Origin of the sequence: Bradyrhizobium sp. (assembly GCF_035484855.1) — a bacterium.
Classification (GTDB): Bacteria; Pseudomonadota; Alphaproteobacteria; order Rhizobiales; family Xanthobacteraceae; genus Bradyrhizobium.
The window spans coordinates 1-113736 of record NZ_DATHOP010000036.1 but is presented as its reverse complement, the minus strand read 5'-3'; the positions used below and the strand labels follow the sequence as shown (position 1 = coordinate 113736).

The window sequence follows — 113736 nt, the reverse complement described above, 5'->3', positions numbered from 1 at the left end:
AATACGATGTCCCAGCTCCTGCTATCCTCGTCGTAAATCGTCGCGGTAACCCTGCTCTCGAATTGGATATCGCGGCGCAGGTCGAATTTGTCGGCGACATGATTGAGGTAGCGCAGCGTTTCCGGCTGACCGGCGAAATGCTCGGACCAGTCCCATTCCTCAAGCAATTCCCTGGAGAAGGAATAGCCGTAGGAATAGCTCTCCGAATCGAAGCGGGCCCCCGGATAGCGGTTCCAGTACCAGGTCCCGCCGACATTGGTCCCGGCCTCGAACACCCGAACCCGCATTCCCTCTTCCCGCAGCCGGTAGAGCTGATACAGGCCCGACATGCCGGCGCCGATGATGATGGCGTCGTAATCGAGAGCCGACGTCGCGTCGGGAGACATCCCGGCCTGGTTTGAAGCGACCATGTTGCACTGTTCCTGAAGATCGATACTACTGACGATGCACTTGTCGGGTCAATCTGCAAGCAGCAGGGCGTGGCCAGGTCGCGGTTTCATGCGACCGTGCGATTGGACAGTGAACGGGTAGCGACATAATCCAGTATTTTCGGGTGGCACGGCAGGTCGAGAAGCGACTGCGCGAATGCGCCGGCGGCGATTTCGGCCAGCGCCACAATACCGGTGCGCCAATGCCAGTTGCCAATTCGAAACAGCGTCGGCCGATGACGCCGCGCGATCGGCACGTCCGATCGAATGGTTTCGGCGTGATGGTAGAGTTCATGGGCGACAAAGACTTGCCGTGGCGTTGCCTGACCGAGCAGTTCCTCTGCCAGGCTCCCGGTGAGCGTGCGTTCGAGCGGGGCCAGTCCGCGATTGTAAAGCACGATGCGTGGAGGCCGCGGCCGGTATTCCGCAAACCGCCAGAGGGTGCCGACCATCGGATCGTCATCTGTCGTTTCGACCGGTAGCCCAAGTTCGTGGGCCAGTTCACACGGCGTGCGGCCGGGAAAACGCTCCTGCAAGGCTCGCGCCGTCGCTGTTCCGTCGGCGAGTGCATCGGCAACGGCGGCCAATTGAGCGGGGCGTTCCAGGCGGCCGGCGTGGGGATCGGCCCCGAGCATGATGAGCCCCAGCGTCTCAGGCGAGGCTGTGACGAATTCGGCGGGCCATGGTGCCTTTGTCGCCGCGAGTGCCATGCCTAAAAACCCTGCGAGGGCGGGATGCCGATCAGTGCGATGGAGGCATCCGGGGTTAGTCCGTCGAGTTCGCCGCGGGTAACGGTCATCGCCTGATCGATCGAGTTCACGCCCGACAGGTCGATCAGCTGTCCCCCGACGATGACGAAAATGTCCGGCGTGATGGTGCTGTCGCCGTTATAGATCGTGGTGTCCTCCCACAGCCGCCGCAAGCCATCGAGCGCCGTCCGTGCCTGGACCGGACGAACCACGCTGTGGCTGCGCTGCACGCGAATGACGCCATCGAGGTCGACTGCCCGGACCGGGCTGCGGCGCTTCTTGAACAATCCCCAGCTTCGCTCCTCGACCTCGCCCTGGAACACCCGCATGCGCGGCGTTTCGGCGGCAAGCGCGACGCGCTCGAGACTGATGCCCATCGCCTTCGCCGCGATTTCCCGGGCTTCACTCTCGCCGACCTCGTCCCGGCGCTGGCGCGCGCGCATTTCCGATGCCCCCATGGCAGTGGCGCGGACCCGATGCGTGTTTGGATCGACCTCGATGGTCACTTCGACGTTGTCAGGCGCGGCGCCGAGCCTGACTGCGGCCTCGAACGCCTCGCGGCGGATTCGCTTGAGATCCTCAGGCCGCGCATTGGGGATGATGCGCTCCACCACATCGCGCACCAGCGCCAGTGCTACTCCGATCGATGAAATGACCTCCGCATCCCTGGAGATTTCGTGGTGCAGGCCGGTCCGCACCGATACGTGCGGGATCAGGGCCGCGGCACCACCGCCTTCGCCGACCAGCATCGCCTGGTCGCGGTCGAGCTTGTATTCGGCAATGAGGTCATCGACGACCGGGATGACCTTGTCGGTGGCGATATCGAGAATGGCGCGCGCCGTATCCTCGATCGACTTGCCGATGAACTCGGCCAGCGCCGCCATGGCGCGCCGCGCCGATTCGACGCTGCCGCTGGCATGCAATCCGGGCTTGGCGTAGCCGAGCACATTGGCCGCGCAGGTGTTGGTGATGGCGTAACGCGCGCCGTTGCCGGAACGCACCACGACATAGTCGGCTGGATCGTCCGGCTTCGGCTGAAAGGACTCGATTTTGGGATCGATGATATCCTCGGGCGCGGCGAAGGCGGCATAGGGAAACCCGGCGATATGAGCGCTGCGCGGACCGACATCGACCAGCTTGCCGGCCCTGGCGCGGACCATGCTGCCTCCGGCGATCCCGATCACGCGAACGTCGAGCGAACTGACATAGGTCTCGTGACCGCCGACGCGCGCGTATTTGACGGTCGGCCTTCCGTTCCGGATCACGCCGATATTGGTGCTGGTGCCGCCAACCTCGAAGTAGATGCCGTCGGATACGCGCAGGTACATCAGGGCGCCGGCAACGCTCGCCGCCGGACCCGACAGCATCGTCATGACGGGGCGGCGTCGCATCTCCCTGATATCCATCACGCCGCCATCGCCACGCATGATCATCAGCGGCGCCTGAATGCCGGCCTCGCGAACGCTCGCCTCCGTCATGGTGGCGGTATCGATCATTTTCGGCAGGATGCTGGCATTGATGACGGCGGTGCGGGTTCGCGTGGTCAGGCCGTAGAGTTTTGTGATCTCGTTGCCGCAGGTCGCGGCCAGGCCGGCCTCGATCACCAGGCGGCGCACCGTCTCCTCGGCCTCGTTATCGTCGACGCCGAAGGCGGAACTGGCGACGATCACCCTTGCTCCTTCCGCCTTGAGCTCTCCGATGGCGTTGCGGATGACGTCGTCGGTTAACGTCTCCTTCGTGAGAAACCGGTTCGCCGGCTTGAGGTGGCGGCCGGGCGCAAGTTCGATCGGCTTCATCGCGCTCTGGCTCTTGGCCAGCAGAGACTCCATGCGGGTCGACATCCCGATCACGCCGACGCTTGCGACGTCTCCCTCGAGCAGCGCATTGGTCGCCTGGGTCGTCGAATGCGCGAGGAAGATGACTTCCTTGGGATCGACGGCGGACTGCTCCAGCACATTGCGGAAGACGTCGACCACGCCTTTGGCGACGCCGCGCGGGTCCGAATGCGTGGTCAGCACGGAGAACCGGCCGACCACCTCGTGCGTCGCGTTGTCGATCAGCACGGCCTTGGTAAAAGTCCCGCCGACATCGATACCGATGCGATAGGCGCGGGAAGGCGGGCGTGGTTCGGTCAACGTATCTTCCTTGCTAGTTGATCGACCCCAGCATCAGGTAACAAATCAGCGAATTGATCGCGACCATCATGCAGCCGAAGGGCAGGGCGGTCTTGAGGAATTGCCCGTGGCTGACCTTGGTTTGTCCGATCGTCCAAAGCGTCCACGAATTGGTCGGGTCCATGCTGCCTTGCACGATCGTGGGCGCCAGCCAGATCGAATACAGATAGGGAATCGGGATGTCCTTGTTGGTCATCACGATGGCGAGCAATGCCGCGCCGGTGCCGATCACGACCAGCGGCCCGCGATAGATGCTCCCGATGCCTCCGAGCACCCCGAAGAAGATCGCGGCCTGCAGCGTCGTGTGCGGCAGTACGGGCCCGAAGATCGGTTTCAGCGCGTTGGCGACCTCAGGTGTCTGGCCCGCGACGATGATCATGCCGCAGATCGTCCACAACGCGGCCATGGTGGCAATGTCCGGAAACGCGTCAGAGAACGTCTTGTTGAAGAGATTGATGCTGCCCTGGAAGGTTCGATCGCGCCCGGTCAGGACCAGCGCGAGCACGATCGAGACCAGGAAGGTCGGAATGATCTCCCATTTCAGGATCATGATCATGAGTACCGGAAAGATCGGCACGATGTAGGTGTAGTAGGGCGTTCGCTTGCGGACTACAGGTTCCCCGGCATTGGCGACATCGACGGACGCCAGTCGACGCGCGCCGCCGTTTCGCAGGTAGATGAATTCCAATAGCCAGGCCGCCAGAATGTAAACGCACATGGCGGCGATCCAGTAGGTCAGGTAGGGCGCTTCATATTTGAGGCCGGGAAACAGTTTTTGAAATGTTCCGAACTGAACCAGATTGATGAAAGTGCCGGCGCCGATCCCCATGGTGAACGCAGGTGCGGCGATGTAAGGCGGGATGCCCTGGCCGAGCATGATCGGCAATGCGATGATGCCGATCGCGATCGCGGCACCCACCCCGTACATCGATGTGAACAGCAATGCGGTGACAAGCGTAATCGTCATTGCGGTGACCAGCGGCCGATCGCCGGCGAGTTCCACGGCAGATCGGATCACGCTCTCGGCAATGCCTGTCTGGATCAGCACCTGCGCAAACCAGGCACCGAATACGATGATGATCACGGCGCTGGCATATGCAACGCCGCCGGCCTGGAGGATCTTTTTCTGAATGTCGTCGATGCCGATGCCGGCGATCGCCGACCACAGCACGGCCAGTATCAGCAGCATGATGATCGGGCTTTGCCCGCGGATGATCAAGACGACGACCGCCAGAAATGCAACCAGCAGCGCAATGCCTGTCCCCAAGTCCATGGTCGTTTTCCCTTCCCCGCTTTGCCCGGCCATTTTGCATATCGGCCTTTTGCGAAATAACTCTGACACAACGGACGGTGGCTGGCGAGACCAAGATGCCTGCGCGTGCAACCGGCTTGAAGTTCGTGCATTGCTGGCTGCTGCGTCGCACCATCCATCGCAAAATGCACGCGCGCCGCTTGAGAGCGCGGGACAAATTCAGATTTGGACTTCCGGAATCGGCACCTTCTCGTTCATCGCGATTTGCGGGAATCTGCGCCGGGCGAGCCGTGAGCGGATTCGCGCGCCTGCCGTGCTTGCAGTGCTTCTTGACAGCGCCGGACGGCGGGCTCACTTTTGATCGAGTTTCTTGCCGCCGCCTGAACATAAGAAAAGAATGCCGGAGGACGCAAATGACGAAGTTACTGAGCGACAGTGAAGTCGCCGGCTATCGCGCGCGGGGCTATCACTTTCCGGTGGATGCCCTAAGCGAAGGCGAAGTCGCCGAATTTCGCGGCAAGCTCGAGGATTACGAGGCGAAGACCGGCGGTCCGATCAAGGGCGAGATGCGCCACCGCAGCCATGTGCTGTTCACCTGGATCAACGACATGATTCGCCATCCCAAGGTCCTCGACGCGATCGAGGATTTGCTGGGGCCGGATATCCTCTGCTGGAACACCAGTTTCTTCATCAAGGAGCCGCATGATCCCGGTTTCGTGTCCTGGCATCAGGACGCGACCTATTGGGGCCTCGACTCGTCCGACGTTGCGACCGCCTGGATCGCAATGTCGCCGGCCGACAAGGTTTCCGGCTGCATGAAATTCGTGGCCGGCACCCACAGGCAGCAGGTGAAGCACGAAGATACGTTCGACCAGAACAACCTTCTGACCCGCGGCCAGGAGATCGCCGTCGACGTCGACGAGGCAAAAGCGGTCTTTGTCGAGTTGAAGCCCGGTCAGGCTTCGCTGCACCACGTCCTGCTGTTTCACGGCTCCGAGCCCAACCAATCCGACGACCGTCGCATCGGTCTGGCGATCCGCTACATCCCGACTCGATTGAAGCAGTCGGTCGGCCAGAGGGATTGGGCGACGCTGGTGCGCGGCAAGGACACCTACCATCACTTCGAGCCGGAATATGTGCCGAGGCGCGACCTCGAGCCCGAAGCACTGGCTTTCCACAAGGCGGTCACCGAAGAACAGCTGCGGGTGCTTTATCGCGGCACCGACAGAACCGCCTACCGCGCATAGTCGCGTCGCGATCGTCCGCTCGCGACGTTTGGGCTGGACCACGCCCGCAGGTGCGGCGCGAATTCTATTGTGCCGCGTTGTCGCGGCGAACGCCGCCGGCGGTTTCCTCGCGCTTGACCTCGGGAAACAGCCACATCGCGAAGATCATGAAGAATCCAAGAAAGGCCACGACATACTGGATGCGCTCGTGCCCGAGCGCATGCTGATAAAAGGCCGCAATAGCGGCCACCAGCACGACGAGCCCAGACAGGCCGAGTTTGATTCTTACAGGCATCGCTGGAATCTCCCGATCGTCACGACATGTTTGCCCAGAACCGTCCCGCAACCATTGCCAGGGCTGCGAGCGCGAGTATCTGGACGCCAACCAGCATGGAAAGTCCCCGCCAACCGTCGCGTAACGATGACGGCCAGATTTCGAACAGCCCGGGCGCAAACAACACGACGAGGCCGGTCGCGACGATCAGCGAGCTCCACCGCAGTTCGGCATAACCGTACAGCGCCGTTCCTACCAGCAGGGCTGACAACAAGAGGCCATTGCCGGCCAGCAGCAGCGTGGCCGCGTTCGATCTCGCCGAGGCCGGGCGCAAGCTTAGCGGAAACATGCCGGCAAGGTTGAGGAAAGCGATCGTGCCGACGGTTGCGAAGGCAGCAAACCAGAGCAGCGAAACCCAGTGCGGTTCGATGGCGTCCATGGCTTTGCTGCCTGTGCCTGACAATATCCGCAGTCTACTCGGCCGGCGTGGCGAAGCCGGTCGGATGTCCCTTCATCGCGGGCCTCGGCGTGCGCGAGGTCTTGCGCATATCGGTTTTGACGAAGCGCGTATCGTAGCCGTTCAGGAGATGGCCGACCAACCCGCGATTGAGATCCGAGGTGCCGAACAACCAGTCCATGACCGGGAAGGTCAGGTTCATGTTGCGCTCCATCATGATCGATTGATCGTGATGGGCGGTGTGATGGCGCCGGATCGTGTTCACGAACGGCGCGTTGCGCACGAACCAGCTCTCATCGAGATGACAGCAGAAGTGCATGAATTCGTAGATCAAATACATCGACGTCGTGGTCGAAATCAGCAGCCATCCGACATTCGGCGAAACCAGCCAGCCCAGCAGCAGCGCCGGCGGAATCGACATCATGGTGAAGGTCACGAGGGCGTAGGGCGGAAAGAAGGTCACGCGCCAGTCGTTATGATCGGCGAACCGCATCTCCTTCTCCGTGAAGAACTGATGATGCATCAGCGTGTGCCGATTGTAGATCGCGCGAAACGCCTTGACCTGCGACGGGCGGTGCATGACGTAGCGGTGAATCCACCACTCGAAGAAATTCGCGAACAGGAAGGTCACCGGCACGATCGCCAGTTCCCACCAGCGCAGGTCGCTGATATCTGCGAAATAGATCGACAGCGCCGTGAACCCGATCACGTAGATCACCAGGACATGCAGCCAGCCATTGTACCATCCCGCGACGCGGTGACGGTAGGTCGCTCGATAATTGCGTTGCCGCTCGGTCATTGGACTTGAGGATAATTCCATCGCGCCGTCTCTCCGTCCCATACCCGCTTTCCTCTAATATATCACCAATCTATCAGTCGGGAAAAGGCCTTTTTGACCGGGTAACGCGCTGCCCGAAAAAGCACTTGATGAGATGTCGGTGACCTATGGTATGCCGATAACGAACGGCCCGGGAAAATCAGATCGAAGCGGGGAGGCTGGCATGAAACACTATCTGGGAGACCGGACCATCGACGGCGTCAAGGTCACCGTCGATGGCGCGCCGCTCGACCCCTGCGTTGATGTCGTGGAGTTCAGCAAGAACGGCTTCGAATGGAGCTATGAAGGACCGGAGCCGCGTCAGCTCGCGCTGGCGCTTTTGGTCGATCATCTCGGCGACAAGGCGAAGGCAAGGGCGATGGTCGAACCCTTCATGTCGGCCGTGGTGGCGAATTTCGGCAACGAGTGGGAGATGAGCTCCGCCGATATCGATGAAGCCCTTACTGCGCTCTCCGGCAAGGCGGTCGCCTGATGGCGCTGCAATACAGGGCCGCGGTGCTGCACGCGGCACAAACGCCGATGTCGGTCGAAACCGTAACGGCTGCCGATCTGAAGCCGAATGACGTGCTGGTCCGGATCCGCGCTGCCGGACTTTGCCACACCGATCTCGAAGTGATCGAGGGATCGTTGCGCTATCCCTTGCCGATGGTGCTCGGGCACGAAGCCGCCGGGATCGTCGAGCAGGTCGGGCCGGCTGCCCGCGGCGTCGGGCCGGGCGATCACGTCGTGCTGTCCTGGAACCCGCATTGCGGGCATTGCTTCTATTGCGACCGCGACGCGCCGATCCTGTGCGAGGAGTATCTCGGCCAGGGGCCTAAAGGCGTTGCGTTCGACGGCGAAAGCCGCACCCTTTTGTCCGACGGCCGGCCGCTGCAGCAATTGATGTTCCTGGGTTCGTTCGGCGAATATTGCATCGTATCCGATCAGCAGGCGATTTCCGTTCCGAAGGAGATCCCGTTCGATCGTGCCTGCCTGATCGGTTGCGGCGTCATGACTGGCGCCGGAGCGGCACTCAACCTCGGTGCGATCGCGCATGGCGATACCGTGATGGTGATTGGCTGCGGCGCGGTGGGGCTTGCCGCGGTACAGGGCGCGCGGCTCGCCGGCGCCGGCGCGATCATCGCGGTCGACATCGACCCGGCGAAACTCGTGCTTGCGGCGGCCATGGGCGCGACGCTGGGCGTGGACGCGTCGAAGGACGATGCGGCCGCCGCCGGCAAGCGTGAGACCGGTGGCCGCGGTGTCGATGTCGTCATCGAGGCGGCTGGCAGCGCCTCCGCGTTTCGGGTGACCGCCGAAGCGGTGCGGCCGGGCGGCCAGATCATCTGGCTCGGCAAGATCGACGTCAACAAGGACGTCTCGTTTCGCTGGGGCGCGCTGATGCAGGAGAAGCGAATCCGCCGCGTCAGCTACGGCAACGCGCGCCCGCGCCGCGATTTTCCGCTGCTGGCGCGCGCCTATCTCGATGGCGAATTGATGCTCGACCAGCTGATCTCGCGCCGCATCACGCTCGACGAGGTCAATGACGGCTTTGCGGCGCTGAAGCGCGGCGAGACCATTCGCAGCGTCATTGTCTTCGACTGATACGCTCAGGCATCGAGCGTCTTGCGCGCGAAATCCTCGATGTAGTCGATCAGGCGATCGGATGCGGTCGCCGCTGCCTTCGCTTTTTTCTGCGCCACGGCGTCCGCCACCGCCGCGTGCAGCTTGGCGGCAAGCGGCAGGTCGGCGACCTGCTGGTAATGCTGATACCAGAACCGGCGCGACAGCGCGTTCATCAACCCCATGGATCGCCGGGCGAATTCGTTACGGGCCGCGGTCGCAATCAGGAAATTGAAGCGCTGGTCGAGGCGCATGAAGGCGATGTCGTCGGCCTTGGCGGCTGCCGCCAGCATCGCTCGCGCAACCTCGGCGAATTCACGGCGCTCCTCCGGGGTGGCGCGCTCGGCGGCGAGGTGCGCCATCAGACGTTCCAGCTCGCGCCTGACCTCGAGCAGCCGCAGCTGCAGCGTCAAATTGATTTCCGAGACCATGATCCCGCGTCGGGGCATGATCACCACGAGACCGTCCCTGGCGAGGCGCTGCAGCGCTTCGCGGATCGGGGTTCGACCGATCTTCAAACGCACCGAAAGCGCCTGTTCCGACAACACCGTTCCCGGCGATAACTGCAGCGTCACAATGATTTCTTCGAGTTCGCGATAGGCGCGATCGGTCAGAGTGCCGTCTTCCGCTTCGGGCGCGCGCAGCCGGGGTTTCGCGCGTTTCTTCGACGCGCGGTTGTTGCGTTGGCCGATTACAGGCATGAGACGTCATAGGGCATGCAATTCCTGTCCCAAGTGTATATCTGCAGTATATCATTGGGATGGCGATGCGAAAGCACGACGGTTGCGGGATTGCTGGCATGTTCGGCAAGGGACGCGCCTTCTAGCAGGCCACCACGCGCGGCTCCGTATCACCAGCTTTGATACTGTGATACTGTGATACTGGATATTCTGGTGCCGTCGAAGGATCGATAAGCACGGTCGGTACCCTTCGCCGCGTTTGTCCGTGATTGTTTTTTGGATGGCGGCATCGGCATTGAACGTGAAGGAATGCAACGTGTACGGCCATATCAGCGGACTTCACCATCGCTGCACCCGGGTTCAAGTTTTCGGTACACCGGCCGAACTACTCGATGCCCGCGGCGGCAAATATGCCCTTCGATTCCGGTGTCTCGAGAAAGCGGACAAAGGCCATGGCAACTGCCGATTTTGATGCCGGTTGCGCGGCGTAGCTGGTGTAGTTTTGGACGTCTTCCGGCAGTGGGCCTGCGAGCTGCAAACCTCTATTGCGAAAGTGTAGAATTTCGGCCACGGGCATAAAACCGATTTCGTTGCCCTTGCCCTTAATGAGAGGCTCGATCATATCCGTGCCTGCATAGCGCTTCGTCTTCCCCTGAATCTGCTCGGCCAAGCCCAGCCGCTGCAGCAAGCTTTCGACGAAAAGTCCGCTGGATGCCCGATTGTAGATGACCGAATCCGCGTCGAGCACCGCGCGTTTGAGCGCATCCGTTGTCGAGACATCGGGTTTCGGTGCGCCTTCACGGATCGCGACTCCGATGCCGACGCGGCCGACCGGCACTCGCCCGGTGCCCTCGATTTTGCCGGACTTGACGAGGTCGTCGAGGGCCGCAGGCGTTGCGATCACCACATCGGGCGTTTCGCCCGCGCCAACCCGTCGGGAGATTTCCGGGGTGGTGGCAAAGACGATCTGGACGTTGTCGCCCGTTTGTTGGCGGAAGGCCTCGACTGCAATCACCAGCCCGGCCTCCACTGCGGCGCCGCTCATTACTGTAATCTGGGTGGCGCGCGCCGGAGAAATAGCGCCCATTAGCGCGGCAAACCCGGCGAGTACGAGAACCCGTTTAAGCATCGTGTTTCTCACTCAGGTGTCGTTCGGGTGTGGAAATATCCCGTCCTTGGTTGAACAGCGTGCTGCAAATGCGGTTCGTGGACGAGACCGGGCGACATCCTCCAACCTCCAACCAACTATTACATTTTCGGTAGCCATGGTACGATATTATTGCATTTCGATATACTGAACCCACCGAGCCCAGACATGAAATTGCAGCAGCTTCGCTATGTGCTGGAGATCACCCGTCGCGGCAATCACCTTTCCGCGGCGGCGGAAGCCTTGAACACCTCGCAACCCGGCGTCAGCCGGCAAATCCAGCTGCTCGAATCCGAGCTCGGCTTTGAGATTTTTCTGCGAACCCGCAACCGGATCATCGGCTTGACGCCCGCCGGAGAACACGTCGTCGAGATCGCCCGCAATGTGGTCGAGGACATCGCGGCACTTCGTTCCCTGAAGGAGGAAGTATCCGTTGGAAATCGCGGGACGCTGACGATCGGAACGACCCACACCCAGGCGCGCTACGTGTTGCCACGGGTGATTGCCTGCTTTGTAAAGGCCTATCCGGACGTCGAATTGATCCTGAAGGAAGGCGATCCAGAGGAAATCTGCCGGATGGTGGATGCCGGCGTCGCGGATCTGGCGATCGGGACGGAGACCGGCGGAGACTTTTCGCACCTCGTCAAGTTGCCGTGCTTCGAAATCACGCGCAGCGTCGTCGCAACAAAGGATCACCCGATTCTAAAACTCAGGAAGCTTACGCTTCAGGATATTGGCGCGTATTCGATCATCATTTATGGCGCCCGTCATAGTGGACGGCAAAAGGTGATGGACGCGTTCAAGAGGGCGGGAATCAAGCCCAAGATCAGCCTCAGCGCGGTCGACGCCGATATCTGCAAGACCTATGTGGAGTTGGGCCTCGGCATTGCGATACTCGCTGATATCGCGATCGATCCGGTGAAGGATACGGGTATCCGGGCGCGCAGCGCCAAAGATCTGTTCGAAAGCAGCATGGTCTATGTCACGCTGCGGCCGGCCTCCTATATCCGCCCCTATGTGATTGATTTTCTGCAAATCATCGCGCCGGCGCTCACCGCTGCCGCGATCCGTGACGCCATGCGGATTTCACGTAAACAGGCTCTCGAGCGGGTCTAGGCGATGCGACGGAACAGGGGCCACTATGCCGCCGCGTACATACCAGTATCTCAACTAAAGCTTTTGTCGGCGGGGCAGGCGTCGGCTACTAAAGGGCCGGCAAGCGGAAGCCCAGCAGCCGAATTCTGCAACTTCAGACCGAGCGCATGACAATGACGACGAGCGACGACGGGAGTCAGGGCTACGACGTGATCGTGGTGGGCGGTGGCAACGCGGCGCTCTGCGCTGCGCTGACGGCGCGCGAGGAAGGCGCCAAGGTCGTGCTTCTGGAATGCGCTCCGGAGGAGGAACGCGGCGGAAACAGCTCCTTCACCGAAGGCCTGATGCGGTGCGTCTACAACGGCGCAGACGACATCCGCGCGCTGTCGCCGGACTTGACGCCGGAGGAACTGGCAAGCGATTTCGGGCGCTACACCGAAGAGAAATTCTTCGACGATATGGCGCGGGTGACGCAGAACCGGACCGACCCTGATTTATGCGAGATCCTGGTCAAGCAAAGCAATGCGACCATGCATTGGATGCGCAGCAAAGGGGTGCGCTTTCTTCCGCAGTTCGGCCGGCAGGCCTTCAAGGTCGACGGCAAGTTCACGTTTTGGGGCGGGGCGACGCTCGCCGCCGTTGGCGGCGGTCGCGGTCTGGTCGATCAGCTCTACCGTGCGGCGGAAAAGGCCGGGGTGCACATTCGCTACAAGGCGTGGGTGCGCGATCTCATTCATTCCGACCAGGGCGTCACCGGTGTCGTGGTCAAGATGGATCAGGACACGCGGAAGATTTTCGGAAAGAGCGTCGTGCTGGCCTGCGGTGGGTTCGAGGCGAACGCAGCCTGGCGCGCCCGCCATTTGGGGCCCGGCTGGGATCTCGCCAAGGTACGGGGCAGCAAATTCAATTGCGGCGACGGCCTCGATATGGCGATGCGGATCGGAGCGCAGCCCACCGGCCATTGGTCCGGATGTCATGCGGTAGGTTGGGAACGTTATGCCGACGAGTTCGGCAGCTTCGAGACCATGGATGACTACGAACGCGACAATTATCCGTTCTCGATCATGGTCAACAGCGAGGGAAAACGTTTTCTCGATGAAGGCGCCGATATCCGAAACTACACCTACGCCAAATACGGCAGGATCATCCTGCAGCAGCCCGACCAGTTTGCCTGGCAGATTTTCGATTCGTCGGTCACCCACCTGCTGCGGCCGGAATATCGTGCCCGGCGCGTGACCAAGGTGACGGCCAATTCGATCGAGGAACTCGCCGACAAACTCGGCGACGTCAATCGCGACGCACTGATCGAGACGATAAAGGCCTACAATGCCTCCATCACGCGAGACGTGCCGTTCAGCCCCAACGTGAAGGACGGGCGGCGGACCCAGGGTCTGGCGATCCCGAAATCGAATTGGGCGGTAGCGCTGGAAAATCCGCCGTTCGAGGCCTATGCCGTGACCTGCGGCATTACCTTTACGTTTGGCGGCCTCAAGGTCACGACCGAAGCGCAGGTTCTGGATACGCAGCATCGCGTCATATCGGGGTTATTCACGGCCGGGGAGATGCTCGGCGGGTTGTTCTATTTCAACTACCCGGGTGCGACGGGACTGATGAGCGGCGCCGTGTTCGGACGGATTGCCGGCCGCAGCGCAGCCAGGGCGGCGATCGGCGGCGGAGCGGCGGCCAATGTCGCCTGAGCACCGCGACGCCAGGGCCAAAGGCCCACTATGCCGCCGAATACATAGCAGTATCCAATCCAGGCCTTTTATCCGCAGAGCGATGGCCGTTACCGTCCTTCCAACGAGAACGCGTGAGGGAACGCCATGCTGAAGTCGTCGCTGCCATACGCCGCCCTGGCTTTCGGCACCCTGCTGATTGCGAGCGCACCGGCTCCGGCGGCCACGGTCAGCTATCCGACCCAGACCGTGCGGCTGATTTCGGCTTTCGCCGCCGGCGGCGGCAACGATCTCATGGCGCGGGAGCTGGCACAGAAATTCGGCGAGGAATTCAAGAACACCTTCATCGTCGAAGACAAGACCGGCGGCAACGGCGACATTGCAACCGACTATGTTGCGCGCGCACCGGCGGACGGCAATACGCTGCTGGTGACGACGAATGCGACGGTGGTGATCAACCCGCAATTGTTCAAGGACGTCGTCAAGTTCGATCCGGTCAAGGATTTTGCGCCGGTCAGTCTGCTGGCGAGGCAGCCCTTCGTGCTCGTCGTCAACAATGATCTTCCCGTGAGGACAGTCGGTGAACTGATCGACTATGCGCGCGCGCACCCCGGCAAGCTGAATTTCGCCTCCTCGGGAGCGGGCGGTGGCGCGCATCTGTCAGGTGAGATGCTGAAGACCTTGATGAAGCTCAGCATGACGCACGTGCCGTACAAGGGTGTGGCGCCGGCGCTGCAGGAAGTCATCGCCGGCCACATCGACTTCATGTTTGCGTCCATTCTGACGGCAAAGCCGCTGGTCGATGGCAAGCAGTTGCGCGGGCTCGCCGTCACCAGCAAGACCCGCAACCCGACCATGCCGGACCTTCCGGCGATGGCCGAGCTCCCCGGCCTTGAAAACTTCGAGGCCGATCTCTGGTACGGCCTCCTGGCTCCTGCGAATACCGATCCCGCCATCGTCAGCAAGCTCTACCAGGCCACGCTTCACGCCTTCCAGGATTCCGAGCTCAAGGCCCGCTTCGAGGCGACCGGAACCGTCCTGGTTGGAACGTCGCCGGATGAATTTTCCGGGATCATCAAGACCGATATCGGCAAATGGGCGCTCGTCATCAAGGCAGCCAATATGCTGAACCAAAACTAACCGAGGTTTTCAGCAATTTCCGAGCAAGTGGAGACACAGTGAAACAGGAAGCCCCAGCACGCGTCTGGCCACGCGAAATCTACGATACGCTCAAGCAGCTTGCTATCGAGCAAGTCGCCTTTGTGCCGGATGCGGGTCACACCCAGTTGATCAAGGATTGCGAGTCCGATAATTCGATCGAGACCGTGTCGCTGACATCAGAAGAGGAGGGGGTCGCGATGCTGGCGGGCGGCTGGCTCGGCGGCAAGCGCGGCGCGCTGTTGATGCAGTCTTCCGGCGTCGGCAATTGCATCAATATGCTCAGTGTCATCCAGGAATGCCGGTTTCCTCTGCTGATGATCGTGACCATGCGGGGTGAATGGGGCGAGTTCAATCCCTGGCAGCTCCCGATGGGGCAGAGCACCCAGCGGGTGCTCGAAAACGCCGGCGTGATCGTGCAGCGCGCCGACCATGCCGACGAGGTCCGCGACGTTGTCTACGCAGCGGGGCTGATGACGTTCAGCTCAAATCGCCCGATCGCGGTGCTGCTTGGCCAGCGTTTGATCGGTTTCAAGGATTGGAGCAAGTGACCATGCCAAATCAAAGACAAGGGACGCTCGATCGCCGTGCGGTGATGGACGCCTTGCTCAAGGCGAGGGGCGACAGCCTGATCGTCACCGGTCTCGGATCGACCTGTTACGACGCCGGCACCGCCGATCATCCCAACACCTTTTACCTGTGGGGCGGCATGGGTGCGGCCGCCATGATGGGACTCGGCCTTGCGCTTGCGCAGCCCACGCGGCGAACGGTCGTCATCACCGGCGATGGTGAAATGCTGATGGGACTCGGTGCGTTTGCCACCATCGGCGCCAAATCGCCGAAAAACCTCTCGATCATCGTCATCGACAACGAGCATTACAGCGAGACCGGGATGCAGCCGACCCACACCCACCGCGGTGTCAGTCTCGCCGCCGTCGCCAAGGCCTGCAATTTTCCAAGGTCTGTGACCGTCTACACCGAACAAGAACTGGCGTCGGAAATTCCGGCTCTGTTTAGCGGGACCGATCTCGCGTTCTGCGATGTCAAGGTGAACACCCAGCGATATCCGATGTCGATCCGGATGCGGGACGGCGCGCATATCAAGAACAGATTCCGCGAACATCTGCTTGGTCAAAATGCATTCGACTAGAGTGTGCTGAAAATGGACGTTGCCTCACGAAGTCACGGTCAGGATTTGCTGGCTTTTGCGCACGGCCTGACATTGCGCGGCATACCTGCCGGTGTCGCCGCCAATGCCAGGGTTTGCCTGCTGGATGCGTTGGGTTGCGGTATTTTTGGCTCGGGCCAGGTCTGGTCGCGAATTCTTGCCGATGAAATGCTGGCCGACGGCTCCGCTGGACACAGCACGGTGATCGGGCGCCAAAAGCAGCTTTCGGCGCCCGCCGCGGCACTCTGTAACGGCACTGCGATCCACGGATTTGAACTCGACGATCTGATCGCGGAGTCGATCACTCATCCGGCCGCGTGCGTTATCCCCGCCGCGATCGCAGCCGCCGAAGCCGTCGATGCCTCGGGCGCCCGTCTGCTCGAGGCGATCGTTGCCGGCTACGAGGTGATGCATCGGGTCGGCCTCGCGCTTGGTGTGGAACCTGCCAGGCGGGGATTCCATACGACAAGTCTGGTGGCGCCGATCGCCTGCGCCGTCGCCGCCGGCAAGGTGATGTCGTTGAGCCTCGATCAGATGTTGTCGGCGGCGGGGCTTGCCTGTTCGGCTTCGTCTGGAATCAAAAGTTTCGCTGCCGGGCATGGCGGAGGAATGGTGAAGCGACTGCATCTCGGACGCTCCGCGGAAGCCGGCGTGCGCATGGCGCAGCTGGCAGGCCGCGATTTCCTCGGCCCGCCCTTTGCGCTCGATAGCCGTTTCGGTCTGCTGGAAGTATTCGGCGGCACCGGAGCGCACGCGGACAGGATGACGCACGACCTGGGGCAGGCTTGGGCAATGCGCGACGTCTGGTTCAAGGTCTATCCGATTTGCGGATGGATTCAGTCGGTGGTCCAGCTCGTGGTCGAGTTGCGAGGCGTGCAGCCGCTGGCTGCGGAAACCGTAAGCGCGGTCGAGGTTGGCGTCAGCCGCTACGCTGCCCAAAACAACGGCGAGCCCGCGCCGGTCGATACGATGGGAGCGCAATACAGCATCCCTTATTGCGTGGCGGCCGCCCTGATGGGCGATCCGCGTGATCCCGCCTGGTTCCAGCCGGACGCGGTCAACGATCCCGCCATGCGCAAGCTCGCCGGCAAGGTGGCGATCGTGATCCATCCCGACGTCGAGGCGGTGTATCCGGCGAAATTCGGCGCCAGCGTGAAGCTGACGCTAGCGGACGGCACCGTTTCCGAACGCCTGGTGTTGGAGTGCCATGGAACGCCATCGAATCCGTGCAGCAACCAGGAGCAGCTGGACAAGTTTCGCCTGCTTGCGGGCACGGGAATGTCCGCCGTGGCCGCGACGGAGCTTGCTCGCCTCGTCGACACGGTCGCCAGCATCTCGGTTCGGGCGCTGACAAATCCACTTCGCTTCGGTGGCGCAACCGGGCAGGAACAAAGGAAGCTGGCGTGACCCTGGCACGGCCTAAATTCCAGGTTGGCTTGCTTATCGCCGCGCTGGCCGTGGCGTCGGTCATGCAGGCACAGGCCGAATCCTATCCTGATCGTCCCGTGCATCTGGTCGTGCCGTTTCCGCCGGGCGGACCGGCCGATATCGTTGCAAGGCCGCTGAGCGAGAAATTGTCGATCGCCCTGGGCCAGCCGGTAATCGTCATCAACAAATCCGGCGCGAGCGGGACGGCCGGCGCGGCCTTCGTGGCGAAATCCGACCATGATGGATACACGCTGCTGATGGGCACCAGCAACGAACTGACGATGAGTCCGGGACTCTACAGTCAGCTGCCCTATGATCCGTCGCGCGACTTCGAGCCGATCACGACCGTGATCCTGTTTCCGAATGTGCTGGTCGTGAACAAGGACCTGCCGATCCGGACGGCGCAAGACCTGGTCGCGATGACCCGTTCGAATCCCGGCAAGATCAGTTACGGGACGAGCGGCACCGGCAGCACCAATCATCTCACCACCGAGCTTTATCGCGCGTCGACCAGGGTCGATCTCAACTATGTGCCTTATCGGGGAGGGGCGGCGGCGATGGCCGACCTGATGGGTGGACAGATCCAGGCCATGTTCGCGACGATGCCCTCGTCGTCCGGCTTCATCAAGGATGGATTGATCCGGGGGCTGATGGTGACGGATACCAAACGATGGGCGGCGATACCGGACGTTCCCAGCGCGACGGAGGCCGGATTGCCCGACGTCCATGTCATCAGCTTCAATGGCGTGCTGGCGCCGGCCGGCACCCCGCGCCCGATCGTCCAAAAGCTGCACGATGAAATCGTGAGCATCATGAATGCGCCTGGTATGAAGGCCTTGATGCTGCAACAGGCCGGTGAAGTTTCGACATCGTCTCCCGAAGAGTTTGCGCAAATCCTGAAAGCCGACTTCGAGACGTGGCTGTCGGTGATCAAGGCGAACGGAATTCATATCGATTGACTGATTGAAACATCCGGAAGGCACGTTCGATGACATCGGTGCTGAAAGCTCTCTGTGAACGCGAGATCGACCTTGGTTCCGCAGCCAGGAGCCGGTTTTTTTCGCTTCCCGCGCTCGAGCAGGCGGGCTTTGGCAGGATTTCCAGATTGCCCGTCTCGCTTCGCGTCGTGTTGGAATCGCTGATGAGAAATTGCGACGGACGGCAGGTGTCGGAGCGGCAGGTTCGCGATCTCGCAGGTTGGCTGCCGCGCGCGCCCCGGAACAGCGAAATTCCATTCAAGGTCGGACGTATCGTTCTCAATTGCGCGGCCGGCATTCCTCTGTTGGGCGATCTTACGGCGATACGCGGCGCGGTGAAGCGGCTCGGTTTTCCGGCAGGCAGCGTCGGGCCGAGCATTCCGGTCGATATGGTGCTCGATCATACTTTGACGGTCGACTTCCATGGCACGCCGGATGCGCTCAAGCGCAACATGGAGTTGGAGATCAGCCGCAACGCCGAAAGATTCAGTTTCGTCAAATGGGCGATGCAGGCTTATCAGGGTATCAGGTTGTTCCCGCCAGGCAGCGGGATTCTGCATCAGGTCAATCTGGAATATCTGGCGCCCGGTATCCTGTTCAAGGATGGCGTCTGCTTTCCGGATACGCTGGTCGGGACCGATTCACATACCGGCATGATCGCCGGACTTGGCGTGGTCGGATGGGGCGTCGGGGGCATCGAGGCCGAAAGCGCGATGCTGGGCCAGCCGGTGTATTTTCTCACGCCCGATGTGGTCGGCGTCCATCTGAGCGGAGCGCTGAAGCCCGGCGTGACGGCGACCGACCTCGTGCTGCATATCACCGAGCTGCTGCGACACTCCAAGGTCGTAGGCAAATTCGTCGAATTTTTCGGGGCAGGGGTCGCGAACCTGACGTTGCCTGATCGCGCCACCATCTCCAATATGTCGCCGGAATACGGCGCGACGATCGGCTTTTTTCCGGTCGACGAGCAGACCTGCCGCTACCTTCAGCAAACGGCACGGTCCGAACAGCAGGTGGCGGCGGTTGAGGCCTATTTCCGCGCCCAGAAATGCTTCGGCGCGCCGATGCCGGGCGAGATCGATTACACGGCGGTCGTCGATCTCGATCTTGGTTCCGTCGAGCCGAGCCTGGCCGGTCCCAAGCGTCCGCAAGACCGTGTGCCGCTTTCGGAATTGCGCATCCGGTTTGACGATACCTTGCGTCGCCCCGTGAGCGCCGGTGGCTACAATGCACCGCCCATGAGGCCGTCGGCAGCGATCGGAAATGGGCCGCGCCAGCCGCAGAATGGCGATGTCGTGATTGCGGCGATCACATCCTGCACCAACACGTCAAATCCCGGCGTCATGCTGATGGCGGGCATCCTGGCCAAAAAGGCCGTCGAGCGCGGCTTGAAGACGAAGCCCTGGGTCAAGACGTCGCTCACGCCCGGTTCGCACGTGGTCAGCAGATATCTCGAGACGGCGGGCCTGCAAACCCATCTCGATGCACTCGGCTTCAACGTGGCGGGCTATAGCTGCGGCACGTGTTTTGGCGCCTCCGGGCCGATCGATCCGGAGATCGAGAAGAAAATCATCGACAACGATGTCGTCGCCTGTGCGGTATTGTCGGGCAACCGCAATTTTGAATCGCGCATTCATCCCGCGGTTCGCGCGGCATTTCTTGCGAGCCCTCCGCTGGTGGTCGCCTTTGCCTTGACCGGTTCGGTCAATATCGACGTCCATGCCGAGCCGCTTGGCGTCGGAACAGCCGGCGAAAAAGTCTATCTCCGGGATGTATGGCCGAACCCGGAGGAGATCGAGGCAGCCATGTCGATCGCTTCTCGGCCGGAGTTTTATGCCGAGGCCTATGGCAGCGATATCGCGACGCGAAATCCGCTTTGGTCGGAAATTCCGCAAGCGGTGGGCGAACTTTACCCCTGGGATGATACGTCGAGCTACATCCAGGAGCCGCCGTTTCTCGATCAGGAATTAAGACGGACTGTGCTGCGGGATATTTCGGGCGCACGTGCGCTTGCGATCCTCGGCAATTCCGTGACGACCGACCACATCAGTCCGATCAGCAGCATCAAGGCGAACTCACCAGCGGGTACTTACCTGCGTTCGCTTGGTGTTGCCCCATCTGACTTCAACAATTTTGGCGCGCGCAGAATGAACCATGAAGTCATGATCCGCGGCGCGTTTTCGAATGCGCAGCTCAAGAACTTCATGGTGCCCGGCGTCGAAGGCGGTGTCACCCTGCATCAACCCCAGGGCACGCGATTGAGTATCTACGACGCCGCGATGCGCTATATCAGCGAACGCGTGCCGCTGATCGTCATTGCGGGCGAGGAATACGGCACCGGCAGCGCGCGGGATTGGGCCGCCAAGGCGACGCGCCTATTGGGTGTGCGTGCGGTCGTTGCCGGCAGCTTCGAGCGTATCCATCGCAGCAACCTCGTCGGGATGGGCGTGCTGCCGTGTCAGTTCATGCCGGGTAAAAGCGCCGCTGTCTACGCATTGGATGGTTCGGAGCGCTTCGATCTGGTCGGATTGGATGAAAACGTCAAGCCGGGCGCGCGCGTCACGCTGGTGGTGCACCGGACGAATGGCGACACTGAAGAGATACCGCTGATCCTTCGACTGGATACGCAAATGGAATCCGATTACGTTCGTCATGGCGGCATCCTGCCATACATTCTCGGTGAGTTGACCAAAGGCATACCGGCGCACGCCGCGTGATATTGCCGGCTGCGAGGAACAAGACAGCCTCGCCGTCAGGGCGCGGCCTTCGGACCGGAGGATGCCGGGAGGACATACTTCTATAGGGATTTAGGTGGTTGATCGCCCGGGCTGGACTAGTAACCTGCTTTGGCTGGGTTCGGTGCGAGCTTGTGTCAATTCGCGCGGAACGCGCCCAACGAAAAAAAGATATGGTGGGAGACGCCACATGCGACCAAAATTCATTCTGCTTGCGGTGGCCGCGGCATTGTGCTCGCCGCATATGGCAGGCGCCGAGAATTATCCCGACCGTCCCATTCGATTGGTCGTGCCGACCGGGGCAGGTGGTGCGGCCGACATCATCTCGCGGATGATTGCCGAGAAACTTCAGACCTCTCTCGGCCAGCCCGTTGTCGTGGAAGACCGCCCCGGCGCCAACGGCATCGTCGGAGCCAGCTATGTGTTGTCGGCGCCGGCCGACGGCTACACGCTGATGATGGGGCACATCGGCCTGATGACCATCAACAATCACATCTACAAGGACGTCAAATTCGATCCGCTGACCGATTTTGCACCGGTCACGTTGGCGACTACCTATCCGAATCTGCTGGTCGTCAACAATCAGCTGCGGATTCATTCGGTCGCCGAGCTCATTCAATATGCGAAGAAGAATCCCACAGCCCTGAAATACTCTTCGAGCGGTTTTGGCGCCTCGTTCCACATGGCGTTCGAATTGCTGAAGGCGAAAGCCGGCATCAACGCGGTGCATATCCCCTACACCGGGACGGCTGTCGCGCTGACCGCCGTGATCGCGGGAAATGTGGATACCGCCTTCACCGACACCATCACGTCCGCGCCGCAAATCGCGGCCAACACGCTACGCGGGATCGCGATCAGCAGCAAGACACGCTCGCCGACGCTGCCCGATATCCCGACGGTTGCCGAGTCGGGGGTGCCGGAATTGGCGGACTTTGAAGTATTGGGTTGGAACGGAATTGTTGTAAAAGCCGGTACGGCCGCGAACCGGATCAAGCTGCTCAACGAGCATATCAGGCGCGCATTGACATCTGCCGACGTCGTGGAACGGATCTTGAAACTTGGCGCCGACGTTGCCGCCGATACTCCGGAACAATTCGCCGAGTTCATGCGCAACGAAGACGCGAAATGGGGAAATCTTGCGAAGACGGCCAAGCTCGCGGCGGTCGAATAGGATCCAGGCGACCGAAAATATCGATCGGACAAGACCGCATCGGGCTGGCGGACGGTCGCATCAACGAGAAGGACAAGGGGATGAAGATCAAGGGCGGCAAGTTTCTGATCACCGGCGGCGCCAGCATGATAGGGGCCCATATCACCGAGCAGCTGCTGGCTGCCGATGCCCGCAAGATCGTCCTGTTGGACAATTATTCGCTTGGCTCGCCGGAAGGCATCAGCGATCTCGTCGGTAATCCACGGGTCAAGTTCGTGCGCGGCGATATCCTGCGCGTCAACGAGCTGTTTGACAGCCTCGATGGCGTCGACGGGGTTTTTGCCGCTGCCGGCTTCCTCACGCTCCCGCTGACGCAAAATCCCGGGCTCGGCGTCGCCGTCAACGTGCAGGGCATGATGAATGTGTTCGAGGCCTGCCGATATCGCGGGGTCAAGAAGGTGATCTTCTCATCCTCCATCGCCGTGTACGGCGAGCCGACCGTCGATCTCATCGACGAGGCGACGCCCTGGACCTGGAGCAAGCTGCAGCCCGGGGCTGCGCTCTACGCCGGCTCCAAGATCATGGGAGAAAATCTTGGAAAGCTCTATCACGATCGCCACGGCGTCCACTCGATATCGCTTCGATATTCGTCGGTGTATGGCGAGCGTCAGCACCTTCGCGCGGTCAACTCGGTTTATATCGTCGATACCTATGACCGGCTGAAACGCGGCGAGCGTCCGATGATTCCCGATGACGGGCTCGAGGTCCACGACTACATTCATGTCGCCGACGTCGCGCGCGCCAATCTGATGGCGATGGAGAGCGACGTGTCGCGCGAGAGTTTTAATGTCGCGACGGGAACGGCCACGACGCTGAACAGGCTTGTCGAGATCGTTCAGGAAATCACGGGTACGAATCTCAAGCCCGAATACAAGACACCGCCCGGAAAGATACGGGCAGCGGTATCGACCAAGCTGGACTTCTCGATCGAGAAGATTGAGCGGATGATCGGCTGGAAGCCGCAAATCTCGTTCGAGGATGGAATTCGTCGCATGATCAAGTGGCGCGAAACCGAGCGGGGCAACGCCGTCTAGACAGGGGGCCGCACACAAGATTGGCGTCTGGGCATCGCTGCTCAGCGTTTCAGAAATCTCTCCCAGCCTTGAACTTTGATCCGGCTTTCCAATTGCTGGTCCAGCTTGTCGAGACTTTGGCGCAGGCTCGCCAGTTCACCGGCATCGAGCGCGGCGGTGAGTTCGCGCTCGACCCGGACCGCGAACTTCTCGATGTCCTTGTAGACCTTGCGGCCTTCCGCGGTGAGACGAAGGCTGGCACGGCGCCGGTCGCTCTTGTCTACGTCGCGGCGGATCAAGCCGCGCCGGACCAGGAGCTCGATCGCGCGCGCGACCTTGAAGGCGTCGGACGACGTCAACGTGGCGAGCTGCTTTGCCGTCAGCGGCTGATAGCGGGCAATGACTGCGAGACTGCGCCAGGCTGGAATCGTCAGGTCGTGGCGGCTCGCATACATGGGGGCAATGAAGTTACCCAGCCGTGCCGCGATCAGGCCGAACCGGTAACCGACCCAGTCCTCGAGTGGAATGGAAGCTCTGGTATTGTTCATCGAATGCGGAATTCCTTAAGCTCGCGGGAACTATACGGACAGTTGTTTCATGACTCAAACGCGCTCCACCGGCGCTGCAAACCATTCTTGACGTAGATGCGAATTATTTGCATAATGCAAGTAAATGTAGCGCTGCTGCGGTGCCGCAAAAAGCTTTGGCGCCGCTAAAACAAGCAAGGGAGATCGACATGTCCAAGGCAACCGATGGCCATGATCTGACACGGGTTGGCCCAGGCACGATCATGGGCGAGATGATGCGGCAATATTGGATCCCCGCAGCCCTTTCCTCCGAATTGAAAGCCGACGGCGACCCGATGCGGCTGATGCTGCTTGGCGAGCCCCTGATCGCTTTTCGCGACAGCTCGGGCCGGGTCGGGGTGCTCGATCATCAATGCCCGCATCGCTGTGCGTCGCTGTTCCTCGGCCGCAACGAGGAGAACGGCATCCGCTGCGTCTATCACGGCTGGAAGTTCGACGTCGAAGGCCGTTGCCTTGAAATGCCAAACGTGCCGCCGCCGCAGGATTTCAAGGAGAAGGTTCGCGCCAAGAGCTACAAGGTGCAGGAGCGCGCCGGCCTGATCTGGGTCTATATGGGCGCGCGCGCCGAAGCGCCGCCGATGCCGATGCTGGAGGCCCTGTTCGTTCCCGAACAGGATCTGAGCGTCAGCATGCTACAGCGCCAAAGCAACTGGCTGCAGGGTCTCGAAGGAGATATCGACACCTCGCATTTCGGTTTTCTCCACGCCGGTCACGTCAAGGCGGAGGATTTCGAGGAAGGTCATCCGGCGCGCCACACCGTGGCCAACCGCGCGCCCGAGTACAAGGTCGCCGACACCGAATGGGGCACGATGTATGGCGCCTACCGGCCCGACACCAACAACCGGATGCATTGGCGCATGGCGCATTTCTGCCTGCCGTTCTGGACCCAAACGCCGAATGCCGATTTTGCCGATCACGTGGTCGCGAAGGCCTGGGTTCCGATGGACGACACCCATACCATGCTGATCTCGATCTTCGGCGGCCGCGCCCGCGGCGCGACCTACTCGTCGATGAAGCTGAAGAAGAGTGGAACGGCAATTCCGGGTGCCGAACCGCTCGACTACCTGCCCAACAGCACCGATTGGTTCGGTCGCTGGCGGGCGGTGCAAAATCTCGCGAACGACTGGCAGATCGACCGCGAGGCGCAGCATGCCAACCGGATCTATTCGGGCATCCGCAACATCGTGATGCAGGATCAGGCCGTCACCGAAAGCATGGGGCTGATCGTGGATCACACCAAGGAGCATCTGGCGCCGAGCGACATCATGATCGCCCGCACGCGGCGGCGGCTGTTGACCGTGGCACGTGACCTCGCCGAGGATGGCACCGTGCCGCCCGGTGTCGACGATGCCGGGATCTTCTGGAAAGCGCGCGCGGGTTCGTTCTACGCCGACGACAAGATCGACTGGCAGGACGCCTATCAGGAACAATTGAAGAGCGCCGTGCGCTGGCCCGCCCCCGACCGACAAGCCGCGGAGTAGCGCGGTGGCCTCGCGCCGCAGGGGCGGACTGATCCTCATTTCGCGCCGCGCGGCCCTGCTTGGCCTCGCGGCCGGTTCCGCCCTGCTCTCCGCGCCGCCAACCGCGCGCGCCGAGGACGAGTGGAACAAGATCGTCGCGGACGCGAAGAAGGAAGGCCACGTGGTGCTCTATAGCGCCTTCGTCGGCCTCGCCGCGCATCAGGAGCTCAAGAAGGATTTTGAGACCAGCTACGGCATCACCGTCGACATCCTGGAGGCGCGCGCAAGCGAGGTCCGCGAACGCATTCGCATCGAGCAGGCGGCGGGTCGCTTCGCCGCCGACGTGTCGGAAAACGGACGGACGACGACCACGCTGCAGATCGCGCAGGACCATGTCTTCGATCCCTTCGGGCCACTTCCGAGCCTCGGCCATCTGAAGCCGGAATTCCGTGGTGACGACATCCGGCTGCCGGTATTTGCGATCGTCTACGGCATTCTCGCCAGCACCAGGCTGGTCAAGCCCGAGGATGAGCCGAAGAGCTGGCTCGATCTCGCCGATGCCAAATGGAAAGGCAAAATCCTCAGCGACGATTTTCGCGCGCTGGGCGGTGGTGGCGTGCTGTTCTATGTCCTCGAGGAACATTTCGGGCGCGACTTCCATGAGAAGCTTGCGCAGCAGGACATCAAGTTCAGCCGCGAGATTCCCGCCAACGAGCGGCGTATCGCACGCGGCGAGCTTCCGCTCTACCTTCCCGTGAGCCTGACCTCGATCCCCGAATTGAAGGGACTGCCGGTCAAGTTCATCGCGCCGAAGGAAGGGCTGCCCTACATCGGTTATGATCTCGCGCTGCTGAAGAATGCGCCGCACCCGAACGCGGCACGCCTGCTGATGGAGCATTACCTCGGCCAGAAGATGCAGCAGGGTTTTGCCAATCTCGGTCTGCTGCCGGTGACCAGCGACACGCTGTCCGAACTCGATCCTGCGGTGGCTGACCTGCAGAAAAGCAAGCTCCTCGGCACCACCGATGCGGCGCGGATGGACAAGATGCTGGCGTTGGCCAAACAGATCTACCCGTGAAATTGACCTTCGACGCAGTAGCCGGAAGCCGCTTCTGGCGCTATCGTCATGTAGGCACTTCCCGAGCCCGGAACATCGATCGAGTGGAATGTCCATGGTAGCAAACCGGCAGGCGACCGGCGGCGATCGATCCGCGAGATATGCAGGCGCCATCGATTGCGATCTTCATCCGGCCGTGCCCGGAATGAACGTTCTGTTGCCGTATCTGGACGACTATTGGCGTGAAATGGTGTCGGTCCGCGCCCTCGACCGCCTCAACCTCAGCCTGACCAGCTATCCGCAGAATGCGCCGCTGTCCTGCCGTCCCGACTGGACGCTCGATCAGGGAAGAAAGCCGGGATCGTCGCTCAAGGCGATGCAGGAGCATGTGCTCGACCGCTACCAGCCGCGCTACGGAATTCTCAACTGCCTCTATGGCGCGCAGGTGTTCCACAGCGAAGACATGGCAGCGGCGTTCTGCCGGGCGACCAACGACTGGATTCGCGACGAGTGGCTCAGCCGGGATCCACGGCTTCGGGCCTCGATCGTGATCCCGGCGCACAATACCGAACTGGCGGTGGCGGAAATCGAGCGCAGGGCCGACGACTTCCGGTTCGTGCAGGTCTTGATGCTGGTTTCCGGCGAGGTCACGCTGGGCCGGCGGCAGCTCTGGCCGATCTACCGGCTGGCCGAACGGCTGCAGCTGCCGATCGGGATTCACGCCGGCAGCGCCTACCGTTACGCGCCGACGCCGGTGGGATGGCCTTCCCACTATGTCGAAGACTACATCGCGCAATCGGCGGCCTTCGAGAATCAGCTGCAGAGCATGATCGCCGAAGGTGTGTTTGCAAAATTCCCCGATTTGAAGGTCGTTGCGATCGAGTCCGGCGTGACCTGGTTGAGCGGCTTCATCTGGCGGTCCGACAAGACGTGGAAGGGGGTCCGCGCCGAAGTTCCCTGGGTGACGCGGGCCCCGTCGGAGATTGTCCGCGATCACGTCCGCTTCACAATGCAGCCGATCGATGCGGCCGACGAAGCGGAGGCGATCCTGCGGCTGGTCGACCATCTGAAGTCGGACCGTTTGCTGCTGTTCTCGACCGACTATCCGCATTGGCAGTTTGACGGAGACGAGGCGCTGCCATTAGGTATCCCTGACGAGTTGCTTCGAAAGATCCTGAGCGAGAACGCGCTTGCCACCTATCCGCGCTTGTCGAAGGCGGATCATGCCATGGAGATTACGCTATGAGCATTGTCGATGTGGAACGAAGCCAATCCGCGAAACACAAGTTTCAGGTCATCGATTGCGACATTCATCCAGCGATGACTTCCTGGAAGGAGATCCACCCCTATCTGGAGAAGCGCTGGATCGAGCATCTGGAGGTCTATGGCAGCCACCTGCGCCACGCCTTTTCCGAGGCGCTGTCGCATCCGCGCATGTCGCCCGACGCGGCGAGAGTCGACGCCTATCCCGAGGAGGGCGGCCCTCCGGGATCGAGCCTCGACTTCATGAGGAAGCAGCATCTCGATCCCAATGGTGTCGAGATCGGCATGCTGATTCCGTTGCGCTGGAATCCCGGCAGCCAGCGCAATCTCGATTTCGGCGCGGCCCTGACGCGGGCCATGAATACCTGGCAGCTGGAGCGCTGGGTCAAACAGGAGCCCCGCCTGCGGGCTTCCGTGCTGGTCGCGCAGGAGGACACCGAGGCTTCCGTTGCCGAAATCGATGCCCGCGGCGGCGATCCGAATTTCCAGCAAATCCTGATCCTGCCGCGCACCGACGAGCCGTTCGGACGGCGGCGTTATTGGCCGATCTTCGAAGCGGCCGTGCGCAACAGCCTGCCGATCACGATTCATGTCGGGGGCACCGGCGGTCACCCGTCCACCGGCGGCGGCTGGTCGTCCTATTATATGGAAGAGCACCACATGGTCGTGCAGGCCATGCAGGCCGTGTTGGCGAGCCTCGTCTTTGAAGGCGTGTTCGAGCGGTTTCCAAAACTGCGCATCGTGATCATGGAGGGCGGCCTTGGCTGGATTCCATCGTTCAGCGCGCGAATGGACAAGCACTGGAACCGGATGCGCAGCGAAGTGCCCCAGGTGAAACGGCCGCCTTCGGAGTATGTTCGCGAGCATGTGTGGTTTACGACCCAGCCGATGGAGGAGCCGGGCAGTTCCGCGGCCCTTCTCGATCTGTTCGATCGGATCGGCTGGGATCGACTGTTGTTTGCGACCGACTATCCGCATTGGGATTTCGACGATCCTCGCGCCGCGTTCAAGGCAAACCTTACCGACGTCCAGCGCCACCAGCTTCTCTACGGCAATGCGCGCAAGTTCTACAGGTTTGACGAATGACGCGGCATGTCGTCGCGACGGTCGACCAGATTCCACCGGGCGAACGGATGTTGGTGACGGTCAGCGGCCGGGAAATCGGCATCTTCAATGTTGGCGGCGAGTACTTCGCCCTGGGCAACCGTTGTCCTCACAATGGAGGATCGTTGTGCAAGGGCCGCATCGTCGGTCTGGTTGAAGCCAGCGAACCAGGCGCCTATCGCTTCAGCCGGCGGGGCGAACTCCTGCGTTGCCCGTGGCATGGCTGGGAATTCGACCTGCGCACCGGCAAATCATGGTGCGAGCCCGACCGCACAAAGGCGCGGAGCTATGACCTGACGGTTGAACCGGGTGCTGCCCTCACCGAGGATACGCTTACGGCCGAAACCTTCCCGGTGTCGGTCGAAAAGCAGTATGTGGTGGTCGAAGTCTAGGACCCCGGCGGGCCGGCAACGAAGCCGAAAATACAAAATTCGGGAGGGTGAGGAAGTGATGAAAACGCTCAAGGCGATGCTGGTTGCGTGCGTCGCAGGGATGGTCATGCCCGCGCACGCCCAAGCACAGGAGTCCTGGGACGCCGTCGTCGATGCCGCCAAGAAGGAAGGCAAGGTCGTGGTCTATGACATGGCCCTTGGCGCTCCGTATTTTATCGCCGTCCTGAAATCCTTCGAGGCCAAATATGGCATTCCGGTAGAAAGCCTGGACCTGCGGGCCAGCGAGCTTTCCGAGCGCATCCGGACCGAACAATCAGCCGGGCGATACCTCGGCGATGTCGAGATGATCTCGTCGACCATGATCGAGGAGCAGCTGCAGAAGGGCGATTTCATCGAGAGGCTGCCGGCGATTCCGAACGCGGCGCATCTGCGGCCGCCGTTCCATGCCACCGAGTACAGCGTGCCCGCTTTCGTCCAGCCGATGGGTATTCTGATCAACACCCGAATGGTCAAGGACGATGAGGTGCCGAAGAGCTGGGACGATCTGCTCGATCCGAAATGGAAGGGCAAGATTCTATCCGACGATATGCGGCCCTTGGGAAGCGGCAATACGATGTTCGCCATCCTGGAGCACAAGATGGGCCCGGAGTTCAACGCGAAGCTCGCCGAGCAGAAGCCGGTCTTCAGCCGCGACATGCGTAACGACGCCCGTCGTGTCGCGCGCGGCGAATATGCCATCTATGTTCCCCAGATCTTCGCGTTTACCTCTGATCTGAAGGGCTTGCCGGTCAAGGTCGTGGTGCCCAAGGAGGGCGCGCCTTACGCCGAGATGGATTCGGCGGTGCTGAAGAATGCTCCGCATCCCAACGCCGCTCGCCTGTTCATCCAGCATTTCCTCGATATGGAGTCGCAGCTGATTTACGCCAACGCCTGGATGCCGCCAGTTGTCGCGGGCGTGGCCGAGCGCGCCAATCCCGACGCGCAGCCGTTCGCGAACGCCCCGCTTTTGGGCCCGGCCAAACTTGCCGAGCGGCCATCCATGATCGAGCTGGCAAAGAAGCTGTATCCGTAGTTTTTGAAAAAATGGCGATATCGGCCGACGACCGCGTGGGGAATCCTGGCAGAATGCCGTTGGCGGCAGGCCTGTCGGCGAGATTGCGCCTGTTGCAGGCGACCTCGGCTGGCCGCACGGCGGCTCTGGTCTTGCTTGTCGCCATTCTGGCGTTTTTGTCGGTTTATCCGCTGTCGATGCTGCTCTATGGAAGCCTGCATTCGACCCCGCCGGGCGTAGCCGGCACGTTCAATCTCGACGGCTATCAGCAAGTGCTCACTCGACAGAACCTGATCACGCTTCTCAACACCGTCGGAATATCGCTGGCCAAGACCGTTCCATCGCTCGCGATCGCCGTACTGCTGGCCTGGATCCTGGCTCGCACCGACACCCCGTTTCGCGGCGCGCTTGAAGTGCTGGTCACGTTGCCGTTCTTCATCCCGCCTATACTGACAGCGATGGCCTGGGGCATGCTGGGCAATCCGCAGGTGGGGCTGCTCAACCAGCTCTATCAATGGCTGACGGGATCAAGCAGTTCGCCGATCAATGTCTATTCCTACGGCGGCGTGGTCTGGCACATGATGCAATATTCCGTGCCGTTCCTGTTCCTGCTGATCGTCGACGCCTTCCGGGCGATGGATCCGAGCCTGGAGGAAGCGGCCCGCATGTGCGGCGCATCGCGACTGCGGACGTTCCGCACCGTCACGTTGCAGCTGATGCTGCCCGCGCTCACAGGTGCTGCCATCCTCAGCTTCATTCGCGGCATCGAGAATTTCGAGTCGCCGCTGTTCTTCGGCTCGCCGGCCGGCATCAAGGTGATCACGACGGATATCTATGACTCGATCAACCAGAGCTCGCCGCCGCAATATCAATATGCGACCGCGGTCAGCTTTATCATCATGGCGCTGCTGTTTCTCATCGTCCTGCTGCAATGGAAGCTGTTGCGGGGACGCAGCTTCACGACTGTCAGCGGAAAGGGCTATTCGCCTGGTGTCATGAAGCTCGGGAAATGGCGCTGGGCGACGTTCGGCTTCTGTGCGCTGTTCTTTGTGGTGACCGTCGTGCTGCCCATAGGTCAGCTCCTGATCGGATCCTTCTTCAAGTTCTTCGGCTTCTATCAATGGGACATGCTGACGCTCGAACATTATCAGGCTGTGTTCGGCAGCAGCGAGTTCTGGCGAGGTTTTGGCAATACCATGCTGCTCGGCCTGGTGGGTGCGACCCTGACCATGGTGCTCGGCGGCGCGGTCGCCTACATCTCTGTTCGCACCAAATGGCGCGGCCGCCTGCTGATCGACGCGATGGCCTGGCTGCCATGGATGATGCCGGGAATCGTTCTCGGCCTCGGCTTCCTCTGGGGCTTTGCGCTATTGCCGCACGCGATTCCGATCTACGGCACCATCTGGGCGCTGTTGCTGGCCTATATTTCACTGGGAACGCCGCTCTCGGTGCGCGTGATGTCGGCCGCCTATTCGCAGCTGTCCTACGATATCGAGGAGTGCTCGCGCGTGCATGGCGCAAGCTGGCTTCAGACCATGCGCCGTATCGTGATTGCGCTGATCTGGCCGTCCTTCGTGGTCGGATGGGTTCTGGTGTTCTTCGGGATCATGCGGGAGTTGAGCGCCTCCGTGCTGCTTTATTCTGTCGGTTCCGAAGTCCTGTCGGTGGTGCTGCTGAAACTTTGGGCCAACGGCAATGCGGAGCAGGTCAGCGTGATCGGGCTGATGATGATGGTGCTGGTGTTGCTGTTCCGATGGGTGCAGTTGAAGGTCATCAAGGCGCAGATCGGCACGTTATGACGAGTCCGGGGAGTCTTTGAGATGTCGAACGTCGTGCTCGAAAAGGTCGGCCGGAATTTCGGCGAGTTCGCAGCCGTCAGCGAGGTCGATCTTCGGGTCAACGAAGGCGAATTCGTCACCCTGCTCGGTCCCTCCGGCTGCGGCAAGACGACGACGTTGCGCATGGTCGCAGGCCTTGAGCAGAACACGGCTGGCCGCATCAGCATCGACAATGAGGTAGTCAGCGATGCGGCCCGCGGCATCTTCGTTCCCTCGGAACGCCGCCGGCTCGGGATGGTGTTCCAGTCCTATGCGATCTGGCCGCATATGACGGTGTTCGAGAATGTCGCGTATCCCTTGCGGGTGCGCCGGCGGCCGGCCGCCGAAATCAGGGAGTTGGTTTCGAAGACGTTGAGCCTGGTCGAAATGGAGGGACTTGCCGATCGGCCGGCGCCGGCTCTGTCCGGCGGCCAGCAGCAGCGGGTCGCGATCGCACGCGCGCTGGTGTTCGAGCCGAAGGTCCTTTTGCTCGATGAGCCCCTCAGCAATCTCGATGCCAAGCTTCGTCTTCAGATGGGAGACGAGTTTCGCGCGATTCAGCGGCGGCTCGGCATGACGACCCTCTATGTGACCCATGACCAGTCGGAGGCGATGGCGCTATCGGATCGGGTGGTTGTGATGGATCGCGGCCGCATCCAGCAGGTCGGCGCGCCCGAGGAGATCTACCGATACCCCACCAACCGGACGGTCGCCGCATTTTTCGGCACGCCCAATCTGCTGGACGCCGAGGTCGAGGCTTGCGCGCGTATCGATGCACGCCGAGTGCGGCTCGAGGTCGTGGGGCAGGGCTGGCGGGGTCCCTGCGAGGCGGCAGATGAGGTGCAGCCGGGACAGACGGTTACCGTCATGGTGCGTCCGGAGGACGCTCGGATCGCTTCGGCGGGCTCCGGGGTGAGTGAGCAGGAACTCAAATGGTCGGGACGGATCGCGCAAACCATCTTCAGGGGACCGAACCGGTCGATTGTCATCGAGACCGGCAATGGCCTTTTCAATATCGACGCGCCAGCCTTCGGCAACTATTCGGTGGGCGACAATGTCAGCGTGATCGTGGCGCAGCAGGCGGCCTGGGCTGTGCCCAGCCAATGAAGCCAAAAATGCCCTGGCTATTCGAGGCCGATGCGCATTCTCAGTTCCGGTTTCCGCACGAGCATATCGACCAGCCATGGCACACATCGTTCGGCAGTCGCCAACGCCTCGGCCGGCGAAACATAGGCGACGCCGGAATAATACTGGACCGGTGTCCAGTGCCCGCCATCCTCGACATCCCGTCGAAATTCCTCGAAGCCGTAACTGCCATCCGGTCGCCGAAAGATATCCACGCATCTGTCATGCTCGGAATTTTCGACGCTGACGAAAACCGTCCATGAGTCTTCGATGCGCTTCGACATGGCTGGCCCGCTTCGCCTCTAAACTGTTGATTTTTCCTGAATAATCCCTCAGAAATCGACTTGACTGTAACTCTGGCAGAGGACGCAGCGCCAGAGTTCCGATATCGCAGGTCAAAATAACGGCAGTCCCTCCATGAGGACATCGCCGATTCAGGGAAAACGGCGGGAGGATCTCTTGGTCGAAGCAACGACACTGCGTGCGCTGCTGCGCAAGGACGGGTGCCTGACGCTTCCCGGCGTCTACGACGGCATTTCGGCGAGAATGGCGGCGAGCATCGGTTTCGACGCGCTTTATATGACCGGATATGGCGTCGTCGCTTCCGCGCTTGGCGTCGCCGACGCCGGCACCGCGACATTCTCGGAAATGCTCGACCGCGTGCGCTGCATCGCCGGCGCTACCGGCCTTCCCTTCATTGCCGACGGCGATACCGGCTATGGCGGCTTGCTGAACGTCGATCGCACCGTGCGCGGCTATGCGGCCGCGGGTGCGTCCGGCATCCAGCTCGAGGATCAGGAATTCCCGAAGAAGTGCGGCCACACCGAGTTCCGCCGCGTCATTCCAGCCGCTGACGCCATTGCCAAGATCCGGGTCGCGGTCGATGCACGGCCAAGCCGCGATTTTCTCATCGTGGCCCGGACCGACGCGCGCTACGCCGAAGGCCTGGATGCAGCGTTGCGACGCGCCGAGGGCTTTCTCGAGGCCGGCGCCGACGTGCTGTTCGTCGAGAGCCCCGAAAGCCTCGAGGAATTGCGTCGGGTCGCCGAGACCTTCAAGGGCGCAGTGCTGCTGGCGAATATGGTCGAGGGCGGTCGCACGCCCTTTCTGTCGACCGGAGAGCTCGCAAGCATGGGCTTCAAGATCGCGCTCTATCCCGGGTCCGGCTTCCTGACGGCGGCAGGCGCGCTGCAGCTCGTCTACCGCAACCTGAAGACAGCCGGAACGAGCACGGGCAGCCAAGCGCCGATGTTGCCGTTCACCGACATGAATACCCTGATGGGTTTTCCTGCGGTTCATGCCTTCGAACAGCGCTATGGCCTGGCCGATCATCACAAGGAGTAGCCGCCATTCCCAGCTCCGCAGCCGAACGTCTCGATAGATTGCCGATCCTGCCGTTTCACCGCCGCCTGCTCTGGCTGATCGGCGCCGGCATGTTCTTCGACAGTTTCGACATCTATCTCGCGGGCTCCGTGCTGGGCGAGCTCGTGCACAATGGCTGGTCGAGCATTCCGCTGAACGCGCGCTTTATCTCGGCTACCTTCATCGGCATGGTCATCGGCGCGGCCGGTGCCGGCTGGCTCGGCGATCGCTATGGCCGCCGCTTTACCTATCAGTTCAATCTGGCGATCTTCGGCCTTGCCTCCTTCGCTTGCGCGCTCGCGCCTGACATGGATTGGCTGATCGGCGCGCGCTTCGTCGCAGGGATCGGCCTCGGCGCGGAAATCGTGATCGGCTACGCGACCATGCTGGAGTTCACGCCTCCGCTGCATCGCGGACGCTGGGCGGCGCTGTTGTCGCTGGTGACGAATTTCGGGCTTTTCGCCTCGACCCTGATCAGCTGGCTGGTCATTCCCGCTTTCGGCTGGCGCCCGATGTTCGTGATCGCCGGGCTCGGCGCCTTCGTCGTGCTTTGGATGCGCAAGAAGATGCCGGAATCGCCGCGCTGGCTCGAGTTGAACGGACGGCAGCAGGAAGCCGACGACATTGTCGGCGCTGTCGAAGCGGAGGCCCACAGCCGCAACATCACTCTGCCTCCGCCACAGACGAGCCCCCAGCCAGCTCCGGTGAGCATGACGAGCGCCGCTTTCATAAAACCCGCTATCATAGGCAGCATCATGCAGATGGCGCTCGGCATCGCCATCTACGGTTTCGTCGCCTGGGTGCCGACCTTCCTGGTTCAGCACGGCATGCCGATCAACCGTTCGCTCGGCCAGGCGGTGCTGATGTCCTTCGGCGGTCCGGCCGGCGCGGCGCTCGGCTGGCTGTTGAGCGATCGCATCGGGCGGCGGCCCTCGATCATCGTGGCATCGCTGCTCGCCGCCGCATGCGGGCCTGCCTTCGCCAACGCGCCCTCGCAGGAACTGGCGGTCTTGCTCGGCTTCCTGATGTTCACGCTGATCTATTTCATGGTTTCGGTCATCGTTGCCGGCTATATACCCGAACTGTTTCCCACGGCGGTGCGCATGCGCGGCTATGGCATCACCAGCACGGTCGGCCGGCTCACCACCATCTTCGTGCCGTTCGGCGTGGTGGCGCTGTTCGATGCGGGCGGCGTCACCGCCGTCACGCTGGGCATTGCCGCCGCCCTCCTGGTGCAGGCGCTGCTGGCTGCCGCCTACAAGGTGGAGACCAACGGCCGCAGCCTCGAAGCGATCACGCTCCAGGAAATCGGCCCGGCCGACGTCGCAGCGTCGGCGCCGCCACTGATACGATGAATAATTCACCGCGACCAATCCCGATCGGGCAACGGATCGATCAGAAGGAGAACGTCATGACCAAGGGGAAAATGCTTGCACGAGTTGGCCTTGTAGTTGGCCTGGCAGCGACCGTCGTCGCCGGCAGAGCGCCGGCGGCGCTGGCCGAGACCATCACCGTCACCCATTGGGGCGGACAGTTCTACGGCGTTCCCTATGCGGTCGCCATGGACAAGGGCTTCTTCAAGAACAACGGCGTGGATGTCACGGGCATCCTGACGGCGGCGGGCGGCGGCACGGCGGTTCGCAACACGTTGGCTGGCGGCATTCCGTTCGGCGAGGTGTCGCTGGCGGCGGCGGTGCAGGCCATCAATTCCGGACAGAAGCTGATCATCATCGGCGCCGGCTCGCAAACCGTGTCCGACCAGATGTGGGTGGTGAAGAAGGATTCGCCGCTTACGGGCATCAAGGATCTCGTCGGCAAGCAGATTGCCTATACCGCGCCGGGATCGGTGAGCAACATGGTGATCCTGATGGCGCTGAAGGCCAATGGCATCACGCAAGCGCAGGTGAAGCTGGTGCCGGCCGGCGATCTCGGCGCCAACCTCTCCGCCGTCAGCAGCGGCGCGGTCGATGCCGGCTTCTCCGATGAGCTGGTCTACGCCCAGAACAAGGAACTGGTGAGGCCGCTGATGATGGTGCGCGATGTCATGGACCCGCGCATGATGCAGACCGTGATGATCACGACCGGGGACTACGCCAAGGCGCACCCCGATATCATCAAGGGCCTCATCGTCTCTCGGCGCGAGGGGCTGGCCTACGCGCTGGATCACCCGGACGAGGCCGCCGAGATTACCGCCAGGGCCTACAACAATCCGAATGTCGATCTGTTCAAGGTCCATATGCACGAGCTCATCAAGGAGAAATACTGGAGCGACGGCCGGCTCGATTACGCCGGCATGAACCACATGGTCGAGGGCTTGCAGATCACCGGACAGATCAAGGGCGATGTCGACTGGCCGAAATACGTCGACACCTCCTATTTGCCGGCCGACCTGCAAGCATCGCAATGAACGCCGCCGCCATGAGCGGACAGCCGCATGTAACGTTGAGCGGAGTGGTCCGTCGCCATGACGGGCCGCCCGCGGTGCACGCGCTTGGCCCGATCGACCTGGTGATCCCCCGCGGCGAGTTCTTCTCTGTCGTCGGCCCGTCGGGTTGCGGGAAGTCGACCTTGCTGGACACGCTTTGCGGGCTGGTGCGCCCGACCAGCGGCAGCGTCAGCTTCGAGGGCAGGGAATTGCGCGGCGAGGTTCCCGACGGCATCGGCGTCGTGTTCCAGGAAGATTCCAGCATGCCCTGGCTCAGCGTTCGCCAGAACGTGGCCTTCGGGCTGCGCACCTCGAACCTGTCGGACAAGGAAGTCAGCGAGCGCGTCGATCATGCCGTCGCCTTCATGGGGCTTTCCCAATTCGCGAGTCATTATCCGGCGCAGCTCTCCGGCGGCATGCGGCAGCGGGTCTGCATCGCGCGGACGCTGGTGCTGAGGCCGCGGCTGATCCTGCTCGACGAACCCTTCGGCGCGCTCGACCAGCAGACGCGGCTATTGATGGGCGATGAATTGCTGCGGCTGTGGCGCGAGACCGGCGCCACCGTGCTGCTCATCACCCATGCGCTGGACGAGGCGGCGATGCTGTCGGATCGCGTCGGCGTCATGAGCGCGCGGCCGGGCCGTTTCATCGACATGGTGGAGACCGGCTGGCCGCGCGATCGCGACAGCCGCATCGTCTCCGACCCGGGATTCGGCGCGGTGACGGCGCGGTTGTGGTCCTCGCTTCGCGAGGAATCGCTCAAGACGATGGGGCGGGCGGCATGACGCGGCGGCGCGCCGTTCTCTGCGTCCGTATCGCCGTGCTGGCGGGGTCCGTCCTGCTGCTCGAGGTCCTTTGCCGTACCGGCGTCATTGATCCGCTGACTGTCATTCCTCCCAGCGACATGGTCGCCTCGATGATCGATCGCCTCGGTTCCGGCGAATTCAACGACAGCGTCGTGTCGACCTTTTCGACCATTGCGCTCGCCTTCCTGCTGGCGGTCGGCTTTGGCACCCTGGCCGGTGCGCTGATCCACCGCTCGCCGCGGCTGCGCGATGTCACCGACCCCTTGCTGGCATCGTATTATTCGGTGCCGACCTTCATCTTCTACCCCTTGCTGGTGGCGCTGCTCGGCCTCGGCAAGGCGCCGTTGGTGGTATTGGGTGTGCTGTCCGCAGCACCCGCCGTCATGATCAGCACGCTGTCGGGGCTCGATGGCGTCTCGCCCGTCTTGCTGAAATTGGCGCGCGTCCATCGCCTTGGTCCGGTTCGGACTCTGTGGTGGATTGTGTTGCCCGCCGCGCTGCCGCGCCTGTTCAGCGGTTTCAAGCTGGCGCTGAGCTATGCGCTGATCGGCGTGATCGCCGGCGAATTCATTCTCTCCGGGACCGGGTTGGGTTACGCGATCTCGTTTGCCTACCAGAGTTTTGATAACCGCGGCATGTACGGCCTGATGCTGTTCGTCCTGCTGGTGGCGGTGACCGCCAACGGAATTCTCTACGTCTGGGAGGGGCGGCTGGCGCGCCGCCGTTCGCAGGGATGAGCGATCTCGCATTCGAAGAAGCCCTGTCCAGGCGAACATCACGCGGCCGCATCCGTGCGTTCGATGCCGCCGTGCTGGTGGTGCTGATGCTGGCAATCTGGCAGGCGGTCGGCAGCTGGACCAAGGGCGTTGCGGTTTCGCCGCCGCTGCAGACGCTGGTCTATCTCTTCGATCTCTTGCGCACCTGGATGTTCTGGGATCATGCCGCCGCGACCCTGGGCGCGTTCCTGCTCGCCTTCGTGCTCTCGGCGCTGCTGGGCCTCGCGCTCGGCCTGATCTTCGGGGTGCGGCGCTTCGCCGGCGAGGTCGCCGAGCCCATTCTCGCGGGCTTCTACACCATCCCGAAAGTCACGCTCTATCCGGTCGTGCTGCTGATCTTCGGCCTCGGCATGTCCGCCAAGGTCGCCTTCGGCGTCATGCACGGGCTGGCGCCGATGACCTTGTTCACGCTCGGCGCGGTGCGCAACCTGCCGCCGGTCTTGATCCGAACCGCCAGGGTGCTGCGGCTTTCGCCGGGCCGGACGATGCTCTGGGTGCTGGTGCCCGCCTGCCTGCCCGACATCGTCAATGGCCTGCGGATCAGCTTTTCGCTGAGCCTGCTTGGTGTATTGATCGGCGAGATGTTCTCGTCGCAGCGCGGCCTCGGGTTCCTCTTGGTCAGCGGCATGGCGCAGCACAACGTGCCGCTGTCGACCGCGGTCGTCACGCTGATCGTCCTGATTGCGATCATAGCCAACACCCTGATGTTGCGGCTCGGCAAGCGGGCCGCGCATCGTTCGAACTGAGAAACACGAGGAAGCACCGCGATGAGAGCCACAACACGATTGCGCCAATTGATCGCCGGCCCCGACATCCTGATGGCGCCCGGGGCCTTTGACGGTATCACCGCCCGCCTGATCGAACAGGCGGGATTCTCCGCGCTCTACATGACCGGCGCCGGCACCTCGGCGTCCTTCGGCCTGCCGGATTACGGGCTGTTGACGATGACGGAGATGGTCGGCAATGCGGCCAAGATCACCGCGGCGGCAAGCAGCCTGCCGCTGATCGCGGATGCCGATACCGGCTACGGCACCGAATTGAACGTCGTGCGCACCGTGCAGGAGCATGAGCGCGCCGGCACGGCCGGCATCCATATCGAAGACCAGGTCTCGCCGAAGCGATGCGGTCATCTCGACGGCAAGGAACTGGTCTCGACGGAGGAATTTTTGGCCAAGATCCGCGCGGCGGTGGCGACCCGGCGCGATCCGGATTTCGTCATCATCGCCCGCACCGATGCGCGTTCGGTCGCGGGCTTCGACGAATCTATCCGCCGCGCCAACGCGGCGCTCGAGGCCGGCGCCGACATGGCTTTCGTCGAAAGTCCGCAGACGCTGGAGGAGGTGCAGATGGTACCGGCGCGCGTGCGCGGCCCCTGTCTGTTGAACGTCGTCTGGGGAGGCAAGACCCCGCAGGTCGATCTGCGCGACGCCGAGAAGATGGGTTACAAGGTCGCCATCCTGCCAGGGATGTTGCTGAAGACCATCTACGGTGCGTGCGACGCGGCTTTGGCCGAGTTGAAGGAAACGTATCGCCACCCGACGCCATTGTTCGACGCCGATGTCCGCACCGGTTTCCGGCGGTTCGGCGCCGACGAGTGGGACGCGCTGCGTGTCCGTTTCCGCGAGCCGCCAGCCCGGGCGGCGGAATAGATCCCGACAGGAGTAGAGCGCATGGCAAGAGCGACAACGACCCTGAAGGCCATTCTCGCTCGGCGCGAGGCAGTGATCCTCGCCGGTGCCGCGAACGGCCTGTTCGCGCGGATCATCGAGGACATCGGCTATGAGGCCGTCTACATCACTGGCGCCGGCATCGCCAACATGTATCTCGGTGCGCCCGATATCGGGCTGACCACGCTGACTGAGATCGCCAACCACGTCGCCGCCATCGCCGATGCCGTGGCGCTGCCGCTCTTGGTCGATGCCGACACCGGCTTCGGCAATCCGGTCAACATGGTCCGCACCGTGAAGGTGCTGGAGCGGGCGGGCGCGGCCGGGCTTCAGATCGAGGATCAGGTCTTCCCGAAGAAATGCGGGCATTTCGACGGCAAGCAGGTGGTGCCGCTGGAAGAGATGCTGGCGAAGATCAAGGCCGCCGTCGACACCCGCAGAGACGGCGACCTGCAGATCGTGGCGCGTACCGATGCGCGCGCGATCCTTGGCCTGCAGGCGGCGATCGACCGCGCCGGCGCCATGATCGAGGCCGGCGCCGACGTGACCTTCGTCGAAGCGCCGATTTCGGCCGAGGAATTGGCGCAGATCGCCCGCTCGCTTTCGGTGCCGCAGGTCGCCAACGTCGTGTTCGGCGGCCGTACGCCGGAACTGGGACAGCAGAAATTCGCCGAACTCGGTTTTGGCTGCGTCCTCTACGCCAACGCGGCGCTGCAGGCAGCCCTCAAGGCTTCTCATGACGTGCTGGTGGCGCTGAAGCAGCAGGGATCGCTGGCGTCGGTCGCCGACCGTCTCGCTGGATTCGACATCCGGCAGCAGGTGGTAGCGAAGCCGGCGTACGACGAACTGGAACGCCGGTATCGTGGGTGAGCGGAGTGACGTCGAAACGCCAGCGCCAATTTTCGATTCAACTTTCAAACAGCCCGCCATTCTTCTCCCCTCCCTCCGCGAGCGCAGCGAGCGGCGGGGAGGGGTCGGGGGTGGGGGTGCCTCAGCAAATTCGCTGCCGGCGAAGCAAGCCGAGTAAATTCACGCTCTCGATTTTGCACCGAATTTGTTGAAGCGCCCCCCACCCCCAATCCCTCCCCGCCATCCGCCTTCGCCAAGCGGCTGCGGCGGACGGGAGGAGGGGAGCGCACCGTTCATGACTTTGCGATTCTCGCTCAACATGGTCATTGCGAGCGCAGTGTCGTAGTGTCGTAGCCCGGGTGGAGTGAAGCGCAACCCGGGATTTGTACCGCGAGGCCGGTCCCCGGGTTGCGCTTCGCTCACCCGGGCTACAGGTTCGAAACGTCGTCATTGCGAGCGTAGCGAAGCAATCCATCTTTCTTTGTGTTGAGCCATGGATTGCTTCGCGGAGCCTGTCATCGGGCGGCGCTTTGCGCCGACCCGTTGGCTCGCAATGACGTTGAGACATACGCCCACGATCTCGCCGCATGATTTTTTTGCGCGAGGTGTTCTTTTATTCCCGCCCTCCAATCAAAGGGCGCAGGGAATGCCGGGGGGCCGATGCGCCCGATAGCCGCGTGTGCAATGGGTAGTAAAAAAACGCACACGCGTTAGTCAGGTCACACCGGAATCACCCGGCATTCCCCACGCAATGGTTTACGGATTATAACGTGCCCTCCCCGGTGCTCGGGCTCTTTGGCCACCGTCGCCCGTGAAAGTTTCTTCTCACGAACTTGACACCAGCGTCGGTACCAGGACCACACGTCTTTTCCGTCCGCCAGAAAATGCCCTCGTCTGAAGCATCCCCTCGCGTCCACCGCATCCCGCCCCGCGTTGTTGACGTTGCGCAACGCCCCTTTGGTGGGGCGGGACAGCGGGGAATATAGGGTTGATTTGTACTTCTGAAAAGAAGAAATACCGGATCGGCCCCGCGACAAATTAACCCGACGGGCAAATTACATCGTAGGGTGGGCAAAAGGCGCTTGCGCCGTGCCCGCCAATCTTTGTTCGACGGTGGGCACGCCATCGGTCGCGCAGTGGCGCGACCCGCTGGCTTTGCCCACCCTACGTTTGAACAAAGGCCTCGTCTTGCTCAGGTGCCGTCGAGGTCGTGGGCCTCGGCGAAGAACAGGTCCTTCCACGATTTCGGCAAATGCTTGATGCGACCGACCTTGTGCAGGAATTCGACATGGGTCATCAGATTGGCCGGTGCGGTGGTGTAGTCGATGTCGGGATCCGTGATCATCGTCACAAGGTCGTCGGCGGAGTTCTTCCTGTCGTTGGTCAGCTTTAGATAGATTTCCGCGGCGGCCTTCGGCTCATGCTTGATGAAGGCGTTGGCCTCCTCATGCGCGGCGCGCACCGCGTTGCAGATATTCGGGTTGGCGTCGTGGAAGGTTTTGGTCGTCACCTGGATGCCGTTGGTGTGCTTGCCGTTGGTCTCATAGCTGGAGAGCACCCTGTGGATGCCGGGCACGCGCAATTCGTAATAGTTGAACGGCGCCACGGCGAAATGGCTGTTCACGGTCTGGCCGGAGAGCATCGCCTGCATGGCGTCCGGGTGGCCGAGCGTGACCGTGAACTCGTCGAGCCTGTCGTATTTCTCAAAGCCCCACAATTTCGCGGCCGCCATTTCGAGCGCCATGGCCTGGCCCGAAATTTTCACGGTCGGCACCGCGATCCGATCGGCTGCGCTGAAATCGGCGATCGTCTTCACGGCCGGATTGCGCGTGGTCAGGATGTAGGGCATCGACTGCACGGCGCAGACCGCGCGCACTTCCTGCGGCGTGCCAAATGTCTTGTCCCACAGCGTGGCGAGCGAGGGCGAGGCGACGTTGACGAATTGTATGGTCCCGCTCAACAGCCCGTCGTTCAGCGCGCCCGGGCCGCCCATGGTCTGCCAGCCGACTGCCAGGCCCTCGACACCGAGCTTCGCGGCATGCGCCTCGATCAGCCGGTGATCTTCCATCACCATCTGCGGCAGGAACGGCAGGCCATATTGCTTGCCGAGATTGATGCTCGAGACGGCCGCGGAGGCCGACCGTATCAGGGCCGGAAGCGCAACCAGACCGGTGACGAATGCACGCCTGTTCAAATTTCCCTCTCTCAGTCGAATCCGAACAGCCGCGCCGGATTGTCGGCCAGAATGCGCTTTCGCATGCCGCTATCGGGCGCCCATTCGCCGAGCAGATTATAGAGCTGGATGGTGCCGACGCGGTCGTGGAACGACAGATGCGGAAAGTCGCTGCCCCAGATCAGCTGGTCCGGCACCGCTTCGATCAGCGCCTGCGCGATCGGCTTTACATCGGCGTAGCCAGGCGCGGTGGAGAAGCGGTAGATGCCGGTGAGTTTTACAAAGCAGCGTTTCGAGCCGTCACCGGCGAGCTTGAGAAATTCCCGGAAGCCCGATTGCTCCGGGCCGTCCTTGGCCGGGAACAGTCCCATATGCGCGACCGAAAATGCCACCGGCAGTTCGCGCAAGGTCGGCATCAATTCGCTGACCAGCCAGCCCGGCGTCAGGAAGTCGAGATGCCAGCCCAGCTCCTCGCATATCCTGGCAAGGCGCCCGATGCGCGGTAACATCGAGGCGGCGAGGCCCGCTTCCGGCTGCCGGACCGGCGAGATATTGACGCGAATGCCGCGCACGCCGGCGTCGTTCAGCTCGGCCAACTCCTTGTCACTGGCCGCGCTCTCGTCGAGATCGATGATGCCGCGGCGGCTCTCGGAATCGAGCTCGCGCATCGAATCGAGCATGCAGGAATTGTCAAAGCCATAGGCGCTCGGTTGAACGAAGACATAGCGCGTGAAACCGATACGGCGCGCCAGCTTCAGATAAACCTCGATCGGCTCGTAGGGCGGCTTGTAGCGCATGTCGCTGCCGTAGCCGTATTTCTCGGCGGGGCCGAACACGTGAAAATGCGCATCGCAGGCGTTTTCAGGCGCGGCAAATGCCGGTTCAAGACCGGCATCCGGATCGTGACTGGTCGCCTCGTCCATGACGCTCACGCGGCCTCGTTGAATAGCACCGGGAAACCCTGTTTGGTCAGGACCTCGGCGCCGGCCCAGGCGGTGGCCTGGATCGACGACCAGACGGGAATGTCGAGCTCGCTGCGCAATTTCGCGACCGCGCTGAGCGTCGGCAACTGCGAGCAGGCGATGAACAGGCTCTTGCTTTTCTGCGTCACCGTCCGCCGCGCCAGTTCGAGCACGTGGTCCTCGCCGATCGCGCCGAGTTCGGCGGTGGTCTTGCAGAAAAAGCTGTTCAAGGTCTCGACCGCGATGCCGGATAATTCGAGATAAGCGCGGAGGCCGTCATTGACCGGCTGCAGATAGGGCGTCACGACAGCGGTCTCCGCGACGCCGGCGCCGCGCAGCGCCTCGATCATGGCGCCGGCGGTGCTGACCACAGTGGTGCCGGTGCGCTCGCGCAGCCGCTCCACCATGCGGGCATTGCCGTCGGGGCCGCCGAGAAAGCCGGCGGCGGTGCAGCCATAGATCACCAGATCCAGCGACTCCGACGCGAACGATGCGATGGCGTCGACGGTGGCCTCGGCATAGGCCGGCAGATCCTCGAGCAGCAGCGTCCGCGGCGGGCGCTTGACGCGCGCCACCTGGATCGGCGCCAGCGCGGGACAAAGCGCCGAAATCTCCGGCTCCATCGTGGTGTTATTCTCCGGCACCACGATCAATACGTTGGCGTGTCGCGGCATGATTACCTCCTGACCTAGGCCAGCGGCTGGTTCGAGACCGATAGCGGCGGCAGTCCGGCCTTGGCGGCGGCCTCCTGCATCGCGGCGACTTCCTTGGCGTGGAACGGCACCCCGCTGCGGCGATGGATCGCTTCCAGCCGGCGCTCGCGTTCGCCGGGCATGATCACCTCGTCGAATCCTTCCGCGGTCGGGCAGGCATGCACGCGTTGCACCAGCGTGTCCATCCGTTTTGAATATTCATCGCGGCTGACGAACAGGTCGGGCTTCATCGCCATGATGAAATGGCCGACGTTCTGCGGCTGGTCGAATTCCTCGAACTGATTGCGCACGCCGCCGCCGAACGCCGCGCCGGAAATGACGCCCCCCATCACGTCCATCAGCATTGCCAAGCCTGAGCCTTTCGGGCCGCCGATCGGCTGCACCGTGCCGCCATCGAGCGCGACGTTCGGGTCGGTGGTTGGACGGCCCTTGGCGTCGAGCGCATAGCCCGATGGAATCGGCTGCCCGCGCCGCGCGGCGCGCCGGATTTTTCCGCGCGCCGCTACCGCCGGCGACATGTCGAGATCGAACGGCATTTCCGCACCCCCTGGGGCTGCGACCGCGATCGGGCTGGTGCCGAGCAGGCCTTCGCGGCCGCCCCATGGCGGCATCGCCTTCGAGGCATTGGTGAAGACGATGCCGATGAAACCGGCGTCCATTGCCTGCAGCGCGTAATTGGCGGCCATGCCGAAATGCGTGCTGCGGCGCGCCGAGACGATGCCGACGCCGTACTCGCGCGCCATGTCGATGGCCTCGGCCATCGCCTTGGTCGCAACCACGAAGCCGAAGGCGTCCTGGCCGTCGAGCGAGCCTGCCATCGGCGTGACGCGCTCGACCTTCAAACTGGGTCGCGGATTGATCAGCCCCCGCCGCACGCGCTCGAGATAATGCGGCAGCGTCTGCAGGCCATGGGTATCGACGCCGCGCAAGTCGGCGCGCACCAGGCAGCGCGCGACCGTCGCTGCGTCCTCTTCGGGGAGACCATGGGCGACCAGCAGCCGGCGGCCGAAGGCTTCGGCCTCGTCGGCGTCGGCATAGAAGGCGCCTTGCGTGGTATCGGCCTTCGCCGTTTGCGTTGCTGTCATGACGTTCAACTCAACTGCCGTTCAGGCCGTAAGCCTCCGGAAAGAACATGTCTTTCCAGGAGTCCGGCCTCTTCTTGATGCGTCCGACCTTGTACAGGAAATCGACGATTTTCATGACGCTGACCGGCGTGGTGGTGTAATCGACGTCGGGGTCGGCCACCATCTTTTCCAGCGCGTCCAGCGAATTCTTGTCCCTGGTGGCGGTCAGGTAGATTTGTGCGGCCTCGCGCGGATATGCCTTGATGAAGGCGTCGGCCTGTTCGAAGGCGGCCACCACCGCGCCGCAGATCTTCGGATTGGCATCGTGGAATTTTTTGGTCGCGATCAGGACGCCGTTGGTGTGGCGCGCGCCGAGCGCATCATAGGATTTGAGAACCTGATGGATACCCGGCGTCGCCAGTTCGTAGTAGTAGAACGGCGCGCTGGCAAAATGCGAGTTGATCTCCGACTGACCCGACATCACCGCTGCCGCCGCATCCGCATGCGAGCGCGTGATGGTAATGGAGTCGAGCTTGTCGTAATGGTCCGCGCCCCAGATTTTCGCGGCTTCCATTTCCAGCGCGATGGCGTGACCGGTCAGCTTGACCGCCGGCAGCGCGATCTTGTCCTTGTCGGTGAAGTCCGCGATGGTCTTGACGTTGGGATTGCGCGTCACCAGCACGTAGGGCATCGACTGCATGGCGATCAGCGCGCGCGCTTCCTGCGGCGTACCGGCGGTCTTGTCCCAGAGGGTGGCCAAGGTCGGGATGCCCGGTCCGATGAAGTCGGCCTGACCGGCGAGCAGGGCATCGAGATCGGCCGCGGGACCGGCACGCTGGGTCCAGTCGGTCGCGACGTCGCCGAGACCGGCAGCCTTGGCGTTGTTCTCGATCAGCTGCTGCGCCTGGATCACGATCATCGGCAGATAGGGCAGGCCGAACTGCATCGACATCCGAACCTTGTCAACTTCGGCCTGCGCGCCGCCGGCAAAGCTCGCTGCGAACAGCGCGGTTAACGCGAACTTCCTCCACATGGCTGGTATCCGTCCTTCCTGCGTTTCGCCGGAAATGGCGCGCGTCGCGGTCATGTCACCGGAATCTCGTGGACTTGTTTGGCCTTCTCGATCATGGCGGCGAGCAGGAATTGAATGTCGGTTCCGGTCGACAGCAGCCGCGCGCCCATGGCGATGAACTCGGCGGCGAGTTTTGGCTTGGTCGACAGGCCGCCGACACCGACATGCTTGCCATGCTTGCGGCAGGCGGCGATGGTCCGTGCATAGGCGTCGCGCACTTTGGGGTGCTCGAGCTGGCCGGCAAGCCCCATGTCGGCGAGCAGATCGTTGACGCCGATCAGCACCATGTCGACGCCTTCGACCGCGGCGATCTCTTCCGCCCGGTCGACCGCTTCCGCGGACTCGAACTGCACGATCACCATGGTGGCGTCGTTGACGGCGGCGTTGGCCTCCGCGGTCGAAATCGAGCGGTACTCGAGATGGGGCAGGGCGCCGCCGGCGCCGCGTTCGCCGAGCGGCGGGTATTTTGCGGCCCTGACCACCGCGCGCGCTTCATCCGCCGAGCATACGCCCGGCGCGATGATGCCAAGCGCGCCTGCGTCCAGCACGCGCTGGATGTATTCCGGCGTGTTGGCGGGAACGCGGACCATCGGCGCAATGCCGGCGGAGAGCGCCGCCTGGCAGATCTGGCCGGTGGCTTCCAGCGTCAGGGTCGAATGCTCGAGGTCGATATAGATCATGTCGAAGCCCGCGGTCTTCGCCATCCGCGCGATCTCGATGCCGCGCACCAGGCGGATGGTCATCGAGGCCACCACCTCGTTGCGCGCCAGCTTGTCCTTGACGACGTTGCGCAGGATATCGCTTGCCTTCACCGCATCCTCTCCCTCGTCATTCCGGATCCGGCAATTCGATCGCCAGCATCACATTGCTGTAGCTCTTGCCATGAATGTCCTGCGCCAGCGAGACCGTGACGCCGCCGCCGAGTGCGTTTTCGATCACGAAATTGAACGCCTTGAGGTTGCGCAGGGGGTGACGGCGCACCGGCCCCTTGGCGATGTGCCTGAAGGCTTCGGCGACACGCTGTTCCGTCAGCTCGCGCTCCAGAAATTCCCAATGTTTGGTGTCGTAGCAGATCACCGAAATGTTCGAGGTGTTGCCCTTGTCGCCGGCGCGCGAATGGGCGAGGTCATAGACGCGGACGCTCATAGCGTGCCCTCCACCATTATTTGGGGATTGACCATGCTTTTGGGCAACAGCACCGATTTGACCGCCAGCACGTCGCGCACCCTTGGCTCGCAGGCACCGCCGGCCCCGCCCGGGCCGTGCATGTGCAGCGCCCGGACCTCGAAGCCGATGGCGTGCGCGGCCTTGCGGTTATGGGTGCGGCCGGCCATCCGCAGCCGCACTTCATAGGGCTCGGGCCGGATATCGGCCTGATCGTGCAGGCTCGACATGCCGATCAGGTCGACGCGGAAATCGTCATAGGCAAAACCCTGCAGCTTCAGTCTTTCCTTGACGATCTCGGCGGCCCATCTGGCGCGGGCGACCGCGTCGATGCCGCCATAGGACACCTCGCCCTCGCCGATATAGCCGTCGGCATAGCCGACATTGACCTTATAGGTCGGCGTGGCGGGACGGGCCCTGGCATTGGCGACGCGAACGCGGTCAGCTTCCTCCTGCGTCAACGCGATGCCGGTGATGTCGAGCACGCAGTCCGGCGTGATGTAGGCGGTGGGATCGTGGATTTCGTAGATCAACTGCTCGGTGCAGGTCATGACGTCGAGGCGACCGCCGGTATCCGGTGTCTTGCCGATCACGATTCCGCCGTCGGCGGTGACGTCGGCGAACGGAAAGCCGTTGCGGGCCAGATCCACCACGTCCTTCCGGCCGGGCCAGCCGAAACAGCCGCCGGTGACGGAAGCCGTGCATTCCAGCAGATGACCGGCCGCGGTGCCCTGCGCGATCTTCGGCAAATCGTCATACGCCCAACCGAACTCATGCATCATCGGCGCCAGGAACAGCGAGGGGTCGGCAACCCTGCCGGTGAGCACGATGGGCGCACCGGTGCTGAGCGCTTCGCAGACCACGTCGGCGCCGAGATAGGCGTTGGCGGAAATCATCGTCGGCAGGATCGATTCCAGCGGCTCGCCGTTTTCGATCAGCCGCAGCTCGCCCTTGTGCTGGACCAGGCTCGACACGTCGTCGCCGAGCACGACCGCGACCGCCACGTCGCCGAGACCGAGATCGGCGGCCTCCTTGCGCGCGGCGCGCGCCCCGCCCAGCGGATTGGCGGCGCCCATATTGCTGACGATGCGGATGCCTTTCTCGATGCAGGTCGGCAGCACCATGCGCAACCGTGAATGCAGCGACGGCGAATAGCCCTGCTCGGGATCCTTGCTGCGCGAGAGATTTTCGCGCGATACCGTGCGTTCGGCGAGACACTCGAACACCAGATAGTCGATGTCGCCGCGCTCGGCGAGCTCCAGCGCCGGAACCAGCCGGTCGTCCGAGGTCCCCGCCCCGGAACCGACACGCAACCGCTCCTTCGATCTCATGGCCGCGTTTCCTCAAATTTTTTTCGCCGCGAGTATGGGCGGGGCCGGCTTCTGCGTCCAATCAGGAGCTTGGCGTGGTCCATAACCTCTGCTTATGTCCGCCCCGACGCAACGGCTGGTTTTTCAGGACGCCATGAACCGGCGGCATAATAGACAGGCTTGGGGAAACCGGACAAATTGTTATTGGACAGTTATACGCGTACCGAAGGCTCAACTGAAAAGCCAACGATCCGGGGGGGATGGTGCGGATGACGAGAGGCGCAACACTCGCGTCGACGACAGGGGCGGACAGGGCCGCAACGAGGCCGGCGGCGCCGGCCGTGGCGCCTCGCGGTCGCGTGGCGACGGACGCCGAGGCGGGACGGCCGCTGCTCGATGTCCGCGGCGTGACCATGCAGTACAAGACGCAGGCCCATCTGATCACCGCGACCTACCGAGTCTCTTTCAGCGTGCTGCAGGGCGACCGCTTCGTCGTGGTCGGCCCGTCCGGCTGTGGCAAGTCGACCCTGCTCAAGGCGGTCGGCGGCTATCTGGCGCCGACCGAGGGCGAGATCCGGCTGAAGGGCGAACGCATCGTCAAGCCCGGCCCCGACCGGATCATGGTGTTCCAGGAGTTCGACCAGCTGCTGCCGTGGATGACGGTGCTGGAGAACGTCGTCTTTCCGCTGAAGACCACCGGCACCTTGCGCGGCAAGGCCGCCGAAGCGCGGGCGATGCACTATATCGAGAAGGTCAAGCTCGCCGATTTTGCCCAAAACTATCCGCACACGCTGTCCGGCGGCATGAAGCAGCGCGTCGCGATCGCGCGCGGCATGGCGATGGAGCCGGATATCCTCTTGATGGACGAGCCGTTCGCGGCGCTCGACGCGCTGACCCGCTCGCGCATGCAGGACGAGCTGCTGTCGCTGTGGGACGAAACCCGTTTTACCGTGCTGTTCGTCACCCATTCGATTCCCGAGGCGATCAAGCTCGGCAACCGCATCCTGCTGCTGTCGCCGCATCCCGGCCAGGTCAAGGCCGAGATCAACAGCGTGCCGCGGGGTGAGGAAAATTCCAACGAGGCGGCAGCGCTGGGCCGCGAGATCCACGACATGCTGTTCGCCGATCAGATCGAGGAGGCCCCCAATGCTGCAGGCGGCTGAACGCCCGAATATCTACTGCGAAACGCTGGGGCCCGATCAGTTCGGCATCATCGAGAAGCCGCTGACGCTGGCCGAGCAGATCTACAACAAGGTCTGGCTGCGCAAGATCGCGATCCTGATCGTGCTGGCGCTGGCCTGGGAACTCTACGGCCGCTGGCTCGACAATCCGCTGCTGGTGCCGCCGTTCAGCGCGGCGATGCGCGCGCTGATCACCGATGTCGCCAACGGCACCATCCCGCGCCGCGCGGCGAGTTCGATCGAGGTGCTGCTGATCGGCTTTGCCACCGGCACCGTGCTCGCCGCGCTGCTGACGGTGTTCGCCATCTCGAGCAGGATCGGGACCGACTTTCTCGACACCATGACCGCGATGTTCAATCCGCTGCCGGCGATCGCGCTGCTGCCGTTGGCGCTGATCTGGTTCGGGCTGGGCATCGGCAGTCTCGTTTTCGTGCTGGTGCATTCGGTGATGTGGGCGGTCTCGCTCAACATGCTGGCCGGCTTCCGCGGCGTCTCGACGACGGCGCGCATGGTCGGGCGGAACTACAATCTCAGCGGTCTGCGTTTCGTCGCCCGGATTCTGATCCCGGCGGCGTTTCCGAGCATTCTCGCCGGATTGAAGATCGGCTGGGCCTTCGCCTGGCGCACGCTGATCGCGGCCGAACTGGTGTTCGGGGTATCGTCGGGGCAGGGCGGGCTCGGCTGGTACATCTTCGAGAGCAAGAATCAGCTCGACATTCCCGAAGTGTTCGCCGGTCTCTTGACCATCATCCTGATTGGGCTCGCCGTCGAGAACGTGGTGTTTCGCTTCATCGAGGCTAGAACCGTCCAACGTTGGGGCATGCAGAGTTAAGCTTGATGTCCCGGCCTTTGAATTGAGAAGAGGATTTCGACGTTGCACCGACGCGACTTCTGCAAGGCGCTGGCGGCTGCGCCCGCCGCGATGGCGGCGCCGATGCTGATGCGTTCGGCCTTCGCCGACGAAGTGTCGAGCATTGTCATGGTCAGCCAGCACGGCCTGCCCTATCTGCCGATGATGGTGATGGAGACGCTTGAGCTCGTGGAGAAGCACGCCGCGAAGCTCGGCGTGGCTTCGCTCAAGCCCGACTACAAGACGCTTGGCGGCACCCAATCGCTGATCGACGCGCTGTTGAGCCGGCAGATGGATTTCGGCGTCACCGGCGTGCCGGGGCTGGCCACGCTGTGGGACAAGACCGCCGGCACGCAGAACGAAATCCGCGCGCTGTCCGCGGTGCAGTCGATGCCGTTCATGCTGGTGACCAACCGTCCCGGCGTCAAGACGATCAGGGATTTCACCGACCGGGACCGTATCGCGGTGCCGGCGATCAAGGTATCGAGCCAAGCGATCTGCCTGCAGATGGCGGCCGCGAAGGAATGGGGCGACGACCAGTACGCCAGGCTGGATGCCTGCACGGTGACGCGTTCGCACCCGGAAGCCGCTGTCTCGGTGATGTCGAAAGCCACCGAAATCGACAGCCACTATTCCGTCGCGCCCTATTATTACTACGAGCTGGCGACATCGGGCGTGCACAACGTCCTGCGATCCTATGACACGCTCGGCGGTCCCGGCACCAACGGCGTGATGCTGATGACCAAGAAATTCCGCGACGCCAACCCGAAGGTGACGCAGGCGGTCTATGCCGCGCTGACGGAGGCGGAAGACTTCATCAACAAGAAGCCCGGCGAGGCGGCGCAGATCTACATCAAGACGACAAACGAAAAGCGCAGCTCTGAAGGCGAGATGATAAGATTCATCTCCGATCCCGACAACATCTGGACCACCGTGCCGCAGCAGACCATGACTTTCGCAACCTTCATGCACAAGGTCGGCACCATGAAGCGTCTGCCGGATTCCTGGAAGGATCTCTACATGCCGGAATGCCACGAGCTGGAAGGCAGCTGATCCGCGCGGACGAACGGATCGCCAGCCTGGGGCTCTCGCCGTCCGCACAAAACCGAAGTCGACGCGCCTTGGGACTCAACTCGCCTGCTGTAAATCTATATCAATTCGAAGGTTACGCCGATATACTCGGCATGTGGTTCGTCTGCCGTAAGGCGGCATACCGCGCTCGTTGGTACCTGTATTTTTCGACGTCACTCCAGGATGTCCTCGGAGCCTCAGGCAAGCGGCTCTATCGTTGGGAGTTGTCGATGTCCGATATGACGCTCTGGCTGCAGAATTTGGGTCTCGAGAAATACGACGAGCTCCTTGCAAGTCACGACATTGACCTGGCGGTGGTACCGGACCTGACCGAGCAGGACCTGGAAAAACTGGGGCTATCGCTCGGTCACCGCCGTAAATTCATCGCCGCCGCGGTCAAGCTTCGGGCGGTGACGGTTCCGCCTGCAGCGGCGGCGGCGCAGGGTCAATCATCCCCTCAGTCCGCGCCGCCGGTCGAGCGCCGGCAGGTCACCGTCGTTTTCATAGACTTGGTCGGCTCTACCGCGCTCGGAAGCACGTTGGATCCGGAGGACCTGATCCGTCTGTTGCGTCAATACCGTGCGGCCTGTGTGGCGGTGATCAGCAAATACGATGGATTTATCGCGCAGTACCTGGGCGATGGCATCCTTGTATATTTCGGTTTTCCACAGGCGCAGGAGCATGCGGCCGAGCGCGCGGTTCGCGCCGGCCTGGAGATCGTGGAGACGGTTGGACAGCTCAAACAGCCGAACGGATCGCCGCTACAATGCCGCATGGGAATCGCGACCGGACTTGTTGTCGTCGGTGAAGCAAGCGGCGTCGGCGCGGCCGGAGAGGAGACCGTCGTCGGTGACACCCCGAATCTGGCGGCGCGACTTCAGTCCTCGGCGGAACCCGACAGCGTGCTGGTCGGCCCATCGACGCATCAGCTCACCGCGGATTTCTTCGAGTACTCGTTTTTCGGCGAGCACGCGATCAAGGGTTTTCGCGAACCAATTTCGGTCTGGAAAGCGCTGCGCGAAAGCGCGACCGAGAGCCGGTTCGCGGCCGCTCATGCCGCAGCTGCCGGTCCGATCGTCGGACGCGAGCGCGAGCTGGCTTTTCTCTATGACTCGTGGCAGCGCGCGACCAGGGGAAACGGGCATGTGGTGCTATTGGCGGGCGAGGCCGGGATGGGCAAGTCGCGTCTGCTTGAAGCGCTTGCGGAGCGCGTGCGGGAGGAGCCGCATCGGCTGCTGCGTTGCCAATGCTCGCCCCATCACCGCAACAGCGTTTTGTTTCCATTCACGAAATTGCTGCGCCACGGGCTCGACATAAGCCGCAACGTGTCGAGCCAGGAGAGCATGGACCGCATCGGCCAAATGCTGGGACGGGTTGGCCGGCACGCGCGCTCATCGACGTTGCTGCTGGCGGAATTGCTCGAGATACCCTGCGACGACAAACTGTCCTCGTTCGAGATGACGCCAAATCAGCGCAAGGACGAAACTCTCGCAATTCTCGAAGATCTGTTGATGGCGTCGGTTGAGAGCCCTGTGCTGCTGTTGCTGGAGGACGCGCACTGGAGCGACCAGACGACCCAGATCCTGGTCGAGCGCTTGCTAAAGCGAATCGAGCGGGAGCGGGCGCTTGTCTTGATTACCCATCGCCCGGAACTCAAGACGAGCTGGTCCGAACATCCTCAGGCCACGCAGATCACCTGCAAACAAATAGGGCATGAGCACAGCGCGACGTTGATCCGCAACGTGGCCAATCGAACCAAGATGGACGATTCGCTGATCCGGGAAATCGTGGCCCGCAGCGACGGTGTGCCGCTGTTCGTCGAGGAATTGACCAAAGCGGTGCTGGATTTGGGTTCGCTGGGTCCAAGCGCGGTGCCGCTCAGCCTGCAGGATTCGCTGATGGCGCGCCTCGACCGGCTGGGGCGCGCCAAGGATATTGCCCAAATCGCTTCCGTTATCGGGCGTCAATTCTCCTATACATTGCTGGAGGAAATTGCCGGCGCAAGCGACAGCGAGCTCCGGAACGCCCTGGGCCGATTGCGCGAATCCGGCCTCATATTCGAGGCGGGGGCCGATACCGAAGCAAGTTACAGCTTCAACCATTCGCTGGTGCAGGAGGCGGCTTATGAAAGTCTTCCGCGTAGCCGGCGTCAGTCCCTGCACAAGCAAATTGCCGATGATCTGGAATCCCGGACCTCGGCGACAGGCGAAAGCGAGCCTACCCTTGTCGCCTACCATTACAGCCGCGCCGGAGAAGCGGAGAAGTCGTTCCATTTCTGGCTGCTGGCTGCGGACCGGTCCGGTCAGCGCCTGGCATTTGCCGAGTCCGTCGCCAACCTGACCTCCGCGATCGCGGAAGCCGAACGCGTCGCCGATATGGAGTTGCGCACGCGGTTGAAACTCGATGCCCAGCTGAGGCTTGGCGCCACGCTCGTCCTCCACAAGGGTCCGCAAACCAGCGAGGCCGGATCGGCGCTGGAGCAGGCAAAAGCGCTCGCCCAGGAGATAAATGCCGGACCGCAATTGTTTCAGGCGACCTGGGGCTTGTTCCTGAATGCAGCCCGGAATCGTCGATACGACAAGGCCGGGGTGCTGAGTGAGGAATTGGCGACGATCAGCCGGCACCTTGGCGACGAGGATTTGAAATTCGAGGCCCTGCATCACCGCTGGGGCTTCGTATATTTCATGGGGCAAACGGCGAAGATACTGGAATGTACGGCGGAAGGATTGGAACGCTACGATCGCGACCGGCATCACAGATTTTCATATGTGTTCGCCGGCCACGATCCGGGAGCCTGTGCCCATTGCGTCCGGGCGGTCGGGCTGGGCGTAGCGGGCCATGCCAGGAGTGTAAGGCCCACTTTGGACGCGGGACTTGCACTTGCGAATTCCCTGCAACACCCCCTGACGCTGGCATTTTTTCAAAGCGTCGGCTGTTTTGCGATGCATATTGTCCGGGATTCGGACGGATGCAGTGAGTTTTCCGAACAGCTGATACAGGTGTCGGAAAAATATGATTTTCCGGCCACTCGTGCGGTCGGAACGTTCATGCTGGGCGCTGCACGGGCGCTGCAAGGCGATATCGCTTCCGCACTCTTGCAGATGGAGCCATGCTTCGAAGCGACCCTCGCTTATGGATTTTTGGGCATGCTCCCCGGCGTCATCATGGCCGACGCACTCGCCGGCGCGGGCCGCGACTGGGAAGCTCTGGCCTTGATCACGCGGCTTCTCGATGGGTCGAGCACGCCCGAAACCGGCATTTTCATTTCCGAGCTATGGCGGATTCGCGGAGAACTCCTGTTGCGACAGTCGGTCGACAATGCGCTGCAGGCCGAGAATTTTCTAGGTACGGCGTTGCGCATTGCCACGGACCAGGGCGCGCCGGTCTTTCAATTGCGAGCCGGGACAGCCCTTGCCCGGTTGCTGACGGAGACCGGCCGGCGTGACGAGGCGAAGATAGTGATCAATCGAGCGAGCACGAAAAGCCTGGCTGGATGGGATGGACCTGAGATCACTGACGCCGCACAGTTGCGATCGCAGCTCAACTAGGTCGCCATACGGACCAACCGGGACGGTCTGATGATGTCCGTTGTTCGGGTAGACCGGAAGTGGTTGGCAGGCGGCCGAAGCGCCGCGGTTGACCCAACTCGGACATTGGCCTGAACAAAACCCAAGGCCGATTTTGTGTAGTTTCCGGCTCGCCGCCCGCCCGCAAAATGCTAGGCTCCCAAGATTGCGCAAGGCGTTTGGTCCTCGTATGGGGGGCATATGCGACGGCGGAAATTCATTAAGCTGATGTGCGGCGCGGCGGTTGCGTGGCCGGTGACTGCGCGCGCGCAGCAGTCGGCGATGCCGGTGATCGGATTTCTCAACGCCGCGTCGCCTGACAGCTACGCGCGCATGGTGGCGGCGTTCCGCCAGGGCTTGAAAGAAGCCGGCTATGTCGAAGGCCAGAACGTGGCGATCGAATTCCGCTGGGCCGAGGGCCGAAACGATCGGCTTCCGGCGATGGCGGCCGATCTGGTTCGGCGTCAGGTGGCGGTGATTGCCGCGACCAGCACTCCGGCGGCGCTTGTGGCGAAGGCGGCGACCACGACCATTCCAATCGTCTTCGAAATGGGTGGCGACCCCGTCCTGCTCGGCCTCGTTTCCAGCCTTAACCATCCCGGCGGCAACGTCACGGGGGTCACCCAACTAAATGTGGAGGTAGCGCCGAAGCGGCTGGAATTGCTGCATGAGTTGGTCCCCACAGCTGGTGTCATGGCCCTGCTGGTCAACCCGGACGAACCCGCTCTTGCGGAGCCCATCACGAGAGAGCTGCAGACAGCGGCTCACACCCTCGGGCTGGATCTCCGGGTCCTCGATGCCAGCACTGAACGTGAACTCGATGCAGCCTTGGCAAAGCTGATCGAATTGCGGGTTGGCGGACTCGTGATCAGCCCCGATGTATTGTTCATTAGCCGGATCGAACAGCTCGCCGCATGGACGCTCCGCCACGCAGTGCCTGCGATCGCCCAGTGGCGCGAGTTCGCCATCGCCGGAGGTCTGCTGAGCTACGGAGCGCACATTATGGACGCTTATCGACTGGCTGGCAGCTATACCGGTTGGATTCTGAAGGGCCAAAAGCCCGGCGATTTGCCGGTTCAGCAGTTAACCAAAATCCAGCTAGTCATCAACCTCAAGACCGCGAAAGCGCTCGGCATTAGCGTGCCGCTTGCGTTAAGCGGACGCGCCGACGAGGTGATCGAATGAGGCGGCGGACCTTTATCGCGGGACTCGGCGGAGCTGCGTTATGGCCGCTTCGCGCGCGTGCGCAGTAAGCAAGGCGCGTGCGCCGCATCGGCGCACCGGACGTTACGCGACGAAGAATTTTGTGAATTTATCATACATGATGTCTGGAATGTCCTCAGCCATGTAGTGACCGCAGTCCATTGCTTCCCCGTATTCGAGGTTGCTGGCAAATTTCTTCCAGACATCGAGAAACTCCTTCGACCGGGCGGGCGACTGTCCACGTGCTCCCCACAGCACGATCGCGGGCATCTCGATCTGCCGATCCTTGTCGGCAGTGTCCATCTCAAAATCGCAGGTCGCCGTCGCGCGATAATCCCGGCATGAGCCGGTAATAGTCTTGAGCGTGTAGCACCTGACATATTCGTCGAACACCGCCGGCGTCAGAAAATCCAGACCGTTTCCGCCGCGGATCACCATTCGACTTTTGAGGAAAAACTCGGCCGGTACCGCACTCATCAGACGTTCGGGAAACGGTTCAGGCTGAGCCATGAAGGCCCAATGCCAGGTGCCCGTCACCCAGGCTTTGGTGAGGTTCGTCCAGACGAAGTAATTGGGCAGCACGTCCATCAGGCAAACCTTCGTCACCCGCTCCGGGTGATCGAGGCACATGCGGTGCGAAGTGCGGCCGCCGCGATCGCAGCCTGCCAGATAAAATCGCCGATGGCCAAGCTGCTCCATCACCTCGACCATGTCCTGCGCCATGGCGCGAAAGCTGTAATTGATGTGGTTCGGCCCCGGGTCAGGAAGTGAACTGTCGCCATAGCCGCGCAGATCCGGCAACACGACGTGATAATTCCTGGCGAGCCGTGAGGCGATCTTGTGCCAGGCAACGTGATTTTCGGGATTACCGTGCAACAGCAACAACGGCGGTCCGGATCCGCCATGACGCAATCGAATCACGGCTCCGCTGGTCCGCATATCCAGATGCTGAAATCCGGGGAATAACGCGGCGACTTCGGCGCTGCCCCAGCGAGTGGGGTTGAGCGTGTAGTCCTCGGCTGAGGCAATGGTCAGAGCCGCGGAAGACGGCTGCTGCGCGAGCGCCGGCGAGCCGACGACGCCGGAGACCGCGGCGCCTGCAGCCAACGTCTGAAACAGGTGGCGACGGTTCACTCCTTCTTGGGCCTCATGCTCGGTCATTTTTCGCTCCCTGGCTTCTGGGTCATCCTACAACACTCCTGCGCGCCCCGAAGGGCCTATTGCAGCTTCTGGCACGAAACCGACCAACCGAGCCGGTCTGACGATGTCCGTTCTTCGCGGCGGACCGGAAGTGGCTGGCCGGTGGCCGAAACGCCGCGATTGACCCAAGCCGGACATGGTCCGAGAAAGGGTCTGTTCCGAGCCTTTCCGAACCCTCGAGAGAAGGTTAGTCTGACACGTTGCGATGCCTTTCCGCAGCGTGGGTGGCAATGAGACGACGCGATTTCATTACGCTTTTCGGCCGGGCGGCCATGATGTGGCCTGTCGCGGCGCGGGCTCAGCAGCCCGAGCGGATACGGCTGATCGGCGTACTGATGGGATATGCGGAGAGCGATCCGGTCGCACAGTCTGAGGTCGCAGCATTTCTCGGTGCGCTGACGAAGCTGGGGTGGACCGAGGGCGGCAATTTCCGGACCGAAATTCGCTGGAGCGCCGGCGATGCGGCCAGGGAAAGTACGTTCGCAAAGGAGCTGATCGATCTGCGGCCGGATGTGATCCTCAGTCAGAGTACAAAAGTGACTGGCTCGCTTGTCCGCGAGACGCGGACAATTCCTATCGTATTTGTCAACGTGGCCGATCCGGTCACCAGCGAGTTCGTGGCGAGCTTCGCTCATCCGGGGGGTAATGTTACCGGGTTCGCGAATAACAATTCCGCGCTGGGCGGCAAATGGGTGCAGTTGCTGAAGGAACTCGCGCCGCGCACCGAGCGTGTGGCGCTGTTGTCCAACCAGGCGACGGGCGCGCCGCTCCAGCTATTCATGCCTTCGATTCAGGCCGCTGCATCGTCCATCGCGGTTGAGGTGAGTCCCGCTCCGGTTCTGGCCACCGATGAGATCGAAAGCGTTGTTGCCGGGCAAGCGCGCGGCCCGGGTGGTGGGCTCGTCGTGATGCCGGCCGCCTTCAGCGTGACAAATCGCGACCTGATCATTGCGCTGGCGGCTCGCTACGGCGTGCCGACGATTTATTTCAATCGCCTTTTTGCGGAATCAGGCGGCCTGGTTGCTTATAGCGCAGATTTCGTCGAGCAGCTTCGCGCAGCAGCGGGATATGTGGACCGCATCCTGAAGGGGGCAAAACCCGGAGACTTGCCGGTGCAGACCCCGACGAAGTACGAGTTATTGATCAATCTGAAGACCGCGAAGGCGCTCGCCCTCGATGTGCCGCCGCATCTCCAGCAGCTCGCCGACGAGTTGATCGAATGACGGCGTGATTTCCGAGGCTATGCGTCTCGTCGGCGGCATTTTACCAGTCCACCGGAGGGTTGGGATTGACGGGCATGCACCGTGTGCGAAGCTCGATCATCGCCGGGTTCTGCCGTACGTCCACCGGGCCGCCGCCCGGGACGAGGCGTTCGATATCATCGGCCAATTGGCTCTGGCGGGCGAGGCAGGCGCTATCATGCGGCGACGGGCGCGCCGAGCCGCGCCGTATGTCGTTGATCGCGTCGTCGACGACTGCCTTGTACCCGGGCGGCATGGAGGCCGTTGGCGGGACGCCGAAGCCGGCGCTGTTGCTTCCCACCGATCGATGCGCGGGATGATACGGCGCCTTCTGGGACGCGGCCTGCGCGCCAAGCGTGCTCACCAGCAATGTCGCGGTGATGATGACGATGCGCCTCATGGGCTCCTCCATTGCGCGGGGGGTGTCGACCTCATCCTGAGGAGACATGCCGCCCTTGCGTGCGTGTCGTCCCGAAGGATCGCTTTGTTGGTCGCGCCGAAATGGAGGCGGTTCGAGACCTTACGTTATTGTAATCCCTGCGCGCTTCCGCACCTCGTGGCTCTGCGGCCGCTAAACCCTTCCTAAGGCCTTTTCATTTTGGCAGCGAGAGCCGTCGACCGGCGCCGGCATTGCGGCCTGCGATCGACCAGTAAACCAGACCCGCAACGATGCCGGCACCGGCAATGATCGCAGCGACATGACCGTCATGCACAAGAATAGCAGGCCCAAGAAAATACAAAGCTAGAAGAAACAGACCGAGCGGACCGAGCAACAAGTAGGGCATAAGGCGCCGGACGCAGAGGACTTCGGTAATCGCCACCACCGCCAGAACAGGCAGGATCAAGGCGGCGACATAAATCGGGAAGCCGTAAAGGGATAACCATACTATCGCTGCTAGATTTCCCATCTGCCTCCATGCCCACAAGTTGGCAGAAATGAGGATAGCCCCCGCCGCAACACAGGCGGCAAAATATCCGAGAAGAATGACGGGCAGTCGGTTGATCAGAGGTTTGATATCTAGCACTTACCGTTTGCTTCCGTTTCGCCGCTTGCAAATCACAGCATGTCGCTTGTTGGCACAAACCAGATCTACCGGGACGGTCTAACGAAGTCCGTTGCTCGGCGTAGCCGGAAGTGGCTGGCTGGAGGTCGAATCGATGCTTTTGACCCACGGAAGTCGCCATTCGTGTGAAAGCGTCACACACACTGCGCGAGATAGAGAATCAATGGCAGCGCCGAAAAGCCAACGAACATTGCCATCACAATCATCAGCAAGACATTGTAGTTGATAGCGTCCATAAGCGGGTTTTGAAGACCCATGTCATCAAGCCGGCTTTTCGTGGCGACGATTTGATCATGGGTCCGCCGCCAAAACACGGCCTGCCAGGCTAGAGCCACGGTCACAAGGACGGGAAGTGGCGCGCCGACGAGTGCGGGGCAGCTCGCACCCTTGCTGCTGAATCTCAGCGCGACTGTGAAAGCCGCTATGACAAAGCAGAGCGCCGCGCTGATCCGCATAATCTTCAGGAAAAAGGCTTGGTTGAACATGAATAAGTGCCCCAAATCTCGTCTATGTTAGTCAAATACTACCAGCAAGAGAGCATAGCGAACCAAAGTTACACTTCAGCAAATACGCCACGTTAAGTTGCGCCAGGCCGTTTACCGCGGATTAAGCAATCGGTTGCGCTTAACGTCAATAACGGAGGTCGAACCTGAGCGGCTTTCTTTTATAAGCTTTCGTGATTTCGGCGCTAGACTGCCACCCATGAACGAGCGCCCAAAACTCCCCCACTACGATCCAGATTATCGCCTCAGTTGGCGGCTCCTTTTCATCGCGACCCAGTCGGATATCTGCCTTCTGCAGGCCGCGGCATCGCAATGGACAAAGGGAATTCGTGACGCGTTGGCCTAGCTACATCCCGGGAACGCCGGGATCGAACTGCAACACGCCCTCGATCCATTTTGCGACCCGCAGTGTTCGGTGGTCCTGCCGATAGGCGCCTACCACCTGCAGGCCCAGCGGAAGGCGCTTGCCGCCGAAACCTGCCGGCAGCGAAATCGCGGGAACGCCGAGCAAGGTCCAGGGCGCGCAATATTCGGCGTCGCCAGTGTAGCTGAGACCCTCCGGCGCCTCGCCGAACGCCGGCAATGTCAGCACCGCGTCGAAACCCGAGATCTCGGATGCAAAGGCGGATCGCAGTCTCTCCTGCGTCGCCTTGGCGGCGAGATAGTCGGTGGCGCCGTGGACCTTGCCGGCCTGAACCAGCGATTTCAAATGATCGCTGGTTCGCTCGGGATATCGCTCCACCAGTCTTTCGAAAATGACGGCGGCCTCGCTGGCGAGGATGGTGTTGATGGTGGCCCAGTTCGCCTGATCGAGATCGGCCAGTTCCAACTCTTGCAGGATCGCGCCGGCATCGCGCAATTTTGCGCTTGCGGCTTCCAGCACCTGCTGCTGTTCGGGCTCGGCGCGCGACCACCTTGTGAAGCGAACTACGGCCAGTCGCGGTTTCTCGAGAGGCGTCAACCCATGTTCGATCGAAACGTCGAATGCCGGCACCGACCGGCCGTGGGGGTCGCTGTCGCTGGCGCCGCCGAGCAACGATAGCGCCAGCGCGACATCGTCGACGCGGCGGGCGAAGAAGCCGACGTGATCGAGCGAGGGGCTGAGCGGATGCACCCCGGTGCGGGGGATGGCGCCAAAACTCGGCTTGAAGCCGACTACGCCGTTGAAGGCGGCCGGCCGGATCACCGATCCCAGGGTCTGGCTGCCCAGCGCCAGCGGCACGATGCCGGCCGCAACCGCGGCCGCCGAGCCCGACGACGAGCCTCCCGGCGTATGGCGCGGATTCCAGGGGTTCACGGTCGGGCCGGGATGCCGCCAGGCGAATTCGGTCGACACCGTCTTGCCGAAGATGGTCGCGCCGAGTTGGCGCAGCCGCTCCACCACCCAGGCGTCGGCGGCGGGAACGGCGTCCCGATAGATCGGCGAACCGTTGGTGGTCGGCATGTCGGATGTCGCGATGATGTCCTTGATCGCAACGGGAATGCCGGACAGCGGGCCCGGCCGGCGCGCGATATCGCGCGGCAGATATTCGAAGGCTTTTAGGAAGGGCTCGGCGGCGTTCGCCTTGTCCAGGCAGGCCGCTGCGTAGTGATCCGCGGCCGTGGCATCGTCCGTGAACAGGCGCAGCAGTTCGAGAACCCCCGCGCTGCGTTCGCTGGCGAGGGACGCCTTTGCGTCAGTCATGAAAGAGAATCCTGGCTCAACCTGAAATCCCGGCGGGGTGCGCGGCCTTGAGCCGCGCCGAGCCAGCCTATTTCATCGCGAGCGCCGGTTCGATGAATTTCTTGACCACGAAGGCGTTGTAGTCGGGCTGTGCGGCGAGATTGCCGAGCGCAATCTGGGTATCCATCGATACTTTCAGCGCCTCGGGGGTGATATCCACGCTCGGCGGATAGACGCCGTCGGCGAGCATGCGTTTTACTGCGGCTTCCACCACCGCGGGATCGAGGGTGGGGAATTCCTTCTTGGCGATTTCGACGGTCTTGGGTTCATTCTTCGCCATGAAGCGCATCGCCATTTCCATGGCGTTGACGACATGCTGCGCGGTGTCGGGATCGACGTCGTTGCGCGCGGTCACCGCCGAGAACGCATAAGGCCCATAGGATTTGGGAAATCCGAGCACGACCTTCATGCCCTTGGCGACGGCCTGGTCGAGCCCGGGCTCGTACATCACGGCGATATCAGCCTGTTTGGCGATGAACGGCCCCGGTTCGGCGCCGATCGCGACCTGGATCATGTCGACGTCGGTCTTGGCGTCCATGCCGTTTTCCTTGAGCAGCTTGATGAACAACGACGTGCTCGTGGTCGGCATCAACCCGGTGACCACCTTCTGGCCCTTGACGTCCTTGATGCTTTCAAACTTGAAGTCGGGCGAGGTCGCAATCCATACCGCCGCCCCGTTGACGACGTTGGCGATGACATCGACCGGAGCGCCCTTGGACGCCGCGATCGCCGTCCATTCCGGCCCGTGGATCGAGAACTGCGCGCTGCCGGAAATCACCGCCGAGAGCGCCACGCTCGGCGCGCCGGCGGTTTCCTTGGTGAGGTCGATGCCTTGCTGGGTGAAGAAACCCTCGTCGATCGCGACATAGAGCGGCAGATAAAGCATCGACTGGAACGCCTGCGACAGCGTGACTTTCTTGTTCTCGGCGAGCGCCGGCGTGGCGACCAGCATTGCCATGAGCGAGATAGCGCCCGCGATACGCTTAAACAATGGCATGAGATGTCTCCATGTGTTCGATAATCAGACCTGGACCTGATGGGTGGTGCTGGATTGCTTCCATGGCAGGCTGACGCGCTCGACCATGTCGATCACGTAATAGAGGGCGAAACCGACGATCATCAGCGTGAACAGCCCGACCCAGACCGAGTTGAGGTCGTAGAGGCTGGAGGCGGTGTAGATCATGTGGCCGAGGCCGCGCTGCGAGGAGATGAATTCACCGACCACGGCGCCGACCAGGCCGAAGCCGACATTGATGCGGAAGGTCGCGATGATCGCCGGCAGGGTCGAGGGCACCACCGCCTTGTAGAACACCTGGTGCTTGCTCGCGCCCATCGAGATCAACAGCGACTGCAGGTCGACGTCGGCGTCCTTGGCCGCCTGGTAGGCCGCGATCAGCGCCACGATCGCGGTCAGCGATACCGACAGCGCGACCTTGGAGACGAGGCCAGTCCCGAACCAGAGGATGACGATCGGGGCCAGCGCGATCTTGGGCACGCTGTTGATGGCGACGATGAAGGGCTCGACCAAGCGGGCGACGAATACCGAATACCACAGCGCCAGCCCCAGCAGCGATCCGAAGACGGTGCCGATGACGAAGCCGAGGATCGCCTCGAACAAGGTGTAGTAGGTATCGGACAGCAGCTCGCCGCTGCCGATCAACTTGTACGCCAGGCTGAAGATGCCGGACGGCGATCCCACCAGAAACGCCGATATCCATCCGACCCGGACGCCGATTTCCCACAGCGCGAAGAACGCGATCACTGCCGCGGTCTGCAGCAGCGCGCGGCCGAGCGCGGTGTCGAAGGTCATACGCCGCCGCGTGCGGCGCGCGGTGCGCTTTGGCAGGGGGGCGGTTTCGGGCATGGTGATGGTCAAGCTGTCATCTCGGTCTGGATATCGAGTTCGGCGCAGAGCGAATGGAAGTAGCCGGAAAACCTGACGTCGCTGCGGGCGGCGATCGGGGAGGCGGCGGCGATGTCGATATCGTGCACGACCTTCACCCGCGCCGGACGCCCGCTGAGAACGACGACGCGCTTCGATAGCGCCACCGCCTCGTCGATGTCGTGCGTCACCAGGATGACGGTCTTGTTGTAGGTCTGGACGGCGTCCTTCAGCACGCCCTCCAGATAAAGCCGGGTCTGGTAATCCAGCGCTGAGAACGGCTCGTCGAGCAGCAGGATATCCGGATCCATAATCAGGGTGCGGATCAGCGCCACGCGCTGCCGCATCCCGCCGGACAGCGTTTTCGGATAAGCGTTCTCGAAGCCCGAGAGACCAAACCCCTTGAGATATTCGCGGGCCTTGGCTTCGGCCTCATGGCGATCGACGCCGCGGGTTTCCAGCCCCAGCAGCACGTTGCCGAGCACCGTGCGCCAGGGAAACAGCAGGTCCTTCTGCATCATGTAGCCGACGCGCCCGCGCAGGCTTTCGATCTCCTGGCCGCGGTAATGCATCGAGCCGGAATCGGGATCGAGCAGGCCGGCGATGATGTTGAAGATCGTGGTCTTGCCGCAGCCGCTGGGCCCGATGATGCTGACGAAGTCGCGCTCGTTGATGTGAAAGGACAGGTCGTCCAGCACCCGGACCTCGCCGGCCTTGCCGTGGAAGGTCTTGCGCAGGTTTCGAACGCTCAGCTGGACTGGGGTGGTCGGCATTGAGGCACCAGACGCAACTTGTATGCCAGAAGGTCTGGGCTGGAAAGTAACGTAAAATCATGTATTTAAAGGCAACGAAAAGCACTTGCGCAACCGTCTTGCGGCGGGTTGATGCAGGGTTGGCCAGTCCGCCGCAAAATTGTGCAATGTTCTCCAAGATTCGAACGCCCCACGAAGCAGAGCCACTCATGACAGTCCCTGATTGCATCGCCTCGCGGGTCTTCGCCCGGGTGTCGCTCGCGATGCTTGTCGTGCTCGGGCTTGCCCTTCCCCCGCGTCCGGCCAGCGCCGAGGATAAATATCCCGACAAACCCGTGCGGATCGTCGTTCCCTTTGCCGCCGGCGGCGTGGCCGATATTACCGTGCGGGTGGTCGCGGATCGGCTTGGCGGCAAGCTTGGCAATCGCTTCTACATCGAGAACCAGCCCGGCGCCGGCGGCATTGCCGCGGCACGAACCGTCATCGCAGCTGCGCCCGACGGCTATACGCTGGCGTTGCTGTCCAACGGCACTGCGGTCAGCGTCTCCCTGTTCGATCATTTGCCTTACGATCCCTTGCGCGATTTCGAGCCGGTTTCGAGTCTGGGCTTCTTCGATTTCGTGTTCGCAACCAACGCGGATTCGCCGTTCAGGACGCTGGCGGATTTCATCGCGGCGGCAAAGGCAAAACCCGGCGCGCTCAATGTCGGGACCATCAATATCGGAAGCACGCAGAATCTGTCGGCGGAGCTTTTCAAGACCGCGGCAGGAATCGATTTCACCATCGTTCCCTATCGCGGCACGCCGGAACTGATGGTGTCGACCATGCAGGGCAACCTCGCGCTGATGATCGACAGCTATTCCTCCATGAAGGGCAATCTCGCCGAAGGCAAAATCCGCGCGCTGGCCTCGTCCGGTCCGGTTCGCTCGGAAAGCACGCCCGAACTTCCAACCTTGCGGGAATCCGGCGTCGCCGATTACGACGTCGTCTCCTGGAATGCGCTGTTCGCGCGCGCCGGCACGCCGCCGGAGCTCGTGCAAAAGCTGAACGGCGCCTTGCGGGAAGTCCTTGCCGAGCCGGAGGTCAAAAAGCGGCTGCTCGAACTCGGCATCGAGGCCAGGGCTGGCGCGCCCGAGGAAATCTCGGCGCGGCTGAAGTCCGATATCGACAAGTGGCGAACGGTGATCGACAAGGCCGGGATTGCGAAGCAATAGGGTCAGTAAAAGGAAGATGACATGAGCCAGAATTCAAACCGTTGGCATGTCGGCCTGGTCGGCTACGGCGAGGTCGGCCGCATCCTTGCCGAAGACCTGCGCAAGCAGGACGTCAGGGTGAGCGCCTACGACATCAAGCTTGGCGACGACAGGGCCGGGCCGTTGCGGGATCATGCGGGGGGAATCGGCGTCGCGCTGGCGTCCTCGCATGCCGAACTCGCAGCCCAGGCGGACCTCATCGTCTCCGCCGTCACCGCGAGCCAGGCCGTGCCGGTCGCGAAAGCCTGCGCCCCGGCGGTGAAGAAGGGCGCTTGGTACCTCGACTTCAACTCGGCCTCGCCGGGCGCGAAACGGCGCGCCGCCGCTCTGATCGACGGCGCCGGGGCGCGTTATGTCGAGGGCGCCGTGATGACGTCGGTCCCGCCGTATCGCATCAAGGTGCCGTTGCTGCTCGGCGGCGCGCGCGCGGCGGATCTTGCGCCGTTGCTCGTCGAACTCGGCTTCAACGCCAAGGTCGCCAGCGACCAGCTCGGTGTCGCCTCGGCGGTCAAGATGTGCCGCAGCGTCATGATCAAGGGGCTGGAGGCCACCGTGATCGAATGTTTCACCACCGCGCGCGCCTATGGCGTCGAGGACGCGGTGCTGGTGTCGCTGACGGAGACTTTTCCGAGCATTGACTGGGAAAAGCAGGGCGCATACTTCTTCCAGCGCGTGATCGAGCATGGCCGCCGCCGGGCCGAGGAAGTGCGCGAAGTCGCCGAGACCGTGCGCGAGATCGGGCTCACGCCATGGTCGGCGCAGGGCACCGCCGAGCGTCAGGCCTGGGTTGCCGATCTCGCCGATGAAGGTCTGTTCGGCGCCAGGGGCACCAAGGAATTTGCTCGCAGCGTCGACTGGCGCACCGAGGCCGACCGCATTCTCGGCAAGTTCAAGCCGCAGGAGTGAGCCGCACGACGCTGCCGGGCTGGACTTCCGAAAGATGCGCATGGTATTTCCTGTTTCCTATATACAGGAAGAGTTCATCCGCTGAAATGGAACAAATCAACGCTCCCCTGATCGGCCCGGTGATTCAGCGCGAGCGCAAGGCCCGCAACCTGACGCTGGAGCAGCTTGCCGCGCTATCCGGCGTGTCGAAGTCGATGCTCTCGCAGATCGAGCGGGGCCAGGCCAATCCGACCTTTGCCGTGCTCTGGAGCCTGACCCGGGCGCTGCGGATCGAGTTCAACGACCTCGTGCAGGGCGGCTCGGTTCCCCCGGGCGACAGTAATCGAATCGAACTGGTCACGGCGTCGAGCACGCCGGAAATCAGCAACGCGGACGGCTCCTGCCGGCTGCGCATCCTGAGCCCGCCGAAATTCGCCGGCGAGACCGAATGGTACGAACTGGAGATCGCAGCCTCGGGCAGCCTCGACAGCGCGCCGCACGCGCCGGGCGCCTTCGAGCATTTCACGGCTCTCAGCACCGGCTTCGAGGTCGCAAGCGGCGGTTCGAGCCAAACGCTCAAGGCTGGCGAGACGGCGCGTTATGCCGCCGATGTGCCACACCGCATTACCAATACCTCGAAGCGGCCGGCGAAGGGTTTGCTGGTGGTGCTTTATCGCTGAGTAACGTTTATCGCCCCATAATCTTCCCGGCGGTTCCGTTATTTCCTTGCTTTAATTCCAATATGGTGGAATATCCATGATATCGGATTTGGAGGGAGCGGCGTGTCGGAAGATTTTCTCGGCCATCTCAAGGGCCTGCTCGCGCAGATCGAGGCCGACGGCCTCACTAAGCGCGAGCGGCTGATCGCCGGTCCGCAAGGAGCGCGGATCGAGATCGCCTCGGGCGGGTCGCGGCGCCAGGTCGTCAATCTCTGCGCCAACAACTATCTCGGCCTTGCCGATCATCCCGAGATCATCGCGGCCGCCAAGGCCGGGCTCGACGCCTTCGGCTTCGGCATGGCGTCGGTGCGCTTCATCTGCGGGACGCAGACGCTGCACAGCGCGCTCGAGCAAAGGATCGCACGCTATCTCGGCAAGGACGATGCCATCCTGTTCGCCGCCTGCTTCGACGCCAATGGCGGCATCTTCGAGCCGCTGCTCGGGGAGGAGGACGCCATCATCTCGGACGGCCTCAATCACGCCTCCATCATCGACGGCGTCAGGCTCAGCAAGGCGCGGCGCTACCGCTTCGCCAACGGCGACATGAACGAACTGGAAGACCGGCTGAAGCAGGCGGACCATGACGGCGCCCGCTTCAAGCTTATCGCGACCGACGGCGTGTTCTCGATGGACGGCTACGTCGCGAACTTAGCCGCGATCTGCGATCTCGCCGAGCGCCATGGCGCGATAGTCATGGTCGACGATTGCCATGCCACCGGCCATCTCGGCGACAAGGGCCGCGGCACGCCGGCGCTGACCGGCGTGGGCAACCGCATCGGCATCGTCACCGGTACGCTCGGCAAGAGCCTCGGCGGCGCGATGGGCGGCTTCGTGGCGGCAGCGCAGCCGGTCATCGACCTGCTGCGCCAGCGCGCGCGGCCCTATCTGTTCTCCAACAGTCTCGCGCCGCCGGTTGCCGCGGGATCGCTGAAAGCGATCGACATCGCGGAAGCTGCCGACGACCGCCGCGCGCTGCTCGCGGCTCATACCAAGCGTTTCCGCAGCGAGCTCGCCGCGGCTGGCTTTGAGTTGCTGCCGGGCGAGACTCCCATCATTCCGGTCATGCTGCACGACGCGCGGCGCGCGCAGGTGATGGCGCAGGCGCTCGATGAACGCGGCGTCTATGTCGCCGGCTTCTTCTTTCCCGTGGTGCCGAAGGGCCAGGCCCGCATCCGCACCCAGATGTCGGCGGCGCTCGGCGAGCAGGACGTCACGCTCGCGATCGACGCCTTCAAGGATGCCGGCAAGGCACTTGGACTCATCTGATCGAACCTGGAAAGGGCTTTGGCCATGAAGGCGCTGGTAAAGGCAAAGGACGAACCCGGTCTCTGGCTGCGCGACGTGCCGGTTCCGTCGATCGGACCGGACGAGGTGCTGATCCGCGTCAACAAGACAGGCATCTGCGGCACCGACATCCACATTTACGCCTGGGACGAGTGGGCGCGGAAGACCGTGCCGGTGCCGATGGTGGTCGGCCACGAATATGCCGGCGCGATCGTCGAGTTGGGATCGGCGGTGCGCGGTCTTGCCGTCGGCCAGCGGGTCTCGGGCGAGGGCCATGTGATCGGCATGCATAGCCGGGCGGCGCGCGGCGGCCGCTTCCATCTCGATCCGCAGACGCGCGGCATCGGCGTCAACATTCCCGGTGCGTTCGCCGAATATGTCAAGATTCCCGCCTTCAACATCGTGCCGTTGCCGGACGATATCGACGATGAACTCGGCGCCATCCTCGATCCGCTCGGCAACGCCGTGCATACCGCGCTGTCCTTCGATCTCGTCGGCGAGGACGTGCTGATCACCGGCGCCGGCCCGATCGGCATCATGGCCGCCGCCGTGGCGCGCCATGTCGGCGCTCGCCATGTCGTCATCACCGACGTCAACCCGCGGCGGTTGGCGCTTGCGGCCGAAGTCGCCGACGTCGTGCCGGTCGATGCGGCGAGCGAGGATCTCGCATCCGCCATGTCGCGTCTCGGCATGAAGGAAGGTTTTGACGTCGGGCTGGAGATGAGCGGCGCGCCGGCCGCCTTCGAGCAGATGGTCGAGCATCTCGTGACCGGCGGAAAGATCGCGATGCTCGGCATTCCCGCAAAACCCTTCGCTGTGGATTGGACGAAGATCGTGTTCAAGATGCTCACGGTGAAGGGCATCTACGGCCGCGAGATGTTCGAGACCTGGCACAAGATGCTGGCGATGCTGCAAAGCGGCCTCGACGTGCGCAAGGTCATCACGCACCGGCTTGCCGCCGACGATTACCAGCGCGGCTTCGAGACCATGAAGAGCGGCAACTCCGGAAAGATCGTGCTGGACTGGGCGGCGTGACCCGACGGGCCCGATCCAAGCTCCCCCGATTGTGCAAGCGCCGTCGCATCATTTTTTTGGCTCTCGCGGCTCTGCTTCAGTATGTGCCAGATGCGGTGAGTGCTGCTGATGTACACTCAAGCCCCATATCGAAAGAGTTTTGCGAGGAAATGAAGATACACCAGACGTTAGGAAACAACAGCCCGGTTGGGTGCGAGCGGCTGGCCGTGGTCAAATTCAGATATTTTGGCTTCGACGGGCAAGTGCACGCAGACGGGGAAATTGTCGTGCTGGATGCCGCGGCAGACCGTGTCGCCAGGATTTTTGACACGCTGCTGAGCAAGCGTTTTCCGATCGAGAATGCAAGGCCTCTGAACACCTATGAGGGCGATGATGAAGCGTCGATGGCCGACAACAACACCTCCTCATTCAACGATCGTCCGATTTCGGGTGGCAGCATTTTGTCGCTGCATGCCTATGGTTTGGCAATTGATCTCAATCCCGCGCAAAACCCGTTTATCCAGCGCGCGCGCGGGACGTTTCAGATCAGTCCCAGGGGTAGCGAGAATTATTTGAAAAGAAGCGATATTCGGCCAGGCATGGCCGAAGCCGTTGTGGACGTATTCGCTGAAAACGGGTTTCCTATCTGGGGAGGCGACTGGACCAATCCAATTGACTATCAGCACTTTCAGGTTAGCCGGAGTCTGGCCCTGAAACTGATTCACTCTTCGGCATCAAGTGCCGTGGCGATCTTTGAAAGCCAGGTCGAGCAGTATCGTCGCTGCAGAGAAAGCGGCAAGAGCCGCAAGCTTTGTATCGGAAGCAGCTCGTGATCAACTAACCGGCGTCCACTTTCGCAGGACACCTCAAAGTTCGACCCGGTACAGGCGCCATCGCTCCGGCACGCCCTTGAGTTTGTGAACGCCGCGATCCCTGAAGCGGATGGCTGACTGCGACATCAGGTCCTTGACCGCGCTCGAGACCAGGACTTCGCCGGCATGCGCTTTGTCGGCGACGCGCGAGCCGATGTGAAAGGCGAGACCAAACACCTCAGCCCCGCTCACCTTGTACTCGCCCGCATGCAGCCCCACCCTGATCTCCAGCCCCAGCGTGCGCACGGCCTCGCGGATGGCGGTCGCGCAACGGATCCCGGCAGCCGGCGCCGCGAACGTCGCCAGCAGTCCGTCCCCCGTCGTCACGACTTCCTTTCCGCGCAGGATCTTCAGCTCTCTGCGGACGGCGGCGTAATAATGCTTCATCACCTGTGTCCAGCGCGAATCGCCGAGCCGCGCGGCTTTTTCGGTGGATTGGACGATATCGACAAACAGGATCGTGGCGAGCGCTTGTTCGAGATCGGCGCCGCGATCGGCGGATCGGCGCCGGGTCGCGATATTTCCAGCCAGCGATTCATAGCGATGGTTGCGTCGTCGCGCGATTGCGGCTTTGGTATAATCTTTGGCACGCTGCACCGTGCCGCAACGAATTGTTTTCGTCTGCGGTGAAAGTGCCCAGTAAACCTTTCGCCCATCTCCGGCGCCATGGACCTCGACGGCGCCCCACTTCAGGGAAACCGTCGAGCCAACCCGGCGAATGCACCATGCCTTTGACGTGTATCCGGAAACGTTCGACTGATGGACTCCGATGCGAAGGAATTTCGACATGTGCGTGCGGCCGATCGAAAGATCGTTTGGGCTGCCAAAACGTAATCATACATTCCTGCGTTGGCAACGGCACTCCCTGTCGAAAATTTGCCCATGGCGCGCGTGTTGAACGAGGTTCAGGGTAAGGGGGAATCTCGGTGGCTAGAGCGGGATGGGATCAGGCTGGGTCGCGACGACGGACCATTTTCTCATGCCCGGACGCGAGACAACACCAGGTTTGCAAGTCGGGGTTTTCTACTTTGCATGGGGTTGTTTTGCGATTTTTTGGTAAGGCCCTGCGGCGCCGCACCCGGAGCACCGGATCGCTGGTGCTTCGCGCTCACGGCGAATCGATTCAACTCCATCCCGTCATGGTCTAGTTGATGCTGATGTTCAATTGCTTCACCAGCCGCCCGTATTTCTCGTATTCCGCATGGACATAATCGTTGAATTGTTCCGGCGTGCGGATGACGGGATCGACGGCCACCTTCAGGAAAGCTTCCCGTACCGTGGGGTCGGCGATCGCCTTGCCTATCTCTGTCGCAAGCCGCGCGGCGATGGCTGGCGGTGTCTTGGCGGGTGCGAAGGCGCCGACCCACTGATCGTACACCAGCCCCTTGATCCCGGCCTCTTCGAACGTCGGCACATCGGGGAGGCTTGCCGAGCGTGTCTCGGTCGATTGCGCCAGCAACAACAGCGTGCCTTCCTTGTAGTAAGGGATCAGCGGCGAGGCCCCGAGCGACCCCAGTTTCACCTGGCCTCCGATCAGGTCGGTGATCGCCTGTCCGCCGCCGCGATAGGGCACCTGCACCATCTCGATGCCCGCAAGCTGGCCAAACCATTGCATCACGACCTGTTGCCCCGAGCCAACTCCGCTGCCCGTTGCGTAGTTCATCTGGCCTTGCTGCTCGCTCAGCGCGATCAGTTCGGCGATCGACTTGACGCCCAGCGAGGGATGCGCCGCCACCACGACCGGCAGACGCGCGATCTGGGCGACCGGCTGCAGGACCTTGAGCGGATCGAAACTCATCTTGTAGACGTGAGGATTGCCGGTCACCGAATCGCCTGAGATCAGGAACGTGTAGCCGTCAGGCGCGCTGGTCGCCGCGGCTTCCATTCCGATGTTGCCGTTGGCGCCGGACCTGTTTTCGACATAGATCTGCTGACCAAGGCTTTTCGACACGTGGCCGGCCACGATGCGCGCGATGATGTCGGTCGAGCCACCGGCCGGAAACGGCACGATGAATCGGATCGGCCGGGTCGGCCAGTCTTCCGCGGCTGCCGCTGTCGGCCACGCCATGACCAACGTCGCGGCCGCCACCAATGCCATTCCCATCGTTCGCCGGTTGAACATCCGATGTTTCCTTTGGTCGAGTATCTCGCATTCGCCTTCAATTGCATTCGTCGTCAATTTCCGTGCCGGCGCCAGTTCCGGCGCAGCGGCCATGCGAACCCCTTTACGGGGTCTTGATCAGATAGATCGGGCTCGACCAGGCTTGATGGCCGTCTTCCTGCGTCACGCGAATGAAGACGGGGACGTCGCCCAAAACCTGTTCGGAGCCGGTGACGTCGTGCGTGATGTGCATCGTGGTGACCTTCTTCGCGTCCGGCAGGCGGTAGACTCGCAACTGGCGGCCGAGACCGCCGGCCTCGAACAGCATCTCGTCACGGTCGAGCATGGCGAGATCGCATTCGGCGGAAACGATGTTGGTCTCGATCGACAGGGTACCCGTTCGCTCGCGTTCGAGCCAGAGATCGAAGCCCGCCATGTTTCCGGTGGTGACGGATTGCCATGTGATGGTCTGGTCGGCGAAATGAAGCGGCTTGTCGGGGTTGAGGAAGTTGACGGCTTCCGTGCGCTCAATGCGATTGCCCTGCACATTGGCCTTGCCGCGCCAGTTGACCTCGCGCCCGCGGCCGCGATATTCCGCGCCGCTCCACATCACCCGGATGCGCTTGCCGAGATCGTCAGCCGAATAGGGCCTGATGGTGCGCATCAGCTGCTTGCCGTGAAAGACATCGAGACGCTCGATCGGCGCAGAGCCGATCACCTCGGCGCTCAGGTACATGGTGGCGCCGCCATCGGCGACGATCGCGCCCATCAGAACCTCGGTCGAGGGCTGCGAGGTCGTCGGCCCGAGCAGGGGATCGTCGGCGTAGACTTGAACCGGCTGGTCGAAGGTGCCCTTCACCGACATGTAAAGCCGCGTGCCGGTGGTGCCGTAATGGCGGCGCTGCCGCAGCGCCTCGAACACCGCGTCGCGGTCGAGTTTCGGCATCAGATAACAGCTCAGTCCGCCGATCGCGCCGAAGGTGGAGGCGCCGGGTTGCGTCGCGCCCGGCCGTCCCTTGTGATCGTCGCTATGGCAGACGATTCCGACGCGAAAACCCTTGTCGAAGGCATCATGCAGCAGCCATTCGAAGGTGCCCCAGGTCGAATGCACCTCGACGGCGCGTTCGAAGCGGCCGTCATGGGCAAACTTGATGTCGGCGTAGCGGCCGCCGACATGGGCGATGACGATGGCGTCTTCGTTGGCGCGCCCGAGCGCCTGGAACAGTTCGTCGGCGGTGTAGCAGTCCTCGTTGGACGGATCGGAAACCAGAATCCGCGACGAGCGGCGGATCGGCCGGCCCTCGGTACGATAGAACACGTTGCGGTCGCCGCCCATGCCGGTGTTGCCCGACCACTCGTAGCCGGGCAGCGCGACAAAGCGCCCGGCTTCGTCGTATTGCCGGGTCAGCTCGTTCAGCCTTTTCCAGAACGCATCCGTGATCTGGAAGTCGTTGCCCTGGTGGCCGACGATGTCGAGGAACGCCTTGTCGCGGGCATAGGCGAAATAGTCGTCGGCCGAATTGGTACCGATGGTCTCTTCGCTTTGCGCATGCAGGTCGCCCCAATAATGCCGGTATGGCGCGGCGGTGACGGCGCGCAGCGGGGTCGTCCGGCAAAGCGATCGTCCGCTCTGGTCCAGGATTTCGATGCTGACATCGCCGGGCGCTTTCGCGACCAGTCCCTCGACGACATAGGTGCCATCCTCGCGCGGCATCAGCGCGGCTTCGGGTAATCCGCCGATCGGCGAAACGGTCTTCAGCTTCAGCGGGCCGACACCTGTTGCCGTCGGATTGCCCCAGCGATCTTCGGCGACGATGCAAAGGCGAAACGGCTCGCCGACGATGTTCTGGCTCGGAAGCAGCGCCTTCCATCGCGCCGCAGGTCCCGCAACCAGCGCGACCTCGGGCGATTGCGGCAGTTCGGTGAATTGATAGGTGGCGAACGCGTCCACCAGCACCTTGAATTCGAAGGTCGGCTCGACATTGGTCTGCAGCCGCAGACCGGGCGAGCCCTTGCGTGTGTCGCCTAAGCGAATCGTGATGGTATCGCCGCTGCGCAGGAAGCCGCGGCCGACCCTGATCGACAGCGTATTCACCCAGGGCCGGGTGAAGTTGCGATCGACCCGGCTTTCGAGCACGGCGCCGTTGGAGGCCTCGACGGTGGTGTAGTTTTCGGCCGTGGGATCGGCGAATTGCGGTTTGCCCATGTCGGAGGTGCCGCGCCACACGATTTTGAGATCGCCGCTGTCGTCGATGCCGAATTTGCCGGCGGTGTAGGTCAACACCAGCGCGACATGCGTTCCCGCCACGAACGGGCCTGCCGGCACCAGCACAGCCGTGCCCATGTGTTCGGGGAGATACGAAATACCAAGCATAGGAGCATTGCCTTCCAGTCGCTATGGGTGCCTTCCGGCGGCTACTTCCTCGGGATATCGCTTTCGGCCTGTCGCGCCAAGGTATCGTAGGCGGGATAAGCTCGGAAAGCCTAGAGCCGCGCGGCAACGCTGGCCGGCGTCAGGACGAACTGATCGACGATCCGAAACCGGGAATTCGCACCGTCCTGTCGAGATACGGCGATGCGGTCGACCGCAAGCGTCGTCACACCGAGCACGGCAAAGCGCTGGCGCAGCATTGCCAGCACCGGCGCGCGCCGCGCCGCGTCGAGCCGTCCCGTCAGCGTCATGTGGAAGCGGAACTCTTCCATCACATAGGGATAGCCCCAGCGATCGAGATGATCGCGCTGCCGCGGCGTCAGCGCGGAGGGATTTCGCCGCGCGCGGTCCTTCGGTGTGAGCGGCGCGCGAAAACAATCGAACTCGCGCACGCAATCGGCCGCAAGCCGCTCCAGTTCGCCAGACGCCTCTGTCGGCACCACCGCGATGAAGCCGCTGATCGAGTCGACGACCGGCCGGATCACGGGAATGGACCGGGGAATTGCGGCGAAGGTTGCGCAGGCCTCCAGCAGCCCGGCTTCGGTTTGATCTTGCGCCAGCATCATCGGCGCCTTCAGCGTGGCATGAAAACCGTATTTTCGCGGATCGCTCGTGAGGTCATGCCAATCCGGCGTCGATTGCACGATGCCATCGGGAAAAGGTAACTCCTCTCCGGTGAGAGCGTCATAGCCCAATAGCCGCGCGCCGAAGCGATCGAGATCGCTGCCGGGAGCGGCGGCATAATAGATGGCATGACGCGGAAAGCCTGTCATCCCGGCAGCATAGGGCAGCCTCACTCGGCTGCAACCGCCTCGCGGCGCGCCGTCGATGAACGGATCAGGCGGTTTGCTTCCGTCAGATGCACCAGCCGCCCCGCCGCGATCACGGCAACGATTCGCGGCCGCAGCGGCAGTTCGTCATCGACCAGGATGATGTCGGCGCGATGGTCCTGAGCCAGGATCCCGCGATCCGAAAGGCCCGCGGCCTTTGCCGGCGCCGCCGAGATCAGATCCCAGGCTTTCGCCAGCGGCAGCACGCCGTCGGCGGCGAGGCGGAATGCCGCCAGCAGCTGCGCCGGATAGTAATAATCGGAGGCAAGCACCGAGCACAGGCCCTTGGCGATCATGTCGGAAGCTTTCGTCCATCCGGTATGGCTGCCGCCACGCACGACATTGGGCGCGCCGAACACGATGGCGTCGCCTGCCGCAGCGGCCGCGCGCGCGGTTTCCTCGTTGACCGGGAATTCGGCAATATCAACGCCCAGGCTGCGAAAGGCCTCGCGCATCGCCGGGCTGTTGTCGTCATGCGACAGCATCCGGACGTTGGCGTTGCGCGCGGCTTCCGCCAGCCGCGCGATCGAGCCGGGGACCTCGTCCGCGCGAGAGGCGATGCGCTGCACCAGCGACTCGAATTCCTCGTTCGACAGCCCGCTGCGCTCGACCATCTGCGCGCGCTTCCGCGGCCTGGTTGCGCTTGCAACGATGGAAGCCATGTGGTCATTGAAGGCGAACAGGTCGACCCGTCGACCGGCCAGCCATTGGCTGATCTCGGCTTCGGCATCGAGATTGTAGGTCTCCTGGCGCAAGTGTAAGCGGGTGTCCGCCGCAAGCTGCGGCCTCAAGCTCTCGACGGCCTCAAGCAGCCCTCGCGCATTGTCGGCGCCGCGAAGGCCGGGCTCCCACGACCAGGTCGTGGCGTGAAACACGGTGGTGATGCCGTTGCCGATCGCCTGCCGGTCGCTGTCTGCGAGCGCGACATCGACGGGAAAGTCGACGCCCGGGCGCGGCATCATCTGCCGCTCGAACGCATCGCCATGTAGATCGACGATGCCCGGCAGCACCAGCAGATCGCGTGCGTCAAGGCTCAGCGCACCGGGTCCGTGGTCGGAGCCGACCGCGCTGATCTGGTGGCCCTCGGTCTGCAGCGAGGTCTCCAGAATCTCTCCGCCGAGCAGTGCCCGGCCGCCTTCAATCGATATGTCGGTCACGATGCTGCACTTCGCCGCGTAAGGGGTGGACGGATGGAGGCGGTCGCAGCCTCGTATTTGCTGAGAAAATCCTCGACCGAAAGCTTTCGGAAGTCGGGTAGCGCCCGCCGCAGCATTTCGTGATCCCAATCCCACCACGCGAGCTCCCCCAGCCGGTTGGACACCTCTTCGGGAAACCGCGGTTTGATTACCCGCGCCGGATTGCCCGCGACAATGGTATAGGCTGCCACGTCCTTGGTTACGACAGCGCCGGCGGCCACCACCGCGCCGGTGCCGACGCTGCGGCCCGGCAGCACGATCGCGCCGTGGCCGATCCAGACGTCGTGACCGATGCGGACATGATGGCCCCGCCGCCATTCAAAGAATTCGGCATCGTCGCTTTCGCCCGGAAAATACGCGCTGGCGCGGTAAGTGAAGTGCGCCTGCGCGGCCCGGTGCATGGGGTGGTTGCCGGGATTGATCCGCGTCATCGCCGCGATCGAGCAGAATTTTCCGATTCCCGTATAGGTGATCTGCGCGTCGTTCACGACGTAGGAATAGTCGTCCATCGTCACTTCGTGCAAAATCGTCCGCGCGCCGACTTCGCAATAGGCGCCGAGTTTCACCTCGTGCAATTTCGCGCTTGCGTCGATCGTCGGTTCAACCGAGAACATTTTTCCGGCCATGCGCGCGCCCCCTGAACAACCGATGCCGAGCCAAGGCTGCACCTCATCGGCAGGATTGATGACAATGTCATGGCAGATATATGACGCCTCATGCAAGTGTGGACGGCGGGCGCACCGCACCGCGACTGTCACACAACTGTTGAATCCAGACGCTAGCCATGAGGGCTGCTGAGCGTCTCGGAGCATTGCATGCTGGTGGTGGAAGGTTTGACGTGCCGATTCGGCACAAAAGCCGCAGTCGACAATGCGTCGTTTTCCATTGCGCCCGGCGGTTTTGTTGGCGTGATCGGCCGATCCGGCGCCGGCAAGTCGACGCTTCTCCGCATGATCAATCGCCTGGCCGAGCCGACCGAAGGCCGCATTCTCTATGATGGCGTCGACGTCACGGCGCTGAGGGGGCGGGATCTGCGCAAGTGGCGCGCCCGTTCGGCCATGATCTTCCAACAGTTCAACCTGATCGGCCGCCTCGACGTGCTGACCAATGTGCTGATGGGACGGCTGGCGACCGTGTCGCCGGCGCGCGCGCTGCTGAAATTGTGGCCGGATGCCGACAAGGCGGTCGCGCTGGCGGCTCTCGAACAGTTCGAGATCGCCGGGCTCGCCGTGCAGCGCGCCGATCAGCTGTCCGGCGGCCAGCAGCAGCGCGTCGCCATCGCCCGCGCCCTGGTGCAGGAGCCCGACATCATCCTGGCGGATGAGCCGATCGCCTCGCTCGACCCGCACAACACCAAGGTGGTGATGGATGCACTGGCGCGCATCAACCGGGATTTCGGCATCACCGTGATCTGCAACCTTCATTCGCTCGAACTGGCGCGCGGCTATTGCGGCCGGCTGATCGGCATGGCGGCGGGGAAAGTGGTGTTCGACGGGACGCCGGACCAACTCACCGAGCTGGAAGCGCAGCGTCTCTACGGCCTCGATTCCGAGGCGAGGGGCAACCCGTCGGCAAGACCGGACGGCGTCCCGATCGACGATTCCATTCTGGGCGTACCTGCCATCGCGTAGCCGCTGCCCGATCCGCGAACGCCCGTTCCGGCGTCTCGCTCCAACAAGAAACTGCCTCACCCACCCCAACAGGAGAAAAAGACATGCTGAACCGCCGCCATTTGCTATCCGCGGGCGCCATCGCGCTGGCCTTTACCGCGAGCGCGGCCCACGCCGATGACTGGAAGGCGAAATACAAGGAACTGACTTTCGCCGTGGTGCCGGCCGAAAACGCTTCCGGTGTCGCCGACCGCTACGCGCCGTTCATGGAATATCTCGCCAGGGAACTCGGCGTTCCCGTCAAGCTGCGCATCGCCAACGATTATGCCGCCGTGATCGAGGGCCAGCGCGCCGGCAACATCCAGATCGCCTTTTACGGCCCGGCTTCCTATTCCACCGCCTATATGACGGGCGTCAAGACCGAGCCCTTCGTCACCACCCGAAACCAGGACGGCAGCGTCGGCTATTATTCGGTGATCTACGTCAAGGCCGACAGCCCCTACAAGGACATCAAGGATCTGAAGGGCAAGACCATCGGCTTCGTCGACCCGAATTCGACTTCCGGCTACAACGCGCCGCGTTTCTTCCTGCACAAGATCGGCATCGATGCCGACAGCTTCTTCTCCAAGTCGATCATCACCGGAAGCCACGAGAACGGCGTGATCGCGCTCGACAAGGGCACCGTCGATTGTGCCGCCGACTGGTGGAACTCCGATACCGACTCCAACCTGACGCGCATGGTCGCCAAGGGCATGGCCAAGAAGGAAGACTTCCGGGTCATCTTCAAGTCCGGCCTGTTGGCCGGCTCGCCCTACGCCTATCTCAGCGATCTGCCTGCCGATCTCAAGGCGGCCATCGTGAAAGCGTTCATGGATGCGCCCACCAAGAACAAGGCAGCCTATGACCGCTTGTCGGACGGCAAGGACAAGGAGTTCGTAGCGGTGACCCACAAGGACTATGAAAACACCGTCGACATGATCCAGTTCGTCAACGACATGCGCAAGAAGCATTCCTGAAGCCGACAGGGAGCGGCGAGCTTTTCGCCGCTCCCTCGCTTGCGACGGACGCAGGACATCATGACCTCCAGCCTTCTCAGCGTACCGCCGGCGCGGCTTGAGGCTCTGCTTGCCGGTTACCGGCGCGAAGTCGGGCGCCGCCGCCGGCAATCCCTGCTGGTGCTGGCGATCCTCGCCATTTTGGCGGTGATTGCCGCACATGTCGGCGAAGTCGATCTCAACAATCTCTTCCAGAATATATCGAACTTCACCAGCTATTTCGGCCGGATCATTCCCAAGCTGACATTTGCGCACTTCGGCGCCGATATCGCCGACTGGTACTGGGATATCGGGGGCTGGCTGAAGCTTTTGCTCGATACCGTCCTGATTGCCTATCTCGGCACCCTGTTCGGCGCCGGCGGCGCGCTCGGAATCGCCTTCTTCGCGGCCGCCAATCTCGCGCCCGGCAACGTGCTGCGATGGAGCATCAAGCGCATCTTCGAATTCTGCCGCACCGTTCCCGACCTGGTTTTCGCGCTGATGTTCGTCAGCGCCTTCGGTCTCGGGCCGCTGGCGGGAATCCTCGCGATCGGCATTCACAGTTTTGGCACGCTCGGCAAGCAATTTACCGAGGCCATTGAGAACATCGACATGAAGCCGGTCGAAGGCGTGCGCTCGACCGGCAGCCGGTTCATCGAAATCGTCCGGTTCGGGGCGCTGCCGCAAGTGACGTCCACTTTTGCGAGCTACGCCCTGCTGCGCTTCGAGATCAACGTGCGCTCGGGCTCGGTGGTCGGCATGGTCGGAGCCGGCGGCATCGGCCAGGACCTGTTCGTGGCGATCCGGAAATTCTATTACACCGACGTCAGCGCCATTCTTCTGATGATCATCATCTGCGTTGCGATCATCGATCTCGTCACCGAACGGGTCCGCCAGCGGCTGTCCGGCAAGGATCACAGCCAATGAACGCCCGCCGTCCGCTACGCACCGAGGACGCCGGCACGGTGCTCGCCCGGCATCAGGGCCTGTTCGACGATTCCCCGCTTCGGCGCGCGGCCACGCTTGCGGCGCCGGCGGGAATCCTCGGCTTCACGATCTTCGCGGTGTGGTGGCTGGCGATTCCGTTCAGCCAGATCGGACCGGGACTGGCGTCGCTCGGCAAATTCATCGCGCTGATGTTTCCCCCCTCGAGCGGCGGCCATCTCGATCTTCTGCTCAAGGCGATGGGCGAGACACTGGCGATTGCGTTCCTGGGAACGCTGATCGCGACCGTCGTTGCGTTCCCGATCAGCTTTCTTGCCGCCAAGAATACCACGCCGCATGGCGCTGTTCGGTTCGTCATCCGCCGGGGCCTCGATACCATCCGCGGCGTCGACGCCCTGATCTGGGCGCTGGTGTTTGTCGGCGTGGTCGGCCTTGGCCCGTTCGCCGGCATTCTTGCCATCGCGGTCTCCGACACCGGCGCGCTCGGCAAGCTGTTTTCCGAGGCGATCGAATCGACCGAAGAACGCGCCCGCGAATCCGTGCTGGCCAGCGGCGGCACCAGCCTGCTGGCCGTGCGCTTCGGCCTGTTGCCGCAGATCCTGCCGATCATCGCCGGGCAGATCCTCTATTTCTTCGAATCCAACGTGCGCTCGGCGACCATCATCGGCATCGTCGGCGCCGGCGGCATCGGCCTGCAGCTCTCCGAGCAGATCAGGACCTATGATTTCGACCAGGTCGCCTTCGCCGTCATCATGATCCTGGTCACGGTCGCGATCATCGACTGGATCTCCGGAAAACTCCGCTTCGCGATCATCGGCCAGCGCGCCATCGTCTGAGGCGCTCTCTCGTCATGGCCGGGCTCGTCCCGGCCATCCACGCCTTCTGTTGCAAATCGAAGAAAGACGTGGATGCCCGGCACAAGGCCGGGCATGACGGGTTTTGAACCGCTACCCATTCTCCACCACGAATTCGACGCGCTCGGCCGCAAAGCGCGAGCGCTTGGTCACGAGCGGTCTTGCCTCGTTATCGACGTCAGTACCGTCGACCACGAGGACCGGACGTCCCAAAGCGAGGTCCAGCCGCGCCGCGTCGGCGGCGTCTGCAATGGCCGCGGTAATTCGGGTTGATGCTCTCCGATAATCGCGAACGCCGTAATGCGCCAGCAGCTTGGTCATCGAGCGGCTGCTGGCGAAAACCTGCCCCGCGTCAGGGAAGCGTTCGGCGGAAAGCCAGGTGGTGCTGACACAGATCGGCGTGCGGTCGGCAAACCGCAGGGACTCGATGCGGACCAGCGGCGCCCCGGTCTTCAGGCCGAGCTGCCGCGCCAGCTCGCGCGTCGCCGGTTCTTCAGAAGCGGCGATCAACTGGCCGCGCGGTTCGCGGCCGCTGGTGCCGACGATTTCCGAGAACCGCGTGCGCGAGCGCAGCGGATAGGCGAGCTTCGGCGCCTCGACATAGGTGCCGCTGCCGCGCTCGGCGCGCACCAGGCCGCGTTCGGCCAATGTCGCCAGCGCCCGACGCACGGTATGGCGGTTGACGCGGTAGGTCTCGGCGATCTCGATTTCGCCCGGCAGCTTCTCGCCGGCCGCAAAACTGCCGTTGGCGATGCCGCGCTCGATGCCGTCGGCGACCTGCCGCCACAGCGCCACGCCGGAAGCTGCGTCCTGCATCGTCATGGCGTGGCAAGCTCCGGGAACCGCATCGGAAAAATCACTTCTTTGTCATGAAACAGTCATGGCGCATCGCTAACAAGTTGTCTATTATCATAGACAACTTGATTCCGGCAAGAGCTTTACTCACGGCAGGACCGATAATGACCACAAGCGGCGAACACGGCAGGCAGGTTCAGCGCAAGGCGGCGATGGCGCTGCTGGCGCATTGCGATGCGGCCGAAATCGCCCGCTATCTCGGCGCCATCGCGGTTCCCGCTCACGAGGAACTGCGCGAGCCGGAGAACGGCCTGGTGATGGTGCGCGGCCGCATCGGCGGCGACGGCGCGCCGTTTAACCTCGGCGAGGCCACGGTGTCGCGCGCGGCGGTACGGCTTGCGACCGGCGAGGTCGGTTTCGGCTATACGCTCGGGCGTGATCGGGAGAAGGCGCGGATGATCGCGCTGTGCGATGCCATGGTGCAGTCGGGCGAGTTTGCAAATGCGGTCGAAACCGGCGTGCTGGCCCCGCTGCGTGCCGCGGTGATCTCGATGCAGGACCGGAAGGCCGCGGAGACCGCGGCGACCCGGGTCGATTTCTACACGCTGGTGCGGGGTGAAGGGTGAGGGCCGAGTGATGACAACGGTAGCTGAGTTGCCCGCGGGGTTCGCCGAAAAAGTGTTGTCGGCGCAATGCACCTTTCGATCGGTGATGGAGGCAATGGCGCGCCCCGGCAGCGTGGCGCGGATCGCGGCGGAAGTCGGTACGCCGGCGGCGATGATGCGGGGCACCGCGGCGATCGCGCTGACCTTGTTCGATCACGATACGCCGATCTGGCTTGATCCGGCGATGTCGGAAACATCTGAAGTGACGAAGTGGCTCAAGTTCCACACCGGCGCCCCGGTGGTCGCGGATTCCGCGATCAGCCATTTTGCGGTGATCGGCGACGCCGCGGCGCTTCCGGCGCTGGATCGGTTTGCCTTCGGCAGCAATGAATATCCCGACCGCTCGACCACGCTGATCCTGCAGGTCGAAAGCCTGACGCAGGGACATCGTTTCGTATTGCAGGGGCCGGGCATCGACGGCACCGCGATGCTGCAGGTGGCCTTGCAGCCTGCCGATCTGTTCGAACGGCTCGACGTCAATGCCGCGCTGTTTCCGCGCGGCATCGATGTCGTGCTGGTGGCCGGCGACACCATCGTCGCCATTCCCCGTACCACCCGGCTCGTCGCGAAGGGAGGCTAGCGCATGTATGTCGCCGTCAAGGGAGGCGAACGCGCCATCGAGAACGCGCATCGACTGCTGGCGCATGAGCGCCGCGGCGATCGCAACGTTCCGGAAGTGACACTCGCGCAGATCTCCGGGCAACTCAGTCTCGCAGTCGATCGCGTGATGGCCGAGGGCTCGCTGTATGATCGCGAACTGGCTTCGCTGGCCATCAAGCAGGCGCGCGGCGACATGATCGAGGCGATCTTCCTGGTCCGCGCGTTTCGCGCCACGCTACCGCGCTTCGGCGCCACCGAGCCGGTCGATACCGGCACCATGGCGGTACGGCGGCGGATTTCCTCAACCTTCAAGGACATTCCGGGTGGCCAGATTCTTGGCCCCACCTTCGATTACACCCATCGCCTGCTCGACCCGCAACTCGCCGAAGGTTTTGTTCCCGGTCTGCCGGCGACGTCGGAGGCCTCCGTCATCGCGGCGCCTCGCGTCACCGATATTCTCGGCCGCGACGGCCTGATCGAGCCTTCGCCGCAAGCCGATGCAGATACCCCGGTCGGCGATCTCACGCGCGAACCGCTCAGTTTTCCCGCCGACCGCGACCTGCGGCTGCAAAATCTCGCGCGCGCCGACGAGGGTTTTCTGCTGTCGCTCGGTTACTCCTCGCAGCGCGGCTATGGCCGCAACCATCCCTTCGCCGGCGAGATTCGTTTCGGCGAGGTCGAGGTGGAATTTTTCGCCGAGGATGTCGGTTTTGCGGTGCCGCTTGGCGCGGTCGCGCTGACCGAATGCCAGATGGTCAACCAGTTCAAGGGCTCGGCCACGGAAGCGCCGTGCTTTACCCGCGGCTATGGGCTCGCCTTCGGCCAAAGCGAGCGCAAGACCATGTCGATGGCGCTGGTCGACCGTGCGCTGCGCGCCCGCGAACTCGGCGAAGAGGTGATAGCGTCCGCCCAGGACGAGGAATTCGTGATGTCGCATTCCGACAATGTGCAGGCGACCGGCTTTGTCGAGCATCTGAAACTGCCGCATTATGTCGACTTCCAGTCCGAGCTCGGTCTGTTGCGCAAACTGCGCAAGGAATTCGAAGCATCAGATGCCTTGCCTGACATGCAGGAGGCCGCGGAATGAATGCGCCCGCCTACAATTTTGCCTACCTGGACGAGCAGACCAAACGAATGATCCGCCGCGCCATCCTGAAGGCGATCGCGATTCCCGGCTATCAGGTGCCGTTCGCCAGCCGCGAGATGCCGATGCCCTATGGCTGGGGCACCGGCGGCGTGCAGGTGACGGCGGCGATCCTTGGACCCGATGACGTGCTGAAGGTGATCGACCAGGGTTCCGACGACACCACCAACGCGATCTCGATTCGTAAATTCTTTGCCAAGACCGCCGGCGTCGAGACGACGACATCAACGGCCGATGCGACCGTGATCCAGACCCGGCACCGGATTCCGGAAGCGCCGCTGCATGGCGGCCAGGTGCTGGTCTATCAGGTGCCGATCCCGGAACCGCTGCGCTTCCTCGAGCCGCGCGAGACCGAGACGCGGCGCATGCATGCGCTCGGCGAATACGGGCTGATGCATGTCAAGCTCTACGAGGACATCTCACGCTTCGGCCATATCGCGACCTCCTACGCCTATCCGGTGAAGGTCAACGCGCGCTATGTGATGGACCCGTCGCCGACCCCGAAATTCGACAACCCGAAAATGGATAATTGTCCGGCGCTGCAGCTGTTCGGCGCCGGGCGCGAAAAACGCATCTACGCGATCCCGCCGTTCACGACGGTCAAGTCGCTCGACTTCGAGGACCATCCGTTCACCCGCTACCGCTTCGATGCGCCCTGCGCGCTGTGCGGGGCGGACGATTCCTATCTCGACGAAATCGTCACCGACGACCAGGGCGGCCGGATGTTCGTTTGTTCTGACACGGACTATTGCGAGAGCCGCCAGGCCGCAGGCCATCGCGGCACCGAGAGCGCGGCGCCGCACAAGGAGCGCACGCATGGCTGAACAAGACAACGCTGAACCGCTTCTGGTCGCGGAACGCCTCGGCAAGAACTACGGCCGGCTGACCGCCTGCCGTGATGTGTCGTTCTCGCTCTATCCCGGCGAAGTCCTGGCGATCGTCGGTGAATCCGGCTCCGGTAAAACCACGCTGCTGCAATTACTCTCGGCGCAGCTTGCGTCGAGCGCCGGAAAAGTCTCGTACCGGATGCGCGACGGCGTCTTGCGCGATCTCGCCGCGCTCGGCGAAGCGGAGCGGCGATTCTTGTTTCGCACCGATTGGGGCTATGTGCACCAGGACCCTGCGATGGGATTGCGAATGGCGGTGTCGGCCGGCGCCAATGTCGGCGAGCGGCTGATGGCGGTCGGCTGGAACCATTATGGCAATATCAGGAGCACGGCGTCGTCCTGGCTGGAGCGCGTCGAGATCGACATCGATCGCATCGACGACGCGCCCAGAACTTATTCCGGCGGCATGCGGCAGCGGCTGCAGATCGCACGCAATCTCGTGACCCAGCCGCGGCTGGTGTTCATGGACGAGCCGACCGGCGGCCTCGACGTGTCGGTGCAGGCGCGGCTGCTCGATCTCCTGCGCAATCTCGTCAGCGAACTCGGCCTCGCGGCCATCGTCGTCACCCATGATCTGGCGGTAGCGCGGCTGTTGTCGCACCGGGTCATGGTGATGAAGGGCGGCCGCGTCATCGAAACCGGATTGACCGACCAGGTGCTCGACGATCCGCGCGAGCCCTATACGCAATTGCTCGTCTCCTCGATCCTGCCCGCGTGAGCTAAACCGATGACCGTGATGATCGAAATCGCCGACGCCGAAAAAACCTTCACCATGCATCTGCAGGGCGGGGTGGAGTTGCCGGTCGTGCGCGGCGTGTCGTTCCAGGTCAAGTCGGGCGAATGCGTGGTGCTATCGGGCCCCTCCGGCGCCGGTAAATCCTCGATCCTGAAAATGATTTTTGGCAATTACCGCTGCGACGGCGGCCGCATCGGCATCCGCCACGAAGGCAATGTCATCGATCTCGCGCGCGCTGAGCCGCGCGAGATCCTAAGCGTGCGGCGGCACAGCATCGGCTATGTCAGCCAGTTTCTGCGCGCGGTGCCCCGCGTCGCCACCATCGATGTCGTCGCCGAGCCTTTGATCGCCAACGGCATCGCGCGGCCCGACGCGCGCCAGCAGGCCGCAAGCCTGCTCAAAACGCTGAACATTCCCGAGCGGCTGTGGGCGCTGCCGCCATCGACCTTCTCCGGGGGCGAGCAGCAGCGCGTCAACATCGCCCGCGGTTTCATTTCCGATCTGCCGATTCTGTTGCTCGACGAGCCCACCGCTTCGCTCGATGCCGTCAACCGCGCCGTGGTGGTGGACCTGATCGGCAAGAAGAAACGCGCCGGCGTCGCCATGGTGGCAATCGTCCATGACGATGAAATCCGTCATCTGATCGCCGACCGGGTCGTCGACGTGACCTCGTTTGCTGCCGCTGCATGAAGGAAGATGCTTGAGATGAGTTCGACCGGGTCCGAAACCGTTATCGGCAATGCCAGGATCGTCCTGGCGGACCGCGTGATCGAGCGCGGCTGGATCGCCTTCGCGGATGGCTGCATCGCCGAATTCGGCGAGGGCGACGCCCCGGTCGGCAGCGATGATGCCGGCGGCGACCTGGTCATGCCCGGCCTGATCGAACTGCACACCGATCACCTCGAAGCACATTACGTACCGCGGCCAAAAGTGTTCTGGGACCCGATCGCTGCCGTCGTCTCCTATGACGGGCAATTGGCGACCTCGGGCATCACCACGGTCTTGGATTCGCTCAGGGTCTGGCGCGAGGACGGCGCCGAGGAAGTCGACGGCCGGGCAGGGGTGCTGGCGGCAGCGATCACCGCGGCGCGCGAGGAAAACCTGTTGCGATCAGATCATTTCCTGCATCTGCGCTGCGAAATCCCGATGCCGAGCGTGGTGGAAGAGGCCAAGGAGCTGATCGGGCGGCCGGACGTGCGGTTGATGTCGCTGATGGATCATACGCCGGGCCAGCGCCAGTTCCGCGACGAGGTCAAGCTGCGCCAGTACTATCGCGGCAAGGGTGCCGGCATGACCGATGCGGAACTGGACGTGCTGTTCGAACGGCGCTTCGCCTATCAGAAGGCCTATGCCGCGACCAATATGCGCGCGATCGTCGCGCTGGCGCAGCAATACGAAATCCCGCTCGCCAGCCACGATGACACGACAGAGGAGAACGTCACCGACGCGATCCGCGATCATGTCGCGGTGGCCGAATTCCCGACCACGATCGAGGCTGCGCGCGGCCTGCATCAGGCCGGCATCGGCATTTTGATGGGCGCGCCCAACGTCGTGCGCGGCGGCTCGCATTCCGGCAACATCGCCGCCGTCGATCTCGCACGCGAGGGGCTATTGGACATCCTGTCGTCCGATTACATTCCCTCCAGCCTGTTGATGGCGGCGCTGCAATTGCCGCGGCTGGTGTCCGATATCGATCTTGCCTCCGCCGTCTGCACCGTCAGCAAGGCGCCGGCCGAAGCGGTCGGCCTCAACGATCGCGGCGAGATTGCGGTCGGCAAGCGCGCCGATTTGATCCGCGTCCATGTCGCCCGCGATATTCCCGTGGTGCGCAGCGTCTGGCGCGAGGGACATCGCGTGGCGTGAGCGAAACCCCGGCCATATCGGATGTCCGCGCCGGGGCCATCGGGCCGGGCCGGCTCGTGCTGGTGGTCGGCCCGAGCGGCGCCGGCAAGGACACGCTGCTCGGCCTGGCGCGCGACGCCTGCGCCGGCGATGCCAGCATCGTTTTTCCACGCCGCGTGGTGACGCGGGAAGCCTCGACCTTCGAAGACAATGAGCAGGTCAGCGTTGAGGACTTCCGCCAAGGGCGCAACGACGGCGAGTTCTCGATGCACTGGGAAGCACATGGTCACGGCTATGCGCTGCGCCGTGCGATCGACGACGATATCCGCGCCGGCCGCACCGTGGTCGCTAACGTCTCGCGTACCGTGCTCGAGGCGATGCGGCGCGCCTATGCCGACGTCGTGGTGGTTTCGATCACCGCGCCGCGCGAAATTCTAAGGGAACGTTTGGCTGCGCGGGCGCGCGGCAGCGACGGTCAGCTTTCGGACCGGCTCGGCCGCGCCGTCGACGAGGTTGTGCCGGATGTCATCATCACCAACGTCGGCAGCGCCGCGCAGCATGCGCAGGAGCTGCTGCGCGCCATCAGAGGTGGCTAGGTCTAAGGAGGAAACGCATGTCGGTCATTGCAACGATCGAAGCGCTGGAAGCGATCTACGGCCAGACCGGCGAGGCCTCTACCGTCAAGGTCGCCGACCGCATCACGCCGTCCTATCGCGTGCTGATCGAGAAGTCGCCATTCGCGGCGCTGGCGACCTCGGGCCCGGAGGGACTGGATTGCTCGCCGCGCGGCGACCTCCCCGGTTTCGTCAGGATTCATGACGAGACGACATTGATGATGCCGGACCGCCGCGGCAACAATCGCGTCGATTCCTTGCGCAACATCGTGCGCGATCCCCGCGTCGCGCTGCTGTTCCTGATTCCGGGTTCCGGCTCGACGCTGCGCGTCAACGGCCATGCGCGGGTCTCGGTGGATCCGGACCTGCTGGCGTCGTTCAAGATGGACGGCAAGGCGCCGCGCACGGTGATCGTCATGACCGTGCACGAAATCTATTTCCAGTGCGCTCGCGCCATCGTGCGCTCCGACCTGTGGAATCCGGACAAGCGGGTCGATCCCAGGACCTTGCCGACGCCTGGAAAAATCCTCGCCGAGATGAGCCAGAACCGCGTCGGCGGCGAAGCCTACGACCGCGAATGGCCGGAACGCGCCCGGCAGTCGCTGTGGTAGATCGTCATGCCTGGGACAAGCCCGGCCATGACGAAAAGAAGTCAATGCGCGCCGGCGCCGCTGGCCCTCACCTTGCGGGTGAAGACCACGGCAATCGCCGAGAGCACCAGCACCACGCCGATCACCGCAAAGGTATCGCTGAAACCCATCACCAGCGCCTGGTGTTTTACGGCGTTGCCGAGCGCGATGATGGCCTGCTGATGGGCCGCGGCCGGATCGGGCACGCCGTGATTCATGAAATAGTCCGTCGACTGCGCGATGCGGTTGCGCACTTCATCGCGGCCGAGGGTGACCTGCTGGCCGATGATGTTGGAATGAAACTGCTCGCGCTTGGTGACGACCGTGGCCAGCACCGCGGTGCCGATGGCGCCGCCGAGGTTGCGCAGCATGTTGCTGATGCCGGAGGCCGCCGCGGCGTCCTGCGGGGCGATCAATCCCGTCGTTACCGAGGTCAATGGCGTCAGCACCATGGCCTGGCCGATGGCCCGCACGATGTTCGGAATCCACAGCTGGTCGCCGGCATAATCGGGCGACATCGCGGTGTTCATGAAGCAGCTATAGGCAAAAATCAAAAGTCCGGTGATGGCGATGTAACGCGTGTCGAACCGCTGCATCAGCTTCGGCACCAGCGGAATCAGGATCAGCTGCGGCAGGCCGGTCCACGCCAGCACTTCGCCGATCTGCTCGGAATTGTAGCCCTGCGCCTGGCCGAGATAGGCCGGCAGGATATAAACCGATCCAAACAGCGCGAAGCCCAACAGCGTCACCGCGATGGTGCCGAAGCCGAAATTGCGCTGCTTCAGCAGCCGCAGCCGGATCAGCGGCTTTTCAACCGTCAGCTCGATCCAGATGAACAGCGCCAGGCTCACCACGGCAATCAGCGCGAGGCGCTGGATGAAGGGCGATGAAAACCAGTCGTCCTTGTTGCCTTCCTCGAGCACGGTCTGCAACGCGGCCAACCCCACCACCATGGTGAAGATGCCGACCCAGTCGCCTTCCTTCAGGAGTTTCAGCTGTGCCGGCTGCCGCTCCAGCGTCAGCGAGAGCGCGGTCACCATAACGATTGTCGGCAGCACGTTGACGAAGAAAATCGTCTGCCAACCATAATTCTCGGTGAGATAACCGCCGATGGTCGGGCCGATCGCGGGTGCAAAGGTGACCGACAGCGCGAACACCGCGAGCCCGATCGGCTGCTGCGGTTTCGGCAGTTTGGTCAGCACCAGCGTGAACGCCATCGGGATCAATACGCCGCCGGCAAATCCCTGCAATCCGCGCATCGCGATCATCGAGGGCAAATCATGGGTGAAGGCGCAGGCGACCGAGAAGATCGCGAACAGCGTCGCGCTTGCCAGCATATAACGGCGGAACGAGAACACGCGCGAGAGAAAATCGGTCAGCGGGATCACCACGATCTCGCCGATCAGGTACGAGGTCGAGATCCAGGAGCCGTTGTCGACCCCGGTGCCGATGCCGCCTTCGATGTTGAGCAGCGAGGCGTTGGTAATCTGGATGTTCAGGATCGCCATGAACGAGCCGATCATCGCGGCGAGCACGGCGATCCAGACGGTCATGCTGGCGCGGTTCGGGTCGACGCTGGTTCCAGCGTGGGCGGCCGGAAGCGCAAGGGCGGACGTGGACATGACGCTATCCTCCGAAAACCTTGCGCGACGAGCCGATCGAAGTCCTGGCGGCGGCGACCGCGCGGCGCTCGAGCGCCTGCGACTTGGTTTCGATGGTCGGGATCACCGACATGCCGGGCCGCAGTTCGACACGAGCGTCATTGTCGCGGTTCAGCGCGATCTTGACGGGAATGCGCTGCACCACCTTGGTGAAATTGCCGGTGGCGTTATCCGGCGGCAGCAGCGCGAATTCCTGGCCGCTGGCGGGTGCGAGGCTGTCGACGTGGCCATGCACGATCTGGCCCGGGAACATGTCCACCGCGATATCGACCGCCTGGCCCTCGCGCACGTCGGTGAGCTGCGTTTCCTTGAAATTCGCCACCACATAGGCGCCGGCGACCGGCACCACCGACATCAATTGCGTGCCGGCCTGCACATACTGGCCGGTGCGCAGCGTGCGATTGCCGACGACGCCGTCGATCGGGGCCATGATGGAGGTGTATTCGAGATTGAGTTCGGCCTGGCGCTGCGCCGCTTCGGCGCGGGAAAGCGCGGCGTTGGCCTGGACGATCTCGGCCTTGAGCAATTCGACCTGTTTCAACGCGGAGGCCAGATTGGCGCTATCGCGCGCGATCGCGGCCCGCGCGCCGGCGATGCGCGACTGCGCCTGCTGCGCGTTCTGCACGCTGCCGTAGCCGGTGGCGGCGAGGTCGGTGTAGCGCTTGTTCTCCTGGGCGGCGAAACCAGCGGTGGCCTGATCGACGTCGACGGTTGCCCTGGCGGCATCGATCACCGCCTGTTGAACGCCGAGCTGGGCCTGCTTGCTGGCGATCGCAGCGAGCGCGGCGGCGACATCGGCCTTGGCCTGGTCGAGCGCGACGGCGTAGTCGCGCGGATCAATCCGCGCCAGCACCTGGCCGGCTTGGACCGGCTCATTGTCGCGGACCAGAACCGCGCTGAGGTAGCCTGAAACCTTCGGGGCGATCGTGGTGTTGTCGGCCTGCACATAGGCGTCATCGGTCGACACCAGATAGCGACCGACCGTCCAGTAGCCGAAGCCAGCCCAAGCTGCGCCCGCCAGCGCGACCACCGCCGCACTTGCCATTAACACCTTGCGAAAATTGAATTTTTTGGTGACTGCGGGCACTGCCTCTGCTGCGACGACATTATTATGAGCGTCCGGCAGCAGTTCCTTGACGGCGGTGGCTGGAACCGGGCGGTCGATCTCGAAGCTGGTGGAATGCTGGGTCATGACGGTCGCTCCCGAGGGCGTCAATTAGGAAACTTGATATTTTCCAAAATAGCGCCTAGCTTGGGACTGTCAATGGAATGACAGGCATCATGTAAAAGCATGGCTGAGATCGAGACCACCGAGGATACCGACCAGGCCCGCCGCTGCCGCGGCCGGCCGCAAGTCCGTCCCGACGAGGAAACCCGGCAGATCATCTACGAGGCCGCGCGCCACGCGTTCGCCGCCAATGGCTATGCCGCGACCGGCATGGAGGCGGTGGCGCGGCGCGCGGGGGTCTCGACCAAGACGCTGTATCGCTTGATCCCCAACAAGGCCGCGCTGTTTGACGGCATGGTGACCGACCGGCTCGACCGCGCGCTCGCCTCGATCGATTTCGAGGCCATCGATCACGCCGAAATCGAACAGGCGCTTCATGCGGTGCTGACGGCCTGCGCGGAACTGACGCTGGACGAAGAGGTAGTCGAGCTGCAGCGCATGGTGTTGCAGGAGGCCGGCAATACTTCCGACATTGCCGGCATGTTCTACAAAAATGGTATCCAGCGCATCGCCGCCGCGCTCGCGGACTGGCTGCGGGCGCAACAGAAGCGCGGATCGATCGAACTCGACGACGCCGAGGAGGCGGCCGGCATGCTGCTCGGCATGATCGCTTCCGCGCCGCGGCGCGCCGCCCTGTTCGGTCGCGTGCCGCTGCCGTCGCGTGCAGAGATCGGGGCGCGGGTACGGGCTTGCGCGAAGCTGTTCCTGCGCGGCTGCGAAGTCAGGCAAGGCAGCGGGCGATAATGTCGCCTGTTTTAGCTGCCTCAGCTTCGCATGCCAGGCGCGATCTCTGGGGCGAAGGATTTCAGGGATTGTTGCGGATGAAGCGATCGATCAACTCGGCAATCTCGGACGGACAGTCCTCCTGCAGGAAGTGGCCACCCTGCAGCGTCACATGGGGCTGGCCGCGGGCGCCGGGCACGCGCTCCCGGAAAATCTTCTCGCCGCCTTTGGTGACGGGGTCGCCGTCGCTGAAGGCGGTCAGGAAAGGCTTGTTGAAGGTCTCCAGCACTTTCCAGGCCGCCATGTTCTCCTCGACGGAGGCATGCTGCGGAGTGATCGGGACCAACGTCGGAAAGCGGCGGGCACCGGCCTTGTAGCTTTCGTCGGGGAACGGCGCATCGTAGGCGGCCTTTTCGGCTGTGCTTAACGCCCGCTTCGTGCCGGTGTCGAGGATTCCGCCGACCGGGAAAATCGGCACGCCCTGGCTGAACGCCAGCCATTGGTCGAAACCCGGCGTGGATCCGGTTCCGGTCGGCAGGCCGGTATTGGCGACGATCACCCGCTTGAACCGGTCGGCGAAGGCCGCCACCAGCCGCAGGCCGATCAGGCCGCCCCAATCCTGGCAAAACAACGTGATCCCGCTGATGTGCTGAGCCGTCAGCCAGTCGCTCATCCATGTGACGTGCCGCTCATAGCTGTAGTCGGCTTGCGCCGCCGGCTTGTCGGACCGGCCGAAGCCGACCAGATCGGGCGCGATCACGCGATATCCGTTCGCGAGCAGTGCCGGGATGATATGGCGATAGAGATACGACCAGGACGGCTCGCCATGCATCAAGAGCACCGGCTGCGCCCTGGTCGGGCCGGCATCGACCGCATGAATCCGAAGCGGCGTGCCGTCGGCATCGACGATATCGGTGTAATTCGGCGGGTAGGGGAAATCGGCAAGGCCGGCAAAGCGATCATCCGGCGTTCGCAGCACGTCCATGGGACCTGATCTCCGGCGATTCCGATAATATGGCACCATTAGTGCCATTTAATCGGAAATGTCAAGTTGCATGAACCGGACCGCACAGCTTACTGTGACGGTGGATTGGCAAGCACTGTCCGGAAGCCGACGTGCTGGGCGCCGATCGTGCCGTCGCCGGGCTGGCGCGCGGCAGGGCGGTAGCGCATGCAGAAATTCGGCGCGCACAGGAATGACCCGCCCTTGATCGTGTAGCTCGGCTGATCCGCCGATGCGGAGCCGGACTGATGATCGGGGGTCCAGCGACTGCGCGTCCACTGCCAGACATTGCCGACGATGTCGTAGAGGCCGTAGCCGTTGGCGGGGAAACAGCCGACCGGCGAGGTGCGCTTGTAGCCCTTGCTGCCGAAATTCAGGATCGGGAAAATGCCGCGCCAATGATTCGATTTCGGCGCGTCGTCCGAATCGTGCTCGGCGCTCGCCTCGTCGATATCGCCGTCGCGACCGCCGCGCGCGGCGTATTCCCATTGCTCTTCCGTGGGCAGCATCCTTCCGGCCCAGCGCGCATAGGCTTCGGCGTCCTCAAAGGCGACCTGGACCACCGGATGGTTCTGCCGGCCATCGAGGTCGCTGCCGGGTCCCTCGGGGTGGCGCCAGTTGGCGCCGGGAACGAACTTCCACCATTGGCTGATGTCCTCGAGGTTGCGGATCTCGGCCGGCTGCACGAACACCCATGCGCCCGCCACGTTGGCAGGACGCCCGGACGCCGGTGGTTGCGCATCGGCAGCGCCTGCGGGCACGCGCTCGGAAACGGTGACGTAGCCGGTTTCGGCAACAAAGCGGGCAAATTGCGCGTTGGTCACGTCGTGGGAATCGATCCAGAAGCTGTCGACCGCGACCTCGCGCTGTGGTGCTTCCTCAGCCCGGTAATCCTCCGATCCCATTCGAAAGCGGCCGCCCGGAATCAGGACCATTCCGGCGCCCGGTGCCTGCGGCCGATCGTCGACGGCGAGACAGGTTTGCGGCGGTGCCCGGCCGTTGAGATGCGGCGCGGCGAGGGTGCCGGCGAGCACCGCGACGCCGCCGCCGGCGACGACCGCAATGGCCACGCCGAAAATGAGTCCGCGAAAACGTTTCAACGACATCATTCAATTCGCCCAGTAGATGTACTCGTCGTCGTTCACGGCCGGCGTTCCCGCCGGGTGGTCGATCCGGACGGGGGCTTCGAGCAAGGTCGGCCAGAGTGGCTTCACCTGTTCGGCGTCAACCGAGGCCAGCGCCGTCTTCAATTCCTCGACCTTGCCGGGCATCGCTTCGGCGAGATTTTTCTGTTCGGTCGGATCGCTCGTCAGGTTGAAGAGCCAGACCTTCTTCGGCCGTTCCGTGGTCTGCAGTTTCCAGCCTCCGGCGAGCAGCACCTTGTAATCGCCGTCGCGCCAGTACAGCGTCTTGTGCGGGGAGTCCTGCAGCTTCGTCGTCACGAACGGCAGCAGGTTGACGCTGTCCATGGAACGGTCTTTCGGAATCTCCGCCGCCGCCGCCGCCGCCGCCGTGGCAAAAATATCGACATGCCCGACCGGCTTGTCGAATCTTGTGCCCTTGGCCAAATGCGTGGGCCATTTGATGAAGAAGGGGACATGGATTCCGCCTTCGAAGAAGGTCGCTTTCCATCCCCGGAACGGCTTGTTGATATCGGGCAGTCCGATGTAATTCGCGCCGCCATTGTCGCTGGTGAAGATGACCAGCGTGTTGTCCTCGAGTCCCTGTGCCTTCAGCGTGTCGAGCACCAGGCCGACATTGCGATCGAGCGAGCGGATCATGGCTCCGTAAACGCGCAGGCGATGATCCCCGATGGCGCCGAGCGCGTCGTAGTCGGACTTCAAGGCCTGCAATGGGGTATGGGGCGCATTGAACGCCAGGTACATGAAGAACTGCCGGTTGGCATTTAGCTCGATCGCACGCGCCGCCTGCTTGCCGAGGTAGTCGGTCATGTAACCATCGGGCTCGAATTGCTTGCTGCCGTTATAGCGGACGCCGTAGCGCAGATTGGCCCACAGGAATTTGTCGATCGGATCGAAGTCCTGCTTCGAGTTCTCGACATTGCGGTCGCCCTCGGGAAGGAACATCGAGGCGCCGTCGTAGAACGCCAGCGCCTCGTCAAATCCGCGGGACTCGGGGCTCGTCGTGGCAGTCCCGCCAAGATGCCATTTGCCCAGCATGATGGTGTGGTAGCCCTTGGTCCTCATGACCTGGCCGAGCATCACCTCCGAGGTCGGCACCGTCAGGTCGTTGATCGAGTTCGGGATGTCCTTCTCGCGTTCACTGTAATAGTAGCTGGGCAGCGAGCCGGCGAGTTTGTAGGTACTGATCAGTTTGGAGAACGCCTTCGGCGCGGGCGTGAACTCGAAGCCGAAGCGGGTGGCGTAGCGGCCGGTCATGATGGCGGCGCGCGACGGCGCGCAGGTGGCGTCGCCGGCATAGGCCTGGGTGAAGGCGGCACCGTCCTTGCCGATCGAATCGATGCGCGGCGTCGGCACAAGTCCGCCGGCAACGCCGCCGCCGTTGAAGGTGATATCGTTCCAACCGAGATCGTCGGCGAGGATCACCACCACATTCGGCGGACGAACGCCTTGCGGCGGCGCGGCCGGCCCGTTTTGCCAGCTGACCTCACGGTTTGGGCCGACGGGATCCTGGATCGACGCGATGATTCCCGGCAGGTAGTACCAGTAGCGTTCGAAGACGGCCCAGCCGGCCGCGCCGAGAATCACGACAACGACAAGCGCAATGCGCGCCAGCGACATTCTCGGCATCAAATCTTCCTCCGCTCAAGCCACCTCGCACCGATCGTAACATCGGTTTGATTGGCGCACGGCATTTCCCCTGGGGAATTATTGACATTATTAGTGCCATAATATTTGCTGACCGTCAAGATAAGCGGCGTCGCGGAGCCGCCGGGGTGGAGACGACGGATGAAGCCTTGGCGGAAAGTTCTGACGTCGCTTGCCGTCATCGTCGTGGTGGCCGGCGCCGCCGCCTACCACTGGCGCGGCGAGATCGTGCTGCTCGGGATGCAGCGCACCATTGCGCGAACTCTCGCTGCCGATCCGATCGCGGACTTGCCGGATGGTCTGCATGTCGGTCTGTGCGGCTCGGGCTCGCCGTTTCCGGATCCGACGCGATCGGGGCCGTGCGTGGCGGTGGTCGCGGGAAAACGGCTGTTCGTGATCGATGCCGGCGACGGTAGCGCGCGCAAGCTGCAGCTGATGGGTTTGTCGCCCGGCCGGATCGAAGCGGTGTTCCTGACCCATTTTCATTCCGATCATATCGACGGCCTCGGCGGGCTGATGTTGCAGCGCTGGGGAACGGCGGCGAACACGACACCGTTGCCGGTCTACGGGCCGACCGGGGTCGAAACCGTCGTGGCCGGCTTCAATGCGGCCTATGGTCTGGACGAAGGGTACCGGGTCGCGCACCACGGACCGATCGTGATGCCGCCCGGCGGATTCGGCGGTGTTGCAAAGGCCTTCGCGAGTCCAGCGGCGGATGGGCCGGATGTCGTGTTGATCGATGATGGCGGGCTGAAGGTGTGGGCGTTCCCGGTCGATCACCGGCCTGTCGAGCCCGCCGTCGGCTATGCCTTCACCTACCGGAATCGCAAGCTCGTGGTCAGCGGCGATACGGTCGCCTCGCCGCGCGTCGAGCGTGAGGCCAAAGGCGCCGACGTTCTCGTGCACGAAGCTCTCTCGCCCCGGCTGGTCGGCATGCTGCAGCAGGGCGCGCATGATGCGGGCCGCAGCAATCTCGAGGCCGTGTTCAGGGACATCCTGACCTATCACACCACTCCCGAGCAGGCCGCTGAAATCGCCGAGCGAGCCGGCGTCGGCTATCTCCTGCTCGATCATATCGTGCCGACGCTTCCCTATGAGGCGCTGGAAGGGCCGTTCCTCGGACGGGCGCGCGCAATCTATTCGGGTCCGCTCAAGGTCGGCCACGACGGCGACTTCATCTCGATGCCGGCGGGTTCCAAAGCTGACATCGTGACTAACCTGCTGCGTTGAGTGTTGCCCTGTGCCGCCACGGCAAGCTTCTTATTGACATTAATAGTGTCATATTATTAGAGTGGGGACCATCACGTGAGGACGGCATGAACGATCTCGGCAAGGCCGCGCAATTTCGGCTGACCGCGGCCAAGACGGCAGCCGAAGCCGACGGCCGCAAGCATCGCTCGCAGAAGAGCCAGGTGCTGATCGTCAATGCGATGCTCGAACTGGTAGCCCAGGGCAATCTCGAGCCCAGCGCCGATCAGATCGCGGAGATCGCCAAGGTCGGCCGGCGCTCGGTGTTCCGCCATTTCAGCGACATGGACACGCTCTATCGCGAGATGAATAAGTCCATCGCGGCGACCATGGGATCGCTCGTGCAGCAGCCGTTCCAGGCGACCGACTGGCGCGGCCAGGTGCTCGAACTGGTCGATCGCCGCGCGATGGGCTTTGAGAAGATGAAACCGTTCCTGCTCGCCGGGCAGGTGCATCGCCACCGCTCCGAGTTTTTGAAGAAGGCTCATGCCCAGTTTGTCGGGATCCTGAGAGATATCCTGACGGAGATTCTGCCGAAGGCGGTCGCGCGCGAGACGGTGCTGGTCGAGGCGCTCGACATGCTACTCGGTTTCGAGAGCTGGCAGCGCTTGCGCGAAGACCAGGGTCTCAGCATCGCGAAATCCAAACGTGTCCTGAAACAGGCGATCGAATCGCTGCTGGAGAGCCAGGCGAAAGAGCGTGCGTGAGGCGTCGGTCGCGTTGCGACGACGCGTTGTTCGACTGAATTCCGCACCGCGATGAGCGGTAGAATATTTCGTAAGACAAAAATCGGGGGAGAAATGACAATGACCAAGTGGATTTTGGCGGCCGCGCTGGTTTTGGCCGTGAGCGGGGCATCGGCGACCGAGCCGAAGAAGCGAGTGAAGCCGGCCCCCAAGGCCGTGGCTTCGGGCCAGATGTTCTGCGGACCGCAGGGCTGCCGGCCGGTGAAGCCGGGCTGCCACATCGAGCAGAAGGTCTATATGGGCATGTCGAGTACGATGAACATGGAAGTTTGCAACTGAGACGGAGCACTTTCCGTATCATGACGATCGAAGCTTGACTGCCGGCCGCCGCGATGCGGCTGCCGGCGCCGAGCCGCGCTAAAATTCAGGTATGCCTGGAGATAAACTCCTCCGGCCGCGTGGCGAGCCAGACTGGCGTCTCCTGCATCGGATAGTGGCCGGAATTGCCGATCTGCTCGATCTGCGCATGCGGATAAAGCGCGGGATAGACGGCCCGTACCATATCGGCGCTGATGCCGTTGTCGTACCAGCCATGAATCACCATGATCTCGATCGGGCCGTCGCCTATCGTCGTATACCGCGCCATTTTTCCCCTCAACAAAATCCATGGGTGATCGATCTATTTCCTGTCGGCCGCCGCGAAGACATCCCGGCAGGCCGCGACGCCGTTGATCGCGGCCGCAACCCCGACATAGGGCACGAGCTGCATCATGATCTCGACCAGTTCCTCTCGGGTGACGCCGCAGCGCAGCGCCCCGCCGATATGGGTCCGCAGCTGCGGCGCGGCCGTTCCGAGCGTCGCCAGCGCCGCGACGGTGACGATCTGGCGGGTCCGCGAGTCGAGCGTCGGGCTCTGGTAGATTTCGCCGTAGATGGTCTCGAGCACGTAAGCGGCGAGTTGTGGCGCGATGTCGCCGAGGGAACGGTCGACCTGGTCCGGCGTTTGCCCCAGGATTTCGCCGAGCTTTTGCGCGCCGCGGGCACGGCACTCCGGGTCTGACGACATGATGGGTTTCCTTCTGTCGGCGGCCGCATTAACGTATGCCTGCTTTCGGTCTGGCCGAACGCGAGGAATCGTCCCAGCTGTACGGCTGACATCCCCTAGCGTCAACAAAGCCAAGTGCGGAATAAACCGCATGGATCGTGTTCGGAGGAAAATCTTGTTCAGCCGTTGTCTCAAGATGTCAGCGCTTTGCGCGGGCGTGGCGATGTTGTCGGTCGCGGGCTCCGCCTTTGCGATGGCGCAAAGCTGGCCCGCGCAGCCGATCAAGATCGTGATCGGGTTCGGTCCCGGCTCGGCGGCGGATATCCTGGCGCGCCTGGTCGGCAAGCGGATGGAGAGTAGCCTCGGTCAACCGATCGTGGTCGAGAACCGCCCGGGCAACAGCAGCATGATTGCCGCCGAAACCGTGACGCGGGCGCCGGCCGACGGCTACATGCTGTTCATGGCGACGATCGCCAACACGCTCAATCCGGCGGAGACCAAATCCGGGTTCGATCTCGGCAAGGAAATGGCGCCGATCACGCTGCTCGGCGTGGTGCCGAACGTGCTGGTGGCCCATCCGTCGGTTCCGGCCAATAATTTGCAGGAACTGATCGCGCTGGCGAAGAGCAAGCCGGAAGGTCTGACCTTCGGCTCGTCGGGCTACGCGACCGCGAGCTACATGGCGGCCGAATTGTTCAACGCCAAGGCCGGCACCCACATCCCGATGGTGCCCTATCAGGGCGGCAGCAACCAGGCGGTCTCCGACCTGCTCGCCGGCCGCATCACGCTGATGTTCAATGTGGCGGCGACCCTGGCACCGCAGGTCGAGGCCGGCCGGCTGAAGGCGTTCGCGGTGGCGCAAGCCAAGCGCGCCTCGATCATGCCGGATGTGCCGACGCTGGCGGAGGCCGGGATGGCCGGCTATGACGCCGGAATCTGGATCGGGCTGCTGGCGCCGAAGGCAACGCCACAGGCGATCGTCGAGAAATTGTCGACTGCGGCCAACGCCGCGCTCAACGACGCGGAAGTTCGCGCCGCGCTGAAGGTGCAGGGCACCGATCCCGTCGGCGGCACGCCAAGGGAGTTTGCCGACTTCATCCGCGCCGACATCGAGAAGTGGACCGCGATGCTCGCCTCCTCCAGCCCCGCCAAGTGACGGCCCCGACTTCCCGTTCTGCTGCGCCGCAATGTAAATACAGGGGCAGGACTACTGCCCGTTTTCCACACGGCAAGTTGAAGCGCGGCTGCCCCGACTCTGCTACAGTCCCCGGCATAAATTGGCTTCACACCGCAGGAGTGGAGTTCATGAAAAAGCTCGTGGAGATTCGCAGCCAGGAGTTCATGTGCCGAGAGCGCGCCATGCTGGATTCCGAGCGCAAGATTTTCTGGCTGGCACAGGCCGAAGAGTGGGAACAGCGCGCGCTGGACGAAATCGCGTTTCACTTCCGCGAATGCAACCTCGATAGCGCCGATTCACAAGCCGTCGCCCATTAGCGCGCAAACCGGGAAAATTGAAGCTGCGACCTTGTCGCGTCAGCGCGCGACGTGGGTTGCGCGCGCTGCCATCGCCGATTTGGCCTAATGCCGCTGCTGCGGCCTGGTGACGGTCTGCCGGACTTCGGCGCCGCAGTCCGAGCATTCATAGATGAAGTCGATCCTGGCCATGCTCCAATGCGGTTCGACCTCCCTGACATACATGGGAAGCAGTCCCACGCAGCCGGGGCACACGATCGGCGCGGTCTCGACCTCGTGATGCTGGATATAGGCTGGCATATCGGCTCTCCTTCACAGCGAAGACACGGTGAACCTCAACCCCAAGGTAACTTACCGCGGCCAGCCGATTCCCCCGATCAACTCTTTCGAACGTACAAGGAACGAACCACTATTGTTGCTGCGTGTTGTATTCCTGTAACATTCATCCTTGCACCTGCAGGACCTGCGGATTCATGCTAGCAACTCTCGCAAAATGCGGCCGGAATCGATGAAAAAGCCAGGATCTACCGCAAGCATCATCGCCGCGCTCCTGGTCGGCGGCGCGCTGGCGGCGTTTGCGATCGCGTGGCGTTCGGCGATTGCCCCGATCGATCCGCCGGCGCCGAAATCCTTCGACGCCGCGCTGGTCAGGCATGGCCGCGAACTCGCGGCGATCGGCAATTGCAGCACCTGCCACACCTTGCGCGGGGCTAAGGATTTTGCCGGCGGGCTGCCGGTGCCGACGCCGTTCGGCACCATCTACTCCTCCAACATCACGCCTGATGCCGAAACCGGAATCGGCCGCTGGAGCGAAGATGCCTTCCGCCGCGCCATGCGCGACGGCGTCGCCCGCGACGGGCAACACCTCTATCCGACCTTTCCCTACGATCATTTCACCAATGTCAGCGACGACGACGACCGCGCGCTCTATGCCTTCCTGATGACGCGCGAGCCGGTGCGGGCGGCCGCGCGCGCGAACCAGCTGCCGTTCCCGCTCGATCAGCGCGTCGTGATCGCAGGCTGGAAATTGCTGTTCCTGCGCCATGGCACCTATCAGCCGGATGCGACCAGGAGCGCGGAATGGAATCGCGGCGCTTATCTGGTCGAGGGGCTCGCCCATTGCGGCGCCTGTCATACCCCGCGCAACGCACTCGGTGCGGAACGGCCGAGCGCCGCGTTTTCCGGCGGCGACGTCGACAACTGGCACGCCTATGCGATCAACGCGCAGTCGCCGGCGCCGGTGCCGTGGACGTCGGATGCGCTGTTTTCCTATTTGCGCAACGGCTGGGATCCCGATCACGGCGTCGCGCGCGGGCCGATGGCGGAGGTGGTGAGCAACCTGTCGCAGGCAAACGACGGCGATATCCGCGCCATCGTCACCTACATGGCCAGCGTGTTCGGCGCCCCGACGCCGGAGCGCCAACACCGCGGCGAGCAGGTGCTGGCGCAGGTGAAGTCATCAGCGGCGCCGGCACCGCAGGCTGATGCGGCGGGAGCCGCGATCTACCAGGCCGCCTGCGCGACCTGCCATGAGACCGGCCGTCCGTTGCCCTTTGGCGGCGTCAATCTGGCGCTCTCGACCGCGCTCACCAGCCCCGATCCGCGTAACGCCGCCAACATCGTGCTGTCGGGGGTTCGCCCGGTCGAGGGCGAGCGCAGCCCGATCATGCCGGGTTTTGCCGCCAGCATGAGCGACGCCCAGGTGGCAGAACTCCTGAATTATCTGCGCGCCCGTTTCGGCAACCAACCGGCCTGGGCCGGCGTTGAAAAGACGGTCGAAGCCGCGCGGCGCACGCAGACGGTATTTTTGCGGACAGCGCCTCCGCCGTACAATGTTCCGTCCGACGCAAGCCAGAAAGACAAGCCATGATGACACTGAAGGTCAACGGAAAAGATCATCAGGTCGATGCCGAGCCGGATACGCCGCTGCTCTACGTGCTGCGCGACGAACTCGAACTCAACGCCGCCAAATTCGGTTGCGGGCTTGGCCAATGCGGCTCGTGCACCGTGATCGTCGACGGCAAGGCGGTGCTTTCCTGCGTGACGCCGCTGCTGCTGCTCGAGGGCAAGCAGGTGACGACGCTCGAGGGACTCGGCTCGATCGAGGCGCCCGGGCCGATCCAGCGCGCCTTCATGGAAGAGCAGGCGGCGCAATGCGGCTATTGCATCGCCGGCATGATGATGCGGGCGCAGGCGCTGCTGCAGCGAAATCCAAAGCCCACCGACGACGAGATCCGCACCGAGCTCGAGCCGCATCTGTGCCGCTGCGGCACCCATATGCGGATTTTGCGCGCGGTGCACCGCGCCGCCCGTCTGATGCAGACCGCCGACGCCTCGCCGATGCAGAGGAGCACCCAATGAACGGCCCCGTGCTCGACCGCCGCCGCGTGCTCGCCGGAAGCGGCGCGCTGATCGTCAGTTTTTCGCTCGGCGATGCCTTCGCGCAGGATCAAGGCGCGCCCGCCGCCGCGCCAAAACCGCCTGCCAGCCTCGCCACCGCGCCCTATCTCGATTCCTGGATCCGTATCGATGCCGACGGCAGCATCACGGCGTTTACCGGCAAGTGCGAACTCGGCCAGGGTTTCAAGACCGCATTCCAGCAGATCGCCGCCGAGGAACTCGACATGCCCTTCGACTCCCTGAAGGTGATCACCGCCGACACCAGCCGCACCGCCAATGAGGGCTATACCTCCGGCAGCCATTCGATGCAGGACAGCGGCACCGCGATCCAGCATGCGGCGGCCCAAGTGCGCGCGCTCCTGATCGCGGAAGCCGCGCGGCGGCTCGACCTGCCGGCGGAAAATCTGCGCACCGAGAACGCCGCCGTGATCGCGCCGGACGGGCGGCGGCTCGGTTATGGCGAACTGGTCGCGCAGGACATGCTGCATGTGCAGGCGCAAGCTACCTCAACCCTGAAGGATCCCGCGACCTTCAAGATCATGGGCCAGCCGATACCGCGCGTTGACATCCCGGCGAAAGTCACGGGAGGCGCGGCCTATGTCCAGGACATGCGGCTGCCCAACATGGTGCATGCGCGCGTCGTCCGCCCGCCGAGCTATGGCGCGCAATTGACGGAATGCGACACGGCCGTGGTGGAAAACCTGCCCGGCGTGGTCAAGGTTATCCGCGACGGCAATTTCCTCGCCGTCGTCGCCAAAAAGGAATTTCAGGCGATCAAGGCGATGGCCGCGCTGTCAGCCGCGGCAAAATGGAAGGAGACGCCGAGCCTGCCGAAGCAGGACGATCTGCTTCACGTGTTGACCGGCCTGCCGTCGCAGGACAAGACGATCTTCCAGGCGAGCAATCCGGCGGTCACGGGGCAAAAGACCATCGAAGCCACCTATACACGGCCCTATCAGTCGCATGGCTCGATCGGCCCGTCCTGCGCGGTCGCCCAATTCACCGATGGCAAGATGACGGTGTGGACCCATACGCAAGGCGTCTATCCCGACCGCGCGGCGATTGCCGAGATGCTGCGCGTGCCACAGGCCGACGTCCGCTGCATCCAGGTCGAGGGCTCCGGCTGCTATGGCCATAACGGCGCGGACGATGCCGCGGCCGACGCCGCGCTGATCGCGCGTGAGCTGCCCGGCGTGCCCGTGCGCGTGCAGTGGATGCGCGAGCAGGAGCATGGCTGGGAGCCGTATGGCCCGGCGATGGTGACGAAGCTGAAGGCTTCGCTCGACGGCAGCGGCGCGATCGCCGACTGGCATTTCGAGGTTTTCAGCAACACCCATTCGATGCGGCCGGGCGGCGCCGGATCGATGCTGGCGGCCCAGCACATGGCCAATCCGTTCGCGGTGCCGGCGCCAAAACCCATTCCGCTGCCGGAAGGCGGCGGCGACCGCAACGCGATCCCGATCTACAAATTCCCCAATGCGCAGGTCGTGCATCACTTCATCCCGGCCATGCCGGTGCGGATCTCGGCGATGCGCGCGCTCGGCGCCTATCACAACGTGTTCTCGATCGAGAGTTTCGTCGATGAACTGGCGCTCGCGGCCGGCGCCGATCCGGTCGAGTTCAGGCTGAAGCACCTCGACGATCAGCGCGGCCGCGACGTCATCGAAAAGGCAGCCCAGGGTTTTGGCTGGCAGAAGGGGCAAAAGCCGCCGCCCGATCGCGGCTATGGCTTTGCCTTCGCGCGCTACAAGAATCTCGCCGCCTATTGCGCCATCGCCAGCGAAGTCGAAGTCAACCGCGAGACCGGCCGTCCCCGGCTGGTGCGCGCGGTCGCCGCCGTCGATGCCGGCCAGGTGGTCAATCCGGACGGGCTGACCAACCAGATCGAAGGCGCGATCGTGCAGTCGATGAGCTGGACGCTGTATGAAGCGGTCACCTTCGACGACACCAGGATCACCAGCATCGACTGGCAGACCTATCCGATCCTGCGTTTCAACGCGGTGCCCGACAGCATCATCGTGCACATCATCGACCGGCCCGGACAACCCTTCCTCGGCAGCGGCGAAACCGGGCAGGGCCCGGCCGCGGCATCGATTGCCAACGCCATAGCCAATGCCACCGGAAAACGCCTGCGCGACCTGCCGCTGACGCGCAAGAAGATCAAGGACGCGATCGACGCGTGAAGCCGAACGCGTCCGACCGTCAAAAACTCTTTCTCGAGGGACCGATCGGCACCGCGCTGGTCCGTCTCGCGATCCCGATTACCCTCGGCAATTTGCTGCAGACCGGCTACCAGCTGACAGACGCGTTCTGGGTCGGGCGGCTCGGCGCGGCCGCGGTCGCCGCCGTGTCGATCAGTTTTCCCGTCACCTTCCTCGTTATCGCGCTCGGCGCCGGCCTCGGCATCGCCGGCGCGATCCTGTCGGCGCAATATATGGGCGCGGGCCGCCAGGACATGGTCAATCATGTCGCGGCGCAGACCATGATGATGGTGACGATCACGTCCGCGGTGCTGGGCGCGGCGGGCTACGCCGTGGCGCCTTACCTGCTTGAACTGTTGGGTGTCGAACCCGATGTCTACGCGGGTGCGCTCGGCTTCATGCGGGTGTCGTTTATCGGCATCATCTTCGTCTTCGCCTACGGGATGTTCCAGGCGCTGATGCGCGGCGTCGGCGAGACCCGCACGCCGCTGATGATCGTGTTCGGAACCGTGCTCTTGAATTTCCTGCTCGATCCCTTGTTCATCTTCGGTTTCGGACCGTTGCCGCCGCAGGGCGTGATGGGCGCGGCGCTGGCGACGCTCGGGACGCAAGGGCTCGCGGCGCTGCTCGGAATTACGATCTTCCTGCGCGGCCGCCATGGCATCCAGTTGTCGTGGCGCGATTTTCGTCCCGACCCTGTCTACATCAGGCGCGCGTTCTTCTTAGGGCTGCCCGGATCGATCGAACTGGCGACGCGCGGCCTCGGGCCGATGCTGCTGTCGTTCCTGGTGGCGAGTTTCGGCACGGTGACGCTCGCCGGCTATGGTGTCGGCTCCAACATTCTGCAATTCGTCACCATCCCGGCGTGGGGCCTGTCGCAGGCGGTGTCCACGCTGGTCAGCCAGAATATGGGCGCGCGCAATCCGGCGCGCGCCTCGCGCGCGGCGCTTCTCGGCGCCGGCACGGGCTTTGTCGTCCTCTCGCTCGTGGGGCTGCTCGCCTATATCCTTGCCCCGATTTTGGTGGCGTTCTTCGTACCGCGCGCGCCCGACGTCATCGCCGAGGGCGCGCAGTTCATCCGCATCATGTGCCTGGCCTGGGGCGGCGTCGGCGTGCAGCTGTGCGTGGTCTCGGCCTTCCGTGCCTCCGGCAACATGCTGGCGGCGATGGTGATCGCGCTGGTCTCGCAATTTATGCTGCAGTTTCCGCTGGCCTATATTCTCTCCAAGCACACGACGTTGGGGGCTTACGGAATATGGTGGTCGTTCCCGATCACCACTATCGTCGTCGCGCTCGTCTCGTTGTGCTGGTTTGCGCAAGGCGGCTGGAAAACGACCGTGCTGACGGAGGAAGCAAGGCAGGTGGCGCAAGTAGCCGAGGAAACGATCGCCGAGGAAGGCATCCGCTGAGATCACTCTCGTCATGCCCGGGCAAAAGCGCGAAGTGCGTCTTCGCGCTAGATGTCCCGGGCATCCACGTCTTGACGGTGTTGAAGCAAAGACGTGGATGGCCGGGACCAGCCCGGCCATGACGGAAAAAGCTTCCATCGCCGCGGTCTTTTTGACTACCATGCCGGATCGAGCCTTTCGGAGCGTCAAGACTCCGGGCTGACCAGCAGGGGAAACGCACCGATGAGTTTTGTTCGCCGCCACCTCACGACCATCCTGACCGCGACGCTGCTGCTGGCTGCGCCCGCTTTGTCCCGCGCCGAAACGGTGCGGATCGGCCTGCCGACCAAAACCTACTGGCCGACCACGGTGGCGGAGGCGGCGGAGCACCAGAAACTGTTCGAGAAGGAAGGCATCACCGCCGAGCTCACGATCTATCGCGGCGGCGCCGAATGCTTTGAGGCCATGGCCGCGGGCGCGGCCGACGTCATACTCGACGCGCCCTCGCTGCCCTCGGCGGGGCTGAAGAAGGGCGTGATGTCCAAGCTTGTCGCAGGCGGAGCCATGGGCAGCTTTGGCTGGAAGCTGATGGTGCCGGCCAAGTCGACGCTGACGGTGGCCGACCTCAACGGCAAGAAGGTCGCGATCACCTCGGCCGGCTCCGGCTCGGACCTGCTGGCGCTCTGGACCATCGCCGAGAAGAAGATCGACTTCACCCGCGTGCCCGTCGGCGGCGGTGGGCTGGTGCCCAACCTGCTCGCCGGCAATGTCGATGCCGCCGTGGTCTATTCGCCGCTCTCGTTCCAGATCGAAAAATCCGGCGAGGCGCGCACTTTGATCGACTACGCCAAAGAGGTGCCGCCAAATCTCTCTGCAGGGTGGATCGTCACCGACAAGATGGCCAGGGAAAAGCCCGAACTGGTGCAGAAGACGCTGAACGCGCTCTATGGTGGCCTGCTCTATATGCGCAACAACCGCGACGCCGCCATCAAACTGATCGCAGAGCTCTATGACATGCCGCCGGATATCGCCGCTCTCGAATACGAGAACACCATCCTGAAACTGGAAACCGATGGCGGCATGACCACGGCCTCGGTCGATCTGTCGCTGGAGATGGCCAAGATGGGCGGCATGAAGGATCTGGCGCCGGCCGCCGACATCATCTCGACCCAGTTCAAGCCGGTGCCGACAAAACCTTGAACGAAATGTCCAGCGCGCTCGCCGTCAAACTCTCCCGCTTCGCCATCGTCGCGGCGCTGTTCGGGCTGTGGGAATTGTTGTCACGCACCGGCATGGTCAATCCGCGGCTGCTGCCGTCCGCCGGCGACACGCTGGTGACGCTGGCCGACCTGCTGCAGCGCGCGAGCGTGCGCTCCGACGTCCTCGTCACCGGCGCCGAGGTGCTGACAGCATTTGTGATCGCGGTACCCATCGGCGCGCTGATCGGAGTAGCCATCGCCGAAAATCGCTACTTCGCCGAGGTGGTAAAACCGCTGCTGTTCTTTGCCTTCAGCATTCCGAAATCGATCTTCCTGCCGATGTTCATCCTGGTGTTCGGCGTCGGTTTTGCGCAGAAGGTGGGCTTCGGATTCTTCTCCACCATCTTCATCGTCATCATGTCGACGACGACGGCGGTCGAATCGGTCAAGCCGGAAAATCTCTTGGTCGCGCGATCCTATGGCGCGACACCGGCGCAGACCATCTGGCGGGTCTATGTGCCCTCGATGCTGCCGGTGCTGCTGGAAGCGCTGCGGATATCGATGATCTTCAACCTCACCGGCGTCATGCTGGCCGAGATGTACGCCTCGCGCGAAGGCCTCGGGCACCTGATCGCCAACTGGGGTGAGAATTTCATGATGCGGCAGCTCCTGGCTGGCGTGCTGATGGTGGCGATCATCGCGATTACCTTCAACGAACTGGTCCGATGGGTGGAAATGCGATGCGGCCATTGGCGAACATAACCCCGCTCAAACCGGCTTCCCGCGCCGGTGCGGTTGCGCTCACCGGCGTCGGCCAGACCTATCAGACGTCAGGCGAGAGTGTTGTCGCGGTGTCCGACGTCTCCTTCGAGGTGAAGCCGGGACGCTTCGTCGTGCTGGTCGGTCCCTCCGGCTGCGGCAAGTCGTCCTTGCTGATGATGATGGCGGGCCTGCGCCGCCAGACCGCGGGCACCATCCTGGTCAGCGGCGCGGCGATCGACGTTCCCGATCCCAATCGCGTCGGCGTCGTGTTCCAGGAGCCGAGCCTGTTTCCCTGGCTCACCGCCGAAGAGAACGTCGAATTTCCGCTGACCTTGCGCGGCGTCGCGAAGAAAGAGCGCCGTGCCAAGGCGGAGGAGGCCTTGCAGCTGGTCGGCCTCGACGGATTTGGACAACGTCATCCGCATGAACTGTCCGGCGGCATGAAGCAGCGCGTCTCGATCGCGCGCGGCCTGGTGCAGGATCCGCCGGTGCTGTTGATGGACGAGCCGTTCGCCGCGCTCGACGAGCAGACCCGCATGACCATGGGCGACGAATTGCTGCGGATCTGGGCCGCGACCGGCAAGACCATCGTGTTCGTGACCCACAGCCTCACCGAGGCGGTCTATCTCGCCGACGAGGTGATCGTGATGTCGGCGCGTCCCGGTCGCATCGTCGACCGCTTCGACGTCGCGCTGCCGCGGCCGCGCACCTTCGAGATGCTGAGCGGCGACATTTTTGGCAGCCTGCGCGACCGCATCTGGCGCCATATCCGCAAGACAGCATGAGGCGCATGATGTCCTCGACAAATCTGCGCCGCGTCATTGTCATCGCGCTCATCGTGCTCTGGGAAGTGCTGCCGCGGACCGGCGCTATTCCCGAACTGTTCCTGCCGTCGCTGTCCCAGACCTTGCAGGCGGGATGGAGCGAGGCTGCCGAATACCGGCACGCGCTGCTGGTGACGCTGTACGAAGTTGCGGCGGCGATGGTGATCGCCTGCGGCGGCGGCATTCTCGCCGGCGCCGTCATCGGCAGCCTGCCGCGGCCGCGCGTGCTGATCATGCCGATGGTGTCGAGCCTCTATGCGGTTCCGCTGGTCATCCTCTATCCCGTCTTCACGGTGTGGCTCGGCATCGGCTCGGAGTCCAAGATCGCCTTCGCCGGTCTCTACGGTTTCCTGCCGACCATGCTGGCGACCGCGGCCGGCATCCAGACCATCGATCCGCAATTGCTGCTGGCGGCGCGCAGCATGGGCGCGACGCTGAGCCAGCGCGTGACGCGGGTATTGATCCCGGCCGCGATTCCGACCGTGCTGTCGGGCTTGCGGGTCGGCGGTGCGCTGGTCATCGTCGGCGTCGTGGTGTCGGAGATGCTGATTTCGTCGGCGGGGATCGGTTATTTGATCTCGCGCTACCGCACCATCCTCGACAGCCCGCACGTGTTCGCCGGCGTTCTGCTGGTGCTGGCGATGGCGGTGGCGTTCAATGCCCTGATCCGGCTGATCGAGCGCCGCGCCGCGGTCTGGCAGGTCGGCACCCGCGCCGGCGACAACGCAATCGTGAAGGTCGGGCAGGTGGCTTGATGGTTGGTGCGCCGCTACGACGCATTTGGGACCGAACCCGCATGCGCAACACCGCAACCGCCGATTTAATCCGGGTCGATCGCGGATAATTCTTGGCCGGGTCGTCGCAATGTCCTGGTTGGAGTCTTTGGGAACAGATATTCCGCGTCCCTTCACATGTGTGTATCCTGTGTGCGCTACCTGTCGCAGGGTTTGCGGCGCTGATGCTTTGAACGCCGCACCGGGCTAAAAAAGGGGCTGCGCTTTAACAAGCCATTCAAGGGAAGAAACAATGAAACGAACACTGACCTTACTCGCTGCCGGCGCCTGTCTGTTCGCCGGTCTGGCGACATCAGCGCAAGCCGCGCCGGACGTATCGCTGGCCCGCCTCGATTGCGGCACGCCGCCGCCACCCACGGCCGTCAATGAGCGCTTCTCGGATACCTTTGCCTACGGAGAATTGAAGATTCAGTTCGTCTTCAGTTGCTATCTCATCAAGCACGGCGACGAATATATGTTGTGGGATACGGGCCATGCCATGACGATGCCCAATGTCGCGCCAAAGGTGAGCCTGGTCGATCAGCTGGCAAAGGCCGACGTCAAACCCGACCAGATCAAATATGTCGGCATCAGCCACTATCACGCCGATCACACCGGCCAGATCGACTCGTTCCCGAAAGCAACGCTGCTGATCGGAGCCAAGGAATGGGAAGCGATCACGAGCCCCAAGCCGGCTCCCGGCGTGAACTTCAAGCCGTTCGAAAGCTGGATCAAGGGCGATAGCAAGGTCGAACCGCAACCCATCGACAAGGACGTCTTCGGTGACGGCACGGTAATCATGCTGCGCACGCCCGGCCACACGCCGGGCCATTCCAGCCTGCTCGTCAAGCTGCCGCAGATGGGCGCCGTCATCATTACCGGCGATGCGGTCCACTTCCGCGAGAACTACGATTCGGACGGCGTGCCTTCCTTCAACTACGATCGCGCCCAGACGGTCGCTTCGATCGAGCGCCTCAAGAAGATCGCCGCGAACCTGAAGGCGACGGTCGTCATCCAGCACGATGCGCGCGACGTCGACAAATTGCCGGCATTTCCGGCGTTTGCGAAGTAGTCGCCGGCACTGCTCCCTCTCCCCGCTCTTCGCGGGGAGAGGGAGAGCCGAATTCGAGCGTTGCCGATTCAACTCGAGGCCATCGTGCTCTAGACGGCGGGATCCGGCCGACGCGGCAGCATCAGCGCGGCGAAGGCGAGGCACAGCAGATAGTGCAACCCCTGCACCGGTGTCACGAATCCGAAATGCGCCTCGGGCGCAAACGCCAACGTGACGCCGAAGCCCGCGATCAGCGCCAGCGCGCCGAACAGCCGAAGCGAATCCCGAGCAAACAGCATCGTCCACAGGATGACGAGGGCAGACAGCGCCGCGGTCACATCGCCCCATTTGCCGGCGCCCAGCACGACCGCGGCGACGCCGAGGCCGCCGAGCAAGAAGGCAAAGCGGCTCGCCGCCGTCAGCCGGCGCGCGATCGGATCGTCGGGAAAACGTAAAGAGTAGGCGAGAAGCGGGAAGGCGGCGCAGGCGGCGAACAGGCTGGCGTAGCGGTGGGGTCCGAGCGTGACGGCCACGCCGGAAAACCGCAGCACGCCGAAGCAGGCCGCGACGCCCACCAGCAGCGCCGGTATCGCCAGCCCCGGCATGTCGCGGATGCGGCG

Annotated in this window: 112 protein-coding genes (1 of these 112 only partly in view); 69 read left to right on the top strand and 43 right to left on the bottom strand. The window is 63.0% G+C overall.

All coding sequences use genetic code 11. The features are described 5' to 3' along the window. The 4 genes from VK804_RS04915 to VK804_RS04900 all read right to left on the bottom strand — a co-directional run. Window positions 1–410: the 5' end (the start) of an NAD(P)/FAD-dependent oxidoreductase gene (locus tag VK804_RS04915; protein ID WP_325368426.1), read on the bottom strand. It extends 1231 nt beyond the left edge of the window; the window shows 410 of its 1641 coding nt (coding positions 1–410); it begins with the start codon at window positions 408–410; its stop codon lies beyond the left edge, outside the window. An 86-nt stretch (window positions 411–496) separates the two neighbouring features. Further along, complete coding sequence (locus tag VK804_RS04910) at window positions 497–1138, bottom strand: hypothetical protein (RefSeq protein ID WP_325368424.1); 642 nt, start codon at window positions 1136–1138, stop codon at window positions 497–499. A 2-nt stretch (window positions 1139–1140) separates the two neighbouring features. Then, a complete protein-coding gene (locus VK804_RS04905) occupies window positions 1141–3312 on the bottom strand; it encodes a hydantoinase/oxoprolinase family protein (RefSeq protein WP_325368422.1) in 2172 nt (723 codons plus the stop codon). A gap of 13 nt (window positions 3313–3325) precedes the next feature. After that, window positions 3326–4624: a hypothetical protein gene (locus VK804_RS04900; RefSeq protein WP_325368420.1), complete on the bottom strand. Its 1299-nt coding sequence runs from the start codon at window positions 4622–4624 to the stop codon at window positions 3326–3328. Between the two features lie 392 nt (window positions 4625–5016). Between VK804_RS04900 and VK804_RS04895 the strand changes: the two genes are divergently transcribed. Further along, complete coding sequence (locus VK804_RS04895; protein WP_325368418.1) at window positions 5017–5850, top strand: phytanoyl-CoA dioxygenase family protein; 834 nt, start codon at window positions 5017–5019, stop codon at window positions 5848–5850. 64 nt (window positions 5851–5914) lie between these two features. Here VK804_RS04895 and VK804_RS04890 read toward each other — a convergent pair whose 3' ends face one another. Genes VK804_RS04890 through VK804_RS04880 form a run of 3 tightly spaced genes read right to left on the bottom strand, consistent with a single transcriptional unit; the run spans window position 5915 to window position 7380 of the window. Beyond that, window positions 5915–6124: a hypothetical protein gene (locus tag VK804_RS04890; RefSeq protein WP_325368416.1), complete on the bottom strand. Its 210-nt coding sequence runs from the start codon at window positions 6122–6124 to the stop codon at window positions 5915–5917. A gap of 19 nt (window positions 6125–6143) precedes the next feature. Beyond that, complete coding sequence (locus VK804_RS04885; protein WP_325368414.1) at window positions 6144–6542, bottom strand: hypothetical protein; 399 nt, start codon at window positions 6540–6542, stop codon at window positions 6144–6146. A 34-nt stretch (window positions 6543–6576) separates the two neighbouring features. Then, window positions 6577–7380, bottom strand: coding sequence for a sterol desaturase family protein (locus tag VK804_RS04880; protein WP_325368412.1), 804 nt, complete (start codon window positions 7378–7380; stop codon window positions 6577–6579). Between the two features lie 181 nt (window positions 7381–7561). On the opposite strand from VK804_RS04880, the gene VK804_RS04875 reads away from it, so the two are divergent. Together VK804_RS04875 and VK804_RS04870 are read left to right on the top strand one after the other, a co-directional pair. Continuing rightward, window positions 7562–7870, top strand: a complete 309-nt coding sequence (locus tag VK804_RS04875) for a DUF6166 domain-containing protein (RefSeq protein ID WP_325368410.1) — start codon at window positions 7562–7564, stop codon at window positions 7868–7870. Further along, window positions 7870–8982 carry a Zn-dependent alcohol dehydrogenase gene (locus VK804_RS04870; RefSeq protein WP_325368408.1) on the top strand — a complete coding sequence of 371 codons (1113 nt, stop codon included), beginning with the start codon at window positions 7870–7872 and terminating at the stop codon, window positions 8980–8982. Before VK804_RS04875 ends, VK804_RS04870 begins: the two co-directional genes overlap by 1 nt. A gap of 5 nt (window positions 8983–8987) precedes the next feature. On the opposite strand, the gene VK804_RS04865 is transcribed toward VK804_RS04870, so the two are convergent. Together VK804_RS04865 and VK804_RS04860 are read right to left on the bottom strand one after the other, a co-directional pair. After that, window positions 8988–9701, bottom strand: a complete 714-nt coding sequence (locus tag VK804_RS04865) for a GntR family transcriptional regulator (protein WP_325368406.1) — start codon at window positions 9699–9701, stop codon at window positions 8988–8990. A 364-nt stretch (window positions 9702–10065) separates the two neighbouring features. Further along, window positions 10066–10809: a substrate-binding domain-containing protein gene (locus VK804_RS04860; protein WP_325368404.1), complete on the bottom strand. Its 744-nt coding sequence runs from the start codon at window positions 10807–10809 to the stop codon at window positions 10066–10068. 186 nt (window positions 10810–10995) lie between these two features. On the opposite strand from VK804_RS04860, the gene VK804_RS04855 reads away from it, so the two are divergent. The 10 genes from VK804_RS04855 (at window position 10996) to VK804_RS04810 (ending at window position 23308) form a co-directional block, all read left to right on the top strand. Continuing rightward, window positions 10996–11943 carry a LysR substrate-binding domain-containing protein gene (locus tag VK804_RS04855; protein ID WP_325368402.1) on the top strand — a complete coding sequence of 316 codons (948 nt, stop codon included), beginning with the start codon at window positions 10996–10998 and terminating at the stop codon, window positions 11941–11943. A 146-nt stretch (window positions 11944–12089) separates the two neighbouring features. Beyond that, window positions 12090–13619: an FAD-dependent tricarballylate dehydrogenase TcuA gene (gene tcuA, locus VK804_RS04850; protein ID WP_325368399.1), complete on the top strand. Its 1530-nt coding sequence runs from the start codon at window positions 12090–12092 to the stop codon at window positions 13617–13619. 126 nt (window positions 13620–13745) lie between these two features. Beyond that, entirely contained in the window at window positions 13746–14738 is a 993-nt protein-coding gene (locus VK804_RS04845; RefSeq protein ID WP_325368397.1) for a tripartite tricarboxylate transporter substrate binding protein, read from the top strand. Window positions 14739–14776: 38 nt separating this feature from the next. Beyond that, window positions 14777–15307 carry a thiamine pyrophosphate-binding protein gene (locus tag VK804_RS04840; protein ID WP_325368395.1) on the top strand — a complete coding sequence of 177 codons (531 nt, stop codon included), beginning with the start codon at window positions 14777–14779 and terminating at the stop codon, window positions 15305–15307. 2 nt (window positions 15308–15309) lie between these two features. Next, on the top strand, window positions 15310–15906 hold the full coding sequence (locus VK804_RS04835; RefSeq protein ID WP_325368393.1) for a thiamine pyrophosphate-dependent enzyme: 597 nt from the start codon (window positions 15310–15312) through the stop codon (window positions 15904–15906). A gap of 12 nt (window positions 15907–15918) precedes the next feature. Continuing rightward, window positions 15919–17331, top strand: coding sequence for an MmgE/PrpD family protein (locus VK804_RS04830; RefSeq protein WP_325368391.1), 1413 nt, complete (start codon window positions 15919–15921; stop codon window positions 17329–17331). After that, window positions 17328–18311: a tripartite tricarboxylate transporter substrate binding protein gene (locus VK804_RS04825; RefSeq protein WP_325368389.1), complete on the top strand. Its 984-nt coding sequence runs from the start codon at window positions 17328–17330 to the stop codon at window positions 18309–18311. The genes VK804_RS04830 and VK804_RS04825 overlap by 4 nt, the downstream gene beginning before the upstream one ends. A gap of 29 nt (window positions 18312–18340) precedes the next feature. Beyond that, window positions 18341–21046: an aconitate hydratase AcnA gene (acnA, locus tag VK804_RS04820; RefSeq protein ID WP_325368387.1), complete on the top strand. Its 2706-nt coding sequence runs from the start codon at window positions 18341–18343 to the stop codon at window positions 21044–21046. Between the two features lie 208 nt (window positions 21047–21254). Then, on the top strand, window positions 21255–22235 hold the full coding sequence (locus tag VK804_RS04815) for a tripartite tricarboxylate transporter substrate binding protein (RefSeq protein ID WP_325368385.1): 981 nt from the start codon (window positions 21255–21257) through the stop codon (window positions 22233–22235). Window positions 22236–22315: 80 nt separating this feature from the next. Beyond that, window positions 22316–23308, top strand: coding sequence for an NAD-dependent epimerase/dehydratase family protein (locus tag VK804_RS04810; protein WP_325368383.1), 993 nt, complete (start codon window positions 22316–22318; stop codon window positions 23306–23308). Window positions 23309–23349: 41 nt separating this feature from the next. Here VK804_RS04810 and VK804_RS04805 read toward each other — a convergent pair whose 3' ends face one another. Next, window positions 23350–23835: a MarR family winged helix-turn-helix transcriptional regulator gene (locus VK804_RS04805; RefSeq protein ID WP_325368381.1), complete on the bottom strand. Its 486-nt coding sequence runs from the start codon at window positions 23833–23835 to the stop codon at window positions 23350–23352. Between the two features lie 188 nt (window positions 23836–24023). Here VK804_RS04805 and VK804_RS04800 point away from each other — a divergent pair, with 188 nt between their 5' ends. The 8 genes from VK804_RS04800 (at window position 24024) to VK804_RS04765 (ending at window position 33125) form a co-directional block, all read left to right on the top strand. Beyond that, window positions 24024–25355 carry a Rieske 2Fe-2S domain-containing protein gene (locus VK804_RS04800; protein ID WP_325368379.1) on the top strand — a complete coding sequence of 444 codons (1332 nt, stop codon included), beginning with the start codon at window positions 24024–24026 and terminating at the stop codon, window positions 25353–25355. 4 nt (window positions 25356–25359) lie between these two features. Further along, entirely contained in the window at window positions 25360–26412 is a 1053-nt protein-coding gene (locus tag VK804_RS04795; protein ID WP_325368377.1) for an ABC transporter substrate-binding protein, read from the top strand. 88 nt (window positions 26413–26500) lie between these two features. Beyond that, a complete protein-coding gene (locus VK804_RS04790) occupies window positions 26501–27637 on the top strand; it encodes an amidohydrolase family protein (RefSeq protein ID WP_414642719.1) in 1137 nt (378 codons plus the stop codon). After that, window positions 27634–28740: an amidohydrolase family protein gene (locus tag VK804_RS04785; protein ID WP_325368375.1), complete on the top strand. Its 1107-nt coding sequence runs from the start codon at window positions 27634–27636 to the stop codon at window positions 28738–28740. Before VK804_RS04790 ends, VK804_RS04785 begins: the two co-directional genes overlap by 4 nt. After that, window positions 28737–29150 (top strand): Rieske (2Fe-2S) protein, encoded by a 414-nt coding sequence (locus VK804_RS04780; protein WP_325368373.1) that lies wholly within the window; start codon window positions 28737–28739, stop codon window positions 29148–29150. Before VK804_RS04785 ends, VK804_RS04780 begins: the two co-directional genes overlap by 4 nt. After that, window positions 29068–30222 carry an ABC transporter substrate-binding protein gene (locus tag VK804_RS04775; RefSeq protein ID WP_325368516.1) on the top strand — a complete coding sequence of 385 codons (1155 nt, stop codon included), beginning with the start codon at window positions 29068–29070 and terminating at the stop codon, window positions 30220–30222. Before VK804_RS04780 ends, VK804_RS04775 begins: the two co-directional genes overlap by 83 nt. Before the next feature lie 53 nt (window positions 30223–30275). After that, window positions 30276–32000, top strand: coding sequence for an iron ABC transporter permease (locus VK804_RS04770; RefSeq protein WP_325368371.1), 1725 nt, complete (start codon window positions 30276–30278; stop codon window positions 31998–32000). Window positions 32001–32021: 21 nt separating this feature from the next. Further along, the gene (locus VK804_RS04765; RefSeq protein ID WP_325368369.1) at window positions 32022–33125 is read left to right on the top strand and encodes an ABC transporter ATP-binding protein; all 1104 of its coding nucleotides are present in this window, start codon (window positions 32022–32024) and stop codon (window positions 33123–33125) included. Window positions 33126–33142: 17 nt separating this feature from the next. Here VK804_RS04765 and VK804_RS04760 read toward each other — a convergent pair whose 3' ends face one another. Then, window positions 33143–33427, bottom strand: coding sequence for a hypothetical protein (locus tag VK804_RS04760; protein ID WP_325368367.1), 285 nt, complete (start codon window positions 33425–33427; stop codon window positions 33143–33145). A gap of 175 nt (window positions 33428–33602) precedes the next feature. Here VK804_RS04760 and VK804_RS04755 point away from each other — a divergent pair, with 175 nt between their 5' ends. The 8 genes from VK804_RS04755 to VK804_RS04720 are packed head-to-tail and all read left to right on the top strand — an operon-like array spanning window position 33603 to window position 41049. Then, window positions 33603–34487: an isocitrate lyase/PEP mutase family protein gene (locus tag VK804_RS04755; protein ID WP_325368365.1), complete on the top strand. Its 885-nt coding sequence runs from the start codon at window positions 33603–33605 to the stop codon at window positions 34485–34487. Window positions 34488–34525: 38 nt separating this feature from the next. Beyond that, window positions 34526–35860 carry an MFS transporter gene (locus tag VK804_RS04750; RefSeq protein WP_325368363.1) on the top strand — a complete coding sequence of 445 codons (1335 nt, stop codon included), beginning with the start codon at window positions 34526–34528 and terminating at the stop codon, window positions 35858–35860. A 56-nt stretch (window positions 35861–35916) separates the two neighbouring features. Then, window positions 35917–36912, top strand: coding sequence for an ABC transporter substrate-binding protein (locus tag VK804_RS04745; protein WP_325368361.1), 996 nt, complete (start codon window positions 35917–35919; stop codon window positions 36910–36912). Continuing rightward, window positions 36909–37715 (top strand): ABC transporter ATP-binding protein, encoded by an 807-nt coding sequence (locus VK804_RS04740; protein WP_325368359.1) that lies wholly within the window; start codon window positions 36909–36911, stop codon window positions 37713–37715. Before VK804_RS04745 ends, VK804_RS04740 begins: the two co-directional genes overlap by 4 nt. Continuing rightward, the gene (locus VK804_RS04735; RefSeq protein ID WP_325368357.1) at window positions 37712–38473 is read left to right on the top strand and encodes an ABC transporter permease; all 762 of its coding nucleotides are present in this window, start codon (window positions 37712–37714) and stop codon (window positions 38471–38473) included. The genes VK804_RS04740 and VK804_RS04735 overlap by 4 nt, the downstream gene beginning before the upstream one ends. After that, on the top strand, window positions 38470–39258 hold the full coding sequence (locus VK804_RS04730) for an ABC transporter permease (RefSeq protein WP_325368355.1): 789 nt from the start codon (window positions 38470–38472) through the stop codon (window positions 39256–39258). Before VK804_RS04735 ends, VK804_RS04730 begins: the two co-directional genes overlap by 4 nt. 21 nt (window positions 39259–39279) lie before the next feature. Further along, on the top strand, window positions 39280–40161 hold the full coding sequence (locus tag VK804_RS04725) for an isocitrate lyase/PEP mutase family protein (protein WP_325368353.1): 882 nt from the start codon (window positions 39280–39282) through the stop codon (window positions 40159–40161). Between the two features lie 21 nt (window positions 40162–40182). Beyond that, window positions 40183–41049: an oxaloacetate decarboxylase gene (locus tag VK804_RS04720; RefSeq protein ID WP_325368351.1), complete on the top strand. Its 867-nt coding sequence runs from the start codon at window positions 40183–40185 to the stop codon at window positions 41047–41049. 1171 nt (window positions 41050–42220) lie between these two features. Here VK804_RS04720 and VK804_RS04715 read toward each other — a convergent pair. From VK804_RS04715 to VK804_RS04680, 8 genes are read right to left on the bottom strand one after another with little or no spacing between them, the layout of a single operon-like run. Next, a complete protein-coding gene (locus tag VK804_RS04715; RefSeq protein ID WP_325368349.1) occupies window positions 42221–43222 on the bottom strand; it encodes an ABC transporter substrate-binding protein in 1002 nt (333 codons plus the stop codon). An 11-nt stretch (window positions 43223–43233) separates the two neighbouring features. Beyond that, window positions 43234–44124: an amidohydrolase family protein gene (locus tag VK804_RS04710; RefSeq protein ID WP_325368514.1), complete on the bottom strand. Its 891-nt coding sequence runs from the start codon at window positions 44122–44124 to the stop codon at window positions 43234–43236. A 5-nt stretch (window positions 44125–44129) separates the two neighbouring features. Next, the gene (locus tag VK804_RS04705) at window positions 44130–44837 is read right to left on the bottom strand and encodes a hypothetical protein (RefSeq protein ID WP_325368348.1); all 708 of its coding nucleotides are present in this window, start codon (window positions 44835–44837) and stop codon (window positions 44130–44132) included. Window positions 44838–44851: 14 nt separating this feature from the next. Continuing rightward, window positions 44852–45961, bottom strand: a complete 1110-nt coding sequence (locus VK804_RS04700) for an Ldh family oxidoreductase (RefSeq protein ID WP_325368346.1) — start codon at window positions 45959–45961, stop codon at window positions 44852–44854. A gap of 10 nt (window positions 45962–45971) precedes the next feature. Then, window positions 45972–46973, bottom strand: a complete 1002-nt coding sequence (locus VK804_RS04695; RefSeq protein ID WP_325368344.1) for an ABC transporter substrate-binding protein — start codon at window positions 46971–46973, stop codon at window positions 45972–45974. A 50-nt stretch (window positions 46974–47023) separates the two neighbouring features. Beyond that, complete coding sequence (locus tag VK804_RS04690) at window positions 47024–47824, bottom strand: HpcH/HpaI aldolase family protein (protein ID WP_325368342.1); 801 nt, start codon at window positions 47822–47824, stop codon at window positions 47024–47026. A 16-nt stretch (window positions 47825–47840) separates the two neighbouring features. Then, window positions 47841–48158 carry an AtuA-related protein gene (locus VK804_RS04685; protein ID WP_325368340.1) on the bottom strand — a complete coding sequence of 106 codons (318 nt, stop codon included), beginning with the start codon at window positions 48156–48158 and terminating at the stop codon, window positions 47841–47843. After that, window positions 48155–49507 (bottom strand): acyclic terpene utilization AtuA family protein, encoded by a 1353-nt coding sequence (locus tag VK804_RS04680; protein ID WP_325368338.1) that lies wholly within the window; start codon window positions 49505–49507, stop codon window positions 48155–48157. Before VK804_RS04680 ends, VK804_RS04685 begins: the two co-directional genes overlap by 4 nt. A 392-nt stretch (window positions 49508–49899) precedes the next feature. On the opposite strand from VK804_RS04680, the gene VK804_RS04675 reads away from it, so the two are divergent. From VK804_RS04675 to VK804_RS04655, 5 genes are all read left to right on the top strand, one after another. Then, window positions 49900–50649 carry an ABC transporter ATP-binding protein gene (locus VK804_RS04675; protein WP_325368512.1) on the top strand — a complete coding sequence of 250 codons (750 nt, stop codon included), beginning with the start codon at window positions 49900–49902 and terminating at the stop codon, window positions 50647–50649. After that, window positions 50633–51499: an ABC transporter permease gene (locus VK804_RS04670; protein ID WP_325368336.1), complete on the top strand. Its 867-nt coding sequence runs from the start codon at window positions 50633–50635 to the stop codon at window positions 51497–51499. Before VK804_RS04675 ends, VK804_RS04670 begins: the two co-directional genes overlap by 17 nt. Window positions 51500–51541: 42 nt before the next feature. Further along, the gene (locus VK804_RS04665) at window positions 51542–52570 is read left to right on the top strand and encodes an ABC transporter substrate-binding protein (protein WP_325368334.1); all 1029 of its coding nucleotides are present in this window, start codon (window positions 51542–51544) and stop codon (window positions 52568–52570) included. A gap of 248 nt (window positions 52571–52818) precedes the next feature. After that, complete coding sequence (locus VK804_RS04660; protein ID WP_325368332.1) at window positions 52819–56136, top strand: ATP-binding protein; 3318 nt, start codon at window positions 52819–52821, stop codon at window positions 56134–56136. A 219-nt stretch (window positions 56137–56355) separates the two neighbouring features. Further along, window positions 56356–57339: an ABC transporter substrate-binding protein gene (locus tag VK804_RS04655; RefSeq protein WP_325368330.1), complete on the top strand. Its 984-nt coding sequence runs from the start codon at window positions 56356–56358 to the stop codon at window positions 57337–57339. Between the two features lie 102 nt (window positions 57340–57441). On the opposite strand, the gene VK804_RS04650 is transcribed toward VK804_RS04655, so the two are convergent. After that, window positions 57442–58518, bottom strand: coding sequence for an alpha/beta hydrolase (locus VK804_RS04650; protein WP_325368328.1), 1077 nt, complete (start codon window positions 58516–58518; stop codon window positions 57442–57444). A 269-nt stretch (window positions 58519–58787) separates the two neighbouring features. Between VK804_RS04650 and VK804_RS04645 the strand changes: the two genes are divergently transcribed. After that, entirely contained in the window at window positions 58788–59780 is a 993-nt protein-coding gene (locus VK804_RS04645) for an ABC transporter substrate-binding protein (RefSeq protein WP_325368326.1), read from the top strand. Between the two features lie 40 nt (window positions 59781–59820). Here VK804_RS04645 and VK804_RS04640 read toward each other — a convergent pair whose 3' ends face one another. From VK804_RS04640 to VK804_RS04610, 7 genes are all read right to left on the bottom strand, one after another. Beyond that, entirely contained in the window at window positions 59821–60198 is a 378-nt protein-coding gene (locus tag VK804_RS04640) for a hypothetical protein (RefSeq protein ID WP_325368324.1), read from the bottom strand. A gap of 193 nt (window positions 60199–60391) precedes the next feature. Then, window positions 60392–60823, bottom strand: coding sequence for a hypothetical protein (locus VK804_RS04635; protein ID WP_325368322.1), 432 nt, complete (start codon window positions 60821–60823; stop codon window positions 60392–60394). 173 nt (window positions 60824–60996) lie between these two features. Then, window positions 60997–61347 carry a hypothetical protein gene (locus VK804_RS04630; RefSeq protein WP_325368320.1) on the bottom strand — a complete coding sequence of 117 codons (351 nt, stop codon included), beginning with the start codon at window positions 61345–61347 and terminating at the stop codon, window positions 60997–60999. 364 nt (window positions 61348–61711) lie between these two features. Beyond that, window positions 61712–63049 carry an amidase gene (locus tag VK804_RS04625; RefSeq protein ID WP_325368318.1) on the bottom strand — a complete coding sequence of 446 codons (1338 nt, stop codon included), beginning with the start codon at window positions 63047–63049 and terminating at the stop codon, window positions 61712–61714. 67 nt (window positions 63050–63116) lie between these two features. Further along, window positions 63117–64085 carry an ABC transporter substrate-binding protein gene (locus VK804_RS04620; RefSeq protein ID WP_325368316.1) on the bottom strand — a complete coding sequence of 323 codons (969 nt, stop codon included), beginning with the start codon at window positions 64083–64085 and terminating at the stop codon, window positions 63117–63119. A gap of 24 nt (window positions 64086–64109) precedes the next feature. Continuing rightward, entirely contained in the window at window positions 64110–64964 is an 855-nt protein-coding gene (locus tag VK804_RS04615) for an ABC transporter permease (RefSeq protein WP_325368314.1), read from the bottom strand. Then, window positions 64961–65743 (bottom strand): ABC transporter ATP-binding protein, encoded by a 783-nt coding sequence (locus VK804_RS04610; protein WP_325368312.1) that lies wholly within the window; start codon window positions 65741–65743, stop codon window positions 64961–64963. Before VK804_RS04610 ends, VK804_RS04615 begins: the two co-directional genes overlap by 4 nt. A 188-nt stretch (window positions 65744–65931) precedes the next feature. On the opposite strand from VK804_RS04610, the gene VK804_RS04605 reads away from it, so the two are divergent. From VK804_RS04605 to VK804_RS04580, 6 genes are all read left to right on the top strand, one after another. Further along, complete coding sequence (locus VK804_RS04605; protein ID WP_325368310.1) at window positions 65932–66936, top strand: tripartite tricarboxylate transporter substrate binding protein; 1005 nt, start codon at window positions 65932–65934, stop codon at window positions 66934–66936. A gap of 21 nt (window positions 66937–66957) precedes the next feature. Further along, window positions 66958–67881 carry a DUF1932 domain-containing protein gene (locus VK804_RS04600; protein ID WP_325368308.1) on the top strand — a complete coding sequence of 308 codons (924 nt, stop codon included), beginning with the start codon at window positions 66958–66960 and terminating at the stop codon, window positions 67879–67881. An 86-nt stretch (window positions 67882–67967) separates the two neighbouring features. Then, window positions 67968–68540: an XRE family transcriptional regulator gene (locus VK804_RS04595; RefSeq protein WP_325368306.1), complete on the top strand. Its 573-nt coding sequence runs from the start codon at window positions 67968–67970 to the stop codon at window positions 68538–68540. Window positions 68541–68642: 102 nt separating this feature from the next. Beyond that, the gene (locus VK804_RS04590) at window positions 68643–69845 is read left to right on the top strand and encodes a glycine C-acetyltransferase (protein WP_325368304.1); all 1203 of its coding nucleotides are present in this window, start codon (window positions 68643–68645) and stop codon (window positions 69843–69845) included. Window positions 69846–69869: 24 nt separating this feature from the next. Further along, window positions 69870–70898: an L-threonine 3-dehydrogenase gene (gene tdh / locus VK804_RS04585; RefSeq protein ID WP_325368302.1), complete on the top strand. Its 1029-nt coding sequence runs from the start codon at window positions 69870–69872 to the stop codon at window positions 70896–70898. A gap of 149 nt (window positions 70899–71047) precedes the next feature. Beyond that, window positions 71048–71710, top strand: coding sequence for a M15 family metallopeptidase (locus tag VK804_RS04580; RefSeq protein ID WP_325368300.1), 663 nt, complete (start codon window positions 71048–71050; stop codon window positions 71708–71710). Between the two features lie 33 nt (window positions 71711–71743). Here the strand turns inward: VK804_RS04580 and VK804_RS04575 are convergent, their stop codons facing one another. From VK804_RS04575 to VK804_RS04550, 6 genes are all read right to left on the bottom strand, one after another. Beyond that, window positions 71744–72538, bottom strand: a complete 795-nt coding sequence (locus VK804_RS04575; protein WP_325368298.1) for an adenylate/guanylate cyclase domain-containing protein — start codon at window positions 72536–72538, stop codon at window positions 71744–71746. Window positions 72539–72893: 355 nt separating this feature from the next. Then, window positions 72894–73871 (bottom strand): tripartite tricarboxylate transporter substrate binding protein, encoded by a 978-nt coding sequence (locus tag VK804_RS04570; protein WP_325368296.1) that lies wholly within the window; start codon window positions 73869–73871, stop codon window positions 72894–72896. Between the two features lie 103 nt (window positions 73872–73974). Further along, window positions 73975–76224 (bottom strand): DUF3604 domain-containing protein, encoded by a 2250-nt coding sequence (locus VK804_RS04565; RefSeq protein ID WP_325368294.1) that lies wholly within the window; start codon window positions 76222–76224, stop codon window positions 73975–73977. A 110-nt stretch (window positions 76225–76334) separates the two neighbouring features. Next, a complete protein-coding gene (locus VK804_RS04560) occupies window positions 76335–77054 on the bottom strand; it encodes a DUF1045 domain-containing protein (protein WP_325368292.1) in 720 nt (239 codons plus the stop codon). A 20-nt stretch (window positions 77055–77074) separates the two neighbouring features. Then, window positions 77075–78268: an alpha-D-ribose 1-methylphosphonate 5-triphosphate diphosphatase gene (locus tag VK804_RS04555; protein ID WP_325368290.1), complete on the bottom strand. Its 1194-nt coding sequence runs from the start codon at window positions 78266–78268 to the stop codon at window positions 77075–77077. Next, a complete protein-coding gene (locus tag VK804_RS04550) occupies window positions 78265–78933 on the bottom strand; it encodes a DapH/DapD/GlmU-related protein (protein WP_325368289.1) in 669 nt (222 codons plus the stop codon). Before VK804_RS04550 ends, VK804_RS04555 begins: the two co-directional genes overlap by 4 nt. 189 nt (window positions 78934–79122) lie before the next feature. On the opposite strand from VK804_RS04550, the gene phnC reads away from it, so the two are divergent. From phnC to phnE (VK804_RS04530), 4 genes are all read left to right on the top strand, one after another. Beyond that, window positions 79123–79938: a phosphonate ABC transporter ATP-binding protein gene (gene phnC, locus VK804_RS04545; RefSeq protein WP_325368288.1), complete on the top strand. Its 816-nt coding sequence runs from the start codon at window positions 79123–79125 to the stop codon at window positions 79936–79938. A gap of 83 nt (window positions 79939–80021) precedes the next feature. Further along, a complete protein-coding gene (gene phnD, locus VK804_RS04540; protein WP_325368286.1) occupies window positions 80022–80933 on the top strand; it encodes a phosphonate ABC transporter substrate-binding protein in 912 nt (303 codons plus the stop codon). Window positions 80934–80993: 60 nt separating this feature from the next. Further along, entirely contained in the window at window positions 80994–81878 is an 885-nt protein-coding gene (phnE, locus tag VK804_RS04535) for a phosphonate ABC transporter, permease protein PhnE (RefSeq protein WP_325368285.1), read from the top strand. Continuing rightward, window positions 81875–82732, top strand: coding sequence for a phosphonate ABC transporter, permease protein PhnE (gene phnE / locus VK804_RS04530; protein ID WP_325368284.1), 858 nt, complete (start codon window positions 81875–81877; stop codon window positions 82730–82732). Before phnE (VK804_RS04535) ends, phnE (VK804_RS04530) begins: the two co-directional genes overlap by 4 nt. A gap of 111 nt (window positions 82733–82843) precedes the next feature. Here the strand turns inward: phnE (VK804_RS04530) and phnF are convergent, their stop codons facing one another. Next, complete coding sequence (gene phnF / locus VK804_RS04525) at window positions 82844–83572, bottom strand: phosphonate metabolism transcriptional regulator PhnF (protein ID WP_325368282.1); 729 nt, start codon at window positions 83570–83572, stop codon at window positions 82844–82846. Window positions 83573–83709: 137 nt separating this feature from the next. On the opposite strand from phnF, the gene phnG reads away from it, so the two are divergent. From phnG to VK804_RS04480, 9 genes are read left to right on the top strand one after another with little or no spacing between them, the layout of a single operon-like run. Further along, window positions 83710–84171 (top strand): phosphonate C-P lyase system protein PhnG, encoded by a 462-nt coding sequence (gene phnG, locus VK804_RS04520; RefSeq protein WP_325368280.1) that lies wholly within the window; start codon window positions 83710–83712, stop codon window positions 84169–84171. 10 nt (window positions 84172–84181) lie between these two features. Further along, a complete protein-coding gene (phnH, locus tag VK804_RS04515; RefSeq protein ID WP_325368278.1) occupies window positions 84182–84790 on the top strand; it encodes a phosphonate C-P lyase system protein PhnH in 609 nt (202 codons plus the stop codon). Window positions 84791–84793: 3 nt separating this feature from the next. Then, window positions 84794–85897, top strand: a complete 1104-nt coding sequence (locus VK804_RS04510; RefSeq protein WP_325368276.1) for a carbon-phosphorus lyase complex subunit PhnI — start codon at window positions 84794–84796, stop codon at window positions 85895–85897. Next, window positions 85894–86778 carry an alpha-D-ribose 1-methylphosphonate 5-phosphate C-P-lyase PhnJ gene (locus VK804_RS04505; protein ID WP_325368274.1) on the top strand — a complete coding sequence of 295 codons (885 nt, stop codon included), beginning with the start codon at window positions 85894–85896 and terminating at the stop codon, window positions 86776–86778. The genes VK804_RS04510 and VK804_RS04505 overlap by 4 nt, the downstream gene beginning before the upstream one ends. Then, the gene (phnK, locus tag VK804_RS04500) at window positions 86771–87559 is read left to right on the top strand and encodes a phosphonate C-P lyase system protein PhnK (RefSeq protein ID WP_325368272.1); all 789 of its coding nucleotides are present in this window, start codon (window positions 86771–86773) and stop codon (window positions 87557–87559) included. The genes VK804_RS04505 and phnK overlap by 8 nt, the downstream gene beginning before the upstream one ends. A gap of 9 nt (window positions 87560–87568) precedes the next feature. Then, window positions 87569–88267, top strand: a complete 699-nt coding sequence (gene phnL, locus VK804_RS04495) for a phosphonate C-P lyase system protein PhnL (protein ID WP_325368270.1) — start codon at window positions 87569–87571, stop codon at window positions 88265–88267. Window positions 88268–88282: 15 nt separating this feature from the next. Then, window positions 88283–89440 carry an alpha-D-ribose 1-methylphosphonate 5-triphosphate diphosphatase gene (locus VK804_RS04490; protein ID WP_325368268.1) on the top strand — a complete coding sequence of 386 codons (1158 nt, stop codon included), beginning with the start codon at window positions 88283–88285 and terminating at the stop codon, window positions 89438–89440. Further along, a complete protein-coding gene (gene phnN, locus VK804_RS04485) occupies window positions 89437–90015 on the top strand; it encodes a phosphonate metabolism protein/1,5-bisphosphokinase (PRPP-forming) PhnN (protein WP_325368266.1) in 579 nt (192 codons plus the stop codon). Before VK804_RS04490 ends, phnN begins: the two co-directional genes overlap by 4 nt. Before the next feature lie 17 nt (window positions 90016–90032). Next, window positions 90033–90644: a pyridoxamine 5'-phosphate oxidase family protein gene (locus VK804_RS04480; protein ID WP_325368264.1), complete on the top strand. Its 612-nt coding sequence runs from the start codon at window positions 90033–90035 to the stop codon at window positions 90642–90644. 41 nt (window positions 90645–90685) lie between these two features. Here VK804_RS04480 and VK804_RS04475 read toward each other — a convergent pair whose 3' ends face one another. Together VK804_RS04475 and VK804_RS04470 are read right to left on the bottom strand one after the other, a co-directional pair. Then, window positions 90686–92284 (bottom strand): MDR family MFS transporter, encoded by a 1599-nt coding sequence (locus tag VK804_RS04475; RefSeq protein WP_414642718.1) that lies wholly within the window; start codon window positions 92282–92284, stop codon window positions 90686–90688. A 4-nt stretch (window positions 92285–92288) separates the two neighbouring features. Then, entirely contained in the window at window positions 92289–93515 is a 1227-nt protein-coding gene (locus VK804_RS04470; protein WP_325368262.1) for an HlyD family secretion protein, read from the bottom strand. Between the two features lie 99 nt (window positions 93516–93614). Between VK804_RS04470 and VK804_RS04465 the strand changes: the two genes are divergently transcribed. After that, window positions 93615–94295, top strand: coding sequence for a TetR/AcrR family transcriptional regulator (locus VK804_RS04465; protein WP_325368260.1), 681 nt, complete (start codon window positions 93615–93617; stop codon window positions 94293–94295). A gap of 61 nt (window positions 94296–94356) precedes the next feature. On the opposite strand, the gene VK804_RS04460 is transcribed toward VK804_RS04465, so the two are convergent. The 3 genes from VK804_RS04460 to VK804_RS04450 all read right to left on the bottom strand — a co-directional run bounded on the left by VK804_RS04460 (window position 94357) and on the right by VK804_RS04450 (window position 98048). Then, window positions 94357–95259 carry a haloalkane dehalogenase gene (locus VK804_RS04460; RefSeq protein ID WP_325368258.1) on the bottom strand — a complete coding sequence of 301 codons (903 nt, stop codon included), beginning with the start codon at window positions 95257–95259 and terminating at the stop codon, window positions 94357–94359. A gap of 89 nt (window positions 95260–95348) precedes the next feature. Beyond that, window positions 95349–96386 carry a formylglycine-generating enzyme family protein gene (locus VK804_RS04455; RefSeq protein ID WP_325368255.1) on the bottom strand — a complete coding sequence of 346 codons (1038 nt, stop codon included), beginning with the start codon at window positions 96384–96386 and terminating at the stop codon, window positions 95349–95351. Further along, window positions 96387–98048: a sulfatase-like hydrolase/transferase gene (locus tag VK804_RS04450; protein ID WP_325368253.1), complete on the bottom strand. Its 1662-nt coding sequence runs from the start codon at window positions 98046–98048 to the stop codon at window positions 96387–96389. Between the two features lie 159 nt (window positions 98049–98207). Here VK804_RS04450 and VK804_RS04445 point away from each other — a divergent pair, with 159 nt between their 5' ends. From VK804_RS04445 to VK804_RS04435, 3 genes are all read left to right on the top strand, one after another. Further along, complete coding sequence (locus VK804_RS04445) at window positions 98208–99296, top strand: ribonuclease Z (RefSeq protein ID WP_325368251.1); 1089 nt, start codon at window positions 98208–98210, stop codon at window positions 99294–99296. Between the two features lie 86 nt (window positions 99297–99382). Then, window positions 99383–100021, top strand: a complete 639-nt coding sequence (locus VK804_RS04440) for a TetR/AcrR family transcriptional regulator (RefSeq protein ID WP_325368249.1) — start codon at window positions 99383–99385, stop codon at window positions 100019–100021. Window positions 100022–100120: 99 nt separating this feature from the next. After that, on the top strand, window positions 100121–100339 hold the full coding sequence (locus VK804_RS04435) for a hypothetical protein (RefSeq protein ID WP_325368247.1): 219 nt from the start codon (window positions 100121–100123) through the stop codon (window positions 100337–100339). Window positions 100340–100424: 85 nt separating this feature from the next. On the opposite strand, the gene VK804_RS04430 is transcribed toward VK804_RS04435, so the two are convergent. Continuing rightward, window positions 100425–100646, bottom strand: a complete 222-nt coding sequence (locus VK804_RS04430; protein ID WP_325368245.1) for a hypothetical protein — start codon at window positions 100644–100646, stop codon at window positions 100425–100427. Window positions 100647–100679: 33 nt separating this feature from the next. After that, window positions 100680–101066: a carboxymuconolactone decarboxylase family protein gene (locus VK804_RS04425; protein ID WP_325368243.1), complete on the bottom strand. Its 387-nt coding sequence runs from the start codon at window positions 101064–101066 to the stop codon at window positions 100680–100682. 154 nt (window positions 101067–101220) lie between these two features. On the opposite strand from VK804_RS04425, the gene VK804_RS04420 reads away from it, so the two are divergent. Both VK804_RS04420 and VK804_RS04415 read left to right on the top strand, forming a co-directional pair. Next, complete coding sequence (locus tag VK804_RS04420) at window positions 101221–102201, top strand: tripartite tricarboxylate transporter substrate binding protein (RefSeq protein ID WP_325368241.1); 981 nt, start codon at window positions 101221–101223, stop codon at window positions 102199–102201. A 149-nt stretch (window positions 102202–102350) separates the two neighbouring features. After that, window positions 102351–102539 carry a hypothetical protein gene (locus VK804_RS04415; protein WP_325368239.1) on the top strand — a complete coding sequence of 63 codons (189 nt, stop codon included), beginning with the start codon at window positions 102351–102353 and terminating at the stop codon, window positions 102537–102539. A gap of 84 nt (window positions 102540–102623) precedes the next feature. Here the strand turns inward: VK804_RS04415 and VK804_RS04410 are convergent, their stop codons facing one another. Further along, window positions 102624–102818 (bottom strand): hypothetical protein, encoded by a 195-nt coding sequence (locus VK804_RS04410; protein WP_325368237.1) that lies wholly within the window; start codon window positions 102816–102818, stop codon window positions 102624–102626. A gap of 208 nt (window positions 102819–103026) precedes the next feature. Between VK804_RS04410 and VK804_RS04405 the strand changes: the two genes are divergently transcribed. The 9 genes from VK804_RS04405 to VK804_RS04365 all read left to right on the top strand — a co-directional run bounded on the left by VK804_RS04405 (window position 103027) and on the right by VK804_RS04365 (window position 113137). Next, the gene (locus VK804_RS04405) at window positions 103027–104388 is read left to right on the top strand and encodes a c-type cytochrome (protein ID WP_325368235.1); all 1362 of its coding nucleotides are present in this window, start codon (window positions 103027–103029) and stop codon (window positions 104386–104388) included. Further along, window positions 104385–104879, top strand: a complete 495-nt coding sequence (locus VK804_RS04400) for a (2Fe-2S)-binding protein (protein WP_325368233.1) — start codon at window positions 104385–104387, stop codon at window positions 104877–104879. Before VK804_RS04405 ends, VK804_RS04400 begins: the two co-directional genes overlap by 4 nt. After that, on the top strand, window positions 104876–107101 hold the full coding sequence (locus tag VK804_RS04395; protein WP_325368231.1) for a xanthine dehydrogenase family protein molybdopterin-binding subunit: 2226 nt from the start codon (window positions 104876–104878) through the stop codon (window positions 107099–107101). The genes VK804_RS04400 and VK804_RS04395 overlap by 4 nt, the downstream gene beginning before the upstream one ends. Beyond that, window positions 107098–108528 (top strand): MATE family efflux transporter, encoded by a 1431-nt coding sequence (locus VK804_RS04390; RefSeq protein WP_325368229.1) that lies wholly within the window; start codon window positions 107098–107100, stop codon window positions 108526–108528. Before VK804_RS04395 ends, VK804_RS04390 begins: the two co-directional genes overlap by 4 nt. A 222-nt stretch (window positions 108529–108750) precedes the next feature. Next, window positions 108751–109707 (top strand): ABC transporter substrate-binding protein, encoded by a 957-nt coding sequence (locus VK804_RS04385; protein WP_325368227.1) that lies wholly within the window; start codon window positions 108751–108753, stop codon window positions 109705–109707. Between the two features lie 5 nt (window positions 109708–109712). Continuing rightward, complete coding sequence (locus VK804_RS04380) at window positions 109713–110468, top strand: ABC transporter permease (RefSeq protein WP_325368508.1); 756 nt, start codon at window positions 109713–109715, stop codon at window positions 110466–110468. Next, window positions 110447–111253, top strand: coding sequence for an ABC transporter ATP-binding protein (locus VK804_RS04375; protein ID WP_325368225.1), 807 nt, complete (start codon window positions 110447–110449; stop codon window positions 111251–111253). The genes VK804_RS04380 and VK804_RS04375 overlap by 22 nt, the downstream gene beginning before the upstream one ends. A gap of 8 nt (window positions 111254–111261) precedes the next feature. Then, window positions 111262–112047, top strand: a complete 786-nt coding sequence (locus VK804_RS04370) for an ABC transporter permease (protein WP_325368223.1) — start codon at window positions 111262–111264, stop codon at window positions 112045–112047. Between the two features lie 271 nt (window positions 112048–112318). Then, the gene (locus tag VK804_RS04365) at window positions 112319–113137 is read left to right on the top strand and encodes an N-acyl homoserine lactonase family protein (RefSeq protein ID WP_325368221.1); all 819 of its coding nucleotides are present in this window, start codon (window positions 112319–112321) and stop codon (window positions 113135–113137) included. 89 nt (window positions 113138–113226) lie between these two features. Here the strand turns inward: VK804_RS04365 and VK804_RS04360 are convergent. After that, window positions 113227–113736 (bottom strand): hypothetical protein (locus VK804_RS04360; protein ID WP_325368219.1); only part of this gene is annotated, 510 nt, incomplete at its 5' end.

Excerpts from the sequence above, each read along its gene's own strand:
- VK804_RS04435 (WP_325368247.1), top strand. The coding sequence starts at position 100,121 with ATGACCAAGTGGATTTTGGCGGCCGCGCTGGTTTTGGCCGTGAGCGGG.
- VK804_RS04880 (WP_325368412.1), bottom strand. The coding sequence starts at position 7,380 with ATGGAATTATCCTCAAGTCCAATGACCGAGCGGCAACGCAATTATCGA.
- VK804_RS04700 (WP_325368346.1), bottom strand. The coding sequence starts at position 45,961 with ATGACAGCAACGCAAACGGCGAAGGCCGATACCACGCAAGGCGCCTTC.
- VK804_RS04740 (WP_325368359.1), top strand. The coding sequence starts at position 36,909 with ATGAACGCCGCCGCCATGAGCGGACAGCCGCATGTAACGTTGAGCGGA.
- VK804_RS04730 (WP_325368355.1), top strand. The coding sequence starts at position 38,470 with ATGAGCGATCTCGCATTCGAAGAAGCCCTGTCCAGGCGAACATCACGC.
- VK804_RS04835 (WP_325368393.1), top strand. The coding sequence starts at position 15,310 with ATGCCAAATCAAAGACAAGGGACGCTCGATCGCCGTGCGGTGATGGAC.
- VK804_RS04405 (WP_325368235.1), top strand. The coding sequence starts at position 103,027 with ATGAAAAAGCCAGGATCTACCGCAAGCATCATCGCCGCGCTCCTGGTC.
- VK804_RS04640 (WP_325368324.1), bottom strand. The coding sequence starts at position 60,198 with ATGAGGCGCATCGTCATCATCACCGCGACATTGCTGGTGAGCACGCTT.
- VK804_RS04885 (WP_325368414.1), bottom strand. The coding sequence starts at position 6,542 with ATGGACGCCATCGAACCGCACTGGGTTTCGCTGCTCTGGTTTGCTGCC.
- VK804_RS04725 (WP_325368353.1), top strand. The coding sequence starts at position 39,280 with ATGAGAGCCACAACACGATTGCGCCAATTGATCGCCGGCCCCGACATC.
- VK804_RS04650 (WP_325368328.1), bottom strand. The coding sequence starts at position 58,518 with ATGACCGAGCATGAGGCCCAAGAAGGAGTGAACCGTCGCCACCTGTTT.
- VK804_RS04875 (WP_325368410.1), top strand. The coding sequence starts at position 7,562 with ATGAAACACTATCTGGGAGACCGGACCATCGACGGCGTCAAGGTCACC.
- VK804_RS04375 (WP_325368225.1), top strand. The coding sequence starts at position 110,447 with ATGCGGCCATTGGCGAACATAACCCCGCTCAAACCGGCTTCCCGCGCC.
- VK804_RS04410 (WP_325368237.1), bottom strand. The coding sequence starts at position 102,818 with ATGCCAGCCTATATCCAGCATCACGAGGTCGAGACCGCGCCGATCGTG.
- VK804_RS04595 (WP_325368306.1), top strand. The coding sequence starts at position 67,968 with ATGGAACAAATCAACGCTCCCCTGATCGGCCCGGTGATTCAGCGCGAG.
- VK804_RS04780 (WP_325368373.1), top strand. The coding sequence starts at position 28,737 with ATGACGCGGCATGTCGTCGCGACGGTCGACCAGATTCCACCGGGCGAA.
- VK804_RS04415 (WP_325368239.1), top strand. The coding sequence starts at position 102,351 with ATGAAAAAGCTCGTGGAGATTCGCAGCCAGGAGTTCATGTGCCGAGAG.
- VK804_RS04630 (WP_325368320.1), bottom strand. The coding sequence starts at position 61,347 with ATGTTCAACCAAGCCTTTTTCCTGAAGATTATGCGGATCAGCGCGGCG.
- VK804_RS04600 (WP_325368308.1), top strand. The coding sequence starts at position 66,958 with ATGAGCCAGAATTCAAACCGTTGGCATGTCGGCCTGGTCGGCTACGGC.
- phnC (WP_325368288.1), top strand. The coding sequence starts at position 79,123 with ATGCTGGTGGTGGAAGGTTTGACGTGCCGATTCGGCACAAAAGCCGCA.
- VK804_RS04695 (WP_325368344.1), bottom strand. The coding sequence starts at position 46,973 with ATGTGGAGGAAGTTCGCGTTAACCGCGCTGTTCGCAGCGAGCTTTGCC.
- phnH (WP_325368278.1), top strand. The coding sequence starts at position 84,182 with ATGACAACGGTAGCTGAGTTGCCCGCGGGGTTCGCCGAAAAAGTGTTG.
- VK804_RS04680 (WP_325368338.1), bottom strand. The coding sequence starts at position 49,507 with ATGAGATCGAAGGAGCGGTTGCGTGTCGGTTCCGGGGCGGGGACCTCG.
- VK804_RS04765 (WP_325368369.1), top strand. The coding sequence starts at position 32,022 with ATGTCGAACGTCGTGCTCGAAAAGGTCGGCCGGAATTTCGGCGAGTTC.
- VK804_RS04830 (WP_325368391.1), top strand. The coding sequence starts at position 15,919 with ATGGACGTTGCCTCACGAAGTCACGGTCAGGATTTGCTGGCTTTTGCG.
- VK804_RS04805 (WP_325368381.1), bottom strand. The coding sequence starts at position 23,835 with ATGAACAATACCAGAGCTTCCATTCCACTCGAGGACTGGGTCGGTTAC.
- VK804_RS04510 (WP_325368276.1), top strand. The coding sequence starts at position 84,794 with ATGTATGTCGCCGTCAAGGGAGGCGAACGCGCCATCGAGAACGCGCAT.
- VK804_RS04685 (WP_325368340.1), bottom strand. The coding sequence starts at position 48,158 with ATGAGCGTCCGCGTCTATGACCTCGCCCATTCGCGCGCCGGCGACAAG.
- VK804_RS04860 (WP_325368404.1), bottom strand. The coding sequence starts at position 10,809 with ATGCTTAAACGGGTTCTCGTACTCGCCGGGTTTGCCGCGCTAATGGGC.
- VK804_RS04655 (WP_325368330.1), top strand. The coding sequence starts at position 56,356 with ATGCGACGGCGGAAATTCATTAAGCTGATGTGCGGCGCGGCGGTTGCG.
- VK804_RS04735 (WP_325368357.1), top strand. The coding sequence starts at position 37,712 with ATGACGCGGCGGCGCGCCGTTCTCTGCGTCCGTATCGCCGTGCTGGCG.
- VK804_RS04670 (WP_325368336.1), top strand. The coding sequence starts at position 50,633 with ATGCTGCAGGCGGCTGAACGCCCGAATATCTACTGCGAAACGCTGGGG.
- VK804_RS04770 (WP_325368371.1), top strand. The coding sequence starts at position 30,276 with ATGCCGTTGGCGGCAGGCCTGTCGGCGAGATTGCGCCTGTTGCAGGCG.
- VK804_RS04900 (WP_325368420.1), bottom strand. The coding sequence starts at position 4,624 with ATGGACTTGGGGACAGGCATTGCGCTGCTGGTTGCATTTCTGGCGGTC.
- phnE (WP_325368284.1), top strand. The coding sequence starts at position 81,875 with ATGAACGCCCGCCGTCCGCTACGCACCGAGGACGCCGGCACGGTGCTC.
- VK804_RS04895 (WP_325368418.1), top strand. The coding sequence starts at position 5,017 with ATGACGAAGTTACTGAGCGACAGTGAAGTCGCCGGCTATCGCGCGCGG.
- VK804_RS04565 (WP_325368294.1), bottom strand. The coding sequence starts at position 76,224 with ATGCTTGGTATTTCGTATCTCCCCGAACACATGGGCACGGCTGTGCTG.
- VK804_RS04890 (WP_325368416.1), bottom strand. The coding sequence starts at position 6,124 with ATGCCTGTAAGAATCAAACTCGGCCTGTCTGGGCTCGTCGTGCTGGTG.
- VK804_RS04455 (WP_325368255.1), bottom strand. The coding sequence starts at position 96,386 with ATGATGTCGTTGAAACGTTTTCGCGGACTCATTTTCGGCGTGGCCATT.
- VK804_RS04430 (WP_325368245.1), bottom strand. The coding sequence starts at position 100,646 with ATGGCGCGGTATACGACGATAGGCGACGGCCCGATCGAGATCATGGTG.
- VK804_RS04440 (WP_325368249.1), top strand. The coding sequence starts at position 99,383 with ATGAACGATCTCGGCAAGGCCGCGCAATTTCGGCTGACCGCGGCCAAG.
- phnG (WP_325368280.1), top strand. The coding sequence starts at position 83,710 with ATGACCACAAGCGGCGAACACGGCAGGCAGGTTCAGCGCAAGGCGGCG.
- VK804_RS04745 (WP_325368361.1), top strand. The coding sequence starts at position 35,917 with ATGACCAAGGGGAAAATGCTTGCACGAGTTGGCCTTGTAGTTGGCCTG.
- VK804_RS04785 (WP_325368375.1), top strand. The coding sequence starts at position 27,634 with ATGAGCATTGTCGATGTGGAACGAAGCCAATCCGCGAAACACAAGTTT.
- VK804_RS04465 (WP_325368260.1), top strand. The coding sequence starts at position 93,615 with ATGGCTGAGATCGAGACCACCGAGGATACCGACCAGGCCCGCCGCTGC.
- VK804_RS04550 (WP_325368289.1), bottom strand. The coding sequence starts at position 78,933 with ATGGCCGGAAAAATGTTCTCGGTTGAACCGACGATCGACGCAAGCGCG.
- VK804_RS04570 (WP_325368296.1), bottom strand. The coding sequence starts at position 73,871 with ATGTTCAACCGGCGAACGATGGGAATGGCATTGGTGGCGGCCGCGACG.
- phnE (WP_325368285.1), top strand. The coding sequence starts at position 80,994 with ATGACCTCCAGCCTTCTCAGCGTACCGCCGGCGCGGCTTGAGGCTCTG.
- VK804_RS04910 (WP_325368424.1), bottom strand. The coding sequence starts at position 1,138 with ATGGCACTCGCGGCGACAAAGGCACCATGGCCCGCCGAATTCGTCACA.
- VK804_RS04475 (WP_414642718.1), bottom strand. The coding sequence starts at position 92,284 with ATGTCCACGTCCGCCCTTGCGCTTCCGGCCGCCCACGCTGGAACCAGC.
- phnD (WP_325368286.1), top strand. The coding sequence starts at position 80,022 with ATGCTGAACCGCCGCCATTTGCTATCCGCGGGCGCCATCGCGCTGGCC.
- VK804_RS04605 (WP_325368310.1), top strand. The coding sequence starts at position 65,932 with ATGACAGTCCCTGATTGCATCGCCTCGCGGGTCTTCGCCCGGGTGTCG.
- VK804_RS04625 (WP_325368318.1), bottom strand. The coding sequence starts at position 63,049 with ATGACTGACGCAAAGGCGTCCCTCGCCAGCGAACGCAGCGCGGGGGTT.
- VK804_RS04870 (WP_325368408.1), top strand. The coding sequence starts at position 7,870 with ATGGCGCTGCAATACAGGGCCGCGGTGCTGCACGCGGCACAAACGCCG.
- phnK (WP_325368272.1), top strand. The coding sequence starts at position 86,771 with ATGGCTGAACAAGACAACGCTGAACCGCTTCTGGTCGCGGAACGCCTC.
- VK804_RS04425 (WP_325368243.1), bottom strand. The coding sequence starts at position 101,066 with ATGTCGTCAGACCCGGAGTGCCGTGCCCGCGGCGCGCAAAAGCTCGGC.
- VK804_RS04365 (WP_325368221.1), top strand. The coding sequence starts at position 112,319 with ATGAAACGAACACTGACCTTACTCGCTGCCGGCGCCTGTCTGTTCGCC.
- VK804_RS04720 (WP_325368351.1), top strand. The coding sequence starts at position 40,183 with ATGGCAAGAGCGACAACGACCCTGAAGGCCATTCTCGCTCGGCGCGAG.
- VK804_RS04385 (WP_325368227.1), top strand. The coding sequence starts at position 108,751 with ATGAGTTTTGTTCGCCGCCACCTCACGACCATCCTGACCGCGACGCTG.
- VK804_RS04645 (WP_325368326.1), top strand. The coding sequence starts at position 58,788 with ATGAGACGACGCGATTTCATTACGCTTTTCGGCCGGGCGGCCATGATG.
- VK804_RS04800 (WP_325368379.1), top strand. The coding sequence starts at position 24,024 with ATGTCCAAGGCAACCGATGGCCATGATCTGACACGGGTTGGCCCAGGC.
- VK804_RS04710 (WP_325368514.1), bottom strand. The coding sequence starts at position 44,124 with ATGGACGAGGCGACCAGTCACGATCCGGATGCCGGTCTTGAACCGGCA.
- VK804_RS04395 (WP_325368231.1), top strand. The coding sequence starts at position 104,876 with ATGAACGGCCCCGTGCTCGACCGCCGCCGCGTGCTCGCCGGAAGCGGC.
- VK804_RS04610 (WP_325368312.1), bottom strand. The coding sequence starts at position 65,743 with ATGCCGACCACCCCAGTCCAGCTGAGCGTTCGAAACCTGCGCAAGACC.
- VK804_RS04705 (WP_325368348.1), bottom strand. The coding sequence starts at position 44,837 with ATGCCGCGACACGCCAACGTATTGATCGTGGTGCCGGAGAATAACACC.
- VK804_RS04560 (WP_325368292.1), bottom strand. The coding sequence starts at position 77,054 with ATGACAGGCTTTCCGCGTCATGCCATCTATTATGCCGCCGCTCCCGGC.
- VK804_RS04865 (WP_325368406.1), bottom strand. The coding sequence starts at position 9,701 with ATGCCTGTAATCGGCCAACGCAACAACCGCGCGTCGAAGAAACGCGCG.
- tdh (WP_325368302.1), top strand. The coding sequence starts at position 69,870 with ATGAAGGCGCTGGTAAAGGCAAAGGACGAACCCGGTCTCTGGCTGCGC.
- VK804_RS04380 (WP_325368508.1), top strand. The coding sequence starts at position 109,713 with ATGTCCAGCGCGCTCGCCGTCAAACTCTCCCGCTTCGCCATCGTCGCG.
- VK804_RS04575 (WP_325368298.1), bottom strand. The coding sequence starts at position 72,538 with ATGTCGAAATTCCTTCGCATCGGAGTCCATCAGTCGAACGTTTCCGGA.
- VK804_RS04675 (WP_325368512.1), top strand. The coding sequence starts at position 49,900 with ATGCAGTACAAGACGCAGGCCCATCTGATCACCGCGACCTACCGAGTC.
- VK804_RS04450 (WP_325368253.1), bottom strand. The coding sequence starts at position 98,048 with ATGCCGAGAATGTCGCTGGCGCGCATTGCGCTTGTCGTTGTCGTGATT.
- phnF (WP_325368282.1), bottom strand. The coding sequence starts at position 83,572 with ATGACGATGCAGGACGCAGCTTCCGGCGTGGCGCTGTGGCGGCAGGTC.
- VK804_RS04460 (WP_325368258.1), bottom strand. The coding sequence starts at position 95,259 with ATGGACGTGCTGCGAACGCCGGATGATCGCTTTGCCGGCCTTGCCGAT.
- VK804_RS04480 (WP_325368264.1), top strand. The coding sequence starts at position 90,033 with ATGTCGGTCATTGCAACGATCGAAGCGCTGGAAGCGATCTACGGCCAG.
- VK804_RS04620 (WP_325368316.1), bottom strand. The coding sequence starts at position 64,085 with ATGCCATTGTTTAAGCGTATCGCGGGCGCTATCTCGCTCATGGCAATG.
- VK804_RS04470 (WP_325368262.1), bottom strand. The coding sequence starts at position 93,515 with ATGACCCAGCATTCCACCAGCTTCGAGATCGACCGCCCGGTTCCAGCC.
- VK804_RS04490 (WP_325368268.1), top strand. The coding sequence starts at position 88,283 with ATGAGTTCGACCGGGTCCGAAACCGTTATCGGCAATGCCAGGATCGTC.
- VK804_RS04855 (WP_325368402.1), top strand. The coding sequence starts at position 10,996 with ATGAAATTGCAGCAGCTTCGCTATGTGCTGGAGATCACCCGTCGCGGC.
- acnA (WP_325368387.1), top strand. The coding sequence starts at position 18,341 with ATGACATCGGTGCTGAAAGCTCTCTGTGAACGCGAGATCGACCTTGGT.
- VK804_RS04505 (WP_325368274.1), top strand. The coding sequence starts at position 85,894 with ATGAATGCGCCCGCCTACAATTTTGCCTACCTGGACGAGCAGACCAAA.
- tcuA (WP_325368399.1), top strand. The coding sequence starts at position 12,090 with ATGACAATGACGACGAGCGACGACGGGAGTCAGGGCTACGACGTGATC.
- phnL (WP_325368270.1), top strand. The coding sequence starts at position 87,569 with ATGACCGTGATGATCGAAATCGCCGACGCCGAAAAAACCTTCACCATG.
- VK804_RS04790 (WP_414642719.1), top strand. The coding sequence starts at position 26,501 with ATGTCCATGGTAGCAAACCGGCAGGCGACCGGCGGCGATCGATCCGCG.
- VK804_RS04400 (WP_325368233.1), top strand. The coding sequence starts at position 104,385 with ATGATGACACTGAAGGTCAACGGAAAAGATCATCAGGTCGATGCCGAG.
- VK804_RS04580 (WP_325368300.1), top strand. The coding sequence starts at position 71,048 with ATGAAGATACACCAGACGTTAGGAAACAACAGCCCGGTTGGGTGCGAG.
- VK804_RS04810 (WP_325368383.1), top strand. The coding sequence starts at position 22,316 with ATGAAGATCAAGGGCGGCAAGTTTCTGATCACCGGCGGCGCCAGCATG.
- VK804_RS04815 (WP_325368385.1), top strand. The coding sequence starts at position 21,255 with ATGCGACCAAAATTCATTCTGCTTGCGGTGGCCGCGGCATTGTGCTCG.
- VK804_RS04660 (WP_325368332.1), top strand. The coding sequence starts at position 52,819 with ATGTCCGATATGACGCTCTGGCTGCAGAATTTGGGTCTCGAGAAATAC.
- VK804_RS04845 (WP_325368397.1), top strand. The coding sequence starts at position 13,746 with ATGCTGAAGTCGTCGCTGCCATACGCCGCCCTGGCTTTCGGCACCCTG.
- VK804_RS04445 (WP_325368251.1), top strand. The coding sequence starts at position 98,208 with ATGAAGCCTTGGCGGAAAGTTCTGACGTCGCTTGCCGTCATCGTCGTG.
- VK804_RS04370 (WP_325368223.1), top strand. The coding sequence starts at position 111,262 with ATGTCCTCGACAAATCTGCGCCGCGTCATTGTCATCGCGCTCATCGTG.
- VK804_RS04760 (WP_325368367.1), bottom strand. The coding sequence starts at position 33,427 with ATGTCGAAGCGCATCGAAGACTCATGGACGGTTTTCGTCAGCGTCGAA.